Source organism: Secundilactobacillus folii (assembly GCF_009720675.1).
In the GTDB taxonomy this organism is placed as follows: domain Bacteria; phylum Bacillota; class Bacilli; order Lactobacillales; family Lactobacillaceae; genus Secundilactobacillus; species Secundilactobacillus folii.
On sequence record NZ_WNJO01000005.1, the window covers coordinates 57,672 to 173,014 of the forward strand.

Genomic DNA, 115,343 nt, shown 5'->3' on the forward strand with positions numbered 1-115,343 from the left:
GATCACTTTTGCAGGGCTAGTGTTAATTCTATTCAGTCAAATCGGTTATATGCTGGTTGACTTAGGCACACCAATCTGGCTGTTCGTCGCCAACGTTGGTTTCGTTGGGCTGGGGAACGGTATCTTTCAAGCACCCAATAATACGATTGTTATGAATGCGGTGGAGCCGAGTGATCTTGGTATTGCCGGTGGCATGAATGCCCTGGTGCGAAACCTAGGGATGGTCGTTGGCATTTCATTAGCCACCACCGTTCTGTTCGCCGCAATGAGTCATGCTCGCGGGGCAAAAGTGACGACTTTTCTGAATGGCCATCCAGATATTTTCATCTACGGCATGCATGTGTCGTTCTTAATTGCCGCCTTGATTTGTGCGGTTGCAACAGCCATCACCGGTTACCGCTTGATCAAGCGGCCCAAACTTCACTCAAAGGGGATCTCATGAATGAGTTATCAAAACCTACTTTTCGATATTGACGATACGTTATTAAACTTTCAGGCTGCTGAAAAGCAGGCTTTAGGAGGCTTATTTAAAGAATTGGATCAGCCACTAACGCCTGCAACCTACGCCTACTATCACAAATTAAACATTTCATTATGGCAACAATTTGAGCGCAGAGAGATCGATAAGCCAACGCTGCTAGTTCAACGCTTCACCACTTTATTTACCCATTTAGGCGAACCAAATATCGATGGCAAACGGATGGAAGAACGTTACCGTTTTTACCTGTCACAGGGTCATGAACCAATGCCTCACGCGCCGGAAGTCTTGACTGATCTCAGCCGCAACCATGACCTTTACGTTGTGACGAACGGCGTCGCCAAGACACAGCAAAAACGCCTAACCGAAGCTCACTTTAACCACTTCTTTAAGCGGGTTTTTATTTCAGAGCTAGTTGGTGCTCAAAAACCGGAGAGGGCCTTCTTTCAGCGAGTGACGGCCCACATCCAGGCCTATCAGCCTGAACAGACGTTAGTGATTGGTGATTCCTTAAGCTCTGACATTCAAGGGGCTGAGAGCTTCGGTCTAGATTCGGTTTGGTTTAACCCAGATCACCAGCCCAACAAAACCAACGTCAAGCCGACTTTCGAGATCGACCAGTTAACTGATTTGGAAAAAATCGTCGCTTGAGACGACTTAAATTCATCATAATGAAGCCAGAAATCACGAATTAGCTTTCAAATGATTCCTGGCTTTTAGACTCTACTAAGACTATTTACGTTGCTTGTGTGACCACTTTGGCAATAGTGACTTTACCCAGCCAAACAGTGGTCCCCAATTCATAAGCCCACCAGAACTTGGGGGTGTCTTTACGTTGACTTTAATTTCTGGTAGACTATGGCGACTAGTATTTTTATGGGGTTCTGGCATCATTTACCTCCTTGCAGGAACGGATGAAAAACTAACTGTATTTTAACTCAAATCAATTGTTTTCCGCAGCTAAAAAGCGTAGGATTTCAGTGTTATACTTGATTTAATTATCTCAAAATGAAGGGTGGGGTACCAATGAACTCAATCATGAGTGACTTGCAATACGCGTTACAGCGTCAGGCTTTAGTAAACGTGTATCAACAGCAGCAAGACATTGTTTATACTGGCTATGTGACGATTGTTGACGACCAAGGCATTATTTTGACCACTTTCGATGATAGCGGTAGCGAAGATGGTGCCGTTTACCTCACTTATAAAGTGATCGACTTCGTGGAATTTGAAAGTGACGACCTCGATAGCATGCGTTTTCGAATTGAAAACGCTGCTAGTGAGCACTTTTTCACGTTTGGCAAAATGACCACGAAGTTCAATTTAAAGCGGTCTTTGATCCGTCAAGTACTTGAAGCCGCTATGGTGGATGAAAGTGCGATCATGGTGTTAGACCACAATAGCGGTGAACTTAACGAGGGTGAAGTGACCCGGATATCAGAACATGATTTCGATTTTCGAATTTTTGATAAATTCAAGCTGGAAGACCATCCGCAGTTAGTGCTGTCATTTAAAGATGTGGCATTGATCGAGTTCGAAGGTAAGGAATTGACTTTACAAACGGCGTCAATGGGTTACATTCAAACCCTACCACCCGTCAAAACACTGTCAGTTAATAGCTTAACTGATATTGCGGCATCGCTGCAGGAAGCCCAAAGGACGCAGCGTCTAATTTCCTTGGTGCCAGTTGGCGACCCGGAAATGTTTTACGTTGGTCGAGTGAATACGGTGGGTGCTGACTCGGTTGTTATCAATTTAGTTGATATGACGGGGCAGTTCGGCGGATATTGGCTGGTTAAATTACCAGCAATCGAACAGGTCACTACCCAGTCAGATTACCTGGAGGTCATGAAGACCTACATGATGCTGAATAAGAATTTGGGTGTGACTGCTCAGCCAGGTCTCAATGATGAACGCTTATTTGACGCTGGCGATAACTTGTTCCAAGAGATTTTAGCTCAGGCAGCTAAGTTTCAGCGTGTTGTGCGTTTGCAACTAGATGATCAGCAGAGTGTGATTGGTTATATTAGTAAATTTGGCGGCCAGCAAATTATCTTCCACCAGATCGAACAGGGGACGGTCATTGATCCGCTGGGCACCATTGTTGAACTCGATGACATCGATGAAATTGCATTTGATTACATGGATGCAATGTTAACTGAAAAGCAACTTCGCAATCAAGGCGAACTTTAGGGAGGCAATTAGATTGTTTGAGAAATGGCAGCGACTACCAAAGTGGTTTAGAGATACGATGCAAATCATTGTGCCAATGGTCATTTTACTGATTATTTACGACTTGCTATCGCCGCAGTTTACCCACCGGCCATATTCGATAACAACCCTGATCTCGTTTCCCTTTCAAGTCATTGTTGGTTTTGCACTAGTTGCCATCTATAACTACTTTAAGATTCGTTCTCAAGAAAAAGCCAAAGCCCAAAAGGCCGAGGCGGAGCGAATCGAACGGTTACGAAAAGAACAGCAAAAACGCCAGCACGAAGAAAATAGTCAACGTAATCGTGCCGTCCAGCAACACCGAAATTAAATTAAATAGGCGCCGAAAACGGATTTTAAGATTCGTTTTTGACGCCTTTTTATCTCCAGTTAATCAGTGTAGAACTCAATTGCTAGGGCGCCAACACTGGTATAGGTGCTGATGACCGGACCGGCTTCGTGAATTGTCACTTGAGTGTCTGGTAACGCTTCTTTGATCCGGTTAGCAATCTCACTTGTTTGTGTCAGGTTATCGACGTGGGTCAAACCAACTTTAGGCGGGGCTTCCGTCTTGATTCGATCGACCAGTTCATTGATCTCTTTGCGGATGAAACGTTTACCACGGCCCCTAGCCGCTACGCGCAACTCGCCATCGGTTAGTTCGGCCACGACTTTAATGTTGAGTAAGTTAGCGATTCCACCAGCAGCGCGACTGATACGACCGCCCTTGATTAAATTTTCCAGGGTGTTCAAAAACACGTAGATTTCCGTATGAGATCTATGCAGTTCAATGGCGTTAAGGATGGTTTCCATCGGCGCACCATTTTGCGCCAGTTTAGCGGCGGTGATCACTTGAAATGCCAGTCCCCGGTCAATTGAAAGCGAGTCGATCACTGTGACTTTTGTATCAGACATTTCGGCCGCCTGTCGGGCAGCGTTTACAGTTCCACTTAAAAAGTGGGTCAGGTTTAAGCACAGCACCTCATCACCGTTTTCGCCTAAACGATCAAAGACTTCCAAAAATTGACCAATTGAGGGTTGAGAGGTTTTCGGTAGCTCTTCATCAGTGACCAGGTGACTTAAAAATTGCGCGTTAGTGATCTGGACGCCGTCGTTTAAAAATTCCTGGGTTCCCAGGCGAACGATCAGTGGTACCACGGTAATTGGGAGTGTTGCTAATTCTTCGTCGGTAAGTTGGACGGTTGAATCCGTCACGATTTGAATAGACATTAGTCGACCTCTTTTCAAAGATTAAGGGCGTTAACAATTCAAGTGCATTTTCATTCATTATTTGCCTCATTGGCTGTATACTAGGACGTATATACTACGGATATTATACCGTACTTATTTACAAATACACGAAAGATGGGCTAAAAAATGACAGATTCGGATATTCAACACACGAAAGACGACGCTGACAAAAAGCAGCCACCATTGAATCTCAATGATTTAGCGGCAAATCCAATGCGCGTCGGTATGGAGCGTTTAGCTAGGCGAAAACCAGCATTAAAGTCCAAGAAACGTCATTGGTGGTCGAAAAGGGCAAAGTAGGGGGTTCAAAATTGGCAAAATTAACGTTGATCAAGGGCGATATTACAAAGTTTCATGGTGATGCAATTGTGAACGCTGCCAACACTCGTTTGGCAGGTGGCGGCGGTGTCGATGGCGCCATCCATCGGGCCGCGGGGCCACAACTAGACGTTGCTTGTGCCAAGCTGCATGGCTGCCCAACGGGTGAAGCCAAGGTAACGCCTGGCTTTAATTTGCCAGCCAGAATTATTATTCACACTCCGGGTCCAATCTGGCGCGATGGTTCGTTTGAAGAGCCCAAGTTATTGCGTAGTTGCTATTTCAACAGTTTGTTACGGGCCGTCGAGAATAATTGCCAAACAGTTGCATTTCCATCAATCAGTACTGGTATCTACGGCTATCCGTTAGCAAGTGCCAGTCAGATTGCAGTCAAGACGATTCGAACGTTTGATCAACCGCTCGATGTCACCATGGTAGCGTTTGACGATCACACCTACCAAGCATTTCAAATTGCGATGAATCAATAGACGTCATTAAAGCATAAAAACAGCGGATAAGTTTGGTAAATGACTGAACTTATCCGCTGTTTTAGAATGATGATGGTGTGAATGAATCTTGAAAGACTCTCCGATTCAGTTAACCCCAATGAAATGATTTAAGACTGCAATTTCTTCTGTCGTTGGTTCGCTTTCCATCGACTTGATGTTGTGTAGACGCTCAACTGTGATGTGAAGATTTAAGGCCAACTCAGTATCTGTAAGATTATGCTTCTTTTGATATTGAATGATTTTTTCTGCCATACCGGTTACTTCTTGTTCCATAAATGTACCTCCACCTGATTTGACTTAAAACTAAACACAACTAACCTTGCTTTCATTATAAACGATTTTCGGGACAGCGCCAAAGAAATGGCGCGGTTGAACTGTTTTAGTTTACGTTGGCTATAAAATAGATGGGCGCTGGCACGGTGACAGCGATAAATTGTGGGCAGGTGTCCAGCAATCGAAATGTTACTGAAAGACAATTTTCGTGTAATCATTTCGATACATTATTTCTGTATCATTAACACTATCAATAATTAACATGAGGTGATAAATTTGAAACTAACACACAGTTTAATCGCGTTGGCTGCTGCAGTGACTTTAACAGGGGCAACTTTTACAACGGCTTCTGCGGCCACCCGATCAACAACGATTCAAGCATTACCCAATCAAAATGAGACTAAGGCGGCTCATGAAGCCGTCGAAAATGATGCTTCACAACCAGTAGCAACTACATCCACTTCTGATTCAACAACTACTCAACCATCTAGCTCGTCGACTGCAACCGATAACGTCGCAAGTTCTGCGACAGCTAGTAACGACCAAGCAACCACATCACGGGCAAAAGCCGTCGTGAATTTAGCTAAAAAGCTCGCTGGCATGAATATTCCCTACGTTTGGGGCGGTGAATCACTGAGCGGCATGGACTGTTCAGGCTTAACAGATTACGTTTACGCTCACGCGGCCAACATTCAACTTGGCCACTACACGGTGACACAAGAAAGTAAAGTGACCAAAAAGTCTGTAGCACAGGCCAAACCAGGTGATCTATTATTCTGGGGTCAAGCAGGGGCAACGTATCACGTCGCCATTTACATTGGCAATCACCAATTTGTGGCTGCGCCGCAACCAGGTCAAAACGTTGATATTGAGACCATTAGTAACTACTTCATGCCTAGTTTTGCGGGGACTGTAAAGTAACCTGAGTTTTCCCTCATCAGCGCTTCCCTGCATGGTATAATGAGCATAGAAAAAGCGGGAGGGGGAAGGCAGACCGCATAAAACGAGTTTGCCAAAACAATTATGAAACGATTGATTCGAGTGGTTTTACCACTAGCACTTTTAAGCCTCCTTGGCGGCTGCGGCTCTCAAACCAAGTCACACTCAGGTTCATCGTCGAAGACACCGTCAAGCAAGGTAGCCAAGCATTCTTCAAATCAGGCAAGTACTTCTAAACAACAGGCCGGGTCGGCTTCGACATCTGACTCCAGTAATAGCAATTCAGCTTCTAGCTCCTCGACAACCACAGGCAATTCAAGTTCAAAGACTTCGAACGCTACTAGTGGTTCTGCAGCAACGAGTACGACCAAGAGTCAGCAGCGTGGTGCTTCTGCTCAAAAAGCCAGCCCTGCAGTCTCACAGCAAACGATTGCCAGTCGAATCTCACGGTTACTTAGTAATCAGTATGCACCACAAGATTTAGCGATGCAGTTTAGTCAGTCTACAAATGGCACGTATACGGTTCAAGTTCAAGAGAATCACCAGTCACCAAACATGAAAGCTAAGGGTGCTGATCCGAATACCAGTCCCACTATTGCATGGTTTAAGACCAATACTTCCGGTCAGCTATTAAAGTCCACGGATGGTGGCGCAAGTTATCAAGTTGTTGGCAATGCTTATTAAAATCGTTTTTAAAAGGGCAATCGTAATTTTACGTTATTTCAGTAAAATTACGATTGCCCTTTTGTTATTTGAAATTCAATTACCATTTATTTTGACGACGTTTAACAACTGCTCTAAAGCTAAAGAGTGATTCAATAAAGGCAAAGAAGGCAATAAAGGCGATGATGGCCCATAGCCAACTGCCGTTTTGAACCAGTACGAAGTAGGCGATACCTAGTGAGCTAATGATTGTTATTAGCAATGATAACCAAAGCTGATTGACACCATAAAATGCATGGCCCACTGTCAGCACAATGGCACCTGTAAAGACTGTTTCAGCGCTGACGGCTGAACCCGCTTCATAAAATAGTGCGCCCACTTCAAGCAAGAAGCCTAGAACCATCACGATAATGCCAAATGCCGTTGTAAATTTAATCGGTCTTTGAGCCATAACAATCACCTTCTTGACCGTATTATAATTCTTTTAGGTCAAAAAGAAAGTAAAGTCACTGGAGATGCAAGCCAAATAGTGCGAACTGCAGGATAACCAAAACACCAATTAAGGTGGCCCAATCCCACCAACGGATATGAATCCGCTTGAAGTAGGAGCGTGGGGCATCCTCCACAAAGCCGTGCGACGTCATCGCTTCAGCGAGATTTTCTGACCAGTTTAACGATGCTAGAACGGCTTTAAAATAAAGTTTGGGTGACCAAACGTGCAGCGTCTGGCCACGCATGTTTCCAGCTGCCCGAATAATATTGACCTCACTAACGATTTTCGGTAACAGGTTGAAAGCACCTAAGAATCCGTAGGCGAACTTACTGGGAACGTGGGCGTTTTGTTCCAGTGACATGACCAAGTCCGAAATGGAAGTGGTCATGGTCACGGCTGAACCAATAAAAACGTAGGCGTATATCCGAGTGAACAACACGATTGCAAAGTGCGTGCCAGCATTTGATTGCAGCAAAATTGCCATTGCCAAGGCGACTGCTGGGATCAACGGAATAACTAAAAGCAGTAAAAAGCGGCTCAGTTTTGGTCGACTGGTTAAAATAATCACTAACCCAATGACTGCTAAACCGAGGTTGACCATCCATGACCTGGTGAAAGAAATTTCTAGCGCAATCAAAACACCGAGTAAAAGTTTAAGACTTGGATTCACGCTAATCCCTCCACATACTCTAATTTTTTGTTGGCCAGAGTTAAATGATAATCGATCAACTGATTCAACCCGAACAACTGATGACTAATAATGATCAACGTTAACTGACAATCAGTGGCAACTTGTTTCATCACCGCCATGATTTGTTGCATCGAAGCTAGGTCAAGACCGGTAAAAGGCTCATCAAACAACAGGACTGGTGTCGCCATCATGAGCATTTCTAAGATCTGGAGTTTCTTTTTTTGACCACCGCTTAGCGTATAGACAACGTGATCTTGCAGCTGGTCAAGATGTAAGCTGGTAAGAAGGCGGCTCAATCGGGATTTGAAGTATTCATGCTGCTGGCTGTTTTTTAGTGAGAGCGCGATTTCTTCTTCAACCGTCACGTTTAAAAATTGCTGGTCAGCGTCTTGAAACACCATCGCGACTTGCCGATAAAGCTGTCGTGGCCGAATTTTAGCGACCTCTTTATGATTGAAGGTCAGTGATCCTCCATAATCATGTAATTTAGACATCGCCGAGAGCAACGTGGATTTACCGGAACCGTTTGGGCCAGTTAAAAGCGTGATATGATGTTGGAAAAAGCCGAGCTCCGGCTGGTTGATCAAGGTTCGTTCACCGGCCTGGAGGCTTAAGTCTCGACCGGTATATAAAGTCTTTTCAGCAGTTGTTGGTAATTCAAAATGGATGGTATTATTTTGTTCACGACTAAAATGCTGCAGGCGATTTTGAGCAGTTTCATGGTTGAGCTGCTCTAGATGCTCACCAGTAGCATCCAACACAAACAATTCATCAACAAACTGACCGTAGTCTTCCAAATCATGATCTGAAATGATAATGGTCTTTCCCTGTTTTCTTTGCAGCTGAGATAATTTTGCCAGCAACAGTTGCCGGGCTTCCGGGTCAACGCTGGCAAACGGTTCGTCCAAGAGAATCGTATCAGTTTGCATAGCAATAATGACGGCTAACGCAACCTTTTGCTTTTCGCCACCCGATAAACTGTTTAGATTACGATGACGTAAGGGCTCGATTTCCACATACCTCAACGCCTGAGTCACTCGTGACATCATTTCAGAGGGGGCCACGTGCTGATTTTCGAGTGCAAAAATCACTTCTCGTTCCACCGTATCCATCGCAAATTGCTGGTTTGGGTTTTGAAACATCATTGCCACCAGTCGGCCACGATTCGTTTCAGGAATGTCTGGGACGGGGTTCCCGTCAAGAGTGATTTGACCAGCTATGACCCGACCGCCAAATTGTGGATACAGGCCACTGATAATTTTCATCAGTGTCGATTTACCCGAACCGGAAGCGCCAGTCAGTAAAGAAAAATGGTGACTGGGGAAACTGGCCGAAATGTCGTTGAGTGTCAGTGGAGTTTCACCGCTTTCAGTCGGGTATGAAAATGAAAGGTGATCAACTTTGATGGTTGGCATTATTCCGACCTCAATTCTAGCGAGTTTCTGTCCGCATCAGGTGCGTCCGATCCAACAGGTTGATGATTGCCTTGGAAAGTAGTCCGGCAAAAAGCCAAGTTGAAATCAACCGGATGATAAACAGGATGATCAAAAGGCTAACGTGGTATTTAATATACCCGTTTTGCGCCATATCCCAGCCAAAGGTAATAATTGTAGTTAGTAAGACACTGAGGTTCAGGCTGAACCAGTCATACCGTTTGTAGCCGGTAAAGGTGAACCCCAATTCTGAAGCCACCCCTTGAATCACACCTGAGATCATGGTACTTGCTCCCCATTGATTACCAAGAAACATTTCCACGACGGCACCTAAAAATTCACCAAGAAACGCTGCACCGACTTTCTTAAACAGGTAACCAGATAACGGGCCAGCCATCACCCAAATACCCATGATGATATCGTTAGCAGCCGGTCCCAGACCAAACGGGGTTAAAGCAACGGTCAAAACGTTATAGATCGGTCCAACCACCCAGTAAATGACACCAAAGAAAATGGCAATCAAAGTTAACAGAATAATTTCACGCAGATGCCAAGCATTAGAAGTTTTCATTGCAAGGATCCTCCTTAAAGTATTGGTGACCAAACGTTTGGCACAAAAAACGAGCCGGAGATAAACGTTACTCTCTGACTCGTCCTTTTGGCATTTTTTATTATTTGACACAGTTCGTTCATTATTCTCCCTTCGCTGGTACTGACCAGATCAGGTTCAATGGGTGTATCTCAGCCAAAAGGCACCCCAGATAACGTTTAGTTCAGGTATTAGAATACACGGTATAGTTCATTTATGCAAGTAAATTGTCGCGTCACTTTGCCTCTTAAAGCTTGAGCTGACGGCGTTAAGTCCTAATTCATAATTTAACGCCAGCATGATTATCCCTCATTGGTTCGGCCAAGCTTTTTTAAGTTTGGAATGGTCAGCATGGTGCAAAAGCTAATGACATACAAAGCGGACAGGAAGCCCATGACGACGATCAAACTGTAGTGGTCCATCAAAAAACCAATGGCCACACTGGAGAAGCCACCGATTGCCCGGCCAATATTCACGATCACGTTATTAGCAGTTGAGCGGATCTCGGTTGGGTAGAGGCGTGAAATGACGGCGCCGTAACCGCCGAACATTCCGTTTGAAAAGAAGCCAAGAACTGCGCCAGCAATGAGTAAGGTAACTTCGTTGACGGCCAGAGTGATGCTGAAGACGGCCAGTGCTGAGGCAATCAAGAAGATACCGAAAGCCCGACGTGGGCCAAAATAATCGAGGATGTTGCCAAAGGTCAGCATGCCGATACTCATTCCGACGATGGTCGCAATCATCCAAATTGAAGAACCAGAAACGCTAAGACCAAGCTTTTGCTGCATGATGGATGGCAGCCAGTTCATCAGGCCAAAGTAGCCAGCAATTTGGACCACGACCATCAAGCTCAGTGCAAGCGTTTGGTAAGCTAATTTAGGCGTCTTGAATAATGCACTGATTCGAACGCGTTTCTTGGGGTCAGTTTCAGCCCTTTTGGCGGCGATGAATTCATCGCTTTCATGTAGGTGCCGACGGATGAAGTAAGTTAGGATGACAGGGATGACACCGAATAAGAAGAGGGCTCGCCAGCCCAGTGCGGGAATGATAAAGGCTGCTGCGATTGCTGCCAAGATGGCACCAATTTGGCCACCAATTGCAGCCACCGAAGTCATCTTGCCGATTTTGTGGTGGTTGAAGTTCTCAGCAATCAGTGTAATGCCGACACCGTATTCACCACCAGCACCAACGCCAGCAATAAATCGGCAGGCGTAGATCAAAGTAATGCTGTTGGCGAAATACATTGCAGCAGTTGCAAATGCAAAGATGAAAACAGTGTACGAAAACGTGCGAACGCGACCAAAACGATCAGCAATGAGGCCAAATAAAATACCACCCGCTAACATTCCCAGGTTTGTGATCGATGAGATCAATCCTGCCTGAGCGCCGTTGATGTGTAAATCAGCGATGATCGAAGAAAGCGCAAAGGAGAGGAATAAAACGTCCATGTTCTCGAGTGCGAATCCGGCAGAAGTTGATGCAATCGTCCACTTCTGGTTCTTAGTTAGCGCGTGGTGCTGTGCTGTGGTTTCCATATTAAGTTGCCTCCAAAATAAGTGCTCACAGGCACTTGTTATTTTTGCGGTTGGTGATTAACCGTTGGTGGTATTGTGACATATAATCGCCCCAAGGGCAACCCATAATACCAATGAAAGTGGATAAGTAGGCTATTTTCAACGAAGAGGCCGTTTAGAAACTACGCTTGACGGCGGCTAACGACATGCGGTACACTCATTTCAAGATATCTTTAACTTAGCCCAGAGAGACTAACAAGTTTACGGAAAAAGGCCACTTTGTGAGACCAGTGAACCGTTTAGCCTACAGTGCTAAACGGTTTTTCTTTGTAGAAAGGTGATTTTCATGCGACCAATTATTATTGCGTTAGATTTTAGGGATCGACAGCAGGTCTTTACATTTCTTGACCAGTTTGAACACCAAGAACGACTGTTTGTGAAAGTTGGGATGGAACTGTTTTATTTTGAGGGACCTAAGATCCTGTCTGAGCTCCGAAAGCGCGGCATTCAGATCTTTTTGGATTTGAAATTATACGATATTCCCAACACTGTGGAACAGGCCATGTATCAGTTAGGACAACAAGAGGTCTCAATGGTGACGGTTCATGCGGCTGGCGGAGCTGAAATGATTCGCCGGGCTAAGAAGGGCCTATTACGTGGCAGTGAAAAGGCCGGCGTTCAACCCGCTAAATTGCTGGCAATTACCCAGCTAACATCGACTAGTGAAGAGCAGATGCGCTCAGAACAGTTGGTCAATGCCAGTCTAACTGAGTCAGTCATGCACTACGCACAGTTAGCGCAAAGTAATGGGGCGGACGGGGTCATCGCCTCAGCACTTGAAGACCCAATGATCCACCGAACGACCAGCAACGATTTTTTGTGCATTAATCCCGGTATTCGGTTGGCAAGTGACAGTGCGGATGATCAAAAACGGGTCGTAACGCCGGCACAAGCTGCTCGGTTGGGCAGTGACGGGCTGGTTGTTGGCCGGTCGATCACGCAAGCTGAAGATCCAATTGCTGCTTATAAGACGGTTGCTAAAGAATGGAGAACTGAAAATGACTGAAATTGCACAACAAATTGCCAGTGACTTACTTGAAATCAACGCCGTGACGCTTTCGCCCAATCAACCGTTCACGTGGGCAAGCGGTATCCAATCACCAATTTATACTGATAACCGCCGCACCATCGCTTTTCCAGAAGTTCGCACCCACATTGCCGACGGCTTAGCTCGTTATATTCATGAACATTTTCCTGAAGCAACGGTGATTGCGGGCGTCGCTACGGCTGGGATTCCCCACGCTGCAATCGTTGCTGATAAGTTGAATCTTCCGATGAGCTATGTGCGTTCTAAACCGAAGTCCCACGGCACTGGTCAACAAATTGAAGGTCAGATTTTAGCCACGGATAAGGTGGTCATGATCGACGATTTAATTTCCACGGGCGGTAGTGTACTAGATGCAACTAAAGCGGTGTTGGCAGTGGGTGCAACTGTTCTGGGGGTGACGGGCATCTTTTCGTATGAGCTGCCTGATAGTGCAAAAAACTTTGCCACGGCGAAGCTTTCTTTGCACACCTTGACAAATTATAGTACGCTCATCGAACTGGCCAACCAAAAAAATGATATTACTGTCTCGGAGCTGAAATCGTTGCAGCAGTGGCGGCAAGATCCGTGGCACTGGGCGCCAGCAAAGTAAACAGTGGGGATGATTGCATGCCGATTAAATTGATTGCGACGGATATGGACGGCACTTTTTTAAACGACCAAAGTGATTACGATCACCAGCGATTTCAGAAATTGTTGGTTAAAATGCAGTTGGCGGGCATTCGTTTTGTCGTGGCCAGCGGGAATCAGTATCCGCATCTGCCTCAATATTTCAGTGATCTTACTGGCGATATTACTTATCTGGCTGAAGATGGCGCGCACATTGTATCAAACGGGGAAACCATCAGTGAAGATGTCATTTCGCAAGATGTTCTACAGGCTTTTCTTCAGTGGACTCGCAGTCAGCCCTCATTTAAAAATGCCTGGATTTTGCTGTCTGGACGACAGGCAGCTTGGACTGAAATTCCTGCCAGTGCCAAGCGCTTTAAGCAATCGAGTTATTTTTACGGTAACCTAACGAGTGTCATGGATCTTACAGAAGTTAACGACGCCGTTTATAAGGTTGACATCACCTGGCCATCATTTGACGTGACAGCCCAAGAAAAGCTGGTTAATCAAGCTTTTCAAGGACAGTTACGGGCAACTTCAAGCGGCTTAGGTGGGATTGACGTTATTTTGCCCCAGGTCAATAAGGCCTATGGTTTGTCAAAGTTACAGACCCGCTGGCAGGTCAGTCGTGACAATACTTTAGCTTTTGGTGACAGCGGCAACGATCTAGAAATGCTTCAAATGGCAAAGTACGGTTACGTGATGAAGAACGCACCAGAATCAGTCCGACAGCAGGTCAAGTTGGTCACGCCATTGACTAATAATGAAGGCGGCGTATTAGCAGTTATCGAAGAATTTCTCAAAAAGCGTTAGAGTGCGGTATACTGTTATTATTGTGAAGAAAATATCAATGAGGTGAACAACATGATCAAGTTAGTAGCACTGGACCTAGACAATACGCTTTTGACCAACGATAAAAAGATTAGTAAAGTCAACGAGAACGCGCTTAAGGCAATTTACGCTAAGGGCGTTAAGGTTGTTCTTTGTACTGGGCGGCCAATCAATGCCATTTGGCACTATATCGAACAGCTTGGGTTAACCGGACCGGATGATTATACGATCACCTTTAACGGTGCGTTAGTGATCAATAATGCTGATCGCAGTGTAATCGCTAAACAGGGTCTCAGCAAACAGGATATTACACCACTTTACGAATTTTGTAAGGCTAATGGATTTCCGTTAGACGTGCTGAATTTTGATCAAGTCTATCCCATCTCTGACTTAGCAGAATCAACCTATACTTTAGGTGGTGACATTAAGTTTGAACCGGTAAACTTTAGCGAGCTGCCTGAACAGATGTATGCCAAAGTTGTGGCGGCTCAAGAGCCAGCAATTTTGGACCGTTTAGTGGCATCGTTACCTGCTGATTTGAAGCAGCGTTACCACATTGCACGCTCCCAACCACACATTTTAGAATTTCTGAGTACGACCACTGATAAATCAGTTGGGTTGCACGCGCTATTGAACCATTTTGAATGGGATGAGAGCAATCTGATGGCGTTTGGCGATGCTGAAAACGACGCTGGGATGCTGAAAGCCGCTAAAATTGGTGTGGCAATGGCGAATGCCCAGCCAGAAATTACTGCTATGACCAGTTATCATACAGGCACCAATGAAGAAGATGGTGTGGCGCAGTTCGTTTCGGATTACTTTAAGTAAACCTAGCAACCTGTTTGGATTTTGCAGGTTGATGGTCAAAATAGAGTAGTTGAGTGATGAGAAAACCTAGTGTTCAAAAAGCCATGCGACTTTGGAATTTTTCAAAGTCGCATGGCTTTTTAGTACCAGATCAATTTTTCTTGACCAGCCGAGACACAAGCTATAATTGTTGATGTTACCTACTTGACCGCGACAATTTTGCCAGTTACCGCGTGGTTCTTGAGCTGTCTTAGCCCAGCGGCAATCTCAATGAACGGAATCGTGCGTGTAATCAGCGGATCAACTCTACCTGCCGCAATTAGCGCTAATAGTTCACTGGTCATTTTACCGAGATCTCGCACCTGTTGAAGGTCACCACTGCGGTGGGCGCCGCCTAAATTGACACATGCCACGCTTTGACCCATCGCAGCATCGAAATGCTTAGGCGGCTGTAAAATGCAAATTAACTGACCGTTAAATGCTAGCCGGTCTAGGTCAGCATCGGTGTTACCCACAGTGTTGATGATCAGATCGACACCGTGTTGATGCGTCAAGTCCTTGATCCGGGCACTGACGTCTTCTCTTTGATAGTCAATCATGCTATCGGGATGGCAATACTGGGCGACAAAATCTCGCTTGGCGGATGAAACCGTGGTATAAACGGTTTTACCTTGCATTTTGGCGAGTTGAATCGCCATGCTGCCGACGCCACCTGCACCACCGTGAACCAGTACGGACGAGACATTAGTGAGGTTGGCTTTTCGGGTTAGTGCCTGATAAGCAGTGAGACCGGCACAAAGACTGGCGGCCGCTTTCTCAAAACTGACGGTCTCAGGAATCTGAGCTACACCAGCAGCCTGGCGGGTGACGAAATCAGCGAAGCAGCCATTTTGCTGTAAATCACCATGGCTGCAAACGCGGTCACCCACTGCAAACTGAGTAACGTCAGCACCAACCGCGGCAACAACACCAGCGACGTCAAGGCCAAGAATATGGGGATACTGCCAGTTTGGGTGGCCATTTTCAACCACTTTATAATCGACTGGATTAAGCCCAACAGCCTTGACTTCAATTTGAACTTCGTTAGGCTTTGGGGCGGGTTTCGGCACGTTTTCACGAATGAGATCGCTAATGTGGGTGCTTGTAGGGTTCGAAACAATGAGCGCTTTCATGTTTAAGTCCTTTCTAAATATTGATTTAAAGCTATTTTAGCACATTAATTTTGAGCTGTTCTTGATTTTCAAGTTGACGTGCAGTGGAGAAAATAACTCTGGTGTAAATGTTGCAAGAATGTGTAAAAAGGCTCGTTTTGAATGGGCGAATGTTATACTTTTGCTACCAAAATGAATGGGGGCTTTTACAGTGGTAATTGAGAACAACGACTTGATTATTGATGATCCAGAACGTGGGTATGAGATCAACCGGCATTTTCTGGATTTTCACATTGCCGGATTTGGGTATGCAGACGGCTTAGATGTTATCGACAATTTAACTTTGGGTCAGCCAGTGCAGTTAGTCTTGGAACCGGATAACCCGTATGATCCACAAGCAATCGCGATTTATTTCAAGGACGTTAAACTGGGATATGTGCCGAGGTATCAAAATGATCTATTGAGTAAACTGCTATTTTACGGGTACGGAGAACTATTGGAAGCCAGAATTCAAATGGCTGATTTACAGGCTGAACCGAAACAGCAATTTCGGGTCGCCGTAAGAATTAAAGACGGTCGTGGACAGAATTAGTAGCGCATCGGTTTTTCAAGCAACATAAAAAGGCTAGGGAAACCTAGCCTTTTTACTGTAGTTGAGAAATAATTAAATTTAAATTCTAGTTCTTTGCAAATAAACCTGTCAGGTATTTCATAAAGGTTGCCAGATAACGGTCAGCATCAACGTTGATACCCACGTTCACGTTGGTTGCGGGTTCGTCCAGACGTGCTTGATCACCAATTGTTCGGCCGTAAGTTTCTTTATCAGTAGAAACAAACATGTTCAAGCCTAATGTCGTAATGAAGCTTGGATCAAGCGCAACACCAACTGCTAATGGATCGTGCAGTGCGCAACCCGGTACTTGCGGGTTAGTTTCCTTGTAGGCGTCGATATAATAGTCCACGATGTCCGCGAAGGCTGTTCCTGCCTTGGTGTTCAAGTCACGCCACTGAGAAGTTTCCTTGCGTGTCAACAAGGTCCGCAAAGTCACGTCCAAGCCCACCATGGTAAGGTGCAGAGGGCTGGTGAAGACGGCGTTTGCAGCTTCAGCATCTTGGTTGATGTTAGCTTCAGCGTAAGCGTTAACGTTACCTTCAACGGTTAGGGCACCGCCCATCAAGGTTACGTTGCCAATTTCGTGAGCAATTTCCGGCGCCTTGTCCAAAGCCTTGGCTAAGTTAGTCAGCGGACCAGTTGGCACAAGGGTCAGGTTCTGACCGTATTTTTTAACTGAATCAATTAAGAAATCGACACCAGAAGTGGTTTCTAGAGCCCGTTTTGGTTCTGGTAGCTGAACTTGACCAATTCCGTTTTCACCGTGAATTCGTGCACTCACCTGCATCCGGTCGAAGTGGTCACTTGTAAGGGAGTGACTCTCACCCAGATAAACCGGTACATCAGTCGCACCAAGCAGTTCCAAAATCTTCAAAGCGTTAATGCCGCCATCCTTCACGTACACGTTACCATAAGAACCGATGATACCAATTAAATCGACATCGGGGGCTGCCAACGCATAGGCGATTGCCATTGAATCGTCAATTCCTGTATCCAGATCCAAGATCATTTTCTTTGTAGCCATCAAAATACCTCCATCGGGTAATTTATACCAGCTTACCCATTGATAATGTTTGAAAGCGCTGCACTATACAGGTTTAATGATAAGTGAATCAGCCTTAAAATACAAGGTAAGTACTATGCAATTTCAGCGGATAATTTAGCAACAGGACTTGGATTATTATGCTCTACCGCAACAAATTGGGGTGTGAGGTATGAAGTAAGTTAACTCGTTTTAAATGGTACCCTACCAAACCTTGCACCATCAAAACAATGTAAGTTAAAATGAGTTATCTAATGGCTTATTTGGAGGAAGAAATGACTGAAAACTTATCGGAAAAAGAAAAGCAAAAAAGGCGGCGTGAAAATTTATTAGATGACGCGACTAAGGAACTGAACGAATGGACGGGTGAGAATACGGCGGTGGAGATTCACCTTTTTCGGATGTTCTCAGAGGTTTTCAAACGTCACGATAAGGATGAAGGCGATGCACTTTTCATTGTCGGCACCAAAACGACCACGCCCAGTCTTGCGGAAGTTTCATCAGCTCCGGTTAAACCATGGTTGTTTTCACGGGTACTGGCGCTACTGGGAATCAGCTTTGGTTTACTCACGTTACTTTTTCTGGTATTCCATAGTGATAAAGCCGTTCCTGGAATGGTCTTCATTGGCTCACTGGCAGTCCCATTTTCACTCGCAATTATGTTTTTTGAAATCAACGTTTACAAGAATATTTCTGTTTTTCAGGCTACCGAAGTTTTCTTGATTGGTGGCATTGCCTCACTGATAGCCACAATGGTGCTCTATCAAATTATTCCATCGGGAAACGGCGTCGATCTAGGTTCGGCGTTAACAATTGGATTCATTGAAGAAACTGGGAAGTTATTGATAATTGGGTATTTTATTAATAGTTTCAGGTTGAATTACATTTTCAATGGTATGCTAGTAGGGGCCTGTGTCGGAGCTGGCTTTGCCGTCTTTGAAACCTCGGGCTACACGGGTGAATTTGGCCTGATCACCCTGTTTGTTCGAAGCTGGCAAGCCATTGGCACGCATACGATCTGGTCGGCTATCATTGGAGCGGCCATCATCCTCGCCAAGGAAAGGCGACAGCCAGTCGAAGGCAAAACGATGGTGAAACCGAAATTTTTGCGTTTCTACGTGTTAGCCGTTTTGTTGCACGCGGCGTGGGATTGGCAAACACCAGTTGACTTCTTAAATGCGTTTGATATTCAAAAATGGCTGATCATCATTATTGGCTGGATCGCAATTTTTGTCTTAATCGATGCTGGACTGCGTGAAGTACGGACGCTACAAGGCCAGCACATTATTAACTAAAGAGTTTAGAGAGGTGTCAAAGTTGGATAAACAGTATGATTTAACAATCGTTGGTGGTGGGCCCGCTGGCATTTTTGCCGGTTTCTATGCTGGTTTACGTGAAGCGTCAGCTCAACTGATTGAGAGTTTGCCGGTGATGGGCGGCCAAGTGAGCGCTTTATATCCGGAAAAACATATCTTAGATGTGGCTGGTATTCCGGATATTCAAGCACAACATTTAATTGACCAGCAATTAGCTCAGTTTCAACAGTTTCCGATTGACGTGAAGACTGAACAAACGGTGACGGACATTAAGCAAGTGGCCGATGGCTTTGAAATCACGACCCCAACCGAAACGACGCGCAGTAAGACGGTCTTGATTGCGGTTGGTAACGGTTCCTTTTCGCCCCGACCATTAGTCATTGATAACGTGAAGGAATTTGAAGGTAAGAATTTATTTTACGCCATTACTGATTTAAAGCACTTTACTAACCACCGTGTTTTGATCGCGGGTGGTGGGGACTCTGCTTTGGATGAGGCCTTGATGCTAGAACCAGTGGCCAAGGAAGTCCATTTAGTCCACCGTCGTAATGAATTTCGAGCTCTAGAACATACCGTCGCTCAGGTCAAAGATTCCACCGTTGATGTCCACACACCCTACATGATCAAAGCAATTGAGCAGGGTGATTCAGGCCTGCAGGTCACGATTAAGAAGATGCGTACGGAAGATGACACCCAAAAGATTGAAGTTGATGATGTGATCGTTAGTTATGGTTTTACCTCAGATCACAAGACGGTTGACGGCTGGAATATTGATCTGGATACTGATCACCGGTTGTTTAAGGTCGATACTCAGATGCAAACCAGCGTTCCAGGTATTTATGCGATTGGCGATAGTGTCACTTACCCAGGGAAGCAAGCGTTGATTGCCACTGCATTTGGTGAAGCACCAATTGCAGTGAACGCCATCATGGCCAAGTTATATCCGGATCGAAGGGGTCCAATCCATTCGAGTTCGATTAAAAGGTAGCGTTTTGAGCCAGATAGCCCGCTTGACCAGAACATCTGTGATCGTTGAAAAATAGATCCTTGCCCGATCTATTTCAACTTTCAAATTTGGTTTGGTCTTTAGGGACTGATTAAATACAAAGGCAGGGCATCGCCATGATTAGCGATGCCCTGCCTTTTGTATCTAGTTCTAAGTGAGTTACTAGTGGTGATCTAAACTTTAAATTCGTCAGCAACATGCCCTGATCCACGACTTACTTACCCGCACTATTATCATCTGGATTAGTAATCTTGATTCGGTTGGTGTCAGTCGATTTATGATTGACTTCCGGTGCATCGGTCTTGTATTCAGGAACGGTTGATTTACCCTTTTCATCAAAGAGGCTGGTGGACTTCGCTTTCAGTTTATTCTCAATCTTAATTTCCTTTTCCAGTCCATCGGCATAGTTATATTTAGCAGGATCAACTGGTTTCAACCCCTTAGGGTGATAGAAGCGCAAGAGGTTTTTTTGGTTGAGAGAATCTGACAGTGATAGTTCTTTTTTGACCCTAGCTTGCATCTTATTGATCTTAGCCTGTAACTTCTTGTCAGGGTGTAGTTCTTGGCCCGTCTTATTGTCGTAAACGACGCCAGACAGACAAGTATATTTATCACTGACCCAGTCCTCGTTTCTGAAGGCCACTACGGTATCGTGTTCCTTAGAAAACAGGTCAGTTCCAAACTGAATGTAACCCTTAGTATTGATTCCCAATAGGTGCAATAGGGTTGGCAGCACGTCAATTTCACCACCGTACGTGTGGTCAATGAAGCCGTCCTTAGTCCCTGGCATATTGAACATTAGCGGGACTCGTTGCAATTGGGCATTATCAAAATCGTTCCAGTCGTCGGCGTTTTTACCCAGCAACTTGGCCAAACTAGGATTTTCGGAGTTGGAGAGGCCATAGTGGTCACCATACAAAACGATGATACTCTTCTTGTCGAGCCCAGTTTTATGCAAATATTGATAGAATTCCTTGATCGATTGATCAAGATAATGCGCTGTAACAAAGTAATTATTGACCGTTTTATCGCCTGTATCTGGGGCTTTAAAACCGTCGTTTCGGTCTTCACTATCCAGCGAGAATGGGAAGTGATTCGTCACGGTCAGGTATTTGACGTAAAACGGCTGTTGTAAACGTTGCAGATACTTGATCGAGTCACGGAACAAAAGCTTATCCTTTAAGCCAAAGCCAAGCGATTTATCACCCGAAGTATCGTAGTAACTAGCGTCAAAGAAGTATTGGTACCCAAGGTTCTTATACGTGTTATTACGGTTCCAGAAGCTCGCAACGTTACCGTGAAATACAGCTGAGGTGTAACCAGCTTTTTGCTTAAGAATTGACGGTGCTCCTTGGAAGGTATTATCGCTGCCCAGTTGAGCAAACAATGAGCCCTGCGGTAAGCCGTACGTACTGGTTTCCAGCATGTTTTCCGCGTCACTGGTTTTTCCTTGACCAACCTGATGGAAAAAGTTGTTAAAGGCAATCGTCGACTGGCTGTGATAGAGCTTATCCAAGAATGGCGTCACTTCGCGGCCGTCCACTTTTTTATCGATCAAAAATTGTTGAAAACTTTCCAAATGTAACACGATGACGTTTTTGCCTTTGGCAACACCATAGTATTTAGGATTTGGCTTGGCATAGTGCTGATGGACAAACTTTAAGATGCCCGTCAGTTGCGACTTTTTGGCAGTGGCTCTGATGTCACTGTTATGCTGTGTCTTAGCCGCATCATAAACGGTGAAGGAATCAATGCCTAAGTATTTGACAATGTATGAACGGTCGAACGTCTTAGTCAGCAACTGTGGTCGATTCATTTCACTGACGGCCATGGTAAAACCGAATGCCAAAAAACCAATTGAAGTGACAGCAAATCCGGCTCGCCAGTTCAATTGTCGCTTGTCGGTTTTAATGCGACCCGTCAGTAGTAACGCGATGATGATCACCAGATCGAGCCAGAAAAAAATATCGTGGAAACTTGTTAAGGCTACGGAACTGCCACTCAGACCCTGATTAACTTTGTTATAACCAAGCATGGTGGCAACGGTCATAAAATCAGTAAATTCACGGTAATAAATCACGTTAAGGTATAGGAGTAACGTGTTCAAAATATCCAGGACAATAATTGACGTATAAAAAAGCCGCGTGCGCTTAATGTATAGGGCTAAACTGTAGAAAATAATCGCAGTTGGAAGTGGGTTCAATAGGTAAAGAATGACCTGTAACGGGTCATTCAATTGAATATTGAAGTCCGCAAAGTAGGCAAGAATTGTTTTAAGCCAAAAGCAAACCAGCAACAAGGTCGCAAATCCCAGTCGCGTGTTTGTCTTACGCCATAAACGTTTCAAAAGCTGCAAAATAATGACTCCCTTTAAGTCGATGTATTGATGGTAACTAGTTTAGCAGACTTTTACCCTTTGTGCCGGTTCGTCACGGAATTTTATTAAAAAGTTAGAACTGTGTTGATTGGTGTAAACGGTTACAAACTACGTCTGTAATTAGAATGGGTTGATGATATACTTGAACTAATTAAAGAAATGGGGTGCCATTCAATGAAAAAACTGAATCTTTACGTCGTTCGACACGGCCAGACGTACTTTAATATCTATAATAAGTTACAGGGCTGGAGTAATTCTCCTTTGACACAAAAAGGACTTGATGGCGCGGTAGCAACCGGTCAGCGGCTAGCGGACGTGCATTTTGAACGTGCATATTGCAGCGACACGACTCGCGCCATGGATACAGCCAAACTAATTTTGGCCGAAAATAAACAGCATTCGCCCAAGGAAGCCATTACCGTCATGAATTTCCGCGAAGAGTTCTACGGCTATTTTGAAGGCAATGATATGGGGCAGGCTTGGTATCTGGCTGGGGCTCCCCATGGGTTACCAACCTTTAAGGATATCGTCAATAAATATTCAATTGGCAAAGCTAAGGATTATCTTAAAGAAGCTGATCCTTTCCACCAAGCAGAAAATAACGAAGAATATTGGCAGCGAGTGGATCAGGGGTTTCAAATTATTTTGCAGGATTCGGCTTTGCAAGATGGTGATAATGTCCTGCTGATCAGCCATGGCAATACCTTGTTAAGTTTGATGGAACGCTACGGTGGGGGTCAGTATGATTTGACTGTGCGGCCAAAGAACGGCAGTCTGACTCGGTTAACGCTGAGTGAGGATGGCGGCATTGATGTCGTGAGTTACAATCAATAAAATAACGTAAGAGACAAAATAAACGAGGTGACTGGTTCCCTAAGCGGAAGCAGTTACCTCGTTTTTTCCAACTATTATTGGTTTAAAATCCAACAACTAAATCACATATATTTCGAATTTAATGTGCGATTCATTCGCCGTAAGTTTCATCGTTTGATTGACTTAAATCGCCATCATCCGTAAAATCAACGCCCTGTTTGGCATAGTAGTCCATGACGTCATCTCGTAAAGATTCGAACTTTGGCGGCAGTCCCAGACTGTTGCCCAGAGTGAGGATCGGTTCATCCAGACTGAAGCCTGGAGTCGGCGTTGCAAGCTCGATACGGTTGTCGCCGGGTTCTCTGATATAGAGACTCTTAAACCAACCGCGGTCCCGATACATTTCAATGTCCCAACCCTGGTCTTCAGCAAGGTGATAATAGTGGAAGAGTTGTTCCTCGTCAGCGACCCGCAACGCAACGTGGTCAATTGACCCCCGACCAAAACGGGTCTTTTGTTCAAAATCGGTAGTTGGCACCAGTTTAATTTGCTGAGCACCTTCCAGTTCAACTACGTTATTAGTGACTTCTAGATTCAATAGCTTTTCGAAGAATTGCTGACTAGCAGAGACATCTGGCACGTGCAGTTCCGTGCCCAGTAGACGGGTGATTTGATATTTGGCATCAATGCCATTGTTTGGCACCACCCGCCACTCGGTTAGCTGATTATCAGTTTCAACCATGTTAATGGGAATTTGTTCTGGGTCTTCAAATGATAAGCCATTGTCATTCATGGTGGCAATGATACCGTTGTCAGCTAAACGGTCGCGCCAGAATTCTTTGCTGCCAGTTGGAATGGCTAGGCTAAAACCATTGATAAAATGATTCCCGTCAGTTCGATGTCCTAGTAAGGGGAGCACAAAGAAAGTGATGACTGATCCTGGAGTTCCTAAATAGTCCCCGTAGAAAAGGTGTCGAATATGGATATTTTCCTGGTTAACAGTGTTTTTAACCAGTCTTAAACCTAAGACGTGCGTATAAAAATGAATGTTTTGTTTTGCATTCTTAGTGAGAAGTGAAATGTGATGTGTTTGCACGGTGTTCGCCTGCTTTCGTTCTTATTACTGCCACAAGTATAGCATAGAAGCAGGTAAATACCGTTGATTTCGCCCAGTCATCTTGAGGTATAATAGCGAATAAGGATGTGAGCTTAAAAATGAAAATTAAATCAGCTAAAGGGACTAATGGTCAGGTTTATCAGGATGCAATCGCCATCCGCCAAGCGGTATTTGTAACGGAACAGGGGATCGCACCTGACCTTGAATTTGACGGTTTAGATGACCAAGTCAGACATTATGTAGGTTATGTCTCAGATCAACCAGCAGTCACAGCCCGGATTCGGCAAGACGGCTCTCAAGTACGGATCCAACGGGTTGCAACATTGGCAAAGTACCGTCATCAAGGATACGCAGCGGCATTGTTAAAACAAATTATAGCGGATGCAGCTCCGGGTTCGCTGTTTGAGTTAAATGCCCAGGAGACGGCTATTGGTTTGTATGAGCAGTTGGGTTTTAAACAGACCGGAGCGCCGTTTGAAGAAGTCGGTATTAGGCACGTGACAATGATTAAACAAAAATAAAGACCCGCTGCATTCAGCGAGTCTTTATTTTATATGTGTTAAATTTCAAATTAACTTAGTTTGTGCTCGTTGCGCTGGTACTAAAGTCCGTCACATGTGCGTAACCAACAACGTGCCACCATGGTGCTTTAACGGCTTCTTTAACGACGCCACGATTTTGAGCATCGATCATCTTGCCCTTGCCAACGTACAAACCAACGTGGCTAATGCTATAAGCCGAGTAGCCGAAGAAGACGAGGTCGCCCTTTTTGACAGTTGAAGAAGAAACGTGCTTGTAAGCATTGTATTGTGCTTGAGCAGTTCGTGGTAAAGTAACTTTAGCTGCCTTCTTATAAACGTAACCGGTAAAGCCGGAGCAATCAAATGCAGAAGGACCAGTTGCACCATAGACATATGGTTTACCCAGGTTTTTCTTTGCTAATTTATAAACCGTGTTGTACGATGCACTCGTAGTGGCTGTATGCGCTGATGCAACCTGTGAACCAGCAACCGCGAAACTGAAGAATGCGCCTGCAGCAATAATAGATTTAAGAATTAAATTTTTCATTTGATATAGAAACCCCTAACATTTCAAATATTTATGTACGAGTCTTAGTGTACTGTTTAATTATTTCATCCATGTAACAAACCAGTGTCAATGAAGTTAAACAAAGTCACTAAAATTGTAACGTGCGTAATGAAAAGCCAGTTAAAACCCGATTCATTAGACGAAAAATTTTGAAAATTATGCTGGATTAACGGGCATAAGAAGCCACGATAGCTTTAGTAACAGTCTTCACAAGCTATAACATTTTCATGACAAAATCGTTTTTATGGGTCTTATTTAGATTTGTGTAGTTTTGCTCATCTGTAAAGAATGTGAAATAATAGGGCTAGGGAAACCTGAGAGGCGGTTAAAAAATGAGCGAAAAAAATAATCGAATACCTAATTTAATTAGCTTTGATAAGCTGGTATTTCGAATCGGCGAGCTCAGCCGAATGACTGAGGTATCTTCACGTCAGTTACGATATTGGGAACAACGTGGTTATATTTCAGCTATGACTCGAAATGATCAGAATAAAGCACGCGTTTATGACTTCCATACCTTTATCGAAGTTCGCATCATTAAACGGTTGCTGGATGAAGGCTATCGATTGCCGGCGGCTGTCGAACGAATGCGAAATATTGATTCCGAGATGGTGCTAGCTAGACATTTCTTCCAGGAAGCGTTTCAGGGAGTTGAAATTATCGATGGCAAGGCAATGCTCAACTTGGGGAACTTTGATGACGAACAGACTCAAACTTTGTATGGTCTGTACGAAGACGGAAAAGTCAGGTATCAAGTTAGAAACAATGACGAGCCAACTGTGTAATTGTTGGTCACCTTGATAAGAAAGATAAAATCATTGATCCATATGAAGGGAAAGTTGGGGCAACCGACCAGCTCAATAAACCCTAGATTGAATTCCTGGCACCAAGAAAGATAAAAACATTACTCAATTTCGGAACGGTTATCTAGTTTAGGCGTGTGTCAAAACGTAGGTTCAAGCAATGTATACAAAAAGCGTCGTGGATTCCTAATTTGGGATCCACGACGCTTTTTACTGACATTTGAAAGCTTAAACGATTGTGCTCTTTAAAGAACTATTATTTTGCGTGACGTTTTAGATGCGGTCGCTTACTTGGTAAGGTCACCGTTAATTTACCAACCGATGTGACGATGATTGGTAGAATAATCTCGAAGATGAGCGTTGCGATCAGAATGATCAGTGCTGCTTGTGTCAGTGGTGCAAAGTTTGCACTGAACAGTACTAACGCAATGACGAAGATTGTGAATACTTCGTAACGAACTGGCTGTCCCAAATCTGAAACACCTGGCAGTAACCAATCAAGCATGGTAGCTTCCTTAAAGCGGTAGTTGACGGCTAACTGAATTAACCGGTTAGCCCCAACAATCAGAAGTGGCACAAAGACGATCAATGGTACTTGCCAGTTGAAGTCGGGGTCACCTGACATGAAACGACTGCAAAGTTCAGCCAGTTGGACACCACCGAGGATCGCCAAAACGTATGAAGCTAGCCAGTAGATTGGTTGCAAAACCGAACCACTAAGCAGCGCAATAATCAAGAACAGAATCACACCAACAGTCAACAGCAGCCAACCAGCATTATTTCTAACCGACTGTTCAATAGTGTCTTGAACCACCGGTTGACCCGTATAAGCAATCTTAGCGGAATGGAGTGAGGTTCCCTGGAGCTGCGTGTTCACTTCAGAGCGCAGATGTTTAAGAGTGGCGGCATTATTGTGACTGGATGCTGATGTTTTGAGGTAGACCTGTAGCTGAGTGGTCTTGTAATTTTGACTGGTGTTACTTAGCAACGACTGCTGGAACTGCATACTGGTCAGTTGCTCAGGAGTAATGTAATACACCTTGGTAGCATCGGAAGATTGCAGTGCTGACAAGTAGCTGTAGATATTGTTGTAAGACTTGATCAGTCCCTGAAGACTTTGAGTGGTCTTTTTAAGACTGTTTTGAACTGTAGATAACTGAGTTGAATAACCCGATAGCGTACTTTGTAATGCTTGACTATCATTACCGGCCGAGGTGGCTTGGTTGCCCAAAGCCCGAACGTTACTTGCAACCACACTCAATTGACTGCTAATGAGGTTGAGTAAACGTTGGTAACGGCGAACCCGGGCCGAAGCTCTTGAACTTTGTGAAACGCTGGCACGACCAGCAACTTCAGAAACTTGCGAACGGACGGTACTGGTATCAGAAGTTAAGCGATCCGCCTTAGATACCAAAGTATCCAGTTTATCAGCGGTTGAATTAAGTTTGATACCGTTCAAGTCGGTCCGGTTGCTTTTAAGTTCCGTTTCCAGTTGTGAAAGTTGATCGGTGGCCCCTTTAAGAGTCATATTCATTTGGTTAAGCTGGGAGTTGACGTAGTATTCATTCATAGGCTGACCGTTTGGTTGAGTCAGTGAAGTAACGCTGCCAACGCCTGGCATTGTCTTTAACTTCGTGGTGAGATTATCAATTTGCAGCAGTGCTTTTTCGTTATCCACCCGTTGATTACTTTGTAAATAAATCGTTACTGGCGTGGCCTTGCCTTCACCAAAGTGGGCGTTTAATACTCGCATGCCGGTCACCGCTTGATTTGTAGGGGTGACCGTTTTAGCAGCTGAAAAATTCAAATTGTCACGGTACATCACAGCAAAGGAGCCAACCACACAAAGAACGGCAATGATACCAACAAATGGTTGCCATAAACCAAACTGAGCCATCCAGTTCCAGAAGCGGTGACGGTGGACTGGAAATTCAGCAGCGGGCCAGAAGAGTCGGTCGCCAAGTAGTTGCAAGAAGATTGGTGCAATTGTATAGACACCTAAAATGACGACCAAGGTGACAATGGCAAGACCAGACATCGCACGCAAAGTCGAAAACTTGAAGGCGTAGAAGCTGGCAAATACAATAAACAAAGTACCGCCTAGTAGCAGTAGGGAATTTCTGATCGAGTGCAGACTACGCTTTGTCACCTCAGCTGGGTCTTCTTTATTACCGCTATTTTCTCTGAAAGCAGCAAACAGTTTGTAGTGACCTAACGTTCCTAAAATTAGCGTTAGTAATAAAGTTAATAATGGCAAATACTCAGAATACGGGAAAGTCGTGTGGCTTGCCAAGTTATTAACTAGTGACAAGGACACAGCGTACATCATTAGCATTGAAAGCGTTGAGATCAATGGTGCAACCAAAGACTTAAAGATGATTCCAATGATCAAAAGACTTAAAATAAAGCCAAGGATGGTTGCAAAGGTAGTGACTTGGCTGATTTTTTGATTTGCCGCGTCATTCACAAGTTCAGGGCTAGTTAAATAGCTTGAAACACCACTCGTTTTAATTTGACCACGTAGTTGATTAGCGAGTACTCGTGTATCACTTTGATTACGAGTGACGGCCATCTGAACAATCTCAGTTGACCCATCCTTTGAATAAAATTGACTTCTAGCAGTTGGATTGGTCGTCATTGTTTGAATCGACTTAATGCCATAAGTTTTTTCTCTGTTGGTCAATCGCTGGACGGTCTTGTCAATATTAGCCTGTTGACTAGCTGTTAACTTCCCGCTAGGATTGTTGAACACAGCTGTGACGTTATATGTACCGGATAATTCACGTCCCCAATTGTTTTGAATGCCCTGGGCGACCATTGGCTGACTGTTATTAGCCAGTTGTGGCTGTCCGCTAGTTTGAATCAACCCAGAAGTGCTCGGCATCATTACAATCGCAACAAAAATCGCAATGAGCCATAGCAGTAGTGAGAAGATTCGGTGGTTGTGTAACTGACGTATCCGCTCGTTCATTGAATAAAATCTCCCTTAAGTTCACCCTTCAAGGTGCTTATCTATACCTACTATATTAACATAGCTGAAAGCCGTTTGTATTTCAATCTCAAAAAATGAAAAGAATAAAATTTAATATTTAAAATAGTTATGCGGTTATTTCAGTGCCTCAAAACAAAATACTATGAATTTAACGTAAACTTACTTATAATAAGAGGCCTTGACATGAAAGGGTGGTAGACAATTGACTGATACTTATCAAAGTCCCTATGCGGATTTCAACTCAAGCAAAAGGTTTAACTTAGCTAATCAATTAGCAAAAGATTATCGACTTGATGTGAGTCAAATCCTCTTTACCTATTTGAAAGTTGCGCAGCCAATTCTTAGTAAGCAACAGGACACCAAACAGATTCCGGTCGCTGCCCAACGTAAAATCGATCAACGTTTCGAAAAAACGTTGAAGTCACTTAGTCAATCAAAGGGGTAGTTAAAAATGTGTACAAGTATTTATGAAATTGCGATTGATGGCACCCACGTACTTGGTCGGACAATGGATTGGCATACCTTAGGAGCTCAGCCAGTTTTTGTGCCCCGTAAGTACCGTTGGCGCTCGGTATTTGACAACCATGCCTATCAGAACCTGTACGGTATTATTGGAAGTGGTGGGGCTCATGATGCTGAAATTGATATTTCAGATGGCATTAACGAGTATGGGCTAAGTGTCCAAAAATTGACCTTCGCTAATGGTGCGATTTTTGACAGTGAGCCCGACCCAAACCGACACTCACTGGCGCCCTTTGAACTGCCGTTGTATCTTTTAGGACATTTCAAAACAATTGCTGAAATTGAAGCGCACATGAATGAACTTCAACTAATGAGCGGCGAGCATGCTTTTCGTCCGTACGGTTATCCAGAACTACACTTTGTTGCTTCGGATGCGACGGGTCGAATTGTTGCCATTGAAACTTCAAAACGACCACTAAGAATCTACGACAATCCACTTGGTATTTTAACCAACGCCTATGATTTTCAGCGGCAATTGAATCAGCTGCGAGATTACGTGACTTTTACACCCGAATTTGAAGCCGGAAGGGTGCCACTAAATACACCACGGGTCACCACTGGTAGCTTTTCAGGTAAAAAGATTCCAGCTGGCTCCTACACGCCGAGTTCCCGATTTATTCGTGCTGCTTATTATAAGGAAAGAACCGATCAGCCAGCCAATGAAGATGACACGGTGGTAAGTGTTTGGCACCTGTTAAATGGTGTTTCAGTTCCTAAAAGTACGGCATATCAGCATACCTACTCCGTTTATCGTGCGGCAACGGTAACGGAATCGCTAACTTATTATTACGAACCTTATAACCGACTGGGCATTGTTAAGTTGCAGTTAACGCCAGCAATTTTAGCCCACACTAAGCCGAAGTTTTATCACGTCACCGATCGCCTGAAGGCTTCAGATTTAAATTAATCAATTATTAATCTCCAAAGGTCTAGTCAACATGTTAAACTGGGAAGAGAAAATTTGATTGATTAGGAGAAAATTCTTGGCCAAGAAGAAACGGCGACGAAAAAAGAATAATCAACAAGGCATTGCGACCATTATTTTTGTGCTGGCACTGTTTGTGATTGGGGGCGGTTTTGGCGCACGTTACCTAATCGATAACTATCTGGATCAGCCAACGACTACCACCCATAAAAGTACTGGTGAAACCGCAGAACAGCGCCATCAACATCAGTTTATCAGCAAAATGGAAAAGCCGGCCGTAAACGTCTATAAGAAGAATCATCAGGTTCTGCCAAGCATTGCTATTGCCCAGGCGATCGTGGAGTCAAATTGGGGTGAATCTCAGCTCTATCGGCAAGCTAAGAATCCGTTTGGCATGAAGGGCAGTTATGAGGGGAAAACCCGTCTGTTTCCAACCACGGAATATGTCAATGGTAAAGAAGAAAAGATCAATGCATATTTCCGGGTTTATCCAACTTTGTCAGCGGCCATTTTAGATCATGATGCTGTGGTTGCACGGCAATTTCTGCCTTCTGGCGTCACTAACTATCGAACGGCGGCTAAATTGCTGCAAAGTAATGGTTACGCGACTGACCCAACCTACGCCAAAAAACTGATCAACGTGATCACAACATATAATCTGAATCGATTTGACAGTTACTGATCTGCAGCAGTTAAATTTCATTAGAGCTTGATTCACCTTGAGTCTTTAGGTATCATACGGATAGTTAAAACGATAGGGGATACCACAATTGATCGATGTCATAGGGAAACTGTACGGACCATTTTTTGACCTTCATAACTGGGCAACTGTGATTGAATCCGGAAGCGACTGGCTAATTATCTTTTCGCTAGTCTTGATCGAATGTTTACTGTCGGTAGATAATGCGGTCGTGTTAGCTGCTCAGACTCAAGCGCTACCCACCAAAGAACTGCGAGAGAAATCGCTTTTTTATGGTATTTGGGGAGCGTATCTTTTTCGCTTTCTGATCATCGGTGTAGGTACTTACCTGATAAACTTTTGGGAAATCAAGGTGCTTGGTGCTGGATATTTACTGTTTTTAACCGTACAGTATTTTTCAAAATCCCGTGTGAAGCACACTCGTAAACTGGTCTCTGAAAAAAAACGTCATATTTCTTTATTTTGGTCGGTTGTGATTCAGATTGAACTAATGGATATTGTCTTTTCCATTGATTCAGTGCTGGCTTCTTTAGCAATTTCGCCTAATCCAGTGATTGTGCTGATCGGGGGAATGATTGGTATTTTAGCCATGCGTGGGGTTGCGGAACTGATTATGCGTCTCATGCGGATCATCCCAGAATTAGAGCCAATGGCATACGGCTTGATAGCACTAATAGCAGTTAAGCTATTTTTGAGCATTCCAATTATTGATATCGAAATTCCTGCGGCTGCATTTGGCATTATCGTCCTTGCTGCTGTGGTGATTACGTTGATTATTCATTTCATACGTCAACAACGAAAGGGGCGGCAAGTTACAGATGGCAGTCACGATCACGAGAGATAATTTAGAACAAGAAACTGTAGAAGGGTTAGTATTAGTAGACTTTTGGGCCAGTTGGTGTGCGCCATGCAAAATGATGGATCCAGTGCTTGAACAACTGGAAGCAACTTACGGGAAGCAAATCAAGTTTGGTAAGCTAAACGTTGAACATAATCAGGATCTGGCCATGAACTATAAAGTGATGAGTATTCCAAGTTTAGTCCTTTTTCGAAATGGTAAGGCCGTTGAGAAGGTTACTGGCCTGTATCCCAAAGATAAATTAGCAAAGTATTTAGATCAAAAACTCGCAACGAACTAGGGGGGGTAGTCAGTATGAAATTAGGTTTTATTGGCACTGGCGTCATGGGTGGCCCAATTGCTCAGCATCTATTAGACGCCGGCAATGAGTTGTATGTATACAACCGTACCAAAGCAAAAACGGATTCGCTGGTAGCAAATGGTGCTACCTTTGAAGACACACCTGCCCAAATTGCCCAACAAGCTAATATTATTTTTTCTATGGTGGGTTATCCATCTGATGTAGAAGCCATTTATTTTGGTGAAGAGGGTATCTTCAGTAGGCTTACAGCCGGTAAAATCGTGGTGGATATGACTACGAGTACGCCAACTTTGGCCGTTAAAATTGCAGATGCTGCGAAGAAAATGGGAGCTGCCGCGTTGGACGCCCCAGTCTCAGGTGGTGATGTTGGCGCGCAGAATGCAACGTTAACGGTGATGGTCGGTGGTGACCAGGAAACGTATGAGCGGGTCAAACCACTCTTCGAAAAGGTTGGTCAGTCAGTCCATTTATTTGGAGAAGCAGGTAAGGGGCAGCATACCAAAATGGCCAATCAAATCATGATTGCCGGCACAATGACGGGGACTGTTGAAATGATGGTCTACGCACAACACGCCGGGCTGAACATGACGGATGTTTTAGCGACTTTAAGTAGTGGCGGTGCCGCTAACTGGAGTATGGCAAACTACGCGCCTAGAATTTTGAAGGGTGATTATACGCCTGGCTTCTTCGCAAAACATTTCCTCAAGGATCTGCGAATCGCTTTAGATGAGGCTGACAAGATGCACCTCAAGTTGCCAGCGACAGCGTTAGCCAAACAGCTCTACGAAACGATGGTTGACGACAAACAGCTTGGTGATGACGGGACACAGGGCTTGATTAAAATTTACGAAAATATGTAGTAAATCAAAAAAGGAAATCATCACAAATCATGATGGTTTCCTTTTAATTTAGGTTGATTTTGAATTAGGCTTCTTCAAACTGAGACTTGTGCTCCAGTCTCACCCGTTTGCCTCCACGCCTTGACATAATCGGGTTCCGGCAAACTGAGACTTGCACACAAGTCGACTTCGGTCAAAAATCCAAGCCCGGGATTTTCCACCAAAGTTGCCTTGTGCTCCAGTCTCACCCGTTTGCCTCTACACCTTGACGTAATCGGGTTCCGGCAAACTGAGACTTGCACACAAGTCGACTTCGGTCAAAAATCCAAGCCCGGGATTTTCCACCAAAGTTGCCTTGTGCTCCAGTCTCACCCGTTTGCCTCCACACCTTACTCTATTTCTCCAAAGAACCCATACAGATCTTCTTGTGTGAGCTTCTTTTTGTCTTCGCCTGACACATCAAACGTGATTTTGCCATCATTGATAACAATCAAACGATTGCCATACTTTAAGGCATCATCCAAATGGTGGGTGATCATCAGACACGTTAAGTTTTCCGCTGTGATACGGTCATTAGTTGTTTGCATCAGTTCCCGCGACGTTTTCGGGTCTAATGCTGCCGTATGTTCATCCAGGAATAAAATGTCGGGTTTCTTTAATGTGGCCATCAGAAAACTTAACGCCTGGCGTTGGCCACCTGATAGGTTTCCAGTTGGGGTATTAAGTCGTTCACCCAGGCCATTTCCCATCCCACTGGTGAGTTGCTTAAATTCTGGCATATGACGCTTCAAATGACGGGGCAACAAACCACGACGTTCGCCACGCCTGGTAGCTAGTAATAGGTTTTCTGCCACAGTCATTCGCGGGGCAGTCCCTAATTTTGGATCTTGAAAAACACGGCTTAAAAAGCGGGTACGCGTTTCTTCTGATTCACGAACGATTGATTCTCCCCGCAGCAAAATATCGCCAGAAGTAAGGGGCATGCTACCTGCAATCGTATTAAACAAGGTTGATTTACCCGCGCCATTTGATCCTAAAACCGTGATGAAGTCACCTTCGTTAATGGTGAGATTCAGATCTTTAAGAAGAGTCAGCTCTTCTGGTGTATTGCGATTGACTTTTGTAACAACGTGACGTAATTCAAGAATGGGTTTAGTCATTAGTCGAAATCCCCCGTTTCCAAATGTGGCGAACATCCACAACCTTCCGGAAGACTGGTAGCATCATGCATAGTGCCAAAACAACCGATGAGAATAATTGCAGATCGTTGGTGTTGAAACCGAGACGCAGGACAATCAGTAAAACGAAACGATATAGAATTGAGCCTAACGTTACGGCCACCAAACGCTGATTCATGGTTAATTCGCCAAATGCAACTTCACCGATGATAATTGATGCCAGTGCAATAACGATGATCCCGATTCCCATATTGACATCGGCGTAACCATCATTTTGGGCGACTAAAGCACCACCAAGACCAATCACACCGTTTGAAACCATCAATCCCATGATCTTCATGTTGTCAGTCTTGATGCCTAATGACCGGGCCATGTTTTCGTTGTCACCCGTGGCGATAAAGGCTTGACCTAATTCGGTTTGCAAGAAGTAGATCAACACTAAGGTCAATATTACAATGACGGTGAAGCCAAGGAACACGCTGTCAAAATACATTGGTGCATTTGCAAAGATTGATAGTTTTAACAGTGTCGGCTTGTTCAATAACGTTAAGTTTGACCGACCCATGATTCGTAAATTAACTGAATAAGCAGCGGTCATCACTAAAATTCCAGCTAATAAAATCGGAATTTTACCCTTAGTGTATAAAAGTCCAGTTGTGAGGCCACACAGCATTCCCACACCAATGGCAAGCAAAGTTGCCCAGAAGGGGTTGATCCCATGGTTGATAGCAGCGACACAAGTAGCCGCGCCCATTGGGAACGTGCCTTCAACAGTCATATCGGGGAAATCAAGGATTCTAAACGTGAGAAACAGACCTAAACCAAGTGTTGCCCAGAGGAGCCCTTGGCCAATTGCTGAAACACCTAATCCAAATGTCATTTAATGATTTCTCCTTTCTTTTGTGCTTCTTTGACTAAGCTACTTGGAAAGGTAATGCCAAGTGCTTTTGCTTCCTTCATGTTTAAGATCAGTTTACCGTGACGGAAAAAATGAATTGGCGTAGTCGCCGGTTTTTTGCCCTTCAAGATGTCCGCGGTCATTCGACCAGTAACGACGCCAAGCTGATATTGGTCGATGCTGTAAGTGGCTAAGCCACCGCTTTTAACCATTGTATCAACCGCTGGAAATACCGGTACTTTAGCGGCATTTGAATTTTTAACTAGGGTCTGCATTGCCGAGGCAACCGTGTTGTCAGTCGGTACATAAACGGCATCGACGTTTTGAACCATTTGCTGTGAAACCTGGTCAACATCGTTGGTATTTGATATTGAATAGGCCTTTAGCTTGATGTGTTCTTGCTGGCAGATTGCTTTGAACTGGTGATATTGCGCATTAGCAGAGTCGTCACTGGAGGTGTAGAAGATTCCTAACGTTTTCATACTAGGCATTACTCTCCGAATTAGGTCAAGCTGTTCTTTTAGTGGTGCCTGATCAGAAACACCGGTGATGTTGTGACCGGGACGCTGGTTATTTTTGACTAAGCCAGCACCCTTAGGATCTGTGACAGCTCCCAAAACAATCGGAATCTTAGAAGTGGCGTTGGCCAGGGCTTGAGCAGACGGTGTTGCGATACCAATGGTGGCATCAGCATCTTCATTGACAAACCGGTTGCTCATAGTCATTAAATTACTTTGATCATTTTGAGCATTTTGAAAATCAATTTTGACATTTTTACCAGAGTGGTATCCCTTTTCCGCTAGGCCATGAATAATGCCTCGATGGATCGCATCAAGAGCGGGGTGGGACATGAGTTGTAAAATGCCAACGGTAGGCTTTTTAACTTTCGCCGGTGATCCGGTTCCTCCTTCGTCTACAAATGCAAAGCCTAAGAAAACTACAATAATAGCAATCAGCGCATATAATCGCTTCATAAACTGACTCCCCAATCTAAAAATTAGTCGAAACAAAAAGACGACCCCTCACAGAGTCGTCTGGGTAGAGCGACGTGCAAGGTCAGTCATGCAGCGTCACTCACATCACAAAGTAACCGGCATGGACACGTGTATTGAACATGTGCGTTCAAACCGCATCCGAAGTTGCGGTTTGATTACCGGTTTTGCCAACGATTTAATTGTTGTTCAGACTTTGTCATGTGAATTCCTCCAACTTCAATATCTCATATTATAATTGGGTACGAGGTGATGTGCAAGTTAATTTGCGGTGAAGTCTTGTTTGGACGTCAGTGACAATGAATTTTCCGCCAAAGTCGCCTTATACACCGGTCCTTCCCGTTTGCCTCCACACCTTGACATAATCGGGTTCCGGCAAACAAGGCCCTGCGTATAAGTCAACTGAACCATAATTCACGGCAAAGCCCACCGCAAATTCTGGTTCAGTCGCCTTATACACCGGTCCTTCCCGTTTGCCTCCACACCTTGACTTTTTTTACTTCCTATGCTAAATTAAAAAACAATTAGAACATAATGAGTCAATGACAAGAAGAGTAGTTGTTTTTCCTAGAGATAGAGAACCTTGGAATCGGTGGGACAAGGTCGGGTTTGGCAGCGAAGATGAGCTTGGAGAATGACGCGGTCGTTTGGCTACCGTCACGGGGCACCGATATCTGCCGAGTATTTTTACTCTTGAGGTGATGCCGCGAGGTTGTCACGAAGATGGGTGGTACCGCGCCAAAACGTCCCTAACTGTTCAACACAGTTAGGGACGTTTTTAGTTTATATCAATCTTATATCAAAGGAGGATCTCGACATGACAGTGTATCTTAAAAATGGCTTTTTAAAGCAGCAAGCCGTCAGTGCGACCAGTAGTACTAGGCCCGTAAAACTTTTGGTGGTCAATTTAATGCCCAACAAACTGGAAACTGAACGTCAATTTGTGCATTTATTCAGCCATTTATCGCTGGATGTGGAAGTGACCTTCCTGCGCATGGCTAGTCACCATAGTAAGCACACCTCAGAAACGGCCTTACAATCAGCTTATGCCGTGCTTGACGATGTTTATGATCAGCACTTCGACGGGATGGTGGTGACTGGGGCTCCTGTTGAACAGATTCAGTTTGAGGACGTTGACTATTGGCCGGAATTTAAGGCCTTGCTTGATTGGCGTAATAAACACGTTCAACAGTCGATTCTTGAATGCTGGGCGGCCCAAGCTGGCATTTACGCTGACTTTGGCATTAACAAGCGCGTGATTCCCAGTAAGTTATTTGGCGTCTACCGCTGTGAAATCAATGCTCGAACTGCTTTGACTGCTGGCTTTAAACAACTGTCAATGCCACAATCTCGGCATGCCACGCTGGAAAATATCAGTGATCCTCGACTAAATGTGTTGGCAAGTGATCCTGAAGCTGGTCCCGTTGTTCTAGCTTCAGAAGTCACTCATTCTACGTATATCAGTGGCCATCCAGAATATGAGACGCAAACCCTCAATAATGAGTTTCATCGTGACCAGGAAAAGGGCCTGCCGATTCAGTTACCAGTCAACTATTTTTCACAGGCCAAGCCGACTAATACTTGGCAAGATGACAGTTTTCATTTGTATGACAACTGGATTCATAGTTTGCGGGTAAAGGTTCGGTAACAGTTGAAAAACTGCAGTTTAGATGTTAATAAAGGTGAACCCAAGTAAATTTCGTAATTGGCGGAATTTTTTTGGGTTCACCTTTTTGAGGTTTAAAACGAGTTGCTCATAAAGCTGACTTTAATTCAAATTAAACTCATTAAGTTGTTTAAAAAGTGGAGCGCAATGCTGTACCGGATGTCTTTAAAATACAAATAGGTTCCCGCCAGTACCCAGCCCAATGAGGCATACAGTAACGTGGTCACCGAAAAGGAAAGGGTGTGCAAGTAACCAAAGATCAGGCCACTGATCAAAACGCCAAAGATCGTACTCAGTCGTGATTTCTTCGCAAAGAAGAAGTTAAAAAAGAAACCGCGAAAGATGTACTCTTCAAAGACTGGTGCAATCAAAACACCATAAATATTATTCCAGACCGGCAATTGGCGGATGGAACTTTCGAGTTCGGTTTGGTTGCTGGGCATTGGCAACAAGTGATGGACGATCAGTTGTGACCAAGCGACTTGTACCACGTAGATGATGATGAATGCTAGGATCAGACGGGCAACTCGCTGTCGGGTAAATGGCTTACGGCCAAACTGACGAGGATTGTAGCGCTTTAGTTGGCGGTTATACAGCCAAGTGAAAAGTACTAACAGAGCCGCTACAGTAATCAGCATGACACCAATAAAACGATTTGCCAGGCCGGGATTTTTACCGGCGTACTCAGTTGCAGCCTCTAACAATGACTCATTGAGAAGGTAAACGATAATCAGAAGCACAAAGGCGCCGATCCGCAGCGACTGTCTCTTTAAATACTTAGTCAATTAGACACCCCGTTTTGAATTAATAGGTAACAATTTTAATGAGATTGTGGTCAGGATCGCGAACCCAAAGCGCAGTGGCCGGTCCTTTGGCACCCTGATAATCGATTGGGCCATCATCGATTTCGACTGCGTAATTAGTCAGGTGCGACAAGGTGTTTTCAAGCGGATCATGGGTTTCAAACGCGAGTTCAGCTGAGCCAGGGACAATTGTCTTAGCGCTAATCTCACTGTGATCGTCGGTGGTCTGAAATTCCAGGCGGCGATGTCCTAACTGCACGCTTGGCCGAGTCGCATTTTTGATGATCGGCAGGTCAAAAACCTCATGGTAAAAGCGAATCGAGTGCTGAATGTCGCTGACGGTGAGGGTCAGACTGTCAATATCTTTAATGTTCAATGTTGTCATTCCTTTTACATAGTGTTTCTACATTATAGCATATGCACTTGCATCTTTTAGGGCTTCTAATGATAATTCAACCACCCTTATACTTTCTCAGACCGTGCTAATCTAGATTTAAGTTCTGTATGTGAACCCGGCTACCATCCTTGATATCAAGCCTCATTCGTGCTAGTGTAAGATATTGTGAAAAAATACGGAGAAAAAGTATTCGACCGAATTTGTTTCAAATTATTTTCAAGGAGGAACACGTGATATGGCACTATTAGAAGTTGAAGACCTGAGCATGGCGTTTGCTGATAAAAGGCTCTATGACGATGCTAGTTTTCAACTAAATAAGGGCGAACACATGGGCATCGTCGGCCAAAATGGTGTGGGGAAGTCCACGTTGATCAAAGTGCTCACTGGTGAACAGTTGCCACTGTCAGGTTCAATTAAATGGCAGCGGGGTGTCCACGTAGCTTATTTAGATCAATACGCCGACATTCCAGATGGGATGACACTGATTGATTTTTTACACACTGCATTTCAAGACCTATACGATAAAAATGCCAGGATGACACAACTTTATACCGACTACGCAGAAAATGCGGACGATAAATTATTGGAGCGTGCCGGTCGAATTCAAGAAGAGTTGGAAGCCAGTAACTTTTACGATATTGAAACCGAAATCGAACGCATTATCACTGGGCTTGGCATAGATGATATTGGACGAGACCATGAGGTTGCACAAATGTCAGGTGGTCAGCGGTCGAAGATCATTTTGGCTAAGCTGCTGCTTCAAAACCCTGACGTGATCTTGCTGGATGAGCCAACCAACTACTTGGACGTGGCTCACATTGCATGGCTGGTAGACTATCTGAACGATTTTGACGGTGCAGCGATGATCATTTCCCATGATTTTGACTTTTTGGATCAGGTCACCAACTGTATCATCAACGTTGCATTTGGCAAAATCATCAAATATCGTGGTAGTTTTAAGGCTGCCATGCGACAACGTGCCGAGCGAGAAGAAGCCCAGCGTAAAGAGTATGAAAAACAACAGTTAAAGATTGAAAAAACGCAGAAGTTCATTGCTAAATTCAAGGCAGGGACCCGTTCGAAACAGGCTAAATCACGTGAAAAGCAGCTGTCGCATATGGAATTGGTCGATCCGCCTTCGAGCAATATTCAGGCCAGTTTTAATTTTCCGTATGAGGATACTGGTTCGCAAAATGCCCTGGTGGTCGAACAGCTTTCGGTTGGATATAATCGGCCGTTACTTAAGCCGGTTACGTTCTCTGTAACGACTGGTGAAAAGGTCGGCTTTGAAGGCTTTAACGGGGTCGGAAAATCTACTCTGATCAAGACGATCCTTGGCATCATTGACGCGAAGGGTGGCGCAGCGCATTTTTCACCATCTGCCAAAGTCAGCTATTTCAGTCAGGACTTGGTGTGGGACGATGATCGTCAAACGCCGCTTCAAATTATTCAGGCTAAGTATGAAAAACTGCCGCAAAAAGCAATTCGGACAAAGCTTGCCAAATGCGGTTTGGATGCCGCCAATGCAATGAAACCAATTGGTCAGCTCTCTGGTGGTGAACAAACGAAGGTCAAACTTGCCATGATGGAATTTGAACCTAGCAACTTCTTGATCTTGGACGAACCCACTAACCATTTGGACGAGGAGACCAAAGAAGCGTTGAAGGATGCCATCAATCAGTTTCCTGGGAACGCCATTGTGGTCAGTCATGAGGTCAGTTTCTATGACGGTTTGGCCGATAAAATCTTAAACGTTGAAAAATTAAGTCTTAAGAATCAGTAATGTTGCCAAGCTCTTTGCAAAATGTTATCAACTTGAAACGTTCGCATGCTACAATTAATGAAAATAATGCAAGGTTTGGAGATTGATTTGATATGAAGCGGGTTTTGCAATCATTCGCCGTGATCATCGCCATTTTAGTTCTGGGAGTTGCTGCACATCACTTGATGACGCCCTCGACCAGTGAACATGCGGCGACACAAGCGACTAAGAAGAGTCAAAAGAAAGCCACCCCAGTTGAAATTAATTGGCGCGAGCCTTCCGAAAAAAAAGCTTATCCTAACTGGAAAAAATTGAAGAATCCATGGGTTGATGTGTCAATTAAAAATCAGCGAGTTTACATTAAAGACGGTTCTAAGACTGTGTATACGATGTATGCTTCCACCGGCGTTAAGAATTCAACACCGCGGGGTACGTACCATATTCAGACTGAACGTGGCAAGTTTTTCTATAATGCCCAGTCGAAGGAAGGCGCCAAGTACTGGGTTTCATTCAAGGATCATGGTATCTATCTCTTCCACACCGTACCAACAGATAAAAATGGCCATTACAATGTTAAAGAGGCAGACAAACTTGGTAAAGCCGCTCACTCTCACGGCTGTGTGAGGTTAGGGGTTCCAGATGCAAAGTGGTTCTACCACAACGTTAGTTACGGCACCAAGGTTGTAATTGCTTAATAACGATTTTAAGCAAGCTTCCAGATTTGGAGGCTTGTTTTTTTGGCGTGTTGCCTAAGATGTCAGAGATTAATGCTATTCGTGCTGTGCACTGGCAACCACCGAAGGGTTTTCTTCATCCAAAGCCAACGGATAGCTGATAAAACAGACATCGGGTATGATAGAGGCAGAAAGCTGTGGTTAATCAAAGAAAGAGGGGCTTCAACGATGATGCAACGACGAGACGATGACTGGATCATGAAGCAGATTCATTTACTGGCGGAAGGGCTTGGCTATCTACTGCACTCCAGTAATCCAGACAACGATTATGAGATCGTGTTCCCGCAGCAAGATGAGCAAATGTTACCTCATCAAGAGGAGTTGGCTCGCTTGATTCAGTTGAATCGGTACGGTGAGGCAGCTAAGCGACTGGTTAATTTGCAACCAACAATGCCGGAAAAAGATTTTATGAAACTCAGTGTCTGGTTTTACTCTACGTTAAATGGTAAGTCCGAAACGGAGTTGGAAGACGGACACTATTCTAAGGATGCAATCGTGGCAGGGTTAAGGAAATTAAGCGACATGAAAGACGAATAGGGAGAGGCCAAAAATGAGGCTTGCACAGAAGTTAATATTGGTAAATATCGAACTAATTTTCTAACGCAGAGATAGTTAATCGTGGTCTTCAATTTAAGACTGTACAATGGTCTAAACGTGCGTCAAAGCTCAGATTCCGGCCATCTCAGCAAAGAGCGCCGCAGATTCCAAAAACCAGGAATCCACGGCGCTCTTTGCATACCTTTTGGGACCTAAGTGAGTTTTAGCCCACTCTCATTTTGATACGGATAATATTGATCTATGCGTTAAAATTATCGTTTTCAACGTCACGAATAAACGTTGCTAAGTGATCGTAGTAAACCGGTGCGTTGTCAATCATATGGTGATGACCACCCTCCGGAGTGGTGACCAAGCGGGCATGAGGAATTTCCTTTGCCATGCGCTTAGCAGTGGTTAAAGGCATCGTTTCGTGTTCACCAAAGGTTAACAGTGTCGGCACTTTGATTTCTTTTAAGTGCGATTCAAATTGCCATTCTTTAAGCTTACCAGTGATGACAAATTCATTGTCGCCTTGAAAGGCGCCATAAACTGGCCGCGACATGGTTGAAATCAAGTGGGAAATGGCTGCCGGCTGTTTGCGGTCAACGTAGCCGGCGTTCAACACGTCAACGTATTTTTGATATTGGGGGTCATCATAATTGTTAGCTGCTTCCTGCTTTTTCATGTAAGCCACAGCATCGGCAGGTAAAGCTTCTTCACGAACTTGGTTGACGTGCTTGACATATTCATCGATATTATCGACCATTGATGAAATGATGGCACCTTTTAAGTGCTGACCATACTTAGCCGCGTACATTTGAACCAGGGCACCACCCCATGATTGCCCAATCAGATAGAAGTGGTCGAGACCTAATTTTTGACGGACTTCTTCCACTTCGTCTAAGAAGTAGTCGTATGTCAGGTATTTGTCAGCAATTTTAGGATCGCTGTAATCGGGTTGGTCAGAGTACCACGAACCCAGCTGGTCATACATATGAACCTGAACGTTCAGGCCCTGAGCTTTAAGCTGTTGAGCCGTATCTTCCCAGTATTCATGGTTGCCACCAGGTCCGCCATGCAGTGCCAGCAAATGAATGTCGCCTTCGCCTTGTGTATTGGTCCACAGATGGTAGCCGTTATCTAAAGTAATGATTGTTGTGCCTTGTTTCATGAAATGACCTCGTTTCTAAAGTGGTTTAATTAACATCTTATCACTAAGTTTACAGGTGTGGAAGTTCCAACCAGCTATTCGCCAAGGAAACGGTATAGGTAATGTTTTGGTTCCCGCGGACCGTCATACCGAAGTCTGTTGCGTACACCACGACTCCTAACTGATGCCCAGCAGTCAGCCGATAATGAGTTGGCTGGAGTTCAAGCTGAACATCATACTGCTTACCCGGTTCGACCGTTTCGACTTGGGTCAATGACGACCGGTTTTGCAAGTTCAGATGGGCTTTAGAGATCAATTGATACGGGGTGACTTTGGGCGCTAACTCAAACTCCCGTAGCTCCTCTTTTCGCCACTGGTAGCCTAGAACCATTGCTTGGCGAGCCAGGGTCGTCGGTAGCTGCTTTAAGCGTTTAAAGTTACCAAAGTCGATCAGTTCAGCGCTGATCAGACCGATATTTTGGGTGGAAGCAACTTGTAAATGCAGAATTGGGTTGCCGTCAAGCACAAGTTCGCTAGTTCGACTTGGTGCTTTGAAAATCAATCGGTGTCCCTTAAGGGGTGACACAGCCGTCAGCAAGTCACGCTGCCATTTAGCATTATCCTTGGCGTAGGCTTCAAATTGGGCTTGCTTAAGCTGGTCATTAAACGTAGCAGTCCCGCCATTTTCTGGGTGATTGCTAAGGCCATTTGGTGTTAAATAAGCCTTTGCAATCGCATTATCGGGATTTCCCCAGTCAGGGAATGCCTGCCAGCTTTCTGGTTCGGAATTATCTTGGATCAACACATCTGGTAAGATTTTTTCAGCGTGGTTATCGAGATCATATAACTCGTGTGAAAGCCATAAATTGACCATGTCAGTGAAGTCTAGTGACCGGAAATTATTGATGTAGATATGGGGACCCTGATGCAAAATCATTTTCCGCACAATCGGCAATTTACTGGTGGCACGCCAAAGCTTTTCAGCGTTACGCGGTTTAACGTTCCAATCATTTAAACCATGGACGATCATGAGATCAGCCTTAATATTTTGGGCGTTTTGACGATAATTTCGTGCCGCCCAAAAGGCGTTGTAGTTACCAGTTCCACGGTCTTGATCCTTTGCGATGGTGGATAATTGTTGCTGCCACTTGGTTTTAATGCGCGCGTAATCACCAGCTTGCTGTTGGCGAGAAAAGGTTTCTTCTGCCAGCACGTCCGCATCTTCACCGGGGAAGCCACCGGGTGCGATGACCAGACCGTTTTCGCGGTAGTAGTCGTACCAACTGGAAATTCCAGCCTCGCAAATAATCGTTTTTAAACCGTCCACCCCAGTTGTGGCAGCGGCGGTTGCAAGCGTTCCAAGATAGGAGCGACCCGTCATTGCGACATGGTGATTTGACCAACTGGCATCAATGGCCGTATTAGCAGTCCGGTTGGTGAAGGCGGTTCGTTTACCGTTCAGCCATTCAATAACCGCAATTGTGGAAGTTGTTTCTTCCGGGTCACCAGTCGTTCGCAAGCCATCTGATTCCTTGGTACCGATGCCAGCGGCGTAAACGACAGCGAACCCCCGAGCGAGAAAATAATCGTTTAAACTGTAATCAAAGCTGTTGCCAAAACCTTCGTCCGCTTGGGAGGTATGGTCGTTAACCACCCGTGGTTCTGGCACCTGTTGCGATGGTGTATTGGGCGTTAAAACGGTATTTGCCATTACCGGTTTTTCTTTCAGCGCGATGTTAACGTTATGTGTTAATTTGTCGCCAGCTTCATCATTAGTTCCTTGATTGTACGGTGAAGCGGTGTACAGCACGGGTACCTGCTGCACGTTTGATTCACTTGGCCGGGTGATTTCGACTTTTAGCAAGTCACGCAAGCCGTCACGGTCACTGTCCTGCGGGGATTCAACGTAAACAACTTCGTGCAGGAGCTGGTCGGTGTCAAAGACTGGCTGGGCTTTGCCGTTAAAAAATAGCGGTTTGGGCAGTTTCACATGCTGTTTCAGGCGGTAGAAATAGCCCCGACTGGCTAACTGGTCTAAAAAGGTCTGACCGGTCGTGGTATGGGTGACCAGTAACTGATACCAAGCGTGGACGAGGTCATCGTTGTTTAAAACTGCGTGTTCAAACGTCGGCAAATGAAGTGTGGACTTGATTGCAGCTGGGTGATTCAAGTCAAATTTCCGGTCGACCTCGAACCCCAGTAGCTGCAGGATGATGTTTAAAACGTGTTGGGGCTTGATCGGCGTTTGTGTCTGGGTCAGCGAGAGTGCATCTAAATTCTCCGCAGCCAGCAAGTTGGCTAACTTATTGTCAGCTGCTTCAGTGGTGGTCACTTCTGGGAAACTATGCTGCAGCAAGAGGTGTAAGAACCGGTGTGATGCTAATTTAAGGTTGTCCTCATTGATGAAGCGAAGATTAAATAATTCCTGTTTTTCTTCTTTTAGAGTTGTTGGTGCGATAGCAAATTGATTAAGTTTCATTCAAACCCCTCCTGTATAGGCATGTTTTGAATCCCATTATAACCCTTTTTGGGGCGGCAGCAGGCGGTTGACTAGGCGGAAATATCGCGGTCATGGTACACTGGAAGATATTGATATCACCGTGTTATAAAAAGAAAGGAATCGGTTCATTGAATTATATCGGCGAAATTGCCCTGATTTTATTTGCGACGACCATTGCCGGCGCGCTCAGCCAAAGGGTGGGTATTCCTAGCGTGATTGGCCAGCTATTGGTCGGGGTGCTGCTTGGGCCCGCCCTGCTTAACTGGATAAAACCGGGTGAACTGGTTACGGTGGGTGCAGAGATCGGTGTCATCATCTTGATGTTTATGGCCGGACTTGAAAGTGATCTAAAACTGCTGAAAAAGTATTTTAAGCCAGCAATTAGCGTTGCGACCTTCGGCGTGATCTTACCGATGGCCAGTTTTTACATCTATGGTATTGTGATGCATCAGAGCTTTGAGCAAGCCGTTTTTTGGGGCGTGGTCTTTGCCGCGACCTCAGTCTCAATTTCCGTTGAAGTTTTACGTGAATTTGGTCGGCTGAACTCTAAGGAAGGGGCGACCATTCTTGGGGCTGCCGTCGTTGACGATATTATGGCCGTCTTGATTCTCAGTATCTTTGTCAGTATGTTTTCCAGCGGCAGTCGCAGCGAGCCTAATTTAGCGCTGAGTCTAGCGGAACAGGTGGCTTACTTCGTCATGGTTTACGTTTTGATTCGCTGGATCGCGCCGGTTTTGATCAGGTTGTTTGAGCATTTGCCAGTTCCGCAGGCGGTGCCGATCATGTCTCTAATTATCTGTCTGGGAATGGCTTACTTAGCTGATTTCACTGGGCTTAGTGCTGTGATTGGTGCCTTCTTTGCCGGCATTGCGGTGGCTCAGACCAGCGCCCGAGAAGAAGTCGAAACTAATATTAGCCCAATCGGATACGCATTCTTCGTTCCAATCTTCTTTGTCAGTGTTGGCTTGGAAATGCGTTTTGACCACTTCTGGAGTAATTTCTGGCTGATCATTGGCATGACCGTTGTGGCAATTCTCTCGAAGTTGCTGGGTGGCGGTCTCGGGGCGAAATTACTGGGGTTTAGTTGGCGCAGTGCTTACATTGTCGGTGCCGGCATGGTCTCGCGAGGTGAAATGGCGCTGATCATCGCTCAGATTGGTTACCAGACCAAACTGCTGGCACCGCAATTATATTCAGAACTGATCGTGGTCATCGTTTTAAGTACCGTTTTGGCGCCGTTACTGTTAAAAAACGCTATTAAACAACTGGAATAGGCCGACGCTATTTTGCTAGAGCTAATGCGCTTAATTTGGATCAAAATTAAATCAGGCGCTGCTAGACGATTTTCCATTTTTGGAAATTCATTTGGCACCGCCTGATTATTATCATCTAAACGTGCAGCATTTCAATTAAGAACTTAGTGTTCAACTTTATCCGGCTGGTTCAGACGGCTGTGATGCATCCCGTACGTAAAGTACAGGATCAAGCCGAAGATAAACCAGATGCCAGAAGCGATCCAAGTTTCAGCCTGCAACTGCGTCAGCATGAACAGGCACAGCAGACCGGAAACGATTGGTAGGACCGGATACCAAGGGACTTGGAAGCCCTGATTATTTTCAATTTCTTTGTTGTGGCGTAATGGAATGATACCAAAGGACACAAACAAGAAGGCAATTAAAGTACCGATATTAACCAGGTTAGTCAGTTGATCCAGTGGGACAAAACCACCCATGACAGCAATGATGACCGTGATGGTTCGTAGGCTGTTGATTGGGTTGCCACGGTGATCCAGTTTACCGAGAAACTTTGGCAGTAAGCCATCCCGTCCAATCGAGTAAATCAAACGTGATGAACTATAGATCATCGTGACCATCATTGTAAACATACCAGCCAGCGCACCCAAGGCGATGATACCGGCTGCCCAGTTTTGGTGGACGACTTGCAATGCAAAGGAAACCGGATCGGCAACGTTTAATCTAGTATAGCTGATCATACCAGTCAGGATAATTGCGACCAGCACGTATAGAATAGTGGCAATGATCAGTGTGCCAATAATCCCCACTGGCATGTTGCGCTTAGGATTCTTAACCTCAGCAGCAGAACTGGAAACGGCGTCGAAACCAAGGTAAGCGAAGAAGACGGCGGAAGCGCCGGCGAAAACGCCCTTGGTGCCAAACGGCAAGAACGGATGCCAGTTGCCCGGTTTAACGTAAAAGGCGCCGACGATCACGAACAGCAAAATAATGGCAATTTTGACAAATACAATGATGTTGTTCACACGAACTGAAGATTTCAAACCATGACCCAGCATGAAAGAAATGAGCAGTACGATAATGATGGCAATCCAATTACCGTAAGAACCGTGGGCAATATCTAAAGGACCAACGATGGCAGCGGGGACGTCAACGCCAAAGCCACTCATGAAGGATTTGAAGTAGGCCCCCCAAGCACTGGAGACTGCGGCGACGGCCAGCACGTATTCTAGAATCAAAGCCCAACCCAGTATCCAGCCGATGATCTCACCGTAAACAAGGTTACCATAGGAGTAAGCACTGCCCGCAACCGGTAACGCCGAGGCGAATTCAGCGTAGCACATTGCGGCTGTCGAGCAGACGACCGCAGCAATGATAAAGGATAAAATAATGCCTGGACCGGCCTTGGTAGCGGCAACTGTCCCGGGCAGAATAAAGATCCCAGTCCCAATGACGGCGCCGATACCTAATGAAATCAAATCAACTGCTGACATGGTCTTAGCAAATTTTTTGTCAGTTTCCAAGTAGCTGTCAACTTTTTCCCGACGAAACAAACGTGAAATGAAAGATGACATAGAGGTTCCTCCATAGAAATTAAAATATAAAAAGAATTTTCAACTCATTCTAACTTTTTGAAGTTGTAAAAGCAACGTTCAATCGTTTGGTGAAGTTGTGATTGAACACGTTCTGTTAGGCTATTAGGCCACGCCAGAAAGCGTTCATTCATTCTGTCATTGGTGCTAGAATTCAGCTATTGTGCATTTTAAAGGGGGAATGAATGGCAAAGGGAACAAAGTGATTTGAATTTTGGCCACTCAATGTTTGATCCAGGCCAAAAAAATTGTTCGCAGTGTTTGCTTGCTGGCGCGAATACGCTAAAATAGTGGTAATTACTTTTTGAAAGGATTGATTTAATGACGACTGAAGTAGCCAGTGGAGCTGTTGTTTACCGCGTTCAAAACGGTCAGCCTGAGTATCTGCTGCTCAAAAGTGCAACCAGTGATTTCTGGGGGTTCCCCAAAGGACACGTTGAAGGCGACGAAAAATTAGCTGAGACGGCTGTTCGTGAGATTCGTGAAGAGACCCAGCTACACGTATCACTGGACACCCATTACCACGACGAACTTAAGTATGAGCTGCCCAATGGCAACCATAAGGAAGTCCACTTATTCATTAGTGAAGTACCCGCGGATTCGTTGATCACCAAACAAGACGTTGAGATCAGCGACTACGGATGGTTCAACGAAGCTCAGGCGGTTGACCGATTGACCTATGACAATTTGAAACAGCTCATGAAACGTGCAAATCAATATATTTCAGCTAAAATTGCGGCTGGCTAACGGGGGCTAACATGAAGCACGTGATCGTCATTACGGGTGCCACAGGAACTGGAAAAACGACGGTGAGCACCTACTTAAAATCTAAATATCAGATTCCGCGGATCATTACCCATACCACTAGGCCCAAACGCCCAGGGGAGAAGAACGGTGTGGATTACTACTTTGAAACCCCAGAATCATTCTCTCAAAACCACTACCTTGAATCGGTGACCTATGCCGGTTATCAGTATGGGTCGTCATTTGAAGGGCTGCAGCGGGCATTTGAAAAAGCCGACCTTGTCAGTATTGTCCTAGATACCAAGGGGGCTGAGACCTATGTGCAGCAGCTCAAAGAACAGGTTGTCGTCCTTTTCTTGACCGTCAGTCGTGCCACAACGTTGCACGAGCGGTTGAGGGATCGTGGCGATCAAATTGAAATGATCAAATCGCGGATCAAGAGCAAGGAATATTTCCGTGACCTTTTTTTGCCAGCAGATTTAAAAAAAGTGGCGCAAGTGCTCCAAAATGATGATTGGAATCAGACGCAAGACAAGCTAGACGAGCTGGTAGCATCGTTGCAGCCATCTTCGTTATAATCTTTTGAAGACATATGTGTAAATGTTCATGTATTTGTGATACACTTGCTTAAGCGTAATGATTATTATTTAAGTTAACGTTTAATTGGTAGTATTTAAAAAGAGGTGCCACAACATGCAGCAAGGACTTACACAAGCATTGGCGGAATTGAAAAAGAACCATCTTAAGGTGACAAAGCAGCGCAGGGCTTTGCTAACCTATTTGTTGGCCAATCAGGATCACTACCACGATGTGACCCTGGTGGACGATTACATGCGTCAGCAATTTCCCGGTATGAGCCATAATACGATCTACCGCAACATCAAGGAGTTTGAAGAAGCTGGCATGGTGGAGCAGCAGGTTCAAGGTGATCACGCACGGGTTAAGTATCAGTGTGATTTCAGCCATTTGCATCACCACCACTTTATCTGTCAGCACTGTGGCAAGGTAACGGAGCTCAAGGAATGCCCAATGGATATCTTTGAGGCCCAATTACCAGGCTATCAAATTAACGGGCACCGAATTGAACTTTATGGTCTATGCCCTGACTGTCAAAAGCTGGTGGCTCAATAGTGGTATCACGACAAACCTTAGTTAATATTTAAGGTTTGTTTTGTTGTTTATTCATAATAATTTGAGATACTAGAGAGTAATATAAAAGTGAAGAGGAGGCCATTTTATGGCATATCGAACGCCGCCATTTATCACTCCGTTCGCAATTGTTTCGATTGCGCTAGCATTGAGTGCGACTAATGTGGTGGTCAATTCAGTGAGCCATTCTAACGAAGGCGCACCGGCGAGCTCAAAAGTCGTGTCGACTAACTCCACAAGTGTCAATAATCAATCATCAAAGTCAAACGATAAGTCTTCCAGTAAGAAGAATAGCAGCAGTGACTCAAGTTCAAGTAAGAAGGATTCTAGCTCCAGTCAAAATCAAAATAGCAGCAGTACAACTAATAACAATGAAACGGGCACTAGCAGTGCAAAGAGCACGACGACTAAGTCTAAGTCAAGTCGGTCTAATACTGGCAATACCGGTACCACCGACAATACGACCGGCAATGGAACTACGCGCAGTAGCGGATCCGGCACTGAAAACCAGACTAATTCTGGCTCGACCGGCAACGCTAATACGACTTCAACGTCTGGTGGTACGGCTGGCACAACTAACAATGATACACAAACATCAGGACAGTAGGGGGTGACAACGCTTGTTTAGTTTATTAGATATGATCAACCACTACTTGGGGTTCGTAAACCTCAACGTGAAGCTGAAAAACCGAATCTATACCATTCTTGGAGCAATTGGTGTTGTCTACCTGCTTTACGTGTCGATTCGTTGGATTCAAAATGGTTATGCGCTACGTGGCAGTTTGATTCTGCTTGTTGGGATTATTCTCGCGTACTTTCTCGTGATGAACATCTTTTACTATTTTACGGAAAAACAACCACCCTTTGATATTTCACCTAAAATTGAAAAATTACTGGGGAAAACCCTGGGCGGCACGGATCCGGCGGCCGAAGCCGAACAGCGTGAGCAACGGACACAGGGTAACAGTCTGTTGAACGGCGCTAACATTCCTGCCAATGGGCTCTTCGACAGTAAGAAGATCCTGCCAGGAAAAGTGACGGTTGACGTGAATCAGGCGGCTAATATTTCTCAGTTAGCTAATCAGCTGCAGCAGATGTCGCTGATGAAACCTGACTATGGTGGTCTAGGTGTTCGTGAGATTGCTCAGCAGTTGAAATCACAGCACAAACCGGTATACGCCATTGGCCTGGGAGTCAATATTCCTTATTTCGAGTTGCAGGACGTGGGAGATGACCTAATTGTCTACGCTGGGATCAATCAGGCTCAAAAAGCACCGATGGGTAAGGTCTCAACCGTTGGTCTGCAACCGATTAAGGACGTGGCTGACAAGGTCAAATTATACCTGGCCAACGTTATCCTAGTCGGCGGACCGTACATGGAAATGGGTCGAAATGAGCCGATTGAACGGCAAGCTCCCTATATGATTCGAGTTCAATTAGCCTATGAGCGGGAAAATCATGGAGCCCAGGAAACAACTCGCTCAACGGGTCGATCTACAGCCAAGAGTTCTGACTACCGGCAACCGGAGCAGGAGCCAACTATGCCTACTTCCAGAATGAAACGCTACCACTAAATTGATGATTAAAACTGGTTAAAAAATACTCACTAATTAACCGCTAATTGCAGTACTCCTTCATCGGGAGCGCGTAATTAGCGGTTTTTTAATTTTGACGTTCTAATTATCCTCTCATAGTTATAAAACGATTTCGTTAAAATGAATATTTTTGCGTCTGATGAAAAATTTATCGTGGGTTTTAAAACTTGATTTGGCGCTATTTTTTACCTAAGACAACCCACAAGGACGGACTTTAGGAGTTTGTTTGCTTTGACCATTGCACGAATATGGTTTAGTATTTATATTGAGTTAAAATTAAAAGCGTATGAAATTACTCACTTCAAAACAGTGTCAGTGCGTGTACACTTTTGAAAACGCGACTCAGGCGAACTGTGATTCCGAATAGTTTCCAGCCGTATGAGCGAACAAGCTGTATGATTCCCAATCGAACCGTGTAGCTTGTTCGTTTGTCGAATAGGGACAATTAATTTGGGAGATCAAGCGCAAATTTTCATAAGGCGGAGGGGAATAAATATGTCCATGATTGAATTTCAAGACGTACAGAAGTATTATGGCGACTTTCATGCCCTGCATGACATTAACCTTACCATTGATGCTGGGGAAACCGTTGTTCTAATTGGCCCATCAGGTTCAGGAAAGTCCACTTTGATTCGAACTATCAACGGTTTGGAGACGATCCAAGAGGGTAAATTGATCGTTAATGGTCAGGACTTGGCCGAACGAAAAACGGATATGAACCGGATTCGTAAAAACGTTGGCATGGTGTTTCAACACTTTAATCTGTATGCCAATAAAACCATTTTGGAAAATATCATGTTAGCACCGCGGCTGGTCTTGCATCGACCGGAGGATGAAAATAAAAAATTTGCGATGGATCTGCTGGATCGAGTCGGTTTAGCTGATCAAGCACCTAAGCTGCCAGCCCAGCTTTCTGGTGGGCAGCAGCAACGAATCGCAATTGCGCGGTCGTTGGCGATGAAGCCAAAAGCACTGCTGTTTGATGAACCAACTAGTGCCCTGGACCCAGAAATGATTGATGATGTGCTAAATGTTATGAAAAACATTGCCCGTGACTCTTCCATGACGATGTTAGTTGTGACCCACGAAATGGGCTTCGCTCGTGAAGTGGCCAACCGGGTTGTTTTCATGGCAGATGGCCGGATTTTGGAAGATGACAGTAAGGAGAAGTTCTTTGATGGTCAACCGTCAAATGAACGGGCACGTCAATTCTTAAGCAAGATTATCACCCACTAATAATTAAGGAGATGTGAGCATGAAGAAATTATTCCGATTGATCAGCATTATCATCTCTAGTTTGGCATTAGTACTTGTCCTATCCGCCTGTGGTTCCAAACCACTGTCGGCGCAAAACGTGGTGACACGTGCTAAACAAACCAATACGATTACTTGGGGTGTAAAGGCTGATACGAAACTGTTTGGTCTGATGGATGTCAAGACTGGTCAGATCAAGGGGTTTGAAGTTGATTTGGCAAAGGCAATCACCAAACAGATCTTAGGGCCAAAGGGCAAAGCTGAATTCGTTCAAGTTACCAGTTCGACCCGGATGCCACTACTGGAAAATGGGAACATCGATGCGATTATGGCGACGATGACGATTACGCCTGAACGCGAAAAGCAAGTTGATTTTTCCCGTTCCTATTTTGATGCTGGGCAATCATTGCTTGTTAAGCAGGGCAGTCCAATTAAAAACGTTAAGGATCTCAATAAGAACGGTGCCACCGTTTTAGGTGTGGTTGGGTCAAACTCCGTGCAAAACGTTGCCAAGTTCGCGCCAAAAGCGAAAGTGTTGCAACTCTCTGATTATGCACAAGCGATGACCGCTTTGAAATCTGGTCAGGGTGAAGCGCTGACGACTGATAATGGTATTCTCGCCGGGATGTCAGTTGAAAATCCTGGTTACGTCTTAGTTGGTGGTAACTTTACGAAGGAACCATACGGGATCGCCATCAATAAACACCAAACGGAATTTCGTAAGGATCTGAATTCGGCGCTGACTAAAGTCGAACAGAGTGGCCAGTATAACCGGCTGTTGAAGAAGTGGTTTGGTAACGTTAAAGGCATGCATTATAAGGAGATGCTACGATGATAGCTATTTTTCAAAACTATGGCGGTCTACTGCTTCAAGGATTCGGTCAGACCTTATTGTGTAGCATCATTGCACTGTTCTTTAGTTTGATTATTGGATCCATGTTTGCAATTTTTGAGACCACGCCAGTCAAATTTTTACGGGTAATTGCCCGCATCTATATTGAAGTCTTTCGAAACATTCCACTACTGGTAATCACGATGTTCTTTTTCGTGGTGATTCCGATGTTTGTGGCGAAGATCAGTGGCTTTGCGGCCGGCACGATTGGTTTGACGATCTACACTTCTGCATTTATCGCCGAAACGGTTCGGGCTGGTATTCAATCCGTTGACCCTGGGCAAATGGAAGGTGCCAGAGCTAACGGTTTGTCATTCTGGCAGGCAATGCGTTATATCGTGTTACCACAGGCCTTTCGATACGTCATTCCACCTTTGGGCAACCAGTTTATCAACCTGGTTAAGAACTCATCAGTCCTAGCCTTCGTGGCTGGCTTTGATTTAATGTATCAAGGCAATGTCATTGCGTCAGATTCACTGAGCACAATGAGCACTTACGTCTGCATTGGGTTGCTGTATCTGGTCATCACGTTGCCGTTGAGTTACTGGATGCGGTATCTGGAAAAGAAACTAGCCTAGGGGGGTGCGATCATGAAAGACTTTATTGATGCTTATTCGTGGATCAACATGCGTTACTTATTTCAGGGCCTTGGCATTACGGTGATCGTCTCCATTGCTTCAATTGCTGGTAGTTATGTGATCGGAGCTCTTTTAGGCATTATCCGGTACGTTAACATCCGCTTCATTTCGCCGATCGTCGGCTTGGTTATTGATATTATTCGTAACCTACCATTGCTGCTGATCATCTTCTTTACTTACTTCGGCCTGCCAAACCTTGGTTTTCGACCAAGCAGTATCTGGGCAACGATTATTGCGATGATCGTGTTCGAATCAACAATGATTGCTGAGATCGTTCGTTCGGGGATTCAAGCCGTTGACCCTGGCCAAATGGAAGGTGCACGCGCGAATGGTCTGACGTACGCGCAAGCCATGCAACACATCATTTTACCTCAAGCGATGAAAAAGATGATTCCAGCACTAGTTAGTCAATTTATTTCACTGATCAAGGATACATCACTGGCAACGATCATTGTGCTGCCAGACTTGATGCATAATGCTCAGATCGTGTACGGGCAAAATTCAACGTACATTTTGCCAATGTTCTTGATGCTGGCAATCATGTACTTCGTTGTTTGTTACGCTTTGTCACTTGTCAGCCGGTCGTTGGAACGACGCTTGAACTAATTAAATTCAAAAGACAGTTGCCGTTATGCCCGCTTTGTTGCGAATGTGGCGGCTTTTCTGTATTTAGGTAAAGATTGAATTAAAATATCAGGCCATCAAATAAGATGCACCAAACATCTAGTCATTTTGGTAGATGTTTGGTGCATCTTTCGTGATTTAATTAAAATTATGACTAAGGCTTAGACAAGCGACTTTCCTGAATACTTGCCAATGGAACTAGGAATTTTAAAGAAACTATGCGTGATCCAGCAGTCTTGATTGTAGCCGAATCGTTTCTGTCACAGTGCCACATCGCAATGCATTCGGTTATTCCGTAACGTACTTGCCAAACCGCTGGTAATCAATATCGGTGACTTCGGCCTCGATCTTAGTACCTGCTTCTACGTAATCGGTTGATTTGACCGTGGCGTGATCGTTGAGGTACGAAACAACGTCACCATCAGCAAACGGGATCAAGAAAGTGGCGTCAACGTAATTCTTAAAGACTTTTTCCCGAATGACGTCAACTAGTAAGTCAATTGATTTTGAATCGTTAGCGGAAATGACGATCTCGTCGCCAGCTCGCGATGGATAGGGATTATCCGTTAGGTCGGCCTTGTTATAGACCGTGATCATTGGCAAGTCTGGAACGCCAATCTCGTTCAAGGTCTGCTTGGTCGTTGACATCATGTCGACCCGGTTAGGGCTGGAGTAGTCGACTACTTGCACTAACAGATCAGCGTTAGCCGCCTCATACAGGGTTGATTTGAAGGCCTCAACAAGGGTGGTCGGCAGCTGCGAGACGAAGCCAACGGTATCACTCAGCAGTAATTTCTTTGAATCGTCAAATTGTAGCTGCCGGACGCTGGTATCAAGCGTGGCAAACAGCATATTTTTGACCGTAACTTGCTTGTCCTCGTTCATTCCGTATCGTTTGATCAATTCATTCATAATAGTCGATTTGCCGGCGTTTGTGTAGCCGATCAACGCCACGTTTGGTAGCTGCACCCGCTCACGTTGCTGACGCTTAACGGCCGCGGACTTATTAACATCCTTTAGTTCGTGACGGACGTGATTGATCTGGCGTTGAACCGTCCGCCGACTTAATTCGATCTGGGCTTCACCAGCACCACGGTTGGTGAACCCGCCACCGGCACTCGTCCCAGTTTGTTGGTCGAGACGCTGGTTCATGGCCGTATGCAGTCGTGGCATTTGATATTGCAGCTTAGCCAGTTCGACCTGTAACTTAGCTTCGCGGCTCTGAGCGCGGTTAGCGAAAATGGCTAAGATCAGACCAGTTCGGTCCATCACCGGCACCTTAACAATTTTTTCCAGATTCCGAATCTGACTGGGGGTCAGTTCGTCGTTAGCAACTACAACTTCTGCGCCGGTGTCGACAACCACGTCGCGCAGTTCTTCCACTTTACCAGTCCCAAAGTAAGTGCCAGCAATGGGCTGACTTAGATTTTGCACGATGGTTTCTACCACGGTCATGTTATTGGCTTCTGACAAAGCTTTTAATTCTTCCATGGCATAATCAAAGTTATAGCGCCCCGTATTCAGGCCAATGTTAATGACCGGCACCAGTTCGCTGTTATCCATGTTGTCACCGTCCTAACTTTTTCTTAAGTATACCACAGCCTAGCGGTGCCCCATCATATAGAGGCCGTTGGGCTAGGGCTGTTAAAATCCAGGGACCGATAAGCAGCAAACGGACCTTTCACATCCGAACGGAATTTTAGCCCAGTGATTATTAATGAGTCTAATGTTGCCGCTCAGATTTTGAACCGGGTTTTGTAGCTTTCAGAAGAGGGTTGGCGTGCTGGGTAGTTCGTAAATATTTTACTGCATAAATATGGTTCATATGTCTAAATCTGTATATCAACCCAAATGTTTCTTGTGCACAATTGATTTTTAAATCAATACAGGCTAAAATAATGAGAGTTCTTTCATTCAAACGCCAGCGCATAAATTCTCACGTATAATTGCAGTCTGATTCTAATATTGGTAGATTTTCGTAAAGTTATCCGGAACTACGAAAAAATATTCAAATCATAAAAACTATATAATCAGGTTTTACGGGGTATATCACGTTAAAAATGATAAAACAAGATTGATTTTAATTGTTTTCTAATATACAATAAAATCATTCTTCGTATTACATAGTTTCATGATTTCCATGCGGAGTAATCTATCATTTTGGGAGTGAGTTGGGAATGAGATTTAACAAGGCATTAGCTTTAGGCGCTGTCTCTGGCGCTTCGTTATTGTTGTTAGCTGCTTGCGGTTCTAGTAAAAGCAGCAAAAGTTTAGCCAGCAACCAAACCCTTAACTGGGTTGAAACGGCCAATATACCAACAATGGATCCTTCAAAATCGACTGACATCGTCAGTGGGGGCGCTTTGAATAACGTTGATGAAGGCCTATTGCGAATTGGTCAAGGATCTAAGCTTCGTCCCGGGGTTGCCAAGTCTTACAAAGTCTCTAAAGATGGTAAGACCTGGACGTTTAACCTGCGTCATTCGAAATGGAGCAACGGTGATCCCGTCACCGCCAAAGACTTCGTTTACGGCTGGCAACGCACCGTTAAACCAAGTACGGCTTCCCAGTATGCTTACCTGTACGACCACGTCAAGAACTTTAACGCGGTCAACAAGGGTAAGATGGCTCCGTCTAAGTTGGGTATCAAGGCGGATGGCAACTATAAAGTAGTTGTTACCTTGTCAAGACCACAGTCATACTTTAAGTACATTGTTGGTGCTCCGGCATTCTTCCCGCAGGATCAAAAAGTTGTGACTAAGTACGGTTCTAAGTTTGCCGCGAACTCGAAGAACGCAGTTTACAACGGTCCATTTAAGCTGACCGGCTGGACTGGTACCAACAACACTTGGACCTTAGCCAAGAATACGAAGTACTGGAACGCTAAAGCTACCAAACTGAAAGCAGTTAAGTTCCAAGTTATTAAGGATCAAGGGACTTGGCTCAGTCAGTATCAAAGTGGTAAAGTTGATGAGTTGATCACTGATGGGACACAGTACAAGCAGTTTAAGAATTCTAAACAAATGCATTTGCGGAATTCTGCTTCGACTTTCTACCTCGAAATGAATCAACGGAAAGGCGGCTACTTCAGAAATAATCTGGACGCCCGAAAAGCTGTTTCGATGGCGATCAACAAGGGTCAATTGACTAAGGATATCTTGGCTGACGGCTCGCAGGCACCTAAAGGATTGGTTCCGACCAACTTAGCTAAGAAGGGTGGCACCGACTTTGCTGATGCGTCAAACGTGAAGTCTGGGACGGAGTATAATTTGACTCAGGCCAAGGCACTTTGGCGTCAAGGCTTGAAGAAGGCCGGTAAGTCAAGTACCAGCTTGGAACTGTTAGCTGATGATACCCCTGCTGGCAAGAAGACGGCTGAATTCATCCAGAGTCAATTGACGAAGTTGCCGGGTCTGAAGGTCAACGTTGACACCGTACCATTCAACGTCCGTTTGTCGCGTTCAACAAAGGGTCAATTTGACATGGTTATCGGCGGCTGGATCGCTGACTTTCCTGATGCCATTTCCTTTAGTTCACTGTTCACTTCAACCAACGCTTATAACCGTGGTCAATGGAAGAACAGCACCTATGATAACGACGTTAAGAACGCTGAAGGTAAGGATGCCAACAATGCAAACGCACGTTGGAACGATTTGGTTAACGCAGAAAAAACGTTGATGCAACAACAAGGGATCGTTCCTCTGTATCAACAGACTCAAGCACAGATGTTGAAGTCGAAGGTTCGTGGCGTTCAATACTTCCCAACTGGTGCTGAATGGGACTTCAGTCACGCTTACATTTCGAATAGCAAATAGTTAGTTATCGGTAAATAAATGGGAATCATCACAATTACAGAGATGATTGTGATTATAGGTAATAAGTAGTGGAAGTAAGAGACCGGAGCTGCTAGGTTCCTTTCTCTTACTTTTACATATGTACTAAAAAGTGCAATGATATGATATAAGTATCAAGAATGAGAGGTATCTTCATGGCGAAATATTTAATCAAGCGGATCTTCTACCTGCTGTTGACGCTGTTTATCGTCATTACCGTTACGTTCTTCATGATGAAGCTGCTGCCTGGGACGCCGCTGCAAAACCAGCAAAAATTGTCGCCGTCACAACAACACTTGATTTTGAAGCAGTACGGGTTGACCAAACCAGTCTGGCAACAGTACCTAATTTACGTGTCAGGTGTGTTCCACTTTAACTTCGGGACGTCTTTCCAGTTTAGTGATCAGCCAGTTTCTTACTTGATTTCAAGTCGAATTGGGCCGTCATTACAGTTAGGGGTCCAAGCAATGATTCTGGGTGTCATTCCAGGAATCGTGGTTGGTGCCTTAGGTGCAATCAGGAAGAATACTTGGGTCGACGCCACCACCACCATCGTTTCGATTCTTGGGATCTCGATTCCAAGTTTCGTTCTGGCTGTCCTGCTGCAATACTACATCGGCTTAAAACTCGGCTGGTTGCCAATTGCTGACTGGGGAGGTTTCTCCTATACGATTCTGCCAACAATTGCGTTAGCTGCGTCGCCGTTCGCCGATACGGCGCGGTTTATTCGAACCGAAATGGTTGATGTGTTAAATTCTGATTACATTGAACTTGCCCGGGCAAAGGGCCTGAGTAAGTGGGGCGTGATCTATCACCATGCGCTTCGAAACAGTTTGATTCCGGTTGTGACCATTGTTGGACCGTTGGCCGTCAACATTATGACTGGTTCAATGGTCATTGAAAACATCTTCTCGGTTCCTGGGATCGGGGATCAATTTGTCAAATCAATTTTGACCAATGATTATCCAACAATTATGGCGGTTACCATTGTTTATAGTGTCATGCTGATGGTTGTACTGTTGATCACTGATATTCTCTACGGCATCATTGATCCTCGAATCAGAATTACAGGCGAAAGTAACTAAAGTGGGAGGGCAAATAAATGGCTGATGAAGTAAAGCTGCCTGCAGATAGTTTTGAACCGCTTGATAAATCGAAACATCTTGACAGCGAAAAAATTGCGGCACCAAACCTCACGTTCTTACAGGATGCTTGGCGCCGTCTAAGGAAGAACAAGAGCGCCATTATTGCCATGGTCATTTTGATTATCTTTTTCATTATGGCTTTTGGTTCGGTGTTCTTTTCACCGCATAATCCAAATGCAGTTAATCCGCAATACGCTAACTTACCGCCTAAATGGCCGGGAGTTGGTATCAATGGTTTAAACGGAACACTGGTTCAGGCCGGCAGTCGAATCAACGCGTACCACGCAGCTGGTGCGGGTGCCAATGTGCACTACTGGTTAGGGACTGATTATCTCGGCCGTGACTTATTTTCCCGGATCCTTTACGGGACGCGGATTTCATTAACGGTTGCCGTTGTGGCAACGGCGGTGGATCTGCTGTTTGGTGTCACGTTTGGCCTCTTTTCCGGTTGGAAGGGCGGCTGGATCGATAACTTCATGCAACGGATAATTGAAATCATCATGTCAATTCCAACGTTGGTTGTGGTTGTGTTACTGATCTTGGTTTTGAAACCCGGGATGATGTCGATCACAATTGCCATTGCGTTTTCTAGTTGGACCACCATGGCCCGGCTGATACGAGCGCAGACCTTGGAGTTAAAAGAGCAGGAGTATGTGCTGGCAGCTAAAACGCTTGGTGAAAGTTCCATCAAGATTGCTTTCAAGCACTTACTGCCAAATCTATCGAGTATCATTATCATTCAAACAATGTTCACGATTCCCAGTGCGATCTTCTTCGAAGCGTTCCTATCCTTTGTTGGGATCGGGATCAGTTCGCCAAAGGCATCGCTTGGTACTTTGCTGAATGATGGGCAAAAGAACTTCCAATTCTTGCCATATCAGATGTGGTATCCAGCAATCGTGCTGTCGGTTATCATGATTGCCTTTAACATTTTTGCCGATGGTCTGCGGGATGCCTTTGATCCGCAAACGAAAGAGTAGGTGAGACGACAAAATGGAAAGTAACGAAAGTATTTTACAGGTCAATCACCTTAAAATTAATTTCAATACCTACGCGGGAACCGTTAAAGCCATTCGCGATGTCAGTTTCGACTTAAAGAAGGGCGAAACGTTGGCAATCGTTGGTGAATCCGGATCGGGTAAAACGGTAACTACCCGTTCGATCATGGGTCTACTGGCTAATAATGCGGTGGTTGCAGGCGGTGACATTCAATTTCACGGTAAGGATGTATTGAAGATGTCACAACGCGAACTGGAACAACTCCGCGGTGCTGAAATTGCCCAAATCTTCCAAGATCCGATGACCTCACTGGATCCGACCATGCGAATTGGCCGGCAGATTGCCGAACCGTTAATGGTCCACAAGGGTGTCAAGAAAGATAAAGCTATGGCGCAAGCCTTGGAAATGATGAAGCTGGTTGGGATTACTGACGCTGAAAACCGAATTAACGATTATCCGCACCAGTTTTCTGGTGGGATGCGGCAACGGATCGTGATTGCGATTGCGTTGATCAACTATCCTGAAATTTTGATTGCTGATGAACCAACCACCGCTTTGGACGTTACGATCCAAGCCCAAATTTTGGACTTGATGCGTGAACTTCAAAATAAAATCTCCACTTCCATCATTTTCATCACTCATGATTTGGGTGTGGTTGCTGGAATGGCTGACCGAGTTGCTGTGATGTACGCTGGTAAAATCGTCGAATATGGAACCGTTGACGAGATTTTTTACAATCCCAAGCACCCCTATACTTGGGGACTGCTGAGTTCGATGCCGACCCTCGAGACCAATGGTGATGAATTACCGTCGATTCCCGGGACGCCACCAGACTTATTGGATCCGCCCAAGGGTGATGCATTTGCCCCACGAAACAGCTATGCCTTAAAGATCGATACGCAACGAGAACCACCCTTTTTTAAGGTGTCTGATACGCACTACGCTGCAACCTGGCTCCTGCATCCAGACGCGCCAAAAGTGACGCCGCCGGAACAAATCATCGCTCGCCAAGCGAAGTTTGCTAAGATGCAACAACAGCTGACCGAAGAGGAGCGGCACCATAAAGTCGAGGAAGAGGAGGAACAGCAGTAATGGAGACTAAAAACGCTAAAAAAGTGCTTGAAGTCAGTCATTTAAAGCAGTACTTCAACGTCGGCAAAAAGGATGAAGTTCGTGCCGTTGACGACATTTCCTTCGACATTTATGAGGGTGAAACGTTTGGTCTGGTTGGTGAATCCGGTTCTGGTAAGACCACGGTCGGCCGTGCCATCATTCACTTGTACACGCCGACTAGCGGGTCCATTAAATTTGATGGGCAAGAAGTGATTGGTATGAAGCGTGGGCCAAAGATGAAACAATTTCGTCGCGACATGCAGATGATTTTCCAAGATCCCTACGCGTCGTTGAACCCCCGGATGAAGGTTAAGGATATCGTTGCCGAGGGTATCGATATCAACCACCTTGCTAAAAATGATGAAGACCGCAGTAAGCAGGTTGCTGATTTACTGGCCACGGTTGGGTTAAATCGGGATCATGCTAGCCGGTATCCACATGAATTTTCGGGTGGGCAACGACAACGAATTGGTATCGCCCGGGCACTGGCCGTTCAGCCAAAATTTATTATTGCTGACGAACCGATTTCTGCTTTGGACGTCTCGATTCAAGCACAAGTTGTTAATTTAATGAAGCAGCTGCAGCGCGAGCGCAATTTAACTTACCTGTTCATTGCGCATGACCTTTCGATGGTTAAGTATATTTCTGACCGGATCGGTGTGTTGCACTATGGGCGGATGCTTGAGGTGGGCTCTTCTGATGAAGTTTATAATCACCCCTTGCACGACTATACCCGTAGTTTACTGTCGGCCGTTCCGGTTCCCGATCCGGAGTATGAGCGGACTCGGACTCAGATCGAATATGATCCGAAGTATGAGGATGGCTCAAAGGACCGTGAACTAGTCGAGATTGCGCCGCATCATTTCGTTCAGGCAGCGCAAGATGAGATTCCGATGTACCAGGAACGGGCGAAGAAGATGGGACTGGAAGTCTTGTAGAATTTGAAATACAGCCTGGTTGTAACAAGAGACGAAATTAGTTGAAAGTTGACTAGTTTCTTTACAAAGCATTGAGTTACGGTTTAAAACATTAAAAATAGTGATGGTAGCAATTAGCTTTAAAGTTTAATTGTTGCTGGAATTAAAAGGGTGGCTTCCCAAGTTTCAGGGAGGCCACCTTTTTGGTGGGATAAGTGCGCAGCAAACGAGTTTTCACCCGCTTTTGATTAGATAATTTCCAATAATCTGGAGAAAACGTCAAAACCCCACAGGCTTGTTAAACGGATCACTCAAACTGGGCATCATATAATTTCTGGTAGGCACCGCCAGCCCTCAGCAGACTTTCGTGCGTGCCAGTCTCAACGACCCGACCGTTTTCGAGCACAATTATTTGATCCGCATCATGGATCGTCGATAGTCGGTGGGCGATGACAAGTGAGGTCCGCGCTTGCAACAGGTTGTTTAGCGCATGTTGGATGGCCTTTTCCGATTCGTTGTCTAAACTTGCGGTGGCCTCGTCCAGGATAATGACCGGCGCATCCTTCAACAATGCTCTGGCAATCGACAAGCGTTGCTTTTGCCCACCGGAGAGTTTGACCCCCCGTTCGCCAACTTGGGTGTCTAGCTGTTTAGGCAGTTCCCGAATAAAGGCATCTAAATCAGCCAGTTGAGCCACCTGCCAGACTTCTGTGTCGGAGGCACCCGGCTTACCGTACAGAATGTTTTCCCGGATACTGCCATCCAAGATGAAGATGTCTTGAGACACAATGGCAATGTTTTGACGGAGTGATGAAATGTCGATGGTTTTGATTGGCAACTCATCAAAGGTGATGCTGCCACTGTCCAAATCATAAAAGCGGTCGATCAGCCTCGTGATGGTCGTCTTCCCCGAGCCGGAACGCCCCACTAGTGCCGTTGTTTTGCCGTATGGAATCGTAAAGCTAACGTCTTTCAAAGTGGCATCGTGTTGACTTGGCTGTTTAGAGACTTCGTAAGTGAAGTTGACTTTATCCAGTGTGATGCCATGTTGGAGCTTGGGAAATGGTTTGGCATCCACTGCATTTAACACCCTCGGCTTTTCGGCCATGATCGATTGGATGCGGCCGTAGGAAACCAGTGACTGCTGAAGCTGATTAAGCAGCCTTGTGAAGGATTGGATCGGCGACTGGACCATTGCCACGTAGCTCAGGTAGGCGACCAGTTTCCCCACCGTCAAGCTGCCCTTCATGATGAAAAAGGCTCCCAGTGCCAGCACAATGGCGATACCAAGGGTGTTGATACCATCGATCAGCGGCGAAAAGATCGCCTGATTGCGACCGGCTGAAATCAGATCCTTGCGGTTGGTGTCGGCATAGTGGTCAAAGCGTTCAGCTTCGGTATCTTCGCTGTTAAAGCTCTTGATCAAATCGATCTGAGTCAGGGTCTGCTGCATCTGATTTGACATGCGAGCCTGTGAGCGACGGGCGTTCAGGAAGGCGGTGCGGATGCGGACGCGAAAGACCCGGTAAACGATGAACATCAGTGGGAAAGTGAGGCTGACAGCTAGCGCCATTTGCCAATTGATGTAAATAATCAGTGCCAAAACGCCGACGAACGTGAACAGGTTACCAATCATGCTTAACATGTTAGCGGAGATCAGGCTTTGCAAGTTATTGATATCGCTGGTCAACCGGGTCATCAAGTCGCCGGTTTTGCTGGATTCGAAGAAACTAGTGTCTAGTCGAATGAGATAGGTGTAGAGCTGGTTGCGCAGATCAGTGATGGCATTTTGGCTCATCACGGTCATGTAATACGTGGAGATATAGTTGAATAGGCCAAGGACTATGGCGGTCGCTAGCAGCAGGGTAATTGCCCCAGCTAGCCACTCGTAATTTTTTTGTGGAATGACCTTGTCGATGATGAACTGTTCAATTTGTGGCATCACGAATTGCAGTAGTGTGATGACGGTCAGTGAAATAATGTTGAGCACTAGTAGCCAGCGTTTCTTAAGCACTTTACTGAAAACAAAGTGAAACATCTCTAGCAATGAACCGTGATCTGATTGAGACTTTGCTTCCACAAGAGCCACCCCCTTAAAAGCGTTTTAAACTGTCTGATAATGTAGCACAATCAACTGGGGTAGGGAAGCAAAGCGGCTTCGCCAAGGTCGGTGCCTAGTTTTTAATCATATGACCTTTGGCTTCATATAAAGAATCGAACAAAAAACGTTCCACCTAAATGGCGAAACGTTACGGTTTAGATCCATTTAAATTAACTTACGCAAACGGCCCTTCCAGCCGGTTGTAGTACACCACGGAGATTTTGTCATCGGCGACGTGCAGTTTGGTGACGGCACCGTTCAAAGCAGTTTTAGCGATGTCAATGTCTGGTGCAAAGCGCGAAACAATGCTGCGAATCGTGGTGCCGTGACTGGCTATCAACACTTTGTCGCCGTCACGGCAGACCCGTTTGAGCTCGTCAAATCCCGTTTGAACGCGAGCCCAAAAAGTCGCGTTATCTTCGGCGTCACCAAAGGGGTCAAACGCTGCGATCCGGTCCTTCAAGCCCTCAATGGTATAGGCGTTGATCATGGCGTTGAAGGAATCGTAACCGTCTGGGCTGCCAATCATGTGCCAGGCTTGAACGTCGTCATTGCCCTCAAGGTAGCCAAAGTTTTCTTCGTGAAATGCAGGCGAAATGGTCGCCGATTTGGCGATGCCGCTGTTGGCTGCCAAAATGTATTTTGCGGTATCCTGAGCCCTTTGCGTGTTACTGGCATAGGCTTTGGTGAACGGGATCGCAGCCAGTCGTGCGCCGGCCTCCTTGGCGTCTTTAACGCCTTTAGCAGTCAATGGAGAGTCAATGATGCCTTGAACACGATGGTATTTATTAAGTACGGTTTGCCCATGGCGGACAAAATAGAGATCAAAATTTGCCAAAAGAATCCTCCTCATGGTTTAATTCAGTTTTCCAAGCTCACCGCGGATACGGGCTGATTCCTGCTTACTACCCGTAAACAAAATGCGGTCGTTAAGCTTTAGCGGCGTATCACCCTTTGGACGAATGAACCGCTTTTCACGGTAGATCTGCGCAATAGTGATGTCGTCAATGAACGGCAGGTTGCGAATTTGAATGTCCACGTACTTGCGGTTACGCAGCTGAACTTCGAAGACGGCCGATTCGGTGGACGTCAGCAGTTCGATGGTCGATGGCGTCTCAATCAGACTACGCAGCATGCTGATCTGGACGTCTGGCGTGCTGAACGCTTCAACGCCCATCTTGAGCAACGTATCTTTACGTTCATCCAAAATGTTTGGGTCTTCAAAGCGCGCAATCACCCGCGGCACCCCATACTGCTTGGCAGCCTTAGCAAGCCGGTAGTTTTCCTTGGAGTTGCTTTGACCAAGCACAATAATGTCGGTGTCAAAGACTTCCTGGGCCACCAAGTCATCCGGGACTAGGTTTTCCAATAGGTGCACGTCGATCTCACTGTTGAAAGCGCGGTAGTTGGTTTCGCGGTCGGTATACATATGAATGTCGTAACCAGCCTTAGTTAATTGCTGGGCGACCGGCACCGTCAATAGATTGGTGCCGATAAAATGCACGTTAGTCGGCTTGGCATCGGCTTCTTCGACCCGGTAACGGCGGTTAAAGACTAGTGGGCCAATGATGCAGGTCAAAATGGCGGCTAGCAGGAAAGCACCGGACTGCTGAGCGGTGATCTTGTGCAGGTGCTCAGCAACTTGCAAAACGGCCAAAACAACGGTCAGTGTCGTGGTGGACATGGCTGCCCCAGCAAATGCATTACTGGTGTTAAAGCGCAGTTTTAAGACGAAGAAGACGGCGGCCTTAGCCAGTAGGTAAGCAATCAAGAAGACCGGAATTAAAATCAAAGTATGCGGGTCAGCCAGCAGGGTCCGCAGGTTCAAGCCCACACCACTCATAATGAAGAAAATCGGAATGAAGAAGCCGTAGCCAATGGAATCAAGCCGTACTTTCGTTTCTTCGTGCGGTTCCAGTAACTTGATCACGATTCCGGCCATAAAGGCCCCCAGGATACCTTCCGCACCGACTGATTCAGCAATTGTGACCAGCGCCACGATGACGAAGAAGGACAACCGAACGTCCAGTTGCGTAGTGGATTTGTTGATCTGATCAAAGAAACGGAAGAAGGCTTTGAAACGCCAAACTAATAGCGCTGCTGCCAGCAAAATCAGCAACAATAGCCACAACGACTTTGACGTGGGACTATAAGCGGAAGCGTAGAAAGTCAAGCCAATCATTGGTACCACTTCACCAAGGGCGGCAATCAATAGAATCGTTTGACCAAAGGGTTTACTAAGCAGTTCTTTTTCTTTGAGGCCCGCGATCACGATCCCCAGTGAAATGGTCATGAAGAGGATCGTTGAAAGCCAGATATCGGTGAACAAGCCACTGGATTTTAAAGCTAACGCCAGTCCAAACGACAAAACAACGATCGAGGCGTAGCTCATAAAGGCCAGCATGACTGGCGAGTACTTCGGTGCGTTACTGGCTTGCTTTTGCTCCAGCGGTGTGAGTTCCGTGTTCTTCGGACTAAAGAGGCTGAAGTCGATTTCCAGACCACTCAGAAACAACAGCACGATCACGCCGACGTTTTTGAGCAGCGACAGCGTGGCATTAGTGTGAATAATATCGAACAAACTGGGTCCCAAGATCACACCGACGATAATTTCAATGACGGCGGTGGGCAGTAACGTGAGCTTAATGCGGGCCATAAACAGTGGAATCACTAGGGCTGCAAGTAAAATAATCAGTAGGGAAATTTGATCCATAACAATACCTCGGGCTTTTTTAGTAATTGTGGTGCAAGTGCTTTCTTATCACTAAAGATTAGTGGTATACTTGAATATCGAATTTACGATTGGAGGGCGCTATGGCAGAAACGATTAAGCAGCAAGAACAAAAACATTTGGACGCGGTCATTGATAAAATCAAAGTTGCGGAGCAGAAGTCCCAAGAACGGATCGATCAAGCAACCTCTGATGAATCCGGGATTCGCAAAAACTTTGAAAATGACCTCCGGCTAAAGACGGATTCCTATGAGGGCATGATGGAAACCGCGCTGTCCGTTCGCCAGCAGCAACAACTTTTGGGTGAACGGCAGAACAGCTGGCAACACGCTACTGATGAACTGCAAACGCTCAAGAAGATGGAGCAGACGCCGTACTTCGCACGCATCGATTTTCACGAACAGGGCGAACCCAAGACGGAAAAGATCTATATTGGGCTGGCCTCGTTTTCTGATGAACCGGATCGTTTCCTAGTATATGACTGGCGGGCACCGATTTCTAGTGTTTACTATGACGGTAAATTAGGTGATGTGTCGTATCAGACACCGGATGGTGAGCAGACGGTCAACGTCAAGCTGAAGCGCCAGTTCCAGATCGAAAATGGGGTTATCAAAACGGTCTTCGATACCGAAGAAGCGGTTGGTGATCAGATGTTGCTGGATGCTTTGAGCGAACAGTCCGATACCAAGATGAAGAGTATCGTAACGACCATTCAAAAAGAACAAAACCAGATCATCCGAGACACCAAGTCCGACCTGCTGTTCGTTCAGGGGGCGGCTGGTTCTGGTAAGACGGCGGCCGTTTTGCAACGGGTTGCATATCTATTGTACCGCTATCGGGGCAAATTGACTTCAGGTCAGGTGATTCTCTTTTCGCCAAACCAATTATTTAACGACTACATTGACCAAGTGCTGCCTGAACTGGGTGAGCAAAACATGATCCAGATGACGTATTACCAGTACGCCGGCCGTCGTTTGCCAAAGCTGAAGATTGAAACGTTAGCTCAGCGGTTTAGTGAGCAATACACTCCAGCCGAACAGCGCATCGATACCTTAAAGGGCAGCCTGGCATTTTACGACGCGGTGACCGCCTACGCGAATCACCTGGAAAAAGAAGATATGATCTTTAGAAATATCAATTTCCGTGGCAAACCGTTCTTTACCAAGGAAAAGATTCACGATATTTACTATAGCTTTAATGAAAACTACCGGTTATTCAACCGCTTAGACGGCACCCGCGAGCAACTGATCAAGATGCTGAACCGGCGCATTAGTTCCGAGATGCGCACCAAGTGGGTTGAAGAAGCAGTCCAGGATCTAAGTCGTGAAGAAATGAACCAGATGAAGGGTGAAGATCCGCAGGAATTTGAAGACGGCGATAAGGAATTTCAATTCTACGCGCGTAAGATCGTGATGAAGGCCTTTACGCCAATTCGACAAGCGGTTGTTCGAAACCGGTTTTTGAGTATCAATTCGCAAATGGTTCACATGTTGCGCAGTATTCCTGCAATCATTGACTTGTCTGATTACGGGATCTCAAAAGAGGACTGGAAGAGCAGCGTTGAGCGAGCCATTTCAGATATCAAGCACGGCCGGATGACACTGAGTAACGTGTCCGCCTATCTATACCTGTACGACAAAATGACCGGTAAAAAGGGTGAGCGCGACATTCGGTATGTATTTATCGATGAGATCCAAGATTACACGCCGTTTCAGTTGGCTTATTTAAAATTCAGTTTTCCGCGGGCACGCTTCACGTTGCTGGGTGACTTGAACCAAGCTATTTTTACCAAGGAAAACAGTAAGACGCTGCTGGATGAACTGAGCACCATGTTTGATCCGGATAAGACGCGGGTCGTCCAGTTGACCCAGTCCTACCGTTCAACGGAGCAGATCACGGACTTTACCCGCCACATTTTGGTCAATGGTGAAGCCGTCATGGCCTTTGATCGAGACGGCGATTTGCCAAATATCAGTGTGGGGCGCTCCCGTGAGGCAACCCTGCAACGGCTGGTCAAGCAAATCAATACTAATGAGGCTGATAAAGAAACCACCGCCATCATTGGTAAGTCGTTGGCCGACTGCCGCAAGCTGGCCGGCAAACTAAAGCAGGCCGGAGTGAAGGCGACGCTGATCCAGTCTGAAAACCAACGGCTGGCACCAGGCGTAATCATCGTGCCGTCGTTTCTGGCCAAGGGCTTGGAGTTTGATGCCGTGGTCGTGTGGGAGGCCTCGGATGCGGAGTACCACGATGATGATGAGCGTCAGTTACTGTATACGATCTGTTCAAGAGCTATGCACCGGTTGACGATTTTAGCAACGGATAAGCTGTCGCCGTTGTTTGGTACGGTGCCAACGGATGAGTATGTCATGGAATAAAAATGAACAGTATAAAATGAAGCTGTGACTTAAGTCATTTGGCATAGCTGTGAAAAACGACTGACGAAGAAATCCAAACAGGATTTCTTCGTCAGTCGTTTTTCGATGGGGAGGGGGATTCAATAAAACAATTTTTCCGTCAACAATCAGCTGGGCTGTTACAGTGTATTTGTTTTGACCTCTAAGTATTTGCATTTTGAACGCCGTTAAGAATTTTAATAAACGGGTTGTATTTTAAAAAAAAGCGAGTATACTATGTATCTGTTTGATATATTAAAAAGATATATAAAGTTAGGAGATCTTATCCATGACAATTTTAAGAACTCAGGGCATTGATCAATTTTACGAAACCTTTGGTGATATCAACAATCCTGCCGTACTATTAGTCTCGGGATTGGGCGGAACGAACAAAAGTTGGACAGCACAGATCAAACGGTTTGAAAAGGACTATTATGTGATTGCACCCGACCACCGAGGCACTGGCTACTCTACTCACACGACTGAAGGGCACACGATTCAACAGTTAGCGCTTGATATGGAAGATTTGCTCGATGATCTAAAGCTGGGACCCGTTCACGTGGTTGGGGCTTCCACTGGTGGCGCAATTGCGCAGTACATGGCTGTTGATCGGCCGGATCAGGTCAAATCGTTAACCCTTTCTTCTACGTTCATTAAGTTTGATCCGTGGATGACCCGTGAATTTAAGCTGCGGCGGAAGATGGCGGCTGAATGGGACCGGGAAACGCTGTTGGCGGCTTATTCACAGTACCTCTTCTCACCGAAATTCACTAATGAGAATCCCGACTTTGTTCAGAGTTGGATCGACATGGCCGCTGGGAACAATGCTTCCGGACCAAACGACGCTGAGATTGGCGTTAAGCGGATCGATATGATTGCTAATCACGATTTTACCGACCGAATTCAAGAAATTAAGCAACCAACCCTGATCCTTTGTGGCGAAGCTAATGCATGTACCGACCTGCAGAATTCAGAAAAGCTGCATGCAGCCATTAAGGGCTCAAGGCTTAAGACTTTCCCTGGCTGTGGTGAACTGATCGAGACTGAAGTGCCAGATCAATATTTTGCAGCAATTGACCAGTTTATTTCAACCCAGGCTTAAAAAGGGAGTGAGGAACTTTGTATACTGTTTTTGTACTGGGACAGCTTCTCGACGATGCAATGTCCGGTTATCGACTGAGAGAAATACTCAGTAATATTGTCGGCCAGCGTGAGAAGGTGAGCTACGGTATTATTCACCCGCTACTTGAAAAATTAGCTCAGTCTGGTGATATTATTCTGACGAAAACCACGGCGCAGAATAACCGACCACAAAAAATTGCAACCATTACCGACCGGGGGCGCGCGACCTTTGATCAACTGATGCGGACACCAATTAAAGTGGGTAAACACGAAGAACTGCAGTATCTATTGAAGTTAAATAATCTGCATCACGTTTCGAAAGAAGAGGGCAGACAACTGATTAACCAGTTTATCGCTTTTAACGAATCCGTTTTGGAGGAAGCAACTGCCAATGCACAAAATATTGCGCATAATGAACTGATGAATGCTGGAGAAAAACACTCGGCAATTGCCATCGCGCATTATAAAGTTGCACAGGCAAAGACCGCAATTAGTTGGGCAAAAGGGTTGGAAGTATAACTTGTAGATTTAAACATTAATAAGCTACTAAGACTACGGCAAGCGATGCTATCAAACCTTAGTCGCTTTTTAGGGAGGAACTTTAATTTTGGAGACACAACGGATTCCAAGAAAAACAATTTTGGCAATTATTGGCTCAGGACTGCTAGCTTTCTGCGGTATTTTGACCGAAACTTCCATGAACGTGACGTTTCCGACGCTGATGAAACAGTTTGATCTCTCTATGGGAACGGTTCAATGGTTATCCACGGGGTATCTGTTAGTAGTTTCTCTAACCATGATTACTTCCGCTTTTATGCAACGGCGGTTAAAATTATCGCAGCTGTTTGTTCTTGCGGGACTCATGTTTACCATTGGTGACTTGATTTGCGGCTTAGCGCCTAATTTTCAAGTTTTATTGATTGGGCGGCTGATTCAGGCGGTGGGAACTGGATATGCTATTCCACTTTTGTTTGCGATTATTTTGCAGCAGATTCCAGCTGCTCGGCTAGGGGTCTTTATGGGGATCGGTGGTATGATCACCGGAATCGCACCATCCCTAGGCCCAACTTATGGTGGCTTTAACACCTATATGTTTACTTGGCGTGAAATTTTCTGGTTTATTTTACCCATCGTCATTTTAGCGACGATTCTGGGTGGTCTGACGATTCCGCAGCGGTTTAAGACTGAACGACCGCAGTTTAATTTCTTGGGATTGCTATTCTTGGGAATTGCTTTCTTCCTGATTACAGAGGGCTTTACAGCGGCAGGTACAGCTGGTTGGCTAAGCATTAAATTTTGGGGCAGCTTGTTAGGTGGTTTGGTCTTTTTAATGCTCTTTGTTTTCGACTCTCGCCACACGCAGCGAGATTTGATCAATCTCATGGTTTTCAAGTCGCCAACTTTTGTGTTGAGTGTGACCGTTTATTTCTTAATTCAATTAATGAACATTGGAATCTCATTCCTGTTGCCAAATTACGCCCAGCTAGTCTTTGGAGCCAATTCGTTGACTGCCGGGGCGACGATCCTACTGGGAAGCTTGGCGTCCGCTTTCGTTCAGCCGCTGAGTGGTCGGATGTTAGACCGGAATGGCGCAAGTGTTCCAATCAAGATTGGTAGTGTTTTGCTAGTTATTTCACTCGGGCTATTTAGTGCGTTTGGTCAGTCCTTGACCAGCGGACTGATCGTTTTGTTTTACTTATTCTTTGGAATCGGTTTTGGATTTAGCTTTGGCAATACCATGACCAACGGGATTCAGCAAGTAGACATTAAACTCCAACAAGACGCTAACGCAACCTTTAGCACCAGTCAGCAATTTGCCGGTTCCATCGGGACTGCGATTATGGCGGCAATTTTAACCAGTAGTCAGCAAAGCGGCCGACACCTGTCACAACGGGTATTATCCGCCATTGGCAGCCAGCATGACTTTTATTTGTTGCTCTTACTGACAGTGATCATCTTGATTTTAGTTTGGATCAATTTTGCTAAACAACGTCGCCAGGAGACAGCTGAGTAATTTTTATTTGGACTGTCACAGCGTTAGAGTGATAAAAGTTTGGACTGATGTTTGAATGGAAATTCAGCCTTAGATTTTATGTGGCTGAGTTTGGCCGATAACGCCATAAAACTGTAATAAACGGGGCTGATATCACAGCCTCGTTTTTTATGATGGTTGATTATTCCGGTATGACTCAATCAGCGTTTTAAAATTCGGGTGAAGGATCAAAAAATGCTTTAGCCGACTGGGATCCTTCATCAGAGCTTTTAACTGCGAGCCTTCATCGGGCTGCGCTGAGGCTTGTTGGGGGTAGAACCACTCGGTCTGACTCATGTTTTGACTGGCTTGCAAATAGACATTGGCGACTCGATCTGGAGCCATTTCAGCGTTGATTCCCGAGAGACCCTGAACTTCGACGATGGCCACGTCAATGTTTTTCGGCTTTAAGGCGGTGGCCAGTGATAGACCAAAGTTACGCAGGGCAGCCTTAGTTAATGATAGGCTGACAGCAAACGGGGAGGGTTTGAGGGCGGCTCCTCCCACTGTGATGAGTATTTGACGGGGTGTTTTGGTCTCGGTTGGAAGTTCAGCAAATTGGCGGGTAGTCGTCATGGCGCCAAGAACGTTAGTTTGAAATACCTGTGTGACCTTGTCGGGTTTAAAATTAAAACAATTGTCGGCACTGGTGTCGCCCACGTTGTAGACGAATCGGTGGGGTGTGCCGTACTTTTGTGTTATCTGGTTAAACATGGTAGCCGTTGATTGGCTATTTGTGGCATCAGCGACGACGTAATTCGCTTTAATTTGCTGATCAGTCAACCGTTGCGTTAATGCTTGAAGGCTCGCTTGGTGACGAGCTGCTAAGATCACCCGATCACCAGTCTGACCAAATTTTTTAGCGATCGAGAAGCCAAAGCCTTGGCCAGCCCCTAAAATCACGGTAGTCGCTTGCGTTTTTGACATCTAAAAGACTTCCTTTCTTTCACCTTTAATTTAGTCCTCTTTATAAACCCTGAAAAGAGTTAAAGCCACAACTATGATAGCGCTTAAGACATAGGTCGTGTATAATAAGAATAATTTACTTTTAACGGATTAATGAGGCTGAAACAAAATGGATTTTATGAACTATGACATTTTTACGAAGGACCAGTGGCGTAACTTTTATCAGGGTGCTTCGGTACCGTTGACACAGGCTAGTTTGAAGCAGATCAAGGCCTTTAATGACCGCATTTCACTGCAGGACGTGCAGGATATTTACATTCCGTTGATCCATTATCTGGGCCTGCTAATTCATAATTTTGACGGCTGGCAGGATACGAAGGCTAATTTTTTACGGCAGGAATCGCGCCATGTCCCGTTTATCATTGGCATTGCGGGGAGTGTGGCGGTTGGTAAAAGTACCACGGCACGACTGCTAAAAGTGTTGATGAATCACTTTTTCGGTGGCCAACGAATTGAATTGATCACGACGGATGGGTTCTTGTATTCAACGGCTGAGCTCAAGAAACGGGGATTGCTGGCACGGAAGGGCTTTCCTGAAAGCTACGATATGAAGGCGCTGATCAAGTTTTTGAACGACGTGAAGTCTGGCAAACCGCTGATGGAGGTGCCGGTCTATTCTCACAAGATCTACGACATCGTGCCGAATGAAGTTCAGGAGATCGAGCGGCCAGACGTCTTGATTGTGGAAGGAATTAACACGCTGCAGTTGCCGCACACAGAACAAATTTACGTGTCTGATTTTACCGACTTTTCGATTTACGTTGACGCCCGGCCTAAATTGATTGAGGAGTGGTATTTGGAACGCTTTAGGGCTTTGCTGAAGCTGGCGGCGGATGACCCGGAAAATTACTATCACTCATACAGCAAGATACCGGAAGAAAAGGCGGTCGAGGCGGCTAAAAATACGTGGTTGACCGTTGACCTGCCAAATTTGGAAGATTATATCTTGCCAACTCGAAATCGTGCTAATATGATCATACATAAGGAGGCTCAGCACATTGTTGATCAGGTGATGTTGCGGAAGTCTTGAACGATTTGTTGGCAAGAAACATTTGAAGCTGAAAGGGTAAAATACAGTTTTGAATTCAAATTTTTCTGGTGGAGACGCATGTTTTCACCGATGAATTTTGACGTAAAACACGAACGATTAGACTTTTCACATTAATATTGACCGGAAATGGAACTGTCTGTATAGTATAGGTATTGAAATTTGTCCCGTTATGACAAGGAAGGTGTGAAACGATTGGCTAAAGTGGACTTATCTGCTTTTGATAAAATTATTGTGCTGGACTTTGGGTCCCAGTACAATCAACTGATTACCCGTCGAATTCGTGATCTCGGGGTCTACTCAGAGTTAATGGCTCATACGATCTCAGCTGCGGAAGTTAAAGCCCTAGCACCAAAGGGAATCATCTTTTCGGGTGGCCCGAACTCCGTTTATGCTAAAGATGCGCTGAAAGTTGATCCGGAGATTTTTAAGCTGGGGATTCCGATCCTGGGCATTTGCTACGGGATGCAACTAATGGCTTATGACCTCGGTGGCCAAGTGAAGTCTGATAATGGTCAGTATGGTCGGGCGGAAATCACAGTTACCAGTGATGGTGCCAAGCTATTTGCCGGTACACCAAAGAAGCAAAACGTTTGGATGAGCCATGGGGACCTCGTCACCGAAGTTCCTGAAGGTTTCACTGCGGTTGCAACGAGTGCTGAATGTCCAATTTCTGCGATGCAGGATTTAAGCAGAGGGTTCTACGGCATTCAATTTCACGCTGAAGTTCGGAACACGGACTACGGCAACGAAATTTTAAAGCACTTTGCCTTCGATGTTTGCCATGCCGAAGCGAACTGGTCGATGGATGATTTTATTGACCTGCAAATTAAGCATATTCAAGAAACTGTTGGTGATAAAAAGGTGCTGCTCGGTCTTTCAGGTGGCGTTGATTCATCTGTTGTTGGGGTGCTGCTACACAAAGCCATTGGTAATCAACTGACTTCTATTTTTGTTGACCACGGTCTGCTACGGAAGGGCGAAGCTGAACAGGTCATGGCTAGCCTCAAAGGTAAGTTTGGTCTGAACATTATCGAAGTGAATGCGGCCGACCGTTTCTTATCAAAACTGAAGGGCGTCAGTGAACCTGAAAAGAAGCGTAAGATCATCGGCGCGGAGTTCATCAACGTTTTCAATGACGAAGCCAAGAAACTCGAGGGAATCGACTTTTTGGCTCAGGGTACCCTGTACACCGACGTTGTTGAGAGTGGTACCGATACGGCGCAGACGATCAAGTCCCATCATAACGTGGGTGGATTACCAGAAGATATGCATTTTCAACTGATTGAACCTTTACGAACTTTATTTAAGGATGAGGCGCGTGAACTGGGTGAAAAGTTAGGCATGCCATCTGACCTGGTTTGGCGTCAGCCGTTCCCAGGCCCAGGCCTAGGTATTCGGGTGCTAGGTGAGATCACACCAGAAAAGCTCCAAATTGTGCGCGACAGTGATTTTATTTTACGTGATGAAATCAAAAAAGCTGGCCTAGATCGTAAAATCTGGCAGTACTTCACGGTGTTACCAGGAACCCGTTCTGTCGGCGTGATGGGTGACGGCCGGACTTATGACTACACCGTTGGTATTCGCGCCGTGACTTCCATTGATGGGATGACGGCAGACTTTGCTCACATTCCGTATGAAGTTCTTGCGAAGATTTCGACGCGTATCGTAAACGAAGTCGATCATGTTAATCGGATCGTGTATGATGTTACGAGTAAGCCGCCTTCGACTATTGAGTGGGAGTAAAAGGTATCTGTTAATTAAACCCGGAATGTTGATTTAACGGCATTTTCGGGAGATACAAAGGATACGGTTGGCGGGGGATTTGTTACGTTCCCCGCCAAAATCCCCGCCAAGTTTGGGCCGAATGAGGGCTGAGTTGGCGGGGATATTTTGTAAATATGATGCGATTTGAAAGGCACTACTTTTACATTCTGAAATATCATATAATGAGCATTGATTGGATTGCGACCAGATATTGCTACGAGTGTTGGGTGGATTTTTTTAGAGAGAGTATTCGGGGATTTCTTATGGCAAACGATAATGGTGGTTCAATTGCTCAGAAGGGATTCACCTATCAAAGTCGCGGTTATATCGTTGGTTGCAATTCGGAATTATCAGAAGCTGGGGTTTTAAATCTTTGTAGAGGCAGATGACGATTTTGAGACTGTTTCCGACAATGATTATCATGCGTACATTCAGGTTAAGGACCATAAAAAAAGTGATTCTTAATACTCTATTGAGAAAATTAGCTGGTAAGCAGTCGATTTTTGAGAAGGATCTCGGCGCCGGCGAAAATAATGCATTAAATAAAATTGTATTCTATAATTTTTCGGACAAAGATTTCAACCTGATGCAAGAAATCGATGCTGACGAGATTTTTTAGCAAAGCTTATTTGTTTGGAAAAGAACAGATAGCAATGATAAGTATTTATCGCTCTCGGATACTTTCTTTAATAAAGACTGATTTTACTTTTGATTTTGTTGCGGCTACCAAGTACTTAATCGGGGAAATGGCGTCTGAAGGTATTTCTGTTGATAAGAAAGCACAAATTGCCCAAGGCGAACTTTGGCAACTGATTTTGCAAAAGTTGGAAAAGGAAATTCAGCGTAGCTAAGGTCGTGAGCTAAAGAAAATCAGTGTGAACGATCTAATGCCAATTTTTGAAAAAGTCGCTGCACTAGAATGTTACGATGAAATTTAAAGTGAATTTGGTTTTCGTCTGTTTAGAAATAAAAAATTAAGCTAGAGAAGTCCAAGATTATTTTACTGTATACCAGTAAAAAAGCAGTCGCTTTGAAATGGTTTTGCAAATGTGACCTAGATAATATTAATGAAGTAGATTTGATTCGAGATTATTTGGCCAAAGGTCTTTGATGTGGCTTAAATGAAAATAATGTATATGCAATTTGTATTTCGGCCTACTGTGACGTATTAGGAGGGCTTGACCTTGAAGCTAGTTATTAAGCATATCGTGATTATCAATTCAGAGCACGTACTTGCGAATAAATTTGAGTTTGGCGAATTATCGAACATATTCCTTAGTGATGATAACGAAGTTGACAAGTCAAGCTTACTAAAGTCGATCTGTTTTACTTTAGGTGGAGACGACAGACCATTTACCTCAGGCTGGGACTATCAACATCATGTTTTTCAAATCGAACGTGATATTCATGGACAGTCATTGACAATTCAGAGATTTAATAAAGTTTTTTGACGAAAAGTGCAATGAATATTTATTCTTTTACAAATAAAAAGAATTTTTCAATTTGACTTCAAAACAAAATTGGGATGAATCTAAAGCTTCAGACAAAGTCCTTAGACAAATATCATACCGGTAGAATGAACGTTGTGCTAGTACCCTTCAATATTGATCAAGATCAGTCATTGGCTTCATTCCGTGAGGACTCGTTTGACAACGTGACCATGTATAAAGACCAAACGAAGTCAATTTTTGAATATTATCTTAAACTTTCAAGCAATCAACTGATTGCAATAGAGGAACAGCTAAAAGCGCTGATTAACAGAACAAAGAGGTTGATGGCCAACTTCGTCAGGTGGAGGGTGTAAGGAAATCGTATAGCAGCGAAGTAAAAACGGATGTTATGAGCCCAAAAGAGTTTGATGAACTCAAGGCGCGGAACTAGATTATCACGATGCAATTACAAATGATTAGCTGACCGAAATATCTTCCTATTCTAGCCAGATATCAAGTAAAAAGATGAAACTGTACTGTTATCGTGCGCGATTACCCGGAAATCCATAAATTACTATTAGTTACTAACACACGATTCCGAAACATTGAGTATGAATGCACATATTGACATTCTCGGTTAACCAGAGAACAGTCGTTAACTAGACTTGAACTTGATGATAATGACTTCGAAATTGGACAACGCGAGATAGAGGTAAAGCAAGATATAGAAGTTGATCAGGCTAAGTTTAACAGTCTGTTGTCGGCGTTAGCTAGTTTGTAGTCTGACTTCGATGAAAAGAACAGACGAATTGGCAACCTCGGAAATGCCAGTAATATAGATAAGTATGTCGATCATTAAGTAATAACGAAACTTGGTTAGCTCGCAGGAAAGTATCAGGCAACATTAAGTCGTCTGGAAGCGTCGATACATGAAATACAAAAAGATCAGTACGAGAAACGTGCGACTTTTAGAGCTGCTCGCAAGAGTAATGAAATGAATTATGAACAGATTAAAAATGGTATTGCCAATGAACTTGGGGTACCAAGCGTGTCTAACAAACTGTTTTTAAATTTAAGAAGGTGAAGGACGCAGGTACGGCTCTAAATAAGCTCCTGTTGTCTCATATTTAACGTATTTTGAAATCATGGCAGCCTGCTCAAATACAACCTTTCCTATGGCGATGGATTCGGTTGAAAAAATGAAATTATTGATTCGAACGCAGATAAAATGTTTATGGCTGTTTAAAAACACTTTATGAGTCTCAATAACCAAAATTTCTTCTCAATTGATTAAACGAAATCAGAATAAATTAGACTTGACTAACAGGCATGTCACGCTTCTCAAAAGGCCAATATTAAAGGATAGTGCGTACGAACGTTTGGGTCCAGAATTAATAGTTGCAGAAGACAATCCGGATGGTAACGTCGGTAACGAAAGGAGATTAGAATGCAATGACAGAGCAAGACGAAACATGGTCGGAAGACATTTCAGAGACTCTCATTCGTGAGCGTATGCCCGAAATACTCGATATTTTACTGATAGACCGGACAAAATCAACCGCCAGAAAGATTCAGAATATCATCTGGGCAAATGATAATTACATGCAGTTTGGAGTTAAAGCATACGCTCCAGAAGCGTCGATAAAGCCGGAATTGGTCACTGGTGTAATGGATAGCATTATCATGCCACGTGCATTAAAACCCAGTGAGCTGCAAAAGGAGAGAACCAAAGCAAAAGCTGAAGTTTTTACACCAACATGGATTGTTAAGAAGCAGAATGATACCGTTGATGAAAACTATGTGAGTGATGATCTTGAAACTTATACAAATCGGACGTGGTTAGAGATTACTTGTGGTGAAGCACCATACATGGTTAGTCGTTACGATATGGACACTGGTGATGGAATTCCTTTGTCTGATCGGGTTGGATTTGTTGATCGTAAACTTCGTCGAATCAGCGCTGAAGTCAATGACCAAGCGACGTGGCAAACACTTGTTGAAGCTGCATACAAGGCAAGCTATGGCTTTGAATGGAGCGGAGATTCATTGCTCCTAGCCCGCGAGAACTTACTTTACACGTATCGAGATTATTTCATGGCGAAGTGGCGTGTTGAGCCAGACACCGAACAACTGAAGACTATTGCAGAGATTATTAGCTTTAATGTTTTTCAGATGGATGGTTTGAAGTTTGTGGTACCACTCAGCGAAACTCGGGTAAAGGTTGTCCAACAGGAAATTTCGTTATTCGATGATCCAGCTGATGTCCAAGAAGAGTGGATCACAAAGCCGGGAAAGCGGGTCAAGGTTATGAATTGGGCTAAGAATAAGATGGAATTCTTTGATAAAGGGGTCGCATGATATGGTTGACAAAACTAAAATAAAAACTACAAGAGTGGTTTATCCGCAGATTTATGCGTATACGTTACCACAGATAGCCGAAGACAACGGCTGGATTAAGATTGGCTACACTGAGCGCGAAGATGTTGATACTCGCATTCGTGAACAAACGCATACTGCGGCAATTCGACTGAATGCAAATAAACTTTGGTCTGAGCCGGCCAAGTATTCAAGAGGCGATGCTTGGTTCACTGACAAGAAGTTACATAAATACCTAACTTCACAAAAAGACGTTAAACAGCGGTTGAATACTGAATGGTTCTACTACGATGGGACGCCTGAACGCGCACATGAAGATTTTGTAGACTTTCGAGATCGCAAATCTGATCAGTCTAGAGACACTTCTGAGTATACATTACGAGCTGAACAGCAAGCAGCTGTTGAAAAGACTGTTGCCTATGCTAGAAATCATGTTGGTGGGGAATTTCTATGGAATGCGAAGCCGCGTTTTGGTAAGACGCTGACAACGTATGACTTGGCCCGAAAATTAAATGCTGAAACTGTGCTGGTTGTGACCAACCGTCCGGCAATTGCCAATTCATGGTTCGATGACTTCGAAAAATTTATTGCATGGCAAACCGACTATGCCTTTGTTTCTACGACTGATTCACTTAAAGATCGTCCCTCTATGAGTCGCGAAGAGTTTATGAATCAGCTAGATGGTGGCAAACAGCGAATGATTGCCTTTATCTCGTTACAAGATATCAAGGGGGCAATTCCTTTTGGTGGCGGCGTTAAAAAGCTGAAATGGGTTAAGAATTTGCATTGGGATTTGTTGGTTATTGATGAATCTCATGAAGGTGCAGATACCTTAAAGGCCGACGTTGCATTTGACAATATCAATCGTGATTTCACGTTGAATTTATCTGGTACACCATTCAAAGCTGTTGCCAAGGGCACATTCAGCGACGATCAAATCTTCAACTGGACATACGCTGATGAGCAAAACGCTAAAGAAAACTGGCCGGTGGATGATGAAGAACATAATCCATATCGGAAATTGCCACGGCTGAACCTATTTTCATATCAAATGAGTCGAATGATTACCGATGAAGTCGATGCAGGCGCTCAAATCGATGGTAAAGATGAAGACTATGCCTTTGATCTTAATGAATTTTTCTTGACAAGTAATTCTGGTAAATTTATTCATGAAGATGATGTCCGTAAGTGGTTACGTAGTCTTTGGAAAAATGACGGCTATCCATTTTCAAATGACGAACTGCGTTACGAATTAAAACATACGTTCTGGATTCTCAATCGGGTGGCCAGTGCTAAGGCACTTGAAAAGCTAATTAAAAGCATGCCTGTTTTTGATGGTTACGAAGTGGTCATTGCCGCTGGTGATGGTCGTACAGATGATGATCAAGTTCAAAACGTGCGGTCCCTGGATCGAGTTCGCAAAGCCATTGCGGAAAATGACAGGACAATCACACTGTCTGTTGGTCAACTGACTACTGGGGTTACGGTTCCGGAATGGACTGGCGTTTTAATGTTGTCGAATATGAAGTCGCCCAGTTTATACATGCAGGCCGCGTTCCGTTCGCAAAATCCTTGGACATATACCGAGAATGGTATCCGTAAGGAAAAGGCTAATGCTTACGTGTTCGACTTTGCCCCAGAACGAACGCTGACCATCTATGATGATTTCGCCAATGATTTGTCAAGTGAAACCACAAATGGCGGCGGGACAACCGAAAAGCGCAAAGATAACCTTAAAACGTTGCTGAACTTCTTCCCAGTTATTGCAGAAGATACTGACGGTAAGATGGTTGAGCTTGATGTTAACCAAGTGCTGACAATTCCAAAGAGCATCAAAGCTAAGGAAGTCGTCAAGCGCGGGTTCATGTCCAATCTTCTGTTCCAAAATATCGGTGCCATCTTTGCTTCCAATGAAGTACGTGAAATCTTAGAGCAAATGCCGGCTGTTCCTGAAGGCAAGACTGTTCCTAATCAAAATGCTGATCCAATCGATACCAAGAACGTTAAGGTGGATGATCAAGGTAATGCGATGGTTGAACCAGCGACAGTCGACACGGCTGTTGAGCATCACTTCGGCAAAAAAATTTATGCTGAAGTCGAATCAGCTGCTGAGAATATTAATATTGATGACAGTTCACGTATTGAAAAAAATATTGCTGACGCATTCCGTGCGCAGACGCTTGATAGTATGAAGAACCTAGCCAAAGATAGCGGATTGACCAATAAGGCCGCTGAAGCGGTCACAAATCAAGGTGCAAATGTAATTGCCCGTGAAGTTGAGAAGGTTCAAAAGCAAGCTGAAGTCAAGGTGAATGAAGCACAAGTTGAGTATCAAACTAAGGTTAAAGAGGCTGAACGCAACACCTCAATGGAGGACGCAGCAAAGCGTCAATTTGCGGAGGTGGCTAAACGTGAACTGGAACAAAAAAATCAGCAGATTCAAGAAGACTTTCAGAAGAATGTGACGGCGACCATCGTTGATAAATCAAAAGAGGTCATTCAGTCGTCAACGGAGACATTGCTTAAGAAGGCTGAAGATAAGAAGAAGAACATTGTCGAAGATGATATTCGTTCTCGGCTTCGTGGGTTTGCTAGGACGATTCCGTCATTCTTGATGGCTTATGGTAGTGTCGACACAACGCTTGGCAATTTTGACGCCACAATCAGTGATGGGGTTTTCCAAGAAGTTACTGGAATTACGCTGGACCAGTTTCGTAAACTTCGCGATGAGTTCCAATTCTTTGATTCTATTGTTTTCAATGAGTCTTGCTTGGAGTTTTTGCGTAAGCGGGTTGAACTGGCAAATTACTTTGACGATACGCATGACGAAGACATTTTTGACTATATCCCGCCGCAAAAGACTAACCAAATCTTCACGCCTAAAAAAGTCGTTAAAATGATGATTGATAAGCTGGAAGAAGAAACGCCGGGTATTTTCGAAAATCCAGATAAGACTTTTGCTGATTTATATATTAAATCAGGGCTTTATCTAACGGAAATTGTTAAGCGCTTGTATACTGGGTTGGCTGATAAAATTCCTGATGAAGATGCACGCATCAAGCATATCTTGGAGCACCAAGTTTACGGGTTTGCACCATCCGAGATCATTTACAACATCGCGCGAAACTTTATCTTTGGTTTTGATGCCAGTGCAAAGAATATTGACGATTCGCACATTGTTTGCCTTGATACCATGCCTTATGCGATGGACAACGGAGACTTTGAAACTAAGTGTGAAGAGTTATTTGGAAAGGAGAACAAGCGATGAAATTCGACGTTGTAGTGGGTAACCCTCCTTTTGAGAAAACGTTAGAAGGGACTAGTGACGCACCGATATACAATTACTTTTACGATCTTGCAAGTGTAATTGGTAAAAAGTATTGTTTAATATCACCAGCACGTTTTTTGTTCAACACAGGAGGGACCTCAAAAGCATGGAATGAAAAGATGCTTAATGATCCGCATATCCAGGTTGAATATTACAATCCGGAAGCCACTGACGTATTCAGGGATACTGGGTTTAAGGGTGGTGTAGCTGTTCTATACCGAGATGAGTCCAAAGAATTGGGGCCAATAGGTACATTCACGAAATTTCCGTTATTAAACGAAATTCTGTCAAAAGTAACTCGTTCCGATACTTTCGAGAGCATTATCCCGATGGTTACTCTACAAGAAAAATTTGATCTCAAAAAGCTATACACCGATTATCCGCAAATGGAGTCATTAATTGGTAGTAAAGGCAAAGAAAAAAGATTGACAACTTCCATTTTCAGTACTGTCCCTTCGCTTTTTAATGATTACTATAGCAGTGATTGTGATGTTGAAATATTGGGACTGATTAATAATAAGCGAGTTTATAAGTTTATCAATGGTAAATATATCGCTAAACATGAGAACCTAAACTCGTGGAAGGTTATCCTTCCAAAATCCAATGGCACTGGATTGTTCGGGGAAAGGCTATCCAGTCCAATTGTTGGTAGACCTGGCTTGGGACATACGCAGAGTTTTATATCTTTCGGTAAATTTAACAGCAGTGCTGAGGCTAATAACTTGCTGAAGTATCTTAAGAGTAAATTTTGTCGAGCACTGTTAGGCGCAATTAAGAGTACTCAGGATAACAATCCGGCAACGTGGGCCAAAGTCCCTGTTCAGGATTTTTCTAATGATTCAAACATTGATTGGAACAAGCCGGTATCTGACATTGATCATCAACTTTACATGCTGTATAGACTCAATCGGGCAGAGATTGATTTTATCGAATCCAAGGTAAAACCAATGAACTGAAGTAAATAAACGTTCGTAAATTCCAGCTGAATCGCGTAATGTGGTTTGACTGGTGTTTTTGTGTAACCTTCGCTTCTGGTTTGTCTCACCTTAATCACAGCCACACCGATCACTTTTGAAACATTAAGATCCTGTTACAGTTAAACTTTCACTTTCAAACCGTCTGTATATGTTGAGAGCGAAAGTTCTCACAGGAGGGTCTTGCAACGTACGCCGCCGTGCGCGGCGTGCTGCGCGAAAGCCACTTTGCTTAGGCAGATAGGTGGCTTTGCTGTCAGGTCGCTTCGAAAGGAGCTAACATGCTGAAGGATTTGAACATAGTCAGCGGGATAATGAACACCGACTGGCTAAACCAGTTTTGCGCTGAGATGCGCACGCACAAGATTACTCAGGACCAATTAGATTACAGTCGGTCGCATCTGAACCAGTTGCTGACGGGAATAAGCCGGTTAACCAACAGGCGCGGCTACGGTTAACGTTGGCGCTGCGGTCGCTGACAGGTCAGACCAACATTGACGTATGTACTGATTATTTTGGCGTCATCTTCAAATCGCACGACTATGAAGAGCTGGTGACGGAGCTGTTCCAGATTAATCTCAATCACTTTAATCTTAAAGAAGGGTGCGCGCTATGGTCACCCAGCCACTTTTAAATGTGTTGAAATCGACGTGTTATTGTCGATTTATCAAGATGTGGATGCAGACGGATATGATCCTAGTAAGGATGGCGGCACGATGATTGAGTTGAAAGGTTAAGGCTGTCGCTACGTTGAAGCGTATTTGCGCCAGCAGAACCGCACCTGGTAAGACTTCTTGGAGACTTGCATCACACTTGACGGTCACTTCACACGCGTTGACCTCGCCTTCAATGATCGTAATGGCTTGCTCGATGTGTCGACCTTAATTGAGAAGTGTGACCGCGATGGATTTATCTCGCACTTTCACGGCTTCCGGGATAATCACACGAAGCAATGGGAGGTATCGGGCAGAACCTTATATCTGGCGTCGCCGCAAAGTGAGGTGTACTTCTGTATTTACGACAAGGCCTTTGAGCACACCAGATACACCCTGAGATTGCGATTAAAGACCAACCGATTGAAGTTCGGTTACGTTGCAAACGCGCTGTTTCCGCAATTAAGAATCTGTTGGCGGAACGTGATCCAGAGAAAGTTGTATTCGGAATCATCAATCCTTACCTTCGTTTCTTGATGCCGAGCCACAAGGCAAAAGTCAGTGGACGACAGATCCACGTTGGGATGCCTTCATTGGTAATAATCGCGACAAGCTGCGATTATCGACCAATTCTGAACCATTGAGTTATGCACACATTACCCGCTTCCTGAAGAAGCTGTTGCTGAAGATATTGCAGCTGATTGATCAATACAATGGCACCACCGAGTTGAAGGCGATTATTGACGGTAGTAAGTTGGCGAGCCACTGGGACTTGATCCATCACTATCAGCACCATCGCAATGGCTTTTTGACGGATTCAGAACCGAGTGAGACATCAAAAAAGAGCAACTACGCCGACCAAAGCAAGTAGTCACCCTTCACAGATAAGATTTGGGTCCTATCTGGTTTGATTATCTCATCTCAATCAAAGATATGGAAGTTACGTAATTGGAAAATAGTTTTGTCTGCTATCAAGATCTGATGGCATTAGGATTTAAGCAGCATACTGCGCACGATATCATTAGACAAGCGAAGCAAAGGCTGGTACAAAAGGGTTATCCCTTGTATCTCGACCGAAGCTTAGGGTGCGTGCCGCGGTCAGTCTTTTAGTCCATTCTCGGATCACCGATGAATGGAGTTGTTGAGAATGAGTAAAACAAAATATCCAGGCGTGTTCATAGATGCCAAATGAAACTTCTACTATGAAACCGAGTTGGGCACCGGTAAGATGAGTGTCAAGCGCGTTCGCAAGGACAGTCAAGGAATGCCATTCAGTACTGCGCTCGCGGCGAACAAGGAAGTGACGCGAGTGAAGCGTGAATATCATGAGGCACATGGGTTTACGAACTTCCGGATGGCCTATCGCCAGTTCATGAAGGACGCGTATATCCCCGCGTACAAAACCAACGTGGAGGAAAGTACCTTCGTCCTACGTAATTGCAGCTTCGAGATTTGTATTGCGCGGTTTGGCGACCAGCTGTTGCATGACATTGAAATCTCTGACGTGCAAAATTTTAGCACATGACTGCTCACGGATGAGACAGATGACGGTGCCGACTTGGTATTTGGCTGCTTCCGCAAGTCACCCGACCACGCGGTGCAGATGCAGTATCCGTCCAGCAATGTGTCAAAGCGGGTCAAGGTGATTCCTAAGGTTAAGAGTAGCGTACCGTTCTGGACGAAAGCTGAGTTTGAACAAGCCATCGCGCAAATCTGTATTGATGATATCTACGGACACCTGAACTTTGTAATGTTGTGGCTGTACTTCCTGACTGGCGTTCGCGTCAACGAAGGCACGGCGCTGTGGTGGGCGGGACGCTGATCTCGCTAAGAAGCAGTTGCAAGTTGACCACATACTAGTGATGAGGAACCGGCATGACTGGGAACGCCAAGACTACACGAAGACAGAAAGTGGTAAGCGGATCTTGATGCTGGACGATGACACTGTGGCGATTCTGCGGCGTTAGCGTGAGGTACAGACGAGTTTCGGTCTGGGTGGAGTTGATTATTTCATCATGACTTACGACGGATTGCCGATGACCTAGTCCACAATCTCGCGAATTATTCACCGATATGCCAAGTTGGCGAAGGTTCATCTAGTCTCGAGGGCAAAGGACTGCGGCCACAGTCACGCATCGTATCTCATCAATGAGTTCAATGTTTCTGTGCTGGTGTTGTCTAAGCGCTTGGGGCACTTGTCGCCAGAGATCACGCTGAAGCACTACTCGCACTTGTGGGGCGGGCTGGATGCTGACATCGCCGAACAGATTGCGCGCAACATCACGATCGAGACGGCGGGGCAGAATCAGGTGTGGTTCGTGGGGAATCAGGCGGTAAAGTTCAATAAATTAAGCCCAGCTAACTCCCCGCCAAAACGGCAGCCGAGGCATAGAAAGCCAGTAGTGACGCAGGTTGTTAAGCAGAAGGTACGTTTGAATGGGAGTAAAAAATTTCGCTCGGTAAATTTAAATTGTTATTTCGAAGTCCCGTTTTTCGGGACTTTTTATGTGGGAAAAATTTATAGCGAATGTGGTATGCAGGGGATATCTATGTAAAAATTTTTTATTTTGAGAATCTCCGCGGTTTTCAGAAGTGAATAAATTATATCATTTATTATTTGAGAGCCTTAATTTATAGGGAAATGATTAGTGTATTCCCCGCGTCTGCGGGGGTGATCCTCCGCGAACCATTTATCACCGTTTGGGATCAACGTATTCCTCGCGTATGTGGGAGTAATCCTTGTATGGGTACACTGTATTTATTAGTATGTGTCTCACACAGATGGGCTTTGATTATGATCACCATTTATCAAAGGCCCGATGTTTTCTCAGAACAACTGGCACGGCAAGTGATCCAACACTTCATTTCAAAAAAGCCCCTCTCGACTGTACCAGATAACGCACTTGAGAAAACGTTAACTGGCGGTATAAATAACGATTGGTTTGCAGAAAAAGATAGGCCTATTATTTCTCGCGTGCTGCGCTTGTATGGTACTGTGAAAGACTAATTTATTTTTATTAATAACCGACTATAAAACGTAACTCAAAAAAGTATGCCTGTTCAATTGACAGTTCCGTAGTAGTAATATTGATTATACAAATAGAGGTAGATTGTTAGATAACCCACAATCTACCTCTATTTCTTGATAATCAGACGTTCAATTTTTATTTAATCAATTAACATTCCAAAATCACGGTCTAGCATACTCATTCCCTCGAGCGGCTTGTGTTGCCCCAGCAGCAATTGCCGCCGACCGACTTTCATAAGTATAATTGCCAGGATTCTTCACTTCGGTATAATACTTATTACTCTGTGAGACATAAACCTTTCCACTGGCCGCAACCGTCCACTGGCCATTCTTGGTTGCTGCACCAGATTGTGTCGTCGTAGCGTGGTGAACGACACTTGGTGTGCGAGTCGTTTGTTTTGGCTGTGTATTTCGCCGCTTCACATACGGTTTGGCGTTACTGCTGGCATTATTATAGTTAATTTTAATACCCTCAACGTCATTTAGCACCACGATCTCAGAATTGATACTGCCATCTGAAGCCTTGATATCGACGATCGAGCCACGTGGGATCTCTTCTGAACCGTTATAAACGGGCGTGGTCTCGTAGCAAACGGTCCGCTTGGTTCCTGGGTGGCTGTCCCAGTAATTTTCAACGGTTTCTTCAGCAGCACGCATACCACCATCTTGATCAGCACCAACGTTTTGTGGACGAGTGCCAGTCGTGAAATTATTCGATGAGGCATACGATTTCTTACCCAGTAAACTATCGCCAATCGAGTGACTGCGGTTGTACAGATACCCATGATAAGTCCGACCGGTCAACCCGAAGTTGATAGCCACGATCGGATTTTCAGCCGGCCAGCCAACTGGTTCCAACGGGTCACCTTGACGCGAACCCTTGGAAGCGGCAAATTCAGAATAGGTCAAGACTGCTTTAGCGGTCGTTGGTCGTCCCTGACTGTCGGCAGCAAAATGGTAACTGCCGGCACTCATACCACTGAAGCCATGGAGTTTCGCCTTCCCATTGGTGAAGTAGTAATCGCCATTTGGTCCAGCTGACTCCCTGTTCGTATAACTCACTAATTTCGCTAGTACACCACGATGCTGTGCGCTGTGGTGGGCAGCTTTTTTAATTGTCGAAGGCCTAGTTGCCGCTTTCCGTTTAACGTGAGTGGCAGCTTTTTTGTGCGAACTTTTCTTATTTACTAACGCTGCTTTTTGTGAATCGCTGTTCTTGGCGGTGTGCTGCGAACTGTTACTGCCACCAACACCAGCGAAAATGAAGCCAACGACCACAAGAATCAACGCAGTACGTCCCGCGTGACCTGTTTTTCGCCGCTTAGCTAAGCCATACGCCCAGTAGCCGGCGACAATGATGCCAGCCAGCAGGACAAGTGTCCCGATAGTAGATATAAAATTAGACATAATGATCTCCCCAAAAAGATATTGAACGCGCCACCCCGTATTGTCGAACATGCGGCCGACTGTGACGCTGATGACTGTTATCCCTCCCTAACTGGTGGTCCTCAGTGTTATTTTAAGACTTGGTGAAAAAGAACACTAGAGGAAAAGAACAATTTGGCGGATTTTACGTACGCTTTACACAAAATAGTGCAAGCCCTTTAGTTATAGAAATACACAATAGACGTTCCAATTGCGGCATAATCGGTGAGCTTGGCCAAAATAGCACTCAAAAACGTCACAACTTAAAAATGCAGTTGTGACGCAGAAGTTTACTTCCGATAATAATGGCCATTAACTTTAACCGTCCGGTGGTTGACACTGATTTTAATGTTAGCTGAGTAACTCCCACCGTGAGTAAATTTTTGATAGTATTTGTAGGTTCGATGACCCAGATACCGATACTTTACGGATTTGACACGGCTGACCGCTGCTCCGTTCTTCGGGATAACATACACATGCTTATTGGAAATCTTCAGTCTGTCAGAATGTCCCCGCCAGTTTCCCTGGAGTATTTTTGGCATGCCATTGTGCCAACTTGAAGCCTGACTGGATACCGGGAAACTAGCTACCAAACACGTACCAAGCAATAGTGTTCAACTCGTTTTCAAAGTTCTCTTCAACTGTATTTTCAACCTCCTCAAACAACCATTTCCTGATTCTCAAGCGCCTAACGTAGCTTAATATCGCCACCGTCAACCATCAGCGTCTGCCCAGTCATGTAGGAACTGGCGCTGCTTGCTAGGAAGAGGGCTACAGAACCAATATCGGTTTCAGGGTCACCCAGACGATGAAGCGGGATGCTCTTGACCAGTTGATCATACTGTTCTGGTGCAGCCTTATGCCACTGTTTGACACCTTCCGTTTCCGCAATCGGCGAGATGATATTCACCCGAATGCCATCCGCCGCCCACTCATTTGCAGCTACCCGTGACAAGCCACGAATCGCTTCCTTAGCTGCTGCGTAGGCCGCCTGAGTTGGCTGGCCGTTCAAGCCCGCGCCCGACGCAAAGTTAATGACACAGCCGGTGGTCTCCTTGAGGTGAGGGTAGGCCAGCTGCATTAAGTGCCAAGTGGGATAAAAACCCGTGTTCATTGACATTGCTAGATCATCGTCAGTGAGCTGGACGAACGGCTTTTGCTTGGAAGCGTGCGCGTTATTGATCAGGACATCTAACTTGCCGAATGCTTCGAGAGCGGTTGAAATTATCTGCTGATCCATTTCCAGGGACGAAATATCTGCATTTAACGTTTTAATGGTCCCTAATGGTGCCAGTTTATTAGCTGCGGCCTTCAGTGCATCATCGTGAATATCAACGATCAGCACCTTTGCGCCCGCCTTAACGAACGCGGTTGCCATCCCAAAACCGATTCCGCCAGCGCCACCAGTGATGATCACACTCTTACCTTGTACATCCCATTGAATTGCCATGATGAGATCCTCCTTTAATTGTTTTGCATAGAGTAGTATAGCATTAAATATGCAGATTAAAGCGCTTACTCCATAAATATATACCTTGATTATTGACTCAAATTATGCCAATCAATTACTAAATAACATTGGTATCAAAGTAAAGTTCAAAATCATCAGGTGATTAAATATGCCCCGAGAATATACACGATAAATGCGAAGTTAAATCATCTGCGTCCAAAGTAATAAAAACAAATCGCTTGCCTTAGAGTTACTGTAAGGTAGTAACCTGAATATTATTCAATAATATTAACCATCAGCCAAGCCCACTTGACCGATAACATTCAAAGAGGCCTGCATTTGAATCAGACACTGCTCGACCGAAATCATATATCCGCAACGATTAAGGGTCAAAGGGTCCGTGGTGGTTACAGTGGCATTTACTTGTAATCCAGAATTGTCACCACAATGATCAATGGCTGATTCCGCCCATTGAAGCTAGGACGTACTAGGAAGGAAGTTTATCATGTCATCAAACATTTTAATGGCTTACTATTCGTGGTCTGGTACGACTGCCGCGCTCGCAAAACAGATTGACGACCAGCTGCATCCAGATGTCTATCAAATTCAAGTTCCTGCCGGGACGTTTTCAACGGATATGTACGCGACTTCAGACATCGCTAAGGCTCAGCTAGCAGCGGGAAAAATGCCGAAGCTGGTAAATGCAGTTCCGGATCCCTCACACTATGACCGTGTTCTGATAGGTGGACCAGTCTGGTCGGGGACGCCCGCCACACCGGTTTTAGCATTTTTACACGCCATCAATTCACGGTCTCTAGCAGTGGCGCCTTTCTACACGGATGTTGGTAACGCAGGTGATTACGAGGTGCACTTCAAACAGGCAGCCGGCAATCTCGATGTCCTGCCAGGGTTTGAAGCTACTGGCGTTACCAATCAACGGGAAATGACTGACTGGTTAACCGAAGTGACCAATGCAAACACGAATAACGGAGGAAAATAACATGAAACTTTTAATTTTAGCAGCGAATGGCCAAATTGCCTGCATCGTTGAGCACCGAATTTTAACTGAGGATACCTATCAGGACGTTCAGCTTACACTTGGCTTACGAAACCACAGCCGACTCAGCAGTTTAGCGAATAATCCTCGGGTGAAGGTCATCGAAACGAATCTGGAGGATGCTCAATCAGTTGACGCAGCCGTCGAAGGGCAGGACATGGTCTTTGTCGCTGTGGTTGATCACGACCACAATAACGCCATGACGAATAACGTTGTTGCAGCTATGAGACACCAACACGTTGAGCGGGTGATCTTCACCAATATTTTAGGCATCTACAATGAAGTTCCCGGCGAATTCGGTGCTTGGAACCATCAAATGGTGCAGTCGGGTCTGGATGCCGCCATTCAATCCGACAAGATACTAGCAGATTCAGGTTTGACTTACACGACCTTGCGTTTGCCATGGCTCAATGACCGTGATGAAGTCAAATACAGTATTACTAAGAAAAACGAACAGTACGTTGGGGTCTCTGGTTCACGTCAAAGCGTGGCGGATGTGGTGTTGCGAATCGTTTCAGATCCGCAATTTGCTGCTAACGATAGCATTGGTATGGCAGACCCCGCAACTGAAGGTCTGACCCGACCGGTTTATTAAAGAGCAAAGCGCCACTCTAAGGCTGATTCAGCCGTCTATTTCTTACGCTTCGCAACTATCGTCTTTGAAAATCAATTCAATCAAAAAAGACTGACACCGTACTGCGATGTCAGCCTTTTTAATTTGTGATCCTAGTCATTTGCATGTACGTCAAATGCTTTGGCCAGTCGCTCGCCTAAACCTGGTGCATCAGGATCATGCTTGCCCTTGCCAGTATCCAGTTGGCGAATTTGAGCCATTTCGTCAGCTGTCAATTCGAAATCAAAAATATCGAGGTTACTCTTGATACGATCGGGATGGATCGACTTTGGGAACACAATGATGCCTTCCTGATTTTCAAACCGCAGAATAATTTGGCCAACGTCCTTATTGTATTTCTTAGCCAAGTCTTGAATCACTGGTTCCTTCAGCAGAGTTTGGTCACCTTGGCCAAGTGGGGCCCACGCTTCGAGCTTGACGCTATTTTGATCAAGAATCTTTCGCAGCGGCTTTTGCTGGAAGTGGGGGTTAAATTCCACCTGGTTGACGCTTGGCAAAGTCTTGAACTGAGGGACGAAGTTTTGCCAGATCTTGGGGGTCATGTTAGAAACGCCGATGGAACGGATCAGGCCCTGTTGTTTAGCCTCTTCCATCGCTTGCCAAGCACCTGGGACGTCGCCATAAGGCTGGTGAATCAAGTAGAGATCAATGTAGTCTAAGCCAAGTTTTTCTAACGAGGTTTGAATCGCTTTTTTAGCCGGTTCGTAGCCGTAATCTTGGAGCCATAACTTACTGGTGACCCAGATATCTTTGCGGGGAATGCCGCTGTCACGTACTGCACGACCAACTTCTGCTTCGTTGAAGTAGGCGACGGCCGTATCAATGTGGCGATAACCATCCGCCAACGCCTCTTTAACCGCACTGTACGTACTGCCATCATTTGGAATCTGAAAGGTCCCGAAACCAATGGCTGGAATCTCAGTGCCATCGTTTAATTTAATTGTTGGAGTTGCCATCTTATTTTTCCTCCTTTTGTGCAGCTTTCAAACTGCTGCCAAAAATTTGTTCGATCGTGACGGGATCTCGGTGGTCAAAGAACTGACTCTCACCGCGGTCTAGTTTGCTGATCGTTGCCATCTCATCTTCATTGAGTGTAAAGCCGAAGACGTCAAAATTTTCTTCGATGCGATCTTGATGAACCGACTTTGGAATCACCGTAATATTACGCTGCAGCAACCACCGTAAAATAACCTGACCAGTCGTTTTATGGTGGGCTTGTGCGATCTGCATCAGTGAAGGGTCTTTGAAAATGTCGTGCGCACCCTCTGCAAATGGTGCCCAAGCTTCTACCTGAACCTCTTCAGATTGGTTGAAGCGAACTTCTTGTGGACGTTGATACCAGGGGTTAACTTCGATCTGATTAACGACTGGTTTAACCGGCATACTTAACTCCAGGTTTTTCAGTTGATCGTCGTAGAAGTTTGAGACGCCGATTGCACGAATCTTGCCCGCCTTGTTGGCTTCTTGCAGTGCACGCCAGGCACCCATCACATCGCCATATGGCTGGTGAAGCAGGTAAAGGTCCATGTAATCGAGACCTAAGCGCTGTAGCGAGGCGTCGATGCCCTGCTTGGCACCCAGGTAAGAAAACTCTGAGACCCATAGCTTAGAGGTCAAAAAGATCTGATCTCGAGGAACGCCACTGTTTCGAATGGCCTTGCCAACTGCTTCTTCATTTTGGTAGGCAGTTGCTGTATCAATCAACCGATAACCCGTTGAAAGGGCCGCTTCGACTGATTTTTGCGCTTCGTTGAGATCCGTTATTTGGAAAACCCCAAAGCCTAATGTTGGCATCTCGATGCCGTTATTTAATTTTATTTCTGGTGTTTTTACCATTTATAAAGCCTCCTTACGCTTCTGGGTTATTGTATGGCAGACTTTAGGATTTGAAAATTACCGTTTAGTCATGCTAGTATACAGATAACGTATACTAAGGAGGCGATGGCATGATTCCAGTTTATTTATTGCAGGAACTGGTGACCTTTGCGGATAAAAGAACTTTAGCTGCCACGGCAGATACATTGCACGTGACCCAGCCTTCAATTACCCGGGGGATGCAAAAACTGGAGACCTTGCTTGATGTTCAACTGTTCGAACGGCAACCCAATAAAATTTGGTTAACGAAAACGGGCGAGTACGCCGCGCAGCAAGCTAAACAACTGTTAGATTTGCAGGCTGATTTGCAAGTTAAAGTTAAGAACTTTGATCACCAACAGCGCCAGTTAATGATCGGGATGACAATTCCGGGACCGCGAAAGTTGCTGCAAAGCTATTCTTCGTGGCTGAATGCCGAAATTGATTCCCAATTGCTGGACAATAAAAACGTGGTCTCGACATTGAAAGACCACGTTGATAGTGTTGTATTTACCAATTTTAAAGTGCTTGACCCAGCAGTGACTGCCGTCTTCATTGGTCATGAAAACTTGTCTGTTAACATTGACCAATTTACGTTTCAAGCGAATCAAAAGACCATCACGTTTCAGGAATTAAGGGGTCGCACGTTCATTGTTTACAGTGATATTGGGCCGTGGCGCGATTTGATTCAACGTGAGATTCCGGATGCTAAATTTATGTATCAAAGCAGTGATGCTTTGAGCGAACTGATCGCCCATTCGCACTACCCATACTTCACAACGAATCTGCCAACCCGGATCAACGGCCTCAAAGAGGCGCCCAGAAACCGCGTTCGGATTCCAATTTCTGATTCCCAAGCCAGCATGTCGATCTATGCCAATTATTTGAAAACGACCCAGTTACCGGCTAATTTGATTGCCACACTAAAACGAGACTGGCCGCAAAACTGACTGCTCAATTGCTCTAGAGGTCGATCAAGTCGTGAATGTCCTTGGCTTGCTGGCGAGCTTCTTCATATTCCGCGTGAGTTTTGGGATCGACCATCCGCGTGTTTGGTAAGAAGTGAATCTCTTCAGTGCCCGCCTGAACGGAAGTCTTGTAGTACCATTTTTTGAAACGCAGGAAGTCCAGCTGGTCTTGTAAGTCTGCAATCTTATCGTTGAGCATTGCTTCTTCCTTATCAAGGTAATCGTAGCGTTCACGTAAAGTTCCATCACCTGCCATGCACAAGCGAATGAAGTGGGCAATATCTTTAACGGGCACGCCACTTTTTTTCAAACATTCAATGACTTCAATAAAGTTCAGGTCTTCTTGCTTGAATTGCCGACGACCCGCTTCGTCACGTTCGACGAAGGGCAGCAAACCTTTCCGATCGTAAAATCGAATGGCTGAGGTACTGATGTCCATTTTCTTAGCGATGTCTCCAATAGAATACATGTTTTTGCTCCTTTTTTAATAAAAGTTGTTGACTTAAACACGAGTTTAAGTCTTAATATGAATCTCGTCAACAAGGACAAGGAAAAGTTGTTTTTAAAGATTGAATTAAAAGGAGATCATTTCATGGCAAATAAAACGTGGTTTGTTACAGGTACTTCAACGGGTTTCGGCCGTTCATTAGCCACCTACCTCGCTCAACAAGACGGTGTGAACTTAGTAGCAACTGCTCGTCACACGGCACAATTAAGTTACTTAGATGAATTCGACAAGGGTCAAATTCTTAAGCAGACTTTGGACGTCACGGATCGCGATGAAATCAAGACCGCCGTTCAAGCCACTTTAGATAAGTTTGGGACCCTTGATGTTTTGGTCAATAACGCTGGTTTAGGCTACTTTGGTACGTTTGAAGAGAGTGATCGTGACCAAGTTAAATACATGTTTGACGTGAACGTTTGGGGCTTAGTTGATATGACGCGCGCTGTTTTGCCGACCATGCGTCATCAAAATGCCGGCGCCATTGTTAACTTCTCTTCAATCGGTGGCTTGTTTTCATTCCCAACTTTGTCGTTCTATCACGGTACCAAGTATGCCGTTGAAGGAATGACGGAATCGCTGGCTAAGGAAGTGGCCAATAAGAACATCAAGTTGATGTTGATCGAACCAAGCGGTTTTAGAACTGACTGGGCTGGCCGTTCATCAAGCAAGGCGATTCCCAAAATCGACGACTATCAGCAATTTGCTGAATTTATCGAGGGCAATGCCAAGGGTGCCCATCATGAAGCAGGTGATCCTGACAAGGCGGCTCAAATAATTTATGACCAAGTCACTCACCACTTTGCAGACCTCCCACTACGTTTGCCTCTGGGTAAGTTCGCTAGCGAACAGGCCATTGAGAAGTATGAAACGACATTAGCTGATTTTAAGAAGTTGCACGACCTGTCAGCTTCAGCTGATCAACCGGAGAAATAGGTTTGAGGTAGATCATAGCTTGTCCAATAAATGAGCCTTACTTTAAGCCATAACCAACAAAGAGTGTGCCAAAACTCAGATTAAGACCGTCTGGCGATCTAAATGAATTTTGGTACACCCTTTTTGATTGTTAATTCAAATCAATTAAGTTTAACTGTAACGCCTTCGCTACTGCTTCAGCACGTGAGAACACGCCTAATTTATTATAAATACTAGTTAAGTGAGCCTTCACGGTTCGTTCGCTAACCCCAATTGCCGTTGCAATTTCCTTGCTATGGTAGCCTTCTGCGACCTTGGTCAAGATGTCGTGTTCACGGGGTGAAAGTGCGATTTCAGGTGCGGCGCCGGCTGGAGCAAACGCCTTACCCGCGATTCTTGGTTCAAGGTAGGTTTCACCCTTCATGGCGCCGCGGATGACGTTTAAAATGGTGTCTTTATCAGCATCCTTTAATAAGAAGCCTTTGGCCCCCAATTGCATAGCTTGTTGAATCGGTTCTTGATCCTCAAACGTTGTCAGGACTACGATGGGCAGCTTCGGTGTTTCCTGTTTTAATTGGCGGATCAGTGCGATGCCGTCTAATTTAGGCATTCGTATATCGGTTAAAACTAAGTCGGGTTTTAAGGCTCGAACCTGTTTGAGTCCAGCTTGTCCATCGGCTGCTGTTCCAATCACATGGATATCTGGGACGGTTTCAAAAATCAGTTCCAGTCCAGCGCGTAAGACTTCGTGGTCATCCACAATGAGGACGTTAATCATGGTTATCCAGCTCCTTTCTAGTGGTTGGAATCGTCAGCGTAACGGTGGTTCCTTCTCCGGGTGAACTGACAATGGTGACAACGCCCCCAAGTCGTGCCGCCCGTTCGTGCAAACCCTTCAACCCGTAATGGCCGATTTTCGGTTTGGTATGTTGGTCGAACCCCGCACCAAAATCAATGATCTTCAACTTGAAAACATTATCGTGGAGCTGACTTGCAATCAAAGCTTGCTGTGTATTTGCGTGCTTGGCCACGTTGGTTAGTGCTTCCGTGACGATCCGAGTGATCTCAGTGAGCTGACTGGCTGAATACTCGGGAATGTCACCCAGCTTAAGTGCAGTCTTGAGCTGGTAGTTTTTACGGATCGCTTCGGTAACCAGTTGCAGACGCGCGGGAAGACTTTCTTCAGTAGTGCTGCGTAGGTCGGTGAGGGTGATCCGTGACTGTTGGAGGGTAGCCCGGGCGGTGTTAACACTTGTGTCAATGATCTTTTTAGCGCGCTGGGGTTGATGTTGCTCCAGGAAACTGCTGGCGGCTTCCAGCTGCATGATCACACCGGCAAGGCCTTGAGTCAAGGTATCGTGCAATTCTCTAGCGACCCGTTGCCGTTCGGAGCGGATGGCTGATTCTTCAACTTGTTTATAGGCCAGTTGCAGTTCTGCATAAAGGCTTTCGAGGCGTTGTGACTCGTTGATCTGTTGCTGATAAAACCGCCAGTAGTAGAACACCACGGCCATCACGAAAATAAATAATGGGATGACAATGACTGCCAGTTGCCAACCGAAAATAACGAAGTAGATGACCCACAGTAAAATGTAAATGGTAGTGATCCAAGAAAGGATGACTTGCGGGTGGCGAAAAGCAATGATCGATTCAATGGTCAAGATGGGGTAGGTGCCAACCATCAAGATTGGTGCGCTGACGGGGGCGATTCCAATGGCAATCACCACGCAAACAATTGGCACACAGATCAATTCCCACGGGCGTTGCTGATAGAGCCAAGGACCGATCCAAACGGCAAGGATGACCCCGCACAGACTGATCACGACTAAGGCCATGAGAAAGTGGGCGGTATAGCTCCCGTTTTGATGGCTGACAAGTTGCGCTTGATGGACAAGGCTAAACCGGGCACTAGTGGTAAATGCACTAGTGGAGAGCACGTACATTGAAACGAAGCCAATCATAATCAGCCAGACAATTAACGGGCCGCGGGCTTTGCGTAGGGTATCGATTCGTTGGGTTTCATTTTGGTTTGACATCATTGGACTTCCTTTAGTCATTCTCTTAACTGCATTTTACACTATCAAAGGCCACTTCGACGATTTCGAGGCGGCCTTTTTGAATCAACTTGGCTAGTTGGTGACTGCTAGAGAATTCAGACAGGCTCCAAAGCGCTAGCGACTGGGAGAGATCATTGCTTTCGCCTAAAAATCGTTGTTAAGCTCACTCAGCGGCAAGGGCGTCGATGGGGTTCAAACGCGCAGCTCTTCTAGCGGGCAGCATAGCCGCCAATAAGGAGATAATCAAAGCAATGACGAAGACCGTGACCACGTTTCCCAAAGTGATTTGAACGAACGCAAAGTTAGTAATGCTGGCCAGCAAATGGTTGGTAAGGGCACCACCACCTAGGGCGACGACGGTTGCCAGAGTGGCACTTAGCACCCCGATAATCAGCGATTCACTGATAAATAACCGCCGCACGTCTCGTTTGCTTTCACCCAGCGCTCTTAAAATGCCAATCTCCTTAGTTCGGGCACTGACTGACATATACATCGTCACAATGATCATTAACGCTGAAACTACTAGTGAGATAGCGGCAATGGCAGCCAAAATATCAGTGGCTAAACTGACGTAGGTCTGAACCGTTCCAATCACTGAATCGACGGATGTCGCTGTAAATTGCCGCTGGCCGTGACTTTTAAGGTGATTGATCTGCTTTGTGGTCGCCTTCACGTTTCCAATTTTATCAATGTTAACCGCAATACTTGCCACCTTAGTATCCACATGAGCGGCCTTCATCGCGTTGGTCAGGGTCTGGGTACTGACGTAATCATCAGTCCTGAGACTGGACATACTGCTGGAATTAGACGTAATGCCAGCAATCTTTGCTTTCACCTTAACCGTAACAATTTTATTCTTTTGGTTTAAGGTTTGATAATTCAGGGTCATCGTTTTACCGATCAGTGATTTGTAGTTCTGGTTGAACTTCTTGGCCACAGCATCCCTGTCGATCAAAACTTCGCCGGCTTTTGGTTGGTGGCCGTCCTTGATCGTGTTGCGGGTCGCACTGGCGTTCCAGTTTTGCAACGACGAGATGCTAGCTGTTTTGCCCTTATAGTGCGCAGTGACACCGTTAGCAATATAGACTTTATCAGCCTTGGTCACGTGTTTAAGCGACTTGATACGACTTATATCTTGATCGGAAATTGTCGGCTGTTTGGTAGTGGCTGCAGTGGCAGCCGTACCTGCCGAGGTAGCGGAGCTTCCAGCCTGGGAGGTTGAAGTACTCTGAGTGGCCTGAGAAGTTTGGCTGCCACCACTGCCAGCAGCCGCTGTTTTTTGATAACGGTTCACGGCGATGACTTGTGGATTCACCATTTCGTTGACTTGGTAATTGATGTAACCTTTGATACCGTTGCCTAATCCTGAGAAGAGCATCACTGCAAACAGGCCAATGGCAGTCCCAATGACGATCAGCGAATTACGCCAAAAACTGTATTTAAAATGCTTATACGCCGTTCGATAGGCAACACTGGCGGGCAGTAATTTTGAGGCTAGTCGTGGGGTATTACCAACTGGATAGGCGTCCCGTAGCTTAGTGTCATGATTGATTTTCCCGTCTTCCAAGTGGACAATGCGGGTTCCCGAATTTGCGACCGCCTGCGAGTGGGTCACGGTAATCACGAGCCGGCCCTCCTGTGCAATACTGTCCAGAATGGCCAAAACGTCCTTCGTGTTTTGGGCGTCCAATGCACCAGTTGGTTCATCTGCAATAATGATTTTTGGATCACTGGCCAGTGCCCGGGCGATGGCCACCCGCTGTTTTTGACCGCCCGACAGCTGATTGGGATACTTCTTGGCCTGATCCAGCAGTCCGACGCGCTTTAATAAGGAGGTGGCCCGCTCTTCTCTTTGACTTCGGTTCAACGTGGTCATGTCCAAGGGAATCAGGACGTTGTCAAGGACCGTCAAGTGGTTGACAAGGTTATAGGCCTGATAGATGTAACCAATCGTGTCTCGTCGGTAAAAATCCATGGCCTTTTCGTTTTTGTGATCCAGCCGGTGGCCATCAACCGTCACGCTGCCTTGAAACTGCCGGTCTAACCCGCCGATGATGTTCATCAGGGTTGACTTACCGCCACCTGATTCACCGAGGATCGAAACAAATTCGCCCAGATCAAAGTTCAAATCAATGCCCTTTAAAACTGGAAATTCTTCCTTACCTAAATAATATGACTTATGAATGTCCCTTAGTTCTAAATAACTCAAAAAGATTGCCTCCCAAATTCAATTAAGTATCACTAGCATACCGTTGAATTTAGGAGGCAACATCGTTCGAAGGGACAGTTTCTTTTTGCCCGTTTGGGCAGCGTTCGGGGATTCTAATTACGTATGGTGCGAAGGTTGAGATATTCAAAAAGCGCCGCGCAAAGGGTCATGCAACGGCGTTAAGAGATTCTTTGATCAGGTGGAAAAGCAGTGTTGGACCCGCTTGGTATTAAATTGCATTTTGCAGACCTCACAATGTGCTTAACATGACCCGAATTCAGATCGAGTAGCTATCAGCATCATTTTTTAACAGCGCCAACGTGGCCAACAGACGAGTTTGTACCTGATCAGCCGGAAGGGATTCGGCATCAATCTTGGTTTGACTGATCAACTCTAAAGCTAAATCAAGGGCACCTTTTTCACCGTCTTGAAGGCTTAACTTGCGTGCCGTTTCGAATTGGTCAGAACTCGGTTTTTCGCGGGCGGCAAAGAAGCCATCGAACCATTCGCTATCGGTTTCAAACGCAAAAATGGTGGGCAATGGGTAGTTACCGCTCAAAATGCGATTTCGAAAGATAATGGAATCCTCACTCAGATTAACATCGGTTAAAATATTTTCGATGACGCCGAGGGTTTCACCAATGGTGCTGATCAGCTCAATCACCGATGAATCGGAAATTTGTTGCGATAAAGCAGCCAGTCGACACGTTAAGGCGGTTAATAGGCCAGACCGCCGTTTTTGATCCTTCAAGTAATCAGCTACCCGTTCGCGACGGTTAAAATTCAGTTGTAATCGATCTGTCATAGCTAGCCAAAGCTCAGCAGCCTGTCGCAAAATGCCCTTATCAGCGGTGACTTTATTAGCTTGAATGCGACGGATAAATTCACCGTATAAAAATTGCCCGCTATAAGCTTGAGCCTTACTGAACGCCATGTCACTGGGGGAGGGCGGTTTTGGCATAAAACTAGCTGGTGTCAATTCACCAGCCAGTGCTAATAACTCTACTTGATTGTTTAATTGGGAAGCTGGATCACCAAAGATGGTCCATAAAAGTTGGCGAAAGGCTCGTTTCTGAGTCGGATCAACAGTTTTGATCGAGTCTTGGACGCTAGTGGGAAACTGATTGATTATTGTCTGATAGTCTTCTTCCAGCGCCACATCAATCGTATAATGTTCCAGTTCAAAGCTCATTAGAAACACTCCAATTAGTTCGTAAATTTATCCAGTTCAGTGGAGAACTGTTCAGCAACCGGAATGAAAATATCCGTGAAGTAGTGATTGATATCGACTTTTCTCTGCGGCTCATCAAGCAGCTTTTGCGCTCGTTGGTAGGCATCGTTTCTCATATTGATGATCATCAGCTTTTTTTGGTGTCTCAGGTGTTTGATGGCCTTATCAGCTGTGGGTAGTGCCCGCGCTTTTTCCACGAAATAGTACATAATTTCATAGAAGGTGTTATCGAGTACCCAAAATAAAGTGTTCCGCAAGACCCGGTCGTTCATAACCTGAGCGAACATGTCTGACCCAAGGATCTCGTGCTGCGTGAACGACGCTGCTGACATGACGACAGCTTGGACCTCATGCATATCCGCCATGAAGTAACTAAAGTGTTCCAATTCGCTATCTTTTAGGGTGTAGCCAAGATTTTGCTGGCGCTCATCGGGCGTCATGGTTGAAAAATTATTGTAGTATTCTTTCTGGACGTCTTGAGCATCAATCAGCAGGTCTTTTTCAATACCCTCTAAGATCGATTGATTTTCATCCAAATACGTTTTGACGACGGCCCAAATTTTTGGAAACTGGGTATTAAAATCGTCAAATAAGGCGTTAGTTGTGCCCACGACCTGCTTTTTAAGGGTGGCTTTTTCGTCGTGCGGAGCAAATTGAACGACTAGTGGAATGCTGTCGTCGTCCCCGTTCAGACCGGTTTGCTTGCGATGTTCATTTTCATAGGCTTTGAGTTCTTCGAGGCTCAACAGACCCAATGGCATCACGTTGATCTCGCCGTTAGTGGTCATGATCTGCAGTGAGAAGGGGGTGTCAGCGTGCTGGTTCATTGTGAGGGATTTTAACGTCTCCAGTAATTTACCCCGCGTCCCCAGTTCGTCTTCGGGATCGGCGTAGAGCCCTGAAGTGTAGATCGCAATATTATCGTATTTATTAGCTAACTTTTGTTTGATATCCATAGCGTGTTCCCCCCTTAAGCTTGTGAGGCATCGATGAGTGCCTGTAATTTGGTTTGACCACTTTTGGTCAGTGTTGCATGGCTCAAATCAACGCTAGCTAGTGAGTGACTATATTGCTCGTCGATTTTAGCACCCTCAAGATAACCAGCGTCGTTTGCCTTTTTAACACTGGTAAAAAGCATCGAGTTAGGATTCAACTGGCGCCCCTCACGAAATCGGTGTTGGCTGACGTCATTGAGGATCCCCATAATTTCTTCATCCAAACTAACATTGTGTGCCATGATGATACCCCTCTCCAGTTCATAAGTATTTTAAATTAAGTGTAAACGGGACTGCACTATGAAACCATAGGGAAAACGCCTAAAAGTCACGTTGTTTATTTCTGAATTTGAGACGACGTAAAAAACTGTCATGAACCAGCGAACTAGTTCTGTGACAGCATTGGTATTGAAGTTAAATTCAGTTTATAAATCGATCAAGTTATTATGAATCGCGTAACGAATGAGTTCGGCGCGATTCTTTAACTTTAATTTCTGCATGATATTAGCCTTGTGAGCTTCCACCGTCTTGGTGGAAATGAACAGATCGGCAGCAATCTCCTTATTGGAATAGCCTAAAGTCACCAGCGGGAGGACTTCTCGCTCACGCTTGGAGAGACTAGCGTAACCCTTTAGATCAACTTCGGTACCATCGGTATTGATCTTGGCAAGGTCATCAGTGGTGAGCTTGATGTTTTGGTCAACGTAGGCTTCACCGTTCATCAGCTTTCGTAACGCCCGCAAAAGTTCGTCATCTGAAGAACTTTTGAGTACGTAAGACATAGCACCGTTATGTAAGGCGCGGTTGATGAAGTCCTGTTCTTCGTGCATGGATAAAATGAGAATTCGGACCTTAGGAAAATTATCATGAATGCGTTTGGTGGTGATCAAGCCACTTTCACCAGGCGGCATACTAAGATCCATAATTAAAATGTCAATGTCGCCTTGTTCAACGCGAAGATAGGTATCAGTCCCGTTTGCTTCCTCATCCACAACCTTAAACTCCGGCTGTTTATTGACTAAAGTGGCTAACCCAAACCGAACGACCGCGTGATCATCCGCAATTAAAACGTTATACATACCAAGATCCCCCTAAGCACCTACTACCGGAAATTTAGCTGTCACCGTGGTCCCATTACCAGGTGACGATTTGATACCAAACGAGCCGTTCAACGATTTGACCCGTTCGTTCATGTTCATCAGGCCTAATGAACGCCCGTTAAATTTGCGATGAGCAGGGACGTCAAAACCAACGCCATCGTCGATGATCTCAAGGTTAATAAAGTGGTCATGAGAGACCAATAAAATGGTGATCTCATTAGCTTCCGCGTGTTTTAGAGCGTTGTGGATCGACTCTTGGGCAATGCGATAGAGCACGCTTTGGACGTTACTGCTTAGACGGTCAGTATCGGCCTTACCAATGACGGTGACAGTGACACCAGAATTTTCCTGACTACGCTGTGCCAGAACCTTCAAGGCCGATAAAAGGCCAAAGTTATCCAGTACTGAGGGCCGAATATCAAGCGCCATGCCCTTTACTTCGGTCAAGGTATCATTTAATTCCCGTTCAATAATTTGGCTCAATTCGTCAATTTCGTCCGCTGAAAGTGATTCCTCTCGTAGCCGCCGGACGCCCATAATGGCGGAATAAACGCCCTGCGCAATACTGTCGTGCAGGTCAGAGGAAATTTTTTTGCGCTCTTCTTCATGGGCTCGGTTGACGTACTGATTAAGCTGTCGCTGCTGGGCCAACTGATCCATGCGTTCAATAATATCGCGACTTTTCAACGTTAATGAAAAGACGTGGTTGTCGGTATCGATCACGTGGTAAATCAAAAAGTACGACAGTGGGTGAGGTTGATCTTCAGCTAGCGTGATGGGAATTGAAATATCCTTCATGAGACTACGAATCTCACACTTAAAACAGTCATCGGTGGGGGCCAACTTTTGCTTTACCGAAGCATCGGCAACTTGGGCGAGGTAGTTTGGGTCTAGATCTAACTCCTGCTGTAAGTTCTTGGCCAGTTGGTTACTGACAAGTAGGTGGTCTTCTTGAAAGATGAAGACCGCGTCAGTGACTTCATCAAAATAACGTTCGATCCAATTTAGTGTTTCTAGCAAAAAAGTCGACCTCCCAACGCCGCACTAATCAGTGGTGAGGTATCGGGAAAGTCGACTGATAGTCTCCGCTGAGACTTGCTGATCAGATCGATAACCAGCCAACAGCACGCCGTCAGCTAGTTTGACTTTGGAGGTATAAATGGGAATGGCGGCGGCACTTTGGAGTGACTCCGTTTTTGCAATGGGTGTGTACATTTTGCTTTCGTACATCACATCGTGCAGACCGTTTTTCCAAAAAGGCTTACCCGTTTTAACAACTAAGCCGGCAATACCAATACCACTGCGCAGTACGATTTTTCTAAATTGTTCGTTTTGATTACCAGCTACAAAGTACCATTTGATGGTTGATTGTCCAGAAGCTGGAAGTGCCAAGCCGACAAAATCGAAGTCTTCAGCATGGTAGATCCGGTTGACCAATCGTTGGTAATCGTGCTGTGAATCAAGTTCTTCCAGACTCAATTTGATTCCCCCCTATAATAACATTTTTAAGGTGCAATGAAAGCGTTTTGCGCATAAAATTCATATTTTTAACATACTTTTGGAATTAAAAAATTACTCAGAATATTCCTGATTAATATCAAGTTTGAAATTTGGGTCAACAAATTGGCGATAGTGATCATAATCGTGGCGGATCGACTGGATCTGCAGATCGAGCTTATCTAAACGGTCATCCTTTTCTAGCGACCGCATCTCTTGATTAACTTCTGAGACTGTATTTTCCGCCATTGTCCTTCGAATGGATAAGTCTGTTAAAGCAATTTGTAGGAGTTTTTGAAAATCAGGATCAGTCATGTCACTTTTGTTTTTCATGTTCATTTACCTCCGGCGTATTGTAATTAATGAAGAGGGCTGCGTTTGAAAACGACACGGGATCGCAGTTTTTGACCTCAGTAATGAAATAACTGAGACGGTAATCGTCCAGCAATAAAAAGTCCTTAATGGTCTGCTGGTCAACCGTAAAGTGGGCGAGCGTGTAGTGGTCCGCATCAGGCGTAGCCGCGTAGCAGTTACCATGGTTGGCAATGGTGGCGAGGACTTCGGTTGAGATCAATGGGTAGTCGACTGCTAAGGTGAGGTAGTCGTTAGGCTTTTCGAACAGACAGGTGGCCGCGTAAATGGCACTTAAAGGACCGCATTGTTCAAACGGTGGCTGATCGGAAATGACGTTTACGCCGCTTGAAGCTGAAAATTGACGTGTGAGCTCGGCGAAGTTTTGCTGATTAGCACTGACCAGCACAGTGTCACAGATCGTGATCAATTTGTCGACAGCCAGTTGTGCGTTATTGACCTGTTGATTTGGAAAGCGATACAGCGCTTTGTCCGTTCCAAATCGACTGGATGTCCCTCCTGCTAAAACGATACCAATCATGGTATTTGCCTCCGTTCAGTTATTTGAGTAAACAAAGTGACCACTTTTACCGCCGTCTTTTTCGACTAAATGCACGTTGCTGATCAGCATGCCGCGGTCGATAGCTTTGCACATATCGTAAATAGTTAATAGGGTGGTCTGGACTGCCAGTAAGGCTTCAATCTCAACTCCTGTGACGTGCTTAGTCTTAACTTGCGCAGTTACGGTGATAGTATCAGTGTCATTATCTTCAAAATGAATATCCACTCCGGTAAGTGGAATGAGGTGGCACATCGGAATTAAACTGCTGGTTTGTTTCGCAGCCATAATGCCAGCAACTTGAGCCACAGCTAAAACGTCACCCTTCTTGATCTGCCCCTCGTGAATGCGCTGGAGAGTGGCTGATTGCATCGTAATTTGACCAGTTGCCAGTGCCACCCGGTGGGTTACCGCTTTATCCGTGACATCAACCATTTTAGCCCGGTTTTGATCATTAAAATGAGTTAGGTTATCACTCACATTATCAGCTCCCTTTAAAAGATAGTTTTCAACCCAATTAACGATTGCTGAAACACCTGTGACAGTCGCATCAGGGTGCGGATTTAAGCTGGCAAACAGGATCGTATTTGGAAATGCCTGAAAATTGCTAGCATGATCCTGTGGTCGCAACATCACAATTTTCGGGTATGGATCCGGCTTGAAGCCTTCGATCAGCAAGATGTCTTGTTGGTCAGGCAGCCAGTCCGCAATATCTGCGGCTGCCACTGGCCCGTTACTTGTTCGATGGTAAAAGAGGCCCTGCTCCGATTGCAGCACCACACTCTGAGCACCGGCCTTTGCAAACCGGTCTGAATCAGTGTGGGACACATCCATGGCCGCATGGTGGGCGTCATGCTTGATGGCATCCACCCGAAAGCGGCCGCTTAAAGCTTTGATCAGTGCCTCCATAACGGCGGTCTTGCCACTTTTCTTATAACCAATTACTTGAAGGGTAGCAGCCATGTTGTCACCTCAGCATTCAGGGCAATCGGGGCGGTGCTGTGCGGGATCTTAACGAGGCAAGTGGTCGTCTGCAGATTACCGAGGGCCCCTGACTGGTCAGAACCGTTTGGATAGACTTTCATGCCGTTAAGATCCATTGTGAAGGTGCTTCTGAGTACCCGGTCGAACCCGTTAGTTTTATGGTAAGGAGCCGCCAATGTCGCGGTGGTCTTCATGACCCGGCTATTTTGGTGAACGAACCTTCTTAAGATTGGCTCAACGTAGAGGTAAAAGCCGGTGAAGCACGCACCGGGATTACCAGAAAGCGCCATGACCAGAGTTGAATCCTGGACAAATGCAGTGGTCACACTGCCAGGACGCATCTTCAGTTTGTTAAACAGCAGGTTGTCAGCATTTCGAGCTGCATCAGCCACAAAATCGAAATCGCCCACGGAAACTGCTCCATCAGTAATGACGATATCGTTATTGGCAATGGCGGTTTGAAGAGACTGCTTAAGTAGCGCGGTATCATCGATCAACTGTTCGTAGGATGTGATCACACCGCCGTTTTCAGTCACCAGTGATTTGATCATTGGACCGTTACTGTTATAGATTTTTCCGGCTTGAAGCGGTTCATCGGGCTTCATCAGTTCGGTGCCGGTGGTAATGATTGCGACGCGTGGGCGAGCATAAACAGTAACTTCTTGAATGCCAAAGGCGGATAGGATCGCTAAGCCACCAGGATTCAGTTCACTGTCGGCCGCAATTAGTTGGTCGCCCTCAGCAAATTCCGTTCCGATTTCGGTAATGTTACTGTGCTTTTCGGTCACCACCATTTTGACTTCGTCTGGATGACCGTCGACTTCACGGGTTTGCTCCAGCATAATCACTTTGCCGGCATTTTCGGGTACGAAAGCACCGGTCATGATGCGCGTCGTTTCGTTTTCACCTAAGGGACCATCAAACGTGGCACCAGCGGGGATGTTGCCGACCACTTTGAACACTTTCGGGTAGTCGTGGTCGTCTTCTGCGCGGATCGCGTAACCGTCATAACCGGAACGTCGGAAATGCGGGTAGGCATATGGGGCGGTGACTGCCTGAGCCAATACGCGGTGGTTCGCCTCACTTACGGAAATGGTTTCCGTTTTAGTTGGTAATTGAATGGTGGCCAATTTGTCCATCGCTTCATCGATTGAAATTGGGTAACGTCTTGTTAACATTGTTTGCTCTCCTTTTCGTCATTTACGACGTTCAAATAATAGGTGTTGATATTCCGGAATAATGAGGTTTGACATGGCCGTCCGGCAGGCACCAGTTGATCCCGGTAAGCAGTAGCACAACTGATGATAGTAGTTGAATCCTGCGATGGCACGGGAAGCGAGAGCGTGAGTACCAATTTCTTGATACGAAAGTTCCCGGAAAGTTTCACCAAAGCCAGTGACCTTGGTTGTCAATAACGGTTCAATAGCTGGAATCGTCACATCTCTGCGGGCGATACCGGTGCCGCCATTTGTGACGATGAGATCCGGCTCCGCCAGCTCAAATTGCAAGAACTGAGCCTGGATTTCCACAACATCGTCCTTGACGACTTGCCGGTCGAGGACGGAGACGTCGTTTTTTCGAAATTCATCCACTAGGTATTGGCCTGATTTGTCATCACTTAAATTACGAGTATCGCTAATTGTCAAAATCATAACGGATGTCATTTTTGGAGCTCCTCCTGTTCCTCAGCGATTGGTAACGCCTGTTTTAAATCATTAAAAATTTTCGTGGCGGCTGCTAAAGTCGGCATACCATAAAGTAGCAGTTTACCGTTGTCAAAATAGCTGATGGCATAAGTTTGCCACCTAAAGGTCAAAAACCGCTTAAACTGATGACTTTGAACGTTGCGGTCAGTTAACCAATTGCTGAAAGTTTGAAGTGTCAACGGTGCTGAGAACTTGACGCTATAGGTCTGGGTGCCGCAGAGCACCTGTAGCTGTTCAGCTTGGGGCGCTTCTGTGAGCGGCCAATCGTGTCGCGAGCAGATCGGACACTGGTGGTCTTTATTAACTTTGTAGGACTGCTGCATCATTTGCCAATTATCAATGGTGATCAACTGGTCAAAGTTAACGCCCGTTTTATCAACTAGATAGTGCAGTGCCAGTGAGACCTGTAGGCCAGAGACGAGCGGAACTAGTGCAGTGTTGACACCAATCAGGTCGCAATCGGTTTGCATCAGCGAGTCTAGGTTAGGGTAGAGACAACTTAGACACGGGTGCTTTGCGGGTGACATTGCCATGACGCTGCCAAAGTTGCCGGCACAACTGGCAAAAATAAAGTCGAAACCTTGGTTGATAGCAGCTTTATTGAGTAGGTCTCTGGTTTTGAAATTATCGAGGCAATCACAGACTAAGTCGAAGTGTAGGGTTGTTAGATGCAGTTTAGTGAGCGCTTCTGGATAGATGTCGATTTGAACGTTGTGGTTGATTGCTAACAGGTGGTCGCGAGCAGCAGTGACCTTGAATTTCTGGTCTTTGACATCCTGTTCGGTGAACAGGGCTTGGCGTTGCAGGTTAGTGGTCGAGACAATGTCTGGATCAACTAGGATCAGGTGAGCAACTCCGGCGCGAACTAATTGGCTAGCGGTGTAGCTGCCGAGGGCACCGACGCCGGCAATTAGGATTGTTGAGGCGCAAATGCGGCGTTGACCAGCAACACCGATGGTACGAACGCGTTCTTGGCGGTCGTAACGGTTCATGGCAAACACCTCCAATCAGATTAGAAATTTTGTAGAAATATAGGTATTTCCCTAGTCGAAGTATAACAAGTAGCATGCTAATCTTGATATTAGGGAAATGACTAATTAGGCCAAGGTGCAAGGCAAGGTGCGGAGCAAGGCGGTTAAGGACTGGAGCATAAGCTGACTCTGGCAGAAACCCCCGAACTTGGGATTTATGGCAGAGTTGGCTTATGTGCAAGTCCTTGCCTTGAGGAGCCTGATTCAACTAAGGTGCGGAGCAAGTCCTTGCCTTGAGGAGCCCGATTCAGCAATGTCGCTGAACCAGTTCTAACTCCGCCTCCCACCAAAGCCTAAGTAACAAGGAAACCAAAGCGCACATTCTAAGCTCTGATGGCCCCAGTCAGATGCAACCCGTTTTCCGAAAAGTCATTCACCTTGATCTCGAACAAAGAGGAGGTAGCAGAAAAGTGAAAAAATCCCGCTTTTTTAACCGCGTTGAGAAGTTTAACGGGACTTTTACCCAGTTGGAGGAACACAATCGCCGCTGGGAAAAGCTCTATCGTCAACGCTGGGCGCATGATAAAGTTGTTCGGACAACTCATGGTGTGAACTGTACGGGGTCTTGCAGCTGGAATGTGTATGTCAAACAGGGTGTGATCACTTGGGAACACCAAGCGACTGATTATCCAGAGTGTGGCATCAACATGCCCGGTTACGAACCTCGGGGTTGTCCACGGGGGGCTAGTTTTTCGTGGTATGAATACAGCCCGGTTCGTATTAAGTATCCCTACGTTAGAGGTAAGTTGTGGCGTTTATGGGTGGCAGCTAAACAGCAATTTGATAATCCAATTGATGCTTGGGGAAGCATTGTTGAGGATCCGCAGAAGGCTAAGACCTATAAGAGTGCCCGGGGTCATGGCGGCATGGTTCGGGTTCATCGACCAGAGGCTCTGGAACTGATTTCTGCTCAGTTACTGTACACGATCAAGAAGTACGGTCCAGACCGGATTGCCGGCTTTACACCGATTCCTGCAATGTCGATGATGAGTTACGCTTCTGGCGCTCGATTCATCTCGTTGCTGGGTGGTGAGATGCTAAGCTTCTATGATTGGTATGCTGATTTACCGCCGGCATCACCTCAGGTCTGGGGCGAGCAGACTGACGTGCCTGAATCTGCTGATTGGTATAACAGTCAGTACATTATGATGTGGGGCTCAAACGTGCCCCTAACTCGGACGCCTGATGCCCACTTTATGACTGAGGCGCGGTACCACGGCGCAAAGATCGTTGCCGTATCGCCTGACTACGCTGAAAACGTGAAGTTTGCCGATAACTGGCTGGCCCCGAATCCCGGTTCGGATGCCGCTCTAGCCCAGGGTATGACACACGTGATTTTAAATGAGTACTATCAAAAGAAAGACGTTCCAGAATTTCGCAATTATGTTAAACAGTATACGGATCTGCCATTCTTGATCACGTTGCAGCCGAGTGCAGCAAATGAAACCGATTACACTTCCAATCGTTTCGTCCGGATCTCGGATTTAACCGCTGATTCAGTTGAAAATGGTGACTGGAAGCCCGTTGTCTATGATCAATTGCAAGGCAAAATCGTGGTTCCAAACGGGACCATGGGTCAGCGTTGGGAAGCCGGCCAACAGTGGAACTTGGAGCTTAAAGATGCGGATGGTAATCAGATCGATCCGCAGCTGTCAGTCGATGCCGAACGTCAGGTCGTTGTCGACTTCCCAGTGTTTGATCAACAGGGGAACAGCGTTTTAAAACGGCACGTGCCAGTTAAGACAGTTACTTTTAAGGATGGCAGTCAACAGTTAGTCACCACGGTCTTTGATCTGATGATGGCTCAGTACGGGATCAAGCGTGATCCTAACGATGACCTGGCAGCTAAGGGCTACGATGATGCTGACAGCTGCTTCACCCCTGCTTGGCAGGAAAAAGTGACTGGCGTTAAACAGAGTCTGGTCATCCAAATTGCCCGTGAATTTGCGCAAAATGCACTGGACACAGGCGGCAAAACCATGGTTATCATGGGTGCCGGGATCAACCACTGGTTCAATAGTGATATGACGTATCGAGCCATTATCAATAACTTGATGCTGTGTGGCTGCGAAGGCGTTTCCGGCGGTGGCTGGGCACACTATGTTGGTCAAGAAAAATTACGGCCGCAAGAAGGCTGGTCAACGATTGCCTTTGCTAACGACTGGCAAAAGGGTGGCGCCCGGCAGCAAAACGGGACTTCCTTCTTCTACTTTGCTTCTGATCAGTGGAAGTATGATGAACTGGACAACGAAGCGTTGAAGTCACCCGTCACTAAGTCGAAGCACAGCTACGCCCACACTGCTGATTACAATGAACTGGCGATCCGCTTGGGTTGGCTGCCGTCTTATCCGCAGTTTGACCGGAGCAACCTGTCGTTTAGCAAGCAGTATGGCACGACTGACATTGCTGAGATCTCCAAGCAAGTGATTAAGGAATTGAAAGCCGGCACACTGCATTTTGCCGCTGAAGACCCTGACGCGAAGCAGAATTCACCAAAGAGTCTCTTCATCTGGCGCTCAAACCTCTTTACCTCATCGGGGAAGGGTCAAGAATACTTCATGAAGCACCTGTTAGGAACCGAAAACGGGTTGTTGGCCAAGACTAACGAGCGCAATAAGCCGGAGGAAATGGTCTGGAACGATGACACGATCACCGGGAAGTTAGATTTGACCATCGACATGGACTTCCGAATGGTAGCAACGCCAATGTACTCGGATGTGATCTTGCCAGCTGCAACCTGGTACGAAAAAGAAGACCTGTCCTCGACGGATATGCACCCGTTCATTCACCCGTTCAACGCGGCCATTAGCCCAATGTGGGAATCCAAGAGTGACTGGCAACAGTTCAAAGTGCTGGCGCAGACCTTCTCTAATATGGCTAAGAAGTACTACGCTGAGCCACAGTATGATCTGAAGACGCAGCCAATGGGGCACGATTCCAAGGGTGAAATTACGCAGCCATTCGGTGAGATCAAGGACTGGAAGAAGGGCGAAATCGAGTGTATCCCGGGGCAGACGATGCCTGCTTTGTCTCTGATCAAGCGCGATTATACGGCGGTGTATGACAAATACATTTCGTTGGGTCCTAACGCCCGCGGAAAAGTTGGCGGTGAAGGCTTCTCCTTTGATGTCTCACCAGAATACGATGAACTCAAGGAGATGTTGGGCACCTTTGATAAGGGCGTCAACGCTGGCTGTCCACGACTGGACCAGGATAAGTTCGTCTGCGATGCCATTTTGCACCTTTCGAGTACCTCTAACGGTCACGTCGCGGTTAAAGCCTGGAAAAATGCCGAAGAAGTCACTGGGATGTCGCTGAGTGA

At 45.4% G+C, this 115,343-nt stretch carries 111 protein-coding genes, 3 pseudogenes and 1 riboswitch (2 of these 115 cut by a window edge); of the genes and pseudogenes, 66 read left to right on the forward strand and 48 right to left on the reverse strand.

The window, feature by feature from the left end; translation table 11 throughout:
• From GM612_RS05260 to GM612_RS05275, 4 genes are all read left to right on the forward strand, one after another.
• Nucleotides 1–442, forward strand: partial view of an MFS transporter gene (locus GM612_RS05260; protein ID WP_155431338.1) — the 3' portion only. The gene continues 1,010 nt to the left of window position 1, outside the view; only the last 442 of its 1,452 coding nucleotides appear in the window; its start codon lies off the left edge, out of view; its stop codon occupies nucleotides 440–442.
• On the forward strand, nucleotides 443–1,129 hold the full coding sequence (locus GM612_RS05265) for a YjjG family noncanonical pyrimidine nucleotidase (RefSeq protein ID WP_155431339.1): 687 nt from the start codon (nucleotides 443–445) through the stop codon (nucleotides 1,127–1,129). It abuts the gene before it with no gap.
• Nucleotides 1,130–1,504: 375 nt separating this feature from the next.
• On the forward strand, nucleotides 1,505–2,671 hold the full coding sequence (locus GM612_RS05270) for a hypothetical protein (protein WP_155431340.1): 1,167 nt from the start codon (nucleotides 1,505–1,507) through the stop codon (nucleotides 2,669–2,671).
• 13 nt (nucleotides 2,672–2,684) lie between these two features.
• Nucleotides 2,685–3,020 carry a CusA/CzcA family heavy metal efflux RND transporter gene (locus GM612_RS05275; protein ID WP_155431341.1) on the forward strand — a complete coding sequence of 112 codons (336 nt, stop codon included), beginning with the start codon at nucleotides 2,685–2,687 and terminating at the stop codon, nucleotides 3,018–3,020.
• Between the two features lie 59 nt (nucleotides 3,021–3,079).
• On the opposite strand, the gene GM612_RS05280 is transcribed toward GM612_RS05275, so the two are convergent.
• Nucleotides 3,080–3,919 (reverse strand): DegV family protein, encoded by an 840-nt coding sequence (locus GM612_RS05280; RefSeq protein ID WP_155431342.1) that lies wholly within the window; start codon nucleotides 3,917–3,919, stop codon nucleotides 3,080–3,082.
• 147 nt (nucleotides 3,920–4,066) lie between these two features.
• Here GM612_RS05280 and GM612_RS05285 point away from each other — a divergent pair, with 147 nt between their 5' ends.
• The gene (locus GM612_RS05285) at nucleotides 4,067–4,240 is read left to right on the forward strand and encodes a hypothetical protein (protein ID WP_155431343.1); all 174 of its coding nucleotides are present in this window, start codon (nucleotides 4,067–4,069) and stop codon (nucleotides 4,238–4,240) included.
• An 11-nt stretch (nucleotides 4,241–4,251) separates the two neighbouring features.
• Nucleotides 4,252–4,746: an O-acetyl-ADP-ribose deacetylase gene (locus GM612_RS05290; RefSeq protein ID WP_155431344.1), complete on the forward strand. Its 495-nt coding sequence runs from the start codon at nucleotides 4,252–4,254 to the stop codon at nucleotides 4,744–4,746.
• Nucleotides 4,747–4,851: 105 nt separating this feature from the next.
• Here GM612_RS05290 and GM612_RS05295 read toward each other — a convergent pair whose 3' ends face one another.
• Nucleotides 4,852–5,040 carry an LBP_cg2779 family protein gene (locus GM612_RS05295; RefSeq protein WP_155431345.1) on the reverse strand — a complete coding sequence of 63 codons (189 nt, stop codon included), beginning with the start codon at nucleotides 5,038–5,040 and terminating at the stop codon, nucleotides 4,852–4,854.
• A gap of 276 nt (nucleotides 5,041–5,316) precedes the next feature.
• On the opposite strand from GM612_RS05295, the gene GM612_RS12400 reads away from it, so the two are divergent.
• Nucleotides 5,317–5,961: a C40 family peptidase gene (locus GM612_RS12400; protein WP_246147580.1), complete on the forward strand. Its 645-nt coding sequence runs from the start codon at nucleotides 5,317–5,319 to the stop codon at nucleotides 5,959–5,961.
• A gap of 102 nt (nucleotides 5,962–6,063) precedes the next feature.
• Nucleotides 6,064–6,663, forward strand: coding sequence for a hypothetical protein (locus GM612_RS05305; protein WP_155431346.1), 600 nt, complete (start codon nucleotides 6,064–6,066; stop codon nucleotides 6,661–6,663).
• A gap of 79 nt (nucleotides 6,664–6,742) precedes the next feature.
• On the opposite strand, the gene GM612_RS05310 is transcribed toward GM612_RS05305, so the two are convergent.
• The 5 genes from GM612_RS05310 to GM612_RS05330 all read right to left on the reverse strand — a co-directional run bounded on the left by GM612_RS05310 (nucleotide 6,743) and on the right by GM612_RS05330 (nucleotide 11,383).
• The gene (locus GM612_RS05310) at nucleotides 6,743–7,093 is read right to left on the reverse strand and encodes a hypothetical protein (RefSeq protein WP_155431347.1); all 351 of its coding nucleotides are present in this window, start codon (nucleotides 7,091–7,093) and stop codon (nucleotides 6,743–6,745) included.
• A gap of 55 nt (nucleotides 7,094–7,148) precedes the next feature.
• Nucleotides 7,149–7,805: an energy-coupling factor transporter transmembrane component T family protein gene (locus tag GM612_RS05315; protein ID WP_343031818.1), complete on the reverse strand. Its 657-nt coding sequence runs from the start codon at nucleotides 7,803–7,805 to the stop codon at nucleotides 7,149–7,151.
• Nucleotides 7,802–9,241, reverse strand: coding sequence for an ABC transporter ATP-binding protein (locus GM612_RS05320; RefSeq protein ID WP_155431348.1), 1,440 nt, complete (start codon nucleotides 9,239–9,241; stop codon nucleotides 7,802–7,804). The genes GM612_RS05315 and GM612_RS05320 overlap by 4 nt, the downstream gene beginning before the upstream one ends.
• 16 nt (nucleotides 9,242–9,257) lie before the next feature.
• Nucleotides 9,258–9,830: an ECF transporter S component gene (locus tag GM612_RS05325; RefSeq protein WP_155431349.1), complete on the reverse strand. Its 573-nt coding sequence runs from the start codon at nucleotides 9,828–9,830 to the stop codon at nucleotides 9,258–9,260.
• Between the two features lie 109 nt (nucleotides 9,831–9,939).
• Nucleotides 9,940–10,029: riboswitch (TPP riboswitch) on the reverse strand.
• A gap of 121 nt (nucleotides 10,030–10,150) precedes the next feature.
• Entirely contained in the window at nucleotides 10,151–11,383 is a 1,233-nt protein-coding gene (locus GM612_RS05330) for an MFS transporter (RefSeq protein WP_155431350.1), read from the reverse strand.
• 325 nt (nucleotides 11,384–11,708) lie between these two features.
• Here GM612_RS05330 and pyrF point away from each other — a divergent pair, with 325 nt between their 5' ends.
• The 4 genes from pyrF to GM612_RS05350 are packed head-to-tail and all read left to right on the forward strand — an operon-like array spanning nucleotide 11,709 to nucleotide 14,735.
• Nucleotides 11,709–12,428, forward strand: a complete 720-nt coding sequence (pyrF, locus tag GM612_RS05335) for an orotidine-5'-phosphate decarboxylase (protein WP_155431351.1) — start codon at nucleotides 11,709–11,711, stop codon at nucleotides 12,426–12,428.
• A complete protein-coding gene (gene pyrE, locus GM612_RS05340; protein WP_155431352.1) occupies nucleotides 12,421–13,059 on the forward strand; it encodes an orotate phosphoribosyltransferase in 639 nt (212 codons plus the stop codon). The genes pyrF and pyrE overlap by 8 nt, the downstream gene beginning before the upstream one ends.
• A 17-nt stretch (nucleotides 13,060–13,076) precedes the next feature.
• A complete protein-coding gene (locus GM612_RS05345) occupies nucleotides 13,077–13,889 on the forward strand; it encodes a Cof-type HAD-IIB family hydrolase (protein WP_155431353.1) in 813 nt (270 codons plus the stop codon).
• A 51-nt stretch (nucleotides 13,890–13,940) separates the two neighbouring features.
• Nucleotides 13,941–14,735, forward strand: a complete 795-nt coding sequence (locus tag GM612_RS05350; RefSeq protein ID WP_155431354.1) for a Cof-type HAD-IIB family hydrolase — start codon at nucleotides 13,941–13,943, stop codon at nucleotides 14,733–14,735.
• Nucleotides 14,736–14,914: 179 nt separating this feature from the next.
• Here the strand turns inward: GM612_RS05350 and GM612_RS05355 are convergent, their stop codons facing one another.
• Nucleotides 14,915–15,886: an alcohol dehydrogenase catalytic domain-containing protein gene (locus GM612_RS05355; protein WP_155431355.1), complete on the reverse strand. Its 972-nt coding sequence runs from the start codon at nucleotides 15,884–15,886 to the stop codon at nucleotides 14,915–14,917.
• A gap of 190 nt (nucleotides 15,887–16,076) precedes the next feature.
• On the opposite strand from GM612_RS05355, the gene GM612_RS05360 reads away from it, so the two are divergent.
• A complete protein-coding gene (locus GM612_RS05360) occupies nucleotides 16,077–16,457 on the forward strand; it encodes an HIRAN domain-containing protein (RefSeq protein ID WP_343031819.1) in 381 nt (126 codons plus the stop codon).
• A gap of 85 nt (nucleotides 16,458–16,542) precedes the next feature.
• Here the strand turns inward: GM612_RS05360 and GM612_RS05365 are convergent, their stop codons facing one another.
• On the reverse strand, nucleotides 16,543–17,502 hold the full coding sequence (locus tag GM612_RS05365; RefSeq protein WP_155431357.1) for a nucleoside hydrolase: 960 nt from the start codon (nucleotides 17,500–17,502) through the stop codon (nucleotides 16,543–16,545).
• A 293-nt stretch (nucleotides 17,503–17,795) separates the two neighbouring features.
• On the opposite strand from GM612_RS05365, the gene GM612_RS05370 reads away from it, so the two are divergent.
• Together GM612_RS05370 and GM612_RS05375 are read left to right on the forward strand one after the other, a co-directional pair.
• Entirely contained in the window at nucleotides 17,796–18,815 is a 1,020-nt protein-coding gene (locus GM612_RS05370; protein WP_155431358.1) for a PrsW family intramembrane metalloprotease, read from the forward strand.
• Nucleotides 18,816–18,828: 13 nt separating this feature from the next.
• Complete coding sequence (locus tag GM612_RS05375) at nucleotides 18,829–19,824, forward strand: NAD(P)/FAD-dependent oxidoreductase (RefSeq protein WP_343031820.1); 996 nt, start codon at nucleotides 18,829–18,831, stop codon at nucleotides 19,822–19,824.
• A 232-nt stretch (nucleotides 19,825–20,056) separates the two neighbouring features.
• Here GM612_RS05375 and GM612_RS05380 read toward each other — a convergent pair whose 3' ends face one another.
• The gene (locus GM612_RS05380; RefSeq protein WP_155431465.1) at nucleotides 20,057–22,189 is read right to left on the reverse strand and encodes an LTA synthase family protein; all 2,133 of its coding nucleotides are present in this window, start codon (nucleotides 22,187–22,189) and stop codon (nucleotides 20,057–20,059) included.
• A gap of 204 nt (nucleotides 22,190–22,393) precedes the next feature.
• Here GM612_RS05380 and GM612_RS05385 point away from each other — a divergent pair, with 204 nt between their 5' ends.
• Nucleotides 22,394–23,053 carry a histidine phosphatase family protein gene (locus GM612_RS05385; RefSeq protein WP_155431360.1) on the forward strand — a complete coding sequence of 220 codons (660 nt, stop codon included), beginning with the start codon at nucleotides 22,394–22,396 and terminating at the stop codon, nucleotides 23,051–23,053.
• A gap of 130 nt (nucleotides 23,054–23,183) precedes the next feature.
• Here the strand turns inward: GM612_RS05385 and GM612_RS12620 are convergent, their stop codons facing one another.
• Entirely contained in the window at nucleotides 23,184–24,128 is a 945-nt protein-coding gene (locus GM612_RS12620; RefSeq protein ID WP_343031821.1) for a VOC family protein, read from the reverse strand.
• 119 nt (nucleotides 24,129–24,247) lie between these two features.
• On the opposite strand from GM612_RS12620, the gene GM612_RS05395 reads away from it, so the two are divergent.
• On the forward strand, nucleotides 24,248–24,670 hold the full coding sequence (locus tag GM612_RS05395; RefSeq protein ID WP_155431361.1) for a GNAT family N-acetyltransferase: 423 nt from the start codon (nucleotides 24,248–24,250) through the stop codon (nucleotides 24,668–24,670).
• A gap of 55 nt (nucleotides 24,671–24,725) precedes the next feature.
• On the opposite strand, the gene GM612_RS05400 is transcribed toward GM612_RS05395, so the two are convergent.
• Nucleotides 24,726–25,217, reverse strand: a complete 492-nt coding sequence (locus GM612_RS05400; protein WP_155431362.1) for a C40 family peptidase — start codon at nucleotides 25,215–25,217, stop codon at nucleotides 24,726–24,728.
• A gap of 353 nt (nucleotides 25,218–25,570) precedes the next feature.
• Here GM612_RS05400 and GM612_RS05405 point away from each other — a divergent pair, with 353 nt between their 5' ends.
• Nucleotides 25,571–26,023, forward strand: coding sequence for a MerR family transcriptional regulator (locus tag GM612_RS05405; protein WP_155431363.1), 453 nt, complete (start codon nucleotides 25,571–25,573; stop codon nucleotides 26,021–26,023).
• 274 nt (nucleotides 26,024–26,297) lie between these two features.
• On the opposite strand, the gene GM612_RS05410 is transcribed toward GM612_RS05405, so the two are convergent.
• Nucleotides 26,298–29,012: an MMPL family transporter gene (locus GM612_RS05410; protein WP_155431364.1), complete on the reverse strand. Its 2,715-nt coding sequence runs from the start codon at nucleotides 29,010–29,012 to the stop codon at nucleotides 26,298–26,300.
• A gap of 223 nt (nucleotides 29,013–29,235) precedes the next feature.
• On the opposite strand from GM612_RS05410, the gene GM612_RS05415 reads away from it, so the two are divergent.
• The 6 genes from GM612_RS05415 (at nucleotide 29,236) to GM612_RS05440 (ending at nucleotide 33,200) form a co-directional block, all read left to right on the forward strand.
• Nucleotides 29,236–29,478, forward strand: coding sequence for a hypothetical protein (locus tag GM612_RS05415; RefSeq protein WP_155431365.1), 243 nt, complete (start codon nucleotides 29,236–29,238; stop codon nucleotides 29,476–29,478).
• Nucleotides 29,479–29,484: 6 nt separating this feature from the next.
• Complete coding sequence (locus GM612_RS05420; protein WP_155431366.1) at nucleotides 29,485–30,462, forward strand: linear amide C-N hydrolase; 978 nt, start codon at nucleotides 29,485–29,487, stop codon at nucleotides 30,460–30,462.
• Nucleotides 30,463–30,538: 76 nt separating this feature from the next.
• A complete protein-coding gene (locus GM612_RS05425) occupies nucleotides 30,539–31,162 on the forward strand; it encodes a glycoside hydrolase family 73 protein (protein WP_155431367.1) in 624 nt (207 codons plus the stop codon).
• Between the two features lie 91 nt (nucleotides 31,163–31,253).
• A complete protein-coding gene (locus tag GM612_RS05430) occupies nucleotides 31,254–32,024 on the forward strand; it encodes a TerC family protein (protein ID WP_425500336.1) in 771 nt (256 codons plus the stop codon).
• On the forward strand, nucleotides 31,999–32,319 hold the full coding sequence (trxA, locus tag GM612_RS05435; protein ID WP_155431369.1) for a thioredoxin: 321 nt from the start codon (nucleotides 31,999–32,001) through the stop codon (nucleotides 32,317–32,319). Before GM612_RS05430 ends, trxA begins: the two co-directional genes overlap by 26 nt.
• Nucleotides 32,320–32,333: 14 nt before the next feature.
• Nucleotides 32,334–33,200: an NAD(P)-dependent oxidoreductase gene (locus tag GM612_RS05440; RefSeq protein ID WP_155431370.1), complete on the forward strand. Its 867-nt coding sequence runs from the start codon at nucleotides 32,334–32,336 to the stop codon at nucleotides 33,198–33,200.
• A 368-nt stretch (nucleotides 33,201–33,568) separates the two neighbouring features.
• On the opposite strand, the gene GM612_RS05445 is transcribed toward GM612_RS05440, so the two are convergent.
• From GM612_RS05445 to trpX, 3 genes are read right to left on the reverse strand one after another with little or no spacing between them, the layout of a single operon-like run.
• Nucleotides 33,569–34,339: an ABC transporter ATP-binding protein gene (locus GM612_RS05445; RefSeq protein ID WP_155431371.1), complete on the reverse strand. Its 771-nt coding sequence runs from the start codon at nucleotides 34,337–34,339 to the stop codon at nucleotides 33,569–33,571.
• Nucleotides 34,332–35,237 (reverse strand): ABC transporter permease, encoded by a 906-nt coding sequence (locus GM612_RS05450; protein WP_155431372.1) that lies wholly within the window; start codon nucleotides 35,235–35,237, stop codon nucleotides 34,332–34,334. The genes GM612_RS05445 and GM612_RS05450 overlap by 8 nt, the downstream gene beginning before the upstream one ends.
• Nucleotides 35,234–36,229, reverse strand: coding sequence for a tryptophan ABC transporter substrate-binding protein (gene trpX / locus GM612_RS05455; RefSeq protein WP_155431373.1), 996 nt, complete (start codon nucleotides 36,227–36,229; stop codon nucleotides 35,234–35,236). The genes GM612_RS05450 and trpX overlap by 4 nt, the downstream gene beginning before the upstream one ends.
• An 835-nt stretch (nucleotides 36,230–37,064) precedes the next feature.
• Here trpX and GM612_RS05460 point away from each other — a divergent pair.
• Nucleotides 37,065–37,895 (forward strand): homoserine O-acetyltransferase/O-succinyltransferase family protein, encoded by an 831-nt coding sequence (locus GM612_RS05460; protein WP_155431374.1) that lies wholly within the window; start codon nucleotides 37,065–37,067, stop codon nucleotides 37,893–37,895.
• Nucleotides 37,896–38,020: 125 nt separating this feature from the next.
• On the opposite strand, the gene GM612_RS05465 is transcribed toward GM612_RS05460, so the two are convergent.
• Together GM612_RS05465 and GM612_RS05470 are read right to left on the reverse strand one after the other, a co-directional pair.
• On the reverse strand, nucleotides 38,021–38,698 hold the full coding sequence (locus tag GM612_RS05465; RefSeq protein ID WP_155431375.1) for a CPBP family intramembrane glutamic endopeptidase: 678 nt from the start codon (nucleotides 38,696–38,698) through the stop codon (nucleotides 38,021–38,023).
• Nucleotides 38,699–38,717: 19 nt separating this feature from the next.
• The gene (locus GM612_RS05470) at nucleotides 38,718–39,101 is read right to left on the reverse strand and encodes a VOC family protein (protein ID WP_425500333.1); all 384 of its coding nucleotides are present in this window, start codon (nucleotides 39,099–39,101) and stop codon (nucleotides 38,718–38,720) included.
• A gap of 247 nt (nucleotides 39,102–39,348) precedes the next feature.
• On the opposite strand from GM612_RS05470, the gene abc-f reads away from it, so the two are divergent.
• The 3 genes from abc-f to GM612_RS05485 all read left to right on the forward strand — a co-directional run bounded on the left by abc-f (nucleotide 39,349) and on the right by GM612_RS05485 (nucleotide 42,146).
• A complete protein-coding gene (gene abc-f, locus GM612_RS05475; protein ID WP_155431377.1) occupies nucleotides 39,349–40,896 on the forward strand; it encodes a ribosomal protection-like ABC-F family protein in 1,548 nt (515 codons plus the stop codon).
• 92 nt (nucleotides 40,897–40,988) lie between these two features.
• Nucleotides 40,989–41,570: a L,D-transpeptidase gene (locus tag GM612_RS05480; RefSeq protein ID WP_155431378.1), complete on the forward strand. Its 582-nt coding sequence runs from the start codon at nucleotides 40,989–40,991 to the stop codon at nucleotides 41,568–41,570.
• Between the two features lie 207 nt (nucleotides 41,571–41,777).
• Nucleotides 41,778–42,146, forward strand: a complete 369-nt coding sequence (locus GM612_RS05485) for a DUF6483 family protein (protein WP_246147584.1) — start codon at nucleotides 41,778–41,780, stop codon at nucleotides 42,144–42,146.
• 259 nt (nucleotides 42,147–42,405) lie between these two features.
• Here GM612_RS05485 and GM612_RS05490 read toward each other — a convergent pair whose 3' ends face one another.
• A complete protein-coding gene (locus GM612_RS05490; RefSeq protein WP_155431379.1) occupies nucleotides 42,406–43,317 on the reverse strand; it encodes a proline-specific peptidase family protein in 912 nt (303 codons plus the stop codon).
• A 49-nt stretch (nucleotides 43,318–43,366) separates the two neighbouring features.
• Nucleotides 43,367–45,775, reverse strand: a complete 2,409-nt coding sequence (locus GM612_RS05495) for a Xaa-Pro dipeptidyl-peptidase (protein WP_155431380.1) — start codon at nucleotides 45,773–45,775, stop codon at nucleotides 43,367–43,369.
• Between the two features lie 149 nt (nucleotides 45,776–45,924).
• On the opposite strand from GM612_RS05495, the gene GM612_RS05500 reads away from it, so the two are divergent.
• Nucleotides 45,925–47,070, forward strand: a complete 1,146-nt coding sequence (locus tag GM612_RS05500) for a cation:proton antiporter (protein ID WP_155431381.1) — start codon at nucleotides 45,925–45,927, stop codon at nucleotides 47,068–47,070.
• 143 nt (nucleotides 47,071–47,213) lie between these two features.
• Here the strand turns inward: GM612_RS05500 and GM612_RS05505 are convergent, their stop codons facing one another.
• Nucleotides 47,214–48,623, reverse strand: a complete 1,410-nt coding sequence (locus GM612_RS05505; protein WP_155431382.1) for an amino acid permease — start codon at nucleotides 48,621–48,623, stop codon at nucleotides 47,214–47,216.
• A gap of 339 nt (nucleotides 48,624–48,962) precedes the next feature.
• Here GM612_RS05505 and GM612_RS05510 point away from each other — a divergent pair, with 339 nt between their 5' ends.
• The 9 genes from GM612_RS05510 to GM612_RS05550 all read left to right on the forward strand — a co-directional run bounded on the left by GM612_RS05510 (nucleotide 48,963) and on the right by GM612_RS05550 (nucleotide 55,519).
• On the forward strand, nucleotides 48,963–49,388 hold the full coding sequence (locus tag GM612_RS05510; protein WP_155431383.1) for a bis(5'-nucleosyl)-tetraphosphatase: 426 nt from the start codon (nucleotides 48,963–48,965) through the stop codon (nucleotides 49,386–49,388).
• A gap of 11 nt (nucleotides 49,389–49,399) precedes the next feature.
• Nucleotides 49,400–49,963, forward strand: coding sequence for an AAA family ATPase (locus GM612_RS05515; protein WP_155431384.1), 564 nt, complete (start codon nucleotides 49,400–49,402; stop codon nucleotides 49,961–49,963).
• Between the two features lie 115 nt (nucleotides 49,964–50,078).
• Entirely contained in the window at nucleotides 50,079–50,516 is a 438-nt protein-coding gene (locus GM612_RS05520; RefSeq protein ID WP_155431385.1) for a Fur family transcriptional regulator, read from the forward strand.
• Nucleotides 50,517–50,622: 106 nt separating this feature from the next.
• Nucleotides 50,623–51,141 carry a hypothetical protein gene (locus GM612_RS05525; protein WP_155431386.1) on the forward strand — a complete coding sequence of 173 codons (519 nt, stop codon included), beginning with the start codon at nucleotides 50,623–50,625 and terminating at the stop codon, nucleotides 51,139–51,141.
• A gap of 13 nt (nucleotides 51,142–51,154) precedes the next feature.
• The gene (locus GM612_RS05530; protein ID WP_155431387.1) at nucleotides 51,155–52,108 is read left to right on the forward strand and encodes a DUF6681 family protein; all 954 of its coding nucleotides are present in this window, start codon (nucleotides 51,155–51,157) and stop codon (nucleotides 52,106–52,108) included.
• Nucleotides 52,109–52,624: 516 nt separating this feature from the next.
• Entirely contained in the window at nucleotides 52,625–53,365 is a 741-nt protein-coding gene (locus GM612_RS05535; RefSeq protein ID WP_155431388.1) for an amino acid ABC transporter ATP-binding protein, read from the forward strand.
• A 19-nt stretch (nucleotides 53,366–53,384) separates the two neighbouring features.
• Nucleotides 53,385–54,218, forward strand: a complete 834-nt coding sequence (locus GM612_RS05540; RefSeq protein ID WP_155431389.1) for a transporter substrate-binding domain-containing protein — start codon at nucleotides 53,385–53,387, stop codon at nucleotides 54,216–54,218.
• Nucleotides 54,215–54,853: an amino acid ABC transporter permease gene (locus GM612_RS05545; RefSeq protein ID WP_155431390.1), complete on the forward strand. Its 639-nt coding sequence runs from the start codon at nucleotides 54,215–54,217 to the stop codon at nucleotides 54,851–54,853. The genes GM612_RS05540 and GM612_RS05545 overlap by 4 nt, the downstream gene beginning before the upstream one ends.
• Nucleotides 54,854–54,865: 12 nt before the next feature.
• Nucleotides 54,866–55,519 carry an amino acid ABC transporter permease gene (locus GM612_RS05550; protein ID WP_155431391.1) on the forward strand — a complete coding sequence of 218 codons (654 nt, stop codon included), beginning with the start codon at nucleotides 54,866–54,868 and terminating at the stop codon, nucleotides 55,517–55,519.
• Nucleotides 55,520–55,825: 306 nt separating this feature from the next.
• Here the strand turns inward: GM612_RS05550 and hflX are convergent, their stop codons facing one another.
• Nucleotides 55,826–57,100 (reverse strand): GTPase HflX, encoded by a 1,275-nt coding sequence (hflX, locus tag GM612_RS05555; RefSeq protein WP_155431392.1) that lies wholly within the window; start codon nucleotides 57,098–57,100, stop codon nucleotides 55,826–55,828.
• Between the two features lie 614 nt (nucleotides 57,101–57,714).
• Between hflX and GM612_RS05560 the strand changes: the two genes are divergently transcribed.
• From GM612_RS05560 to GM612_RS05580, 5 genes are all read left to right on the forward strand, one after another.
• Nucleotides 57,715–59,352 carry a peptide ABC transporter substrate-binding protein gene (locus GM612_RS05560; RefSeq protein ID WP_155431393.1) on the forward strand — a complete coding sequence of 546 codons (1,638 nt, stop codon included), beginning with the start codon at nucleotides 57,715–57,717 and terminating at the stop codon, nucleotides 59,350–59,352.
• Nucleotides 59,353–59,525: 173 nt separating this feature from the next.
• The gene (gene opp3b, locus GM612_RS05565; protein ID WP_155431394.1) at nucleotides 59,526–60,455 is read left to right on the forward strand and encodes an oligopeptide ABC transporter permease; all 930 of its coding nucleotides are present in this window, start codon (nucleotides 59,526–59,528) and stop codon (nucleotides 60,453–60,455) included.
• Between the two features lie 17 nt (nucleotides 60,456–60,472).
• The gene (locus GM612_RS05570; protein WP_155431395.1) at nucleotides 60,473–61,495 is read left to right on the forward strand and encodes an ABC transporter permease; all 1,023 of its coding nucleotides are present in this window, start codon (nucleotides 60,473–60,475) and stop codon (nucleotides 61,493–61,495) included.
• Between the two features lie 13 nt (nucleotides 61,496–61,508).
• Entirely contained in the window at nucleotides 61,509–62,606 is a 1,098-nt protein-coding gene (locus GM612_RS05575; protein WP_155431396.1) for an ABC transporter ATP-binding protein, read from the forward strand.
• Complete coding sequence (locus GM612_RS05580) at nucleotides 62,606–63,565, forward strand: ABC transporter ATP-binding protein (protein ID WP_155431397.1); 960 nt, start codon at nucleotides 62,606–62,608, stop codon at nucleotides 63,563–63,565. Before GM612_RS05575 ends, GM612_RS05580 begins: the two co-directional genes overlap by 1 nt.
• A gap of 286 nt (nucleotides 63,566–63,851) precedes the next feature.
• Here the strand turns inward: GM612_RS05580 and GM612_RS05585 are convergent, their stop codons facing one another.
• The 3 genes from GM612_RS05585 to GM612_RS05595 form a co-directional block, all read right to left on the reverse strand.
• Nucleotides 63,852–65,582 (reverse strand): ABC transporter ATP-binding protein, encoded by a 1,731-nt coding sequence (locus GM612_RS05585; protein WP_155431467.1) that lies wholly within the window; start codon nucleotides 65,580–65,582, stop codon nucleotides 63,852–63,854.
• 238 nt (nucleotides 65,583–65,820) lie between these two features.
• Nucleotides 65,821–66,483, reverse strand: coding sequence for a histidine phosphatase family protein (locus GM612_RS05590; RefSeq protein ID WP_246147586.1), 663 nt, complete (start codon nucleotides 66,481–66,483; stop codon nucleotides 65,821–65,823).
• A gap of 18 nt (nucleotides 66,484–66,501) precedes the next feature.
• Nucleotides 66,502–68,358 (reverse strand): cation:proton antiporter family protein, encoded by a 1,857-nt coding sequence (locus GM612_RS05595; RefSeq protein ID WP_155431399.1) that lies wholly within the window; start codon nucleotides 68,356–68,358, stop codon nucleotides 66,502–66,504.
• Nucleotides 68,359–68,459: 101 nt separating this feature from the next.
• On the opposite strand from GM612_RS05595, the gene helD reads away from it, so the two are divergent.
• The 4 genes from helD to GM612_RS05615 all read left to right on the forward strand — a co-directional run bounded on the left by helD (nucleotide 68,460) and on the right by GM612_RS05615 (nucleotide 73,908).
• Nucleotides 68,460–70,754 carry an RNA polymerase recycling motor HelD gene (helD, locus tag GM612_RS05600; protein WP_155431400.1) on the forward strand — a complete coding sequence of 765 codons (2,295 nt, stop codon included), beginning with the start codon at nucleotides 68,460–68,462 and terminating at the stop codon, nucleotides 70,752–70,754.
• A 307-nt stretch (nucleotides 70,755–71,061) separates the two neighbouring features.
• On the forward strand, nucleotides 71,062–71,874 hold the full coding sequence (locus GM612_RS05605; RefSeq protein ID WP_155431401.1) for an alpha/beta fold hydrolase: 813 nt from the start codon (nucleotides 71,062–71,064) through the stop codon (nucleotides 71,872–71,874).
• Nucleotides 71,875–71,891: 17 nt separating this feature from the next.
• Nucleotides 71,892–72,413 carry a PadR family transcriptional regulator gene (locus GM612_RS05610; RefSeq protein ID WP_155431402.1) on the forward strand — a complete coding sequence of 174 codons (522 nt, stop codon included), beginning with the start codon at nucleotides 71,892–71,894 and terminating at the stop codon, nucleotides 72,411–72,413.
• Between the two features lie 88 nt (nucleotides 72,414–72,501).
• A complete protein-coding gene (locus GM612_RS05615) occupies nucleotides 72,502–73,908 on the forward strand; it encodes a DHA2 family efflux MFS transporter permease subunit (protein ID WP_155431403.1) in 1,407 nt (468 codons plus the stop codon).
• A 147-nt stretch (nucleotides 73,909–74,055) separates the two neighbouring features.
• Here the strand turns inward: GM612_RS05615 and GM612_RS05620 are convergent, their stop codons facing one another.
• Nucleotides 74,056–74,853 carry an SDR family NAD(P)-dependent oxidoreductase gene (locus GM612_RS05620; protein WP_155431404.1) on the reverse strand — a complete coding sequence of 266 codons (798 nt, stop codon included), beginning with the start codon at nucleotides 74,851–74,853 and terminating at the stop codon, nucleotides 74,056–74,058.
• A gap of 148 nt (nucleotides 74,854–75,001) precedes the next feature.
• Here GM612_RS05620 and coaA point away from each other — a divergent pair, with 148 nt between their 5' ends.
• From coaA to GM612_RS05680, 14 genes and pseudogenes are all read left to right on the forward strand, one after another.
• Complete coding sequence (coaA, locus tag GM612_RS05625; RefSeq protein ID WP_155431405.1) at nucleotides 75,002–75,922, forward strand: type I pantothenate kinase; 921 nt, start codon at nucleotides 75,002–75,004, stop codon at nucleotides 75,920–75,922.
• Nucleotides 75,923–76,135: 213 nt separating this feature from the next.
• Nucleotides 76,136–77,686 (forward strand): glutamine-hydrolyzing GMP synthase, encoded by a 1,551-nt coding sequence (gene guaA / locus GM612_RS05630; RefSeq protein WP_155431406.1) that lies wholly within the window; start codon nucleotides 76,136–76,138, stop codon nucleotides 77,684–77,686.
• 475 nt (nucleotides 77,687–78,161) lie between these two features.
• Nucleotides 78,162–78,326, forward strand: coding sequence for a hypothetical protein (locus GM612_RS05635; RefSeq protein ID WP_155431407.1), 165 nt, complete (start codon nucleotides 78,162–78,164; stop codon nucleotides 78,324–78,326).
• Nucleotides 78,307–78,558 carry a hypothetical protein gene (locus tag GM612_RS05640; protein WP_155431408.1) on the forward strand — a complete coding sequence of 84 codons (252 nt, stop codon included), beginning with the start codon at nucleotides 78,307–78,309 and terminating at the stop codon, nucleotides 78,556–78,558. The genes GM612_RS05635 and GM612_RS05640 overlap by 20 nt, the downstream gene beginning before the upstream one ends.
• Nucleotides 78,559–78,891: 333 nt before the next feature.
• Nucleotides 78,892–79,158 (forward strand): hypothetical protein, encoded by a 267-nt coding sequence (locus GM612_RS05645; protein ID WP_155431409.1) that lies wholly within the window; start codon nucleotides 78,892–78,894, stop codon nucleotides 79,156–79,158.
• A 1,431-nt stretch (nucleotides 79,159–80,589) separates the two neighbouring features.
• The gene (locus GM612_RS05650; RefSeq protein ID WP_155431410.1) at nucleotides 80,590–81,495 is read left to right on the forward strand and encodes a restriction endonuclease; all 906 of its coding nucleotides are present in this window, start codon (nucleotides 80,590–80,592) and stop codon (nucleotides 81,493–81,495) included.
• Nucleotide 81,496: 1 nt separating this feature from the next.
• Complete coding sequence (locus GM612_RS05655) at nucleotides 81,497–84,781, forward strand: DEAD/DEAH box helicase family protein (protein WP_155431411.1); 3,285 nt, start codon at nucleotides 81,497–81,499, stop codon at nucleotides 84,779–84,781.
• The gene (locus GM612_RS12345) at nucleotides 84,778–85,797 is read left to right on the forward strand and encodes an Eco57I restriction-modification methylase domain-containing protein (RefSeq protein WP_155431412.1); all 1,020 of its coding nucleotides are present in this window, start codon (nucleotides 84,778–84,780) and stop codon (nucleotides 85,795–85,797) included. The genes GM612_RS05655 and GM612_RS12345 overlap by 4 nt, the downstream gene beginning before the upstream one ends.
• Nucleotides 85,798–86,687: 890 nt before the next feature.
• Nucleotides 86,688–87,005: a replication initiation factor domain-containing protein gene (locus GM612_RS12415; RefSeq protein WP_343031824.1), complete on the forward strand. Its 318-nt coding sequence runs from the start codon at nucleotides 86,688–86,690 to the stop codon at nucleotides 87,003–87,005.
• Nucleotides 86,971–87,144, forward strand: a pseudogene (locus GM612_RS12625) (hypothetical protein); the annotation flags it as partial. The gene GM612_RS12415 and the pseudogene GM612_RS12625, both read left to right, overlap by 35 nt.
• A gap of 3 nt (nucleotides 87,145–87,147) precedes the next feature.
• On the forward strand, nucleotides 87,148–87,339 hold the full coding sequence (locus GM612_RS12425) for a hypothetical protein (protein ID WP_246147588.1): 192 nt from the start codon (nucleotides 87,148–87,150) through the stop codon (nucleotides 87,337–87,339).
• A gap of 77 nt (nucleotides 87,340–87,416) precedes the next feature.
• Nucleotides 87,417–87,578 carry a DUF3173 family protein gene (locus GM612_RS05670; protein WP_155431413.1) on the forward strand — a complete coding sequence of 54 codons (162 nt, stop codon included), beginning with the start codon at nucleotides 87,417–87,419 and terminating at the stop codon, nucleotides 87,576–87,578.
• Between the two features lie 37 nt (nucleotides 87,579–87,615).
• Nucleotides 87,616–88,810 (forward strand): annotated as a pseudogene (locus GM612_RS05675) (tyrosine-type recombinase/integrase); the annotation flags it as partial.
• 452 nt (nucleotides 88,811–89,262) lie between these two features.
• Entirely contained in the window at nucleotides 89,263–89,475 is a 213-nt protein-coding gene (locus tag GM612_RS05680) for a hypothetical protein (protein WP_155431414.1), read from the forward strand.
• Nucleotides 89,476–89,658: 183 nt separating this feature from the next.
• On the opposite strand, the gene GM612_RS05685 is transcribed toward GM612_RS05680, so the two are convergent.
• From GM612_RS05685 to GM612_RS05695, 3 genes are all read right to left on the reverse strand, one after another.
• Nucleotides 89,659–90,903, reverse strand: a complete 1,245-nt coding sequence (locus tag GM612_RS05685) for a DNA/RNA non-specific endonuclease (protein ID WP_155431415.1) — start codon at nucleotides 90,901–90,903, stop codon at nucleotides 89,659–89,661.
• A 308-nt stretch (nucleotides 90,904–91,211) separates the two neighbouring features.
• Complete coding sequence (locus tag GM612_RS05690) at nucleotides 91,212–91,463, reverse strand: hypothetical protein (RefSeq protein WP_173021228.1); 252 nt, start codon at nucleotides 91,461–91,463, stop codon at nucleotides 91,212–91,214.
• A 146-nt stretch (nucleotides 91,464–91,609) separates the two neighbouring features.
• Nucleotides 91,610–92,371, reverse strand: a complete 762-nt coding sequence (locus tag GM612_RS05695; RefSeq protein WP_155431417.1) for an SDR family NAD(P)-dependent oxidoreductase — start codon at nucleotides 92,369–92,371, stop codon at nucleotides 91,610–91,612.
• A 505-nt stretch (nucleotides 92,372–92,876) separates the two neighbouring features.
• Here GM612_RS05695 and GM612_RS05700 point away from each other — a divergent pair.
• Together GM612_RS05700 and GM612_RS05705 are read left to right on the forward strand one after the other, a co-directional pair.
• Nucleotides 92,877–93,371 (forward strand): flavodoxin, encoded by a 495-nt coding sequence (locus GM612_RS05700; RefSeq protein WP_155431418.1) that lies wholly within the window; start codon nucleotides 92,877–92,879, stop codon nucleotides 93,369–93,371.
• Between the two features lies 1 nt (nucleotide 93,372).
• The gene (locus GM612_RS05705; RefSeq protein WP_155431419.1) at nucleotides 93,373–94,023 is read left to right on the forward strand and encodes an NAD(P)H-binding protein; all 651 of its coding nucleotides are present in this window, start codon (nucleotides 93,373–93,375) and stop codon (nucleotides 94,021–94,023) included.
• Between the two features lie 131 nt (nucleotides 94,024–94,154).
• On the opposite strand, the gene GM612_RS05710 is transcribed toward GM612_RS05705, so the two are convergent.
• Nucleotides 94,155–95,018, reverse strand: coding sequence for an aldo/keto reductase (locus GM612_RS05710; protein WP_155431420.1), 864 nt, complete (start codon nucleotides 95,016–95,018; stop codon nucleotides 94,155–94,157).
• 1 nt (nucleotide 95,019) lies between these two features.
• Nucleotides 95,020–95,898 (reverse strand): aldo/keto reductase, encoded by an 879-nt coding sequence (locus GM612_RS05715; protein WP_155431421.1) that lies wholly within the window; start codon nucleotides 95,896–95,898, stop codon nucleotides 95,020–95,022.
• 110 nt (nucleotides 95,899–96,008) lie between these two features.
• Between GM612_RS05715 and GM612_RS05720 the strand changes: the two genes are divergently transcribed.
• Nucleotides 96,009–96,866 (forward strand): LysR family transcriptional regulator, encoded by an 858-nt coding sequence (locus tag GM612_RS05720; protein WP_155431422.1) that lies wholly within the window; start codon nucleotides 96,009–96,011, stop codon nucleotides 96,864–96,866.
• A gap of 13 nt (nucleotides 96,867–96,879) precedes the next feature.
• Here GM612_RS05720 and GM612_RS05725 read toward each other — a convergent pair whose 3' ends face one another.
• On the reverse strand, nucleotides 96,880–97,353 hold the full coding sequence (locus tag GM612_RS05725; RefSeq protein WP_155431423.1) for a MerR family transcriptional regulator: 474 nt from the start codon (nucleotides 97,351–97,353) through the stop codon (nucleotides 96,880–96,882).
• 123 nt (nucleotides 97,354–97,476) lie between these two features.
• Between GM612_RS05725 and GM612_RS05730 the strand changes: the two genes are divergently transcribed.
• Nucleotides 97,477–98,322, forward strand: coding sequence for an oxidoreductase (locus GM612_RS05730; RefSeq protein WP_155431424.1), 846 nt, complete (start codon nucleotides 97,477–97,479; stop codon nucleotides 98,320–98,322).
• A gap of 130 nt (nucleotides 98,323–98,452) precedes the next feature.
• Here the strand turns inward: GM612_RS05730 and GM612_RS05735 are convergent, their stop codons facing one another.
• The 16 genes and pseudogenes from GM612_RS05735 to GM612_RS05805 all read right to left on the reverse strand — a co-directional run bounded on the left by GM612_RS05735 (nucleotide 98,453) and on the right by GM612_RS05805 (nucleotide 111,982).
• Nucleotides 98,453–99,079, reverse strand: coding sequence for a response regulator transcription factor (locus tag GM612_RS05735; protein WP_155431425.1), 627 nt, complete (start codon nucleotides 99,077–99,079; stop codon nucleotides 98,453–98,455).
• Nucleotides 99,072–100,337, reverse strand: a complete 1,266-nt coding sequence (locus tag GM612_RS05740; RefSeq protein ID WP_173021229.1) for a sensor histidine kinase — start codon at nucleotides 100,335–100,337, stop codon at nucleotides 99,072–99,074. The genes GM612_RS05735 and GM612_RS05740 overlap by 8 nt, the downstream gene beginning before the upstream one ends.
• 184 nt (nucleotides 100,338–100,521) lie before the next feature.
• Nucleotides 100,522–102,567, reverse strand: coding sequence for an ABC transporter ATP-binding protein/permease (locus GM612_RS05745; RefSeq protein WP_155431427.1), 2,046 nt, complete (start codon nucleotides 102,565–102,567; stop codon nucleotides 100,522–100,524).
• 277 nt (nucleotides 102,568–102,844) lie between these two features.
• Complete coding sequence (locus GM612_RS05750) at nucleotides 102,845–103,759, reverse strand: hypothetical protein (RefSeq protein ID WP_155431428.1); 915 nt, start codon at nucleotides 103,757–103,759, stop codon at nucleotides 102,845–102,847.
• Nucleotides 103,760–103,773: 14 nt separating this feature from the next.
• Nucleotides 103,774–104,754, reverse strand: a complete 981-nt coding sequence (locus GM612_RS05755) for a hypothetical protein (RefSeq protein ID WP_155431429.1) — start codon at nucleotides 104,752–104,754, stop codon at nucleotides 103,774–103,776.
• Nucleotides 104,755–104,768: 14 nt separating this feature from the next.
• Nucleotides 104,769–105,035 (reverse strand): hypothetical protein, encoded by a 267-nt coding sequence (locus GM612_RS05760; RefSeq protein ID WP_155431430.1) that lies wholly within the window; start codon nucleotides 105,033–105,035, stop codon nucleotides 104,769–104,771.
• 183 nt (nucleotides 105,036–105,218) lie between these two features.
• A complete protein-coding gene (locus GM612_RS05765; protein WP_155431431.1) occupies nucleotides 105,219–105,872 on the reverse strand; it encodes a LuxR C-terminal-related transcriptional regulator in 654 nt (217 codons plus the stop codon).
• A gap of 12 nt (nucleotides 105,873–105,884) precedes the next feature.
• On the reverse strand, nucleotides 105,885–106,913 hold the full coding sequence (locus GM612_RS05770) for a sensor histidine kinase (protein ID WP_155431432.1): 1,029 nt from the start codon (nucleotides 106,911–106,913) through the stop codon (nucleotides 105,885–105,887).
• Nucleotides 106,914–106,937: 24 nt separating this feature from the next.
• Nucleotides 106,938–107,372 (reverse strand): GAF domain-containing protein, encoded by a 435-nt coding sequence (locus GM612_RS05775; protein ID WP_155431433.1) that lies wholly within the window; start codon nucleotides 107,370–107,372, stop codon nucleotides 106,938–106,940.
• A gap of 93 nt (nucleotides 107,373–107,465) precedes the next feature.
• Nucleotides 107,466–107,723 (reverse strand): hypothetical protein, encoded by a 258-nt coding sequence (locus tag GM612_RS05780; protein ID WP_155431434.1) that lies wholly within the window; start codon nucleotides 107,721–107,723, stop codon nucleotides 107,466–107,468.
• Entirely contained in the window at nucleotides 107,707–108,282 is a 576-nt protein-coding gene (locus GM612_RS05785) for a molybdenum cofactor guanylyltransferase (RefSeq protein WP_155431435.1), read from the reverse strand. Before GM612_RS05785 ends, GM612_RS05780 begins: the two co-directional genes overlap by 17 nt.
• Nucleotides 108,283–108,297: 15 nt before the next feature.
• The gene (gene moaC / locus GM612_RS12430) at nucleotides 108,298–108,780 is read right to left on the reverse strand and encodes a cyclic pyranopterin monophosphate synthase MoaC (RefSeq protein WP_343031825.1); all 483 of its coding nucleotides are present in this window, start codon (nucleotides 108,778–108,780) and stop codon (nucleotides 108,298–108,300) included.
• Nucleotides 108,781–108,930: 150 nt separating this feature from the next.
• Nucleotides 108,931–109,263: pseudogene (mobB, locus tag GM612_RS12435) on the reverse strand (molybdopterin-guanine dinucleotide biosynthesis protein B); the annotation flags it as partial.
• Nucleotides 109,242–110,462 carry a molybdopterin molybdotransferase MoeA gene (locus tag GM612_RS05795; protein ID WP_155431437.1) on the reverse strand — a complete coding sequence of 407 codons (1,221 nt, stop codon included), beginning with the start codon at nucleotides 110,460–110,462 and terminating at the stop codon, nucleotides 109,242–109,244. The pseudogene mobB and the gene GM612_RS05795, both read right to left, overlap by 22 nt.
• 18 nt (nucleotides 110,463–110,480) lie before the next feature.
• On the reverse strand, nucleotides 110,481–110,948 hold the full coding sequence (locus GM612_RS05800; protein ID WP_155431438.1) for a MogA/MoaB family molybdenum cofactor biosynthesis protein: 468 nt from the start codon (nucleotides 110,946–110,948) through the stop codon (nucleotides 110,481–110,483).
• Nucleotides 110,945–111,982 carry a HesA/MoeB/ThiF family protein gene (locus GM612_RS05805; RefSeq protein WP_155431439.1) on the reverse strand — a complete coding sequence of 346 codons (1,038 nt, stop codon included), beginning with the start codon at nucleotides 111,980–111,982 and terminating at the stop codon, nucleotides 110,945–110,947. The genes GM612_RS05800 and GM612_RS05805 overlap by 4 nt, the downstream gene beginning before the upstream one ends.
• A gap of 449 nt (nucleotides 111,983–112,431) precedes the next feature.
• Here GM612_RS05805 and GM612_RS05810 point away from each other — a divergent pair, with 449 nt between their 5' ends.
• Nucleotides 112,432–115,343 carry the 5' portion of a nitrate reductase subunit alpha gene (locus GM612_RS05810; protein ID WP_343031822.1) on the forward strand. Its footprint extends 763 nt past the window's final position, so only the first 2,912 of its 3,675 coding nucleotides appear in the window; its start codon is at nucleotides 112,432–112,434; its stop codon lies off the right edge, out of view.

What these genes read in the sequence shown, in the direction of transcription:
- GM612_RS05710 (WP_155431420.1), bottom strand. Translation starts at nt 95,018, where the DNA reads ATGGCAACTCCAACAATTAAATTAAACGATGGCACTGAGATTCCAGCC.
- GM612_RS05680 (WP_155431414.1), top strand. Translation starts at nt 89,263, where the DNA reads ATGATCACCATTTATCAAAGGCCCGATGTTTTCTCAGAACAACTGGCA.
- GM612_RS05470 (WP_425500333.1), bottom strand. Translation starts at nt 39,101, where the DNA reads ATGACAACATTGAACATTAAAGATATTGACAGTCTGACCCTCACCGTC.
- GM612_RS12345 (WP_155431412.1), top strand. Translation starts at nt 84,778, where the DNA reads ATGAAATTCGACGTTGTAGTGGGTAACCCTCCTTTTGAGAAAACGTTA.
- GM612_RS05295 (WP_155431345.1), bottom strand. Translation starts at nt 5,040, where the DNA reads ATGGAACAAGAAGTAACCGGTATGGCAGAAAAAATCATTCAATATCAA.
- GM612_RS05490 (WP_155431379.1), bottom strand. Translation starts at nt 43,317, where the DNA reads ATGAAACAAGGCACAACAATCATTACTTTAGATAACGGCTACCATCTG.
- GM612_RS05330 (WP_155431350.1), bottom strand. Translation starts at nt 11,383, where the DNA reads ATGGAAACCACAGCACAGCACCACGCGCTAACTAAGAACCAGAAGTGG.
- GM612_RS05305 (WP_155431346.1), top strand. Translation starts at nt 6,064, where the DNA reads ATGAAACGATTGATTCGAGTGGTTTTACCACTAGCACTTTTAAGCCTC.
- pyrF (WP_155431351.1), top strand. Translation starts at nt 11,709, where the DNA reads ATGCGACCAATTATTATTGCGTTAGATTTTAGGGATCGACAGCAGGTC.
- GM612_RS05800 (WP_155431438.1), bottom strand. Translation starts at nt 110,948, where the DNA reads ATGACATCCGTTATGATTTTGACAATTAGCGATACTCGTAATTTAAGT.
- GM612_RS05495 (WP_155431380.1), bottom strand. Translation starts at nt 45,775, where the DNA reads ATGAAACTTAATCAATTTGCTATCGCACCAACAACTCTAAAAGAAGAA.
- GM612_RS05505 (WP_155431382.1), bottom strand. Translation starts at nt 48,623, where the DNA reads ATGTCATCTTTCATTTCACGTTTGTTTCGTCGGGAAAAAGTTGACAGC.
- GM612_RS05755 (WP_155431429.1), bottom strand. Translation starts at nt 104,754, where the DNA reads ATGGATATCAAACAAAAGTTAGCTAATAAATACGATAATATTGCGATC.
- GM612_RS05445 (WP_155431371.1), bottom strand. Translation starts at nt 34,339, where the DNA reads ATGACTAAACCCATTCTTGAATTACGTCACGTTGTTACAAAAGTCAAT.
- trxA (WP_155431369.1), top strand. Translation starts at nt 31,999, where the DNA reads ATGGCAGTCACGATCACGAGAGATAATTTAGAACAAGAAACTGTAGAA.
- GM612_RS05450 (WP_155431372.1), bottom strand. Translation starts at nt 35,237, where the DNA reads ATGACATTTGGATTAGGTGTTTCAGCAATTGGCCAAGGGCTCCTCTGG.
- GM612_RS05540 (WP_155431389.1), top strand. Translation starts at nt 53,385, where the DNA reads ATGAAGAAATTATTCCGATTGATCAGCATTATCATCTCTAGTTTGGCA.
- GM612_RS05700 (WP_155431418.1), top strand. Translation starts at nt 92,877, where the DNA reads ATGTCATCAAACATTTTAATGGCTTACTATTCGTGGTCTGGTACGACT.
- GM612_RS05385 (WP_155431360.1), top strand. Translation starts at nt 22,394, where the DNA reads ATGAAAAAACTGAATCTTTACGTCGTTCGACACGGCCAGACGTACTTT.
- GM612_RS05730 (WP_155431424.1), top strand. Translation starts at nt 97,477, where the DNA reads ATGGCAAATAAAACGTGGTTTGTTACAGGTACTTCAACGGGTTTCGGC.
- GM612_RS05320 (WP_155431348.1), bottom strand. Translation starts at nt 9,241, where the DNA reads ATGCCAACCATCAAAGTTGATCACCTTTCATTTTCATACCCGACTGAA.
- GM612_RS05545 (WP_155431390.1), top strand. Translation starts at nt 54,215, where the DNA reads ATGATAGCTATTTTTCAAAACTATGGCGGTCTACTGCTTCAAGGATTC.
- GM612_RS05715 (WP_155431421.1), bottom strand. Translation starts at nt 95,898, where the DNA reads ATGGTAAAAACACCAGAAATAAAATTAAATAACGGCATCGAGATGCCA.
- coaA (WP_155431405.1), top strand. Translation starts at nt 75,002, where the DNA reads ATGGATTTTATGAACTATGACATTTTTACGAAGGACCAGTGGCGTAAC.
- GM612_RS05395 (WP_155431361.1), top strand. Translation starts at nt 24,248, where the DNA reads ATGAAAATTAAATCAGCTAAAGGGACTAATGGTCAGGTTTATCAGGAT.
- GM612_RS05510 (WP_155431383.1), top strand. Translation starts at nt 48,963, where the DNA reads ATGACGACTGAAGTAGCCAGTGGAGCTGTTGTTTACCGCGTTCAAAAC.
- GM612_RS05720 (WP_155431422.1), top strand. Translation starts at nt 96,009, where the DNA reads ATGATTCCAGTTTATTTATTGCAGGAACTGGTGACCTTTGCGGATAAA.
- GM612_RS05520 (WP_155431385.1), top strand. Translation starts at nt 50,079, where the DNA reads ATGCAGCAAGGACTTACACAAGCATTGGCGGAATTGAAAAAGAACCAT.
- GM612_RS05650 (WP_155431410.1), top strand. Translation starts at nt 80,590, where the DNA reads ATGACAGAGCAAGACGAAACATGGTCGGAAGACATTTCAGAGACTCTC.
- GM612_RS05690 (WP_173021228.1), bottom strand. Translation starts at nt 91,463, where the DNA reads ATGCCAAAAATACTCCAGGGAAACTGGCGGGGACATTCTGACAGACTG.
- GM612_RS05725 (WP_155431423.1), bottom strand. Translation starts at nt 97,353, where the DNA reads ATGTATTCTATTGGAGACATCGCTAAGAAAATGGACATCAGTACCTCA.
- GM612_RS05585 (WP_155431467.1), bottom strand. Translation starts at nt 65,582, where the DNA reads ATGTTTCACTTTGTTTTCAGTAAAGTGCTTAAGAAACGCTGGCTACTA.
- GM612_RS05365 (WP_155431357.1), bottom strand. Translation starts at nt 17,502, where the DNA reads ATGGCTACAAAGAAAATGATCTTGGATCTGGATACAGGAATTGACGAT.
- GM612_RS05570 (WP_155431395.1), top strand. Translation starts at nt 60,473, where the DNA reads ATGGCTGATGAAGTAAAGCTGCCTGCAGATAGTTTTGAACCGCTTGAT.
- GM612_RS05370 (WP_155431358.1), top strand. Translation starts at nt 17,796, where the DNA reads ATGACTGAAAACTTATCGGAAAAAGAAAAGCAAAAAAGGCGGCGTGAA.
- GM612_RS05350 (WP_155431354.1), top strand. Translation starts at nt 13,941, where the DNA reads ATGATCAAGTTAGTAGCACTGGACCTAGACAATACGCTTTTGACCAAC.
- GM612_RS05740 (WP_173021229.1), bottom strand. Translation starts at nt 100,337, where the DNA reads ATGTCAAACCAAAATGAAACCCAACGAATCGATACCCTACGCAAAGCC.
- GM612_RS05620 (WP_155431404.1), bottom strand. Translation starts at nt 74,853, where the DNA reads ATGTCAAAAACGCAAGCGACTACCGTGATTTTAGGGGCTGGCCAAGGC.
- GM612_RS05345 (WP_155431353.1), top strand. Translation starts at nt 13,077, where the DNA reads ATGCCGATTAAATTGATTGCGACGGATATGGACGGCACTTTTTTAAAC.
- GM612_RS05795 (WP_155431437.1), bottom strand. Translation starts at nt 110,462, where the DNA reads ATGTTAACAAGACGTTACCCAATTTCAATCGATGAAGCGATGGACAAA.
- GM612_RS05270 (WP_155431340.1), top strand. Translation starts at nt 1,505, where the DNA reads ATGAACTCAATCATGAGTGACTTGCAATACGCGTTACAGCGTCAGGCT.
- GM612_RS05325 (WP_155431349.1), bottom strand. Translation starts at nt 9,830, where the DNA reads ATGAAAACTTCTAATGCTTGGCATCTGCGTGAAATTATTCTGTTAACT.
- GM612_RS05265 (WP_155431339.1), top strand. Translation starts at nt 443, where the DNA reads ATGAGTTATCAAAACCTACTTTTCGATATTGACGATACGTTATTAAAC.
- GM612_RS05285 (WP_155431343.1), top strand. Translation starts at nt 4,067, where the DNA reads ATGACAGATTCGGATATTCAACACACGAAAGACGACGCTGACAAAAAG.
- GM612_RS05735 (WP_155431425.1), bottom strand. Translation starts at nt 99,079, where the DNA reads ATGATTAACGTCCTCATTGTGGATGACCACGAAGTCTTACGCGCTGGA.
- GM612_RS05310 (WP_155431347.1), bottom strand. Translation starts at nt 7,093, where the DNA reads ATGGCTCAAAGACCGATTAAATTTACAACGGCATTTGGCATTATCGTG.
- GM612_RS05410 (WP_155431364.1), bottom strand. Translation starts at nt 29,012, where the DNA reads ATGAACGAGCGGATACGTCAGTTACACAACCACCGAATCTTCTCACTA.
- GM612_RS05480 (WP_155431378.1), top strand. Translation starts at nt 40,989, where the DNA reads ATGAAGCGGGTTTTGCAATCATTCGCCGTGATCATCGCCATTTTAGTT.
- helD (WP_155431400.1), top strand. Translation starts at nt 68,460, where the DNA reads ATGGCAGAAACGATTAAGCAGCAAGAACAAAAACATTTGGACGCGGTC.
- GM612_RS05655 (WP_155431411.1), top strand. Translation starts at nt 81,497, where the DNA reads ATGGTTGACAAAACTAAAATAAAAACTACAAGAGTGGTTTATCCGCAG.
- GM612_RS05420 (WP_155431366.1), top strand. Translation starts at nt 29,485, where the DNA reads ATGTGTACAAGTATTTATGAAATTGCGATTGATGGCACCCACGTACTT.
- opp3b (WP_155431394.1), top strand. Translation starts at nt 59,526, where the DNA reads ATGGCGAAATATTTAATCAAGCGGATCTTCTACCTGCTGTTGACGCTG.
- GM612_RS05400 (WP_155431362.1), bottom strand. Translation starts at nt 25,217, where the DNA reads ATGAAAAATTTAATTCTTAAATCTATTATTGCTGCAGGCGCATTCTTC.
- GM612_RS05765 (WP_155431431.1), bottom strand. Translation starts at nt 105,872, where the DNA reads ATGTATAACGTTTTAATTGCGGATGATCACGCGGTCGTTCGGTTTGGG.
- GM612_RS05575 (WP_155431396.1), top strand. Translation starts at nt 61,509, where the DNA reads ATGGAAAGTAACGAAAGTATTTTACAGGTCAATCACCTTAAAATTAAT.
- GM612_RS05485 (WP_246147584.1), top strand. Translation starts at nt 41,778, where the DNA reads ATGATGCAACGACGAGACGATGACTGGATCATGAAGCAGATTCATTTA.
- GM612_RS05580 (WP_155431397.1), top strand. Translation starts at nt 62,606, where the DNA reads ATGGAGACTAAAAACGCTAAAAAAGTGCTTGAAGTCAGTCATTTAAAG.
- GM612_RS05515 (WP_155431384.1), top strand. Translation starts at nt 49,400, where the DNA reads ATGAAGCACGTGATCGTCATTACGGGTGCCACAGGAACTGGAAAAACG.
- GM612_RS05685 (WP_155431415.1), bottom strand. Translation starts at nt 90,903, where the DNA reads ATGTCTAATTTTATATCTACTATCGGGACACTTGTCCTGCTGGCTGGC.
- GM612_RS05460 (WP_155431374.1), top strand. Translation starts at nt 37,065, where the DNA reads ATGACAGTGTATCTTAAAAATGGCTTTTTAAAGCAGCAAGCCGTCAGT.
- GM612_RS05760 (WP_155431430.1), bottom strand. Translation starts at nt 105,035, where the DNA reads ATGGCACACAATGTTAGTTTGGATGAAGAAATTATGGGGATCCTCAAT.
- hflX (WP_155431392.1), bottom strand. Translation starts at nt 57,100, where the DNA reads ATGGATAACAGCGAACTGGTGCCGGTCATTAACATTGGCCTGAATACG.
- GM612_RS05595 (WP_155431399.1), bottom strand. Translation starts at nt 68,358, where the DNA reads ATGGATCAAATTTCCCTACTGATTATTTTACTTGCAGCCCTAGTGATT.
- GM612_RS05560 (WP_155431393.1), top strand. Translation starts at nt 57,715, where the DNA reads ATGAGATTTAACAAGGCATTAGCTTTAGGCGCTGTCTCTGGCGCTTCG.
- pyrE (WP_155431352.1), top strand. Translation starts at nt 12,421, where the DNA reads ATGACTGAAATTGCACAACAAATTGCCAGTGACTTACTTGAAATCAAC.
- GM612_RS05640 (WP_155431408.1), top strand. Translation starts at nt 78,307, where the DNA reads ATGCTGACGAGATTTTTTAGCAAAGCTTATTTGTTTGGAAAAGAACAG.
- GM612_RS05785 (WP_155431435.1), bottom strand. Translation starts at nt 108,282, where the DNA reads ATGATTGGTATCGTTTTAGCAGGAGGGACATCCAGTCGATTTGGAACG.
- GM612_RS05525 (WP_155431386.1), top strand. Translation starts at nt 50,623, where the DNA reads ATGGCATATCGAACGCCGCCATTTATCACTCCGTTCGCAATTGTTTCG.
- GM612_RS05355 (WP_155431355.1), bottom strand. Translation starts at nt 15,886, where the DNA reads ATGAAAGCGCTCATTGTTTCGAACCCTACAAGCACCCACATTAGCGAT.
- GM612_RS05780 (WP_155431434.1), bottom strand. Translation starts at nt 107,723, where the DNA reads ATGAAAAACAAAAGTGACATGACTGATCCTGATTTTCAAAAACTCCTA.
- GM612_RS05605 (WP_155431401.1), top strand. Translation starts at nt 71,062, where the DNA reads ATGACAATTTTAAGAACTCAGGGCATTGATCAATTTTACGAAACCTTT.
- GM612_RS05535 (WP_155431388.1), top strand. Translation starts at nt 52,625, where the DNA reads ATGTCCATGATTGAATTTCAAGACGTACAGAAGTATTATGGCGACTTT.
- abc-f (WP_155431377.1), top strand. Translation starts at nt 39,349, where the DNA reads ATGGCACTATTAGAAGTTGAAGACCTGAGCATGGCGTTTGCTGATAAA.
- GM612_RS05705 (WP_155431419.1), top strand. Translation starts at nt 93,373, where the DNA reads ATGAAACTTTTAATTTTAGCAGCGAATGGCCAAATTGCCTGCATCGTT.
- GM612_RS05695 (WP_155431417.1), bottom strand. Translation starts at nt 92,371, where the DNA reads ATGGCAATTCAATGGGATGTACAAGGTAAGAGTGTGATCATCACTGGT.
- GM612_RS05805 (WP_155431439.1), bottom strand. Translation starts at nt 111,982, where the DNA reads ATGAACCGTTACGACCGCCAAGAACGCGTTCGTACCATCGGTGTTGCT.
- GM612_RS05280 (WP_155431342.1), bottom strand. Translation starts at nt 3,919, where the DNA reads ATGTCTATTCAAATCGTGACGGATTCAACCGTCCAACTTACCGACGAA.
- GM612_RS05750 (WP_155431428.1), bottom strand. Translation starts at nt 103,759, where the DNA reads ATGAGCTTTGAACTGGAACATTATACGATTGATGTGGCGCTGGAAGAA.
- trpX (WP_155431373.1), bottom strand. Translation starts at nt 36,229, where the DNA reads ATGAAGCGATTATATGCGCTGATTGCTATTATTGTAGTTTTCTTAGGC.
- GM612_RS05440 (WP_155431370.1), top strand. Translation starts at nt 32,334, where the DNA reads ATGAAATTAGGTTTTATTGGCACTGGCGTCATGGGTGGCCCAATTGCT.
- GM612_RS05405 (WP_155431363.1), top strand. Translation starts at nt 25,571, where the DNA reads ATGAGCGAAAAAAATAATCGAATACCTAATTTAATTAGCTTTGATAAG.
- GM612_RS05550 (WP_155431391.1), top strand. Translation starts at nt 54,866, where the DNA reads ATGAAAGACTTTATTGATGCTTATTCGTGGATCAACATGCGTTACTTA.